The 113,169-nt window shown below is 63.1% G+C and carries 101 protein-coding genes, 1 pseudogene and 1 riboswitch (1 of these 103 only partly in view); of the genes and pseudogenes, 36 read left to right on the top strand and 66 right to left on the bottom strand.

Annotated elements, in window-relative coordinates; genetic code table 11:
- Positions 1–202: 202 nt before the first annotated feature.
- Both ACQ5BM_RS13965 and ACQ5BM_RS13970 read right to left on the bottom strand, forming a co-directional pair.
- The gene (locus ACQ5BM_RS13965) at positions 203–955 is read right to left on the bottom strand and encodes a crotonase/enoyl-CoA hydratase family protein (protein ID WP_429812055.1); all 753 of its coding nucleotides are present in this window, start codon (positions 953–955) and stop codon (positions 203–205) included.
- An 11-nt stretch (positions 956–966) separates the two neighbouring features.
- On the bottom strand, positions 967–2,748 hold the full coding sequence (locus tag ACQ5BM_RS13970) for an acyl-CoA dehydrogenase (protein ID WP_429812058.1): 1,782 nt from the start codon (positions 2,746–2,748) through the stop codon (positions 967–969).
- A gap of 292 nt (positions 2,749–3,040) precedes the next feature.
- Here ACQ5BM_RS13970 and ACQ5BM_RS13975 point away from each other — a divergent pair, with 292 nt between their 5' ends.
- The gene (locus tag ACQ5BM_RS13975) at positions 3,041–4,030 is read left to right on the top strand and encodes a transporter (protein WP_429812061.1); all 990 of its coding nucleotides are present in this window, start codon (positions 3,041–3,043) and stop codon (positions 4,028–4,030) included.
- Between the two features lie 45 nt (positions 4,031–4,075).
- On the opposite strand, the gene ACQ5BM_RS13980 is transcribed toward ACQ5BM_RS13975, so the two are convergent.
- Together ACQ5BM_RS13980 and ACQ5BM_RS13985 are read right to left on the bottom strand one after the other, a co-directional pair.
- Entirely contained in the window at positions 4,076–4,528 is a 453-nt protein-coding gene (locus ACQ5BM_RS13980; protein WP_429812064.1) for a BA14K family protein, read from the bottom strand.
- A 115-nt stretch (positions 4,529–4,643) separates the two neighbouring features.
- Positions 4,644–4,868, bottom strand: coding sequence for a hypothetical protein (locus tag ACQ5BM_RS13985; RefSeq protein ID WP_429812067.1), 225 nt, complete (start codon positions 4,866–4,868; stop codon positions 4,644–4,646).
- A 79-nt stretch (positions 4,869–4,947) separates the two neighbouring features.
- Here ACQ5BM_RS13985 and ACQ5BM_RS13990 point away from each other — a divergent pair, with 79 nt between their 5' ends.
- Positions 4,948–6,093, top strand: coding sequence for a glycoside hydrolase family 25 protein (locus ACQ5BM_RS13990; protein ID WP_429812070.1), 1,146 nt, complete (start codon positions 4,948–4,950; stop codon positions 6,091–6,093).
- 5 nt (positions 6,094–6,098) lie between these two features.
- Here the strand turns inward: ACQ5BM_RS13990 and ACQ5BM_RS13995 are convergent, their stop codons facing one another.
- Together ACQ5BM_RS13995 and ACQ5BM_RS14000 are read right to left on the bottom strand one after the other, a co-directional pair.
- Entirely contained in the window at positions 6,099–7,193 is a 1,095-nt protein-coding gene (locus tag ACQ5BM_RS13995) for a 2Fe-2S iron-sulfur cluster-binding protein (protein WP_429812073.1), read from the bottom strand.
- Position 7,194: 1 nt separating this feature from the next.
- Positions 7,195–8,439: an aromatic ring-hydroxylating oxygenase subunit alpha gene (locus ACQ5BM_RS14000; RefSeq protein WP_429812076.1), complete on the bottom strand. Its 1,245-nt coding sequence runs from the start codon at positions 8,437–8,439 to the stop codon at positions 7,195–7,197.
- Positions 8,440–8,543: 104 nt separating this feature from the next.
- Positions 8,544–8,748: riboswitch (cobalamin riboswitch) on the bottom strand.
- A gap of 303 nt (positions 8,749–9,051) precedes the next feature.
- On the opposite strand from ACQ5BM_RS14000, the gene ACQ5BM_RS14005 reads away from it, so the two are divergent.
- The 3 genes from ACQ5BM_RS14005 (at position 9,052) to ACQ5BM_RS14015 (ending at position 12,268) form a co-directional block, all read left to right on the top strand.
- Positions 9,052–9,651 carry a DUF6656 family protein gene (locus ACQ5BM_RS14005; protein ID WP_429812079.1) on the top strand — a complete coding sequence of 200 codons (600 nt, stop codon included), beginning with the start codon at positions 9,052–9,054 and terminating at the stop codon, positions 9,649–9,651.
- A 79-nt stretch (positions 9,652–9,730) separates the two neighbouring features.
- Complete coding sequence (locus tag ACQ5BM_RS14010) at positions 9,731–10,705, top strand: L-threonylcarbamoyladenylate synthase (RefSeq protein WP_429812082.1); 975 nt, start codon at positions 9,731–9,733, stop codon at positions 10,703–10,705.
- A gap of 126 nt (positions 10,706–10,831) precedes the next feature.
- Positions 10,832–12,268, top strand: a complete 1,437-nt coding sequence (locus ACQ5BM_RS14015) for an FAD-binding oxidoreductase (RefSeq protein ID WP_429812085.1) — start codon at positions 10,832–10,834, stop codon at positions 12,266–12,268.
- A gap of 54 nt (positions 12,269–12,322) precedes the next feature.
- On the opposite strand, the gene ACQ5BM_RS14020 is transcribed toward ACQ5BM_RS14015, so the two are convergent.
- Entirely contained in the window at positions 12,323–14,797 is a 2,475-nt protein-coding gene (locus ACQ5BM_RS14020; protein ID WP_429812088.1) for a DUF1217 domain-containing protein, read from the bottom strand.
- Between the two features lie 332 nt (positions 14,798–15,129).
- Between ACQ5BM_RS14020 and ACQ5BM_RS14025 the strand changes: the two genes are divergently transcribed.
- Positions 15,130–15,696 (top strand): DUF6101 family protein, encoded by a 567-nt coding sequence (locus ACQ5BM_RS14025; protein WP_429812091.1) that lies wholly within the window; start codon positions 15,130–15,132, stop codon positions 15,694–15,696.
- 413 nt (positions 15,697–16,109) lie between these two features.
- Here ACQ5BM_RS14025 and ubiA read toward each other — a convergent pair whose 3' ends face one another.
- The 3 genes from ubiA to ACQ5BM_RS14040 form a co-directional block, all read right to left on the bottom strand.
- A complete protein-coding gene (gene ubiA, locus ACQ5BM_RS14030) occupies positions 16,110–17,069 on the bottom strand; it encodes a 4-hydroxybenzoate octaprenyltransferase (protein WP_429812094.1) in 960 nt (319 codons plus the stop codon).
- A gap of 70 nt (positions 17,070–17,139) precedes the next feature.
- Positions 17,140–17,946, bottom strand: coding sequence for a MipA/OmpV family protein (locus tag ACQ5BM_RS14035; protein ID WP_429812096.1), 807 nt, complete (start codon positions 17,944–17,946; stop codon positions 17,140–17,142).
- Positions 17,947–18,119: 173 nt separating this feature from the next.
- A complete protein-coding gene (locus ACQ5BM_RS14040; RefSeq protein ID WP_429812098.1) occupies positions 18,120–18,935 on the bottom strand; it encodes an AraC family transcriptional regulator in 816 nt (271 codons plus the stop codon).
- 108 nt (positions 18,936–19,043) lie between these two features.
- Between ACQ5BM_RS14040 and ACQ5BM_RS14045 the strand changes: the two genes are divergently transcribed.
- From ACQ5BM_RS14045 to ACQ5BM_RS14065, 5 genes are all read left to right on the top strand, one after another.
- Positions 19,044–20,240, top strand: coding sequence for an MFS transporter (locus ACQ5BM_RS14045; RefSeq protein WP_429812101.1), 1,197 nt, complete (start codon positions 19,044–19,046; stop codon positions 20,238–20,240).
- Positions 20,241–20,412: 172 nt separating this feature from the next.
- Positions 20,413–21,453: a polyamine ABC transporter substrate-binding protein gene (locus ACQ5BM_RS14050; RefSeq protein ID WP_429812104.1), complete on the top strand. Its 1,041-nt coding sequence runs from the start codon at positions 20,413–20,415 to the stop codon at positions 21,451–21,453.
- Positions 21,450–23,819 carry a putative bifunctional diguanylate cyclase/phosphodiesterase gene (locus tag ACQ5BM_RS14055; protein WP_429812107.1) on the top strand — a complete coding sequence of 790 codons (2,370 nt, stop codon included), beginning with the start codon at positions 21,450–21,452 and terminating at the stop codon, positions 23,817–23,819. Before ACQ5BM_RS14050 ends, ACQ5BM_RS14055 begins: the two co-directional genes overlap by 4 nt.
- A 106-nt stretch (positions 23,820–23,925) precedes the next feature.
- Positions 23,926–25,197, top strand: coding sequence for a phosphoribosylamine--glycine ligase (gene purD / locus ACQ5BM_RS14060; RefSeq protein ID WP_429812109.1), 1,272 nt, complete (start codon positions 23,926–23,928; stop codon positions 25,195–25,197).
- Positions 25,198–25,355: 158 nt separating this feature from the next.
- Positions 25,356–25,883 (top strand): plant virulence effector HPE1-like domain-containing protein, encoded by a 528-nt coding sequence (locus ACQ5BM_RS14065; RefSeq protein WP_429812111.1) that lies wholly within the window; start codon positions 25,356–25,358, stop codon positions 25,881–25,883.
- Between the two features lie 116 nt (positions 25,884–25,999).
- Here the strand turns inward: ACQ5BM_RS14065 and ACQ5BM_RS14070 are convergent, their stop codons facing one another.
- From ACQ5BM_RS14070 to ACQ5BM_RS14095, 6 genes are all read right to left on the bottom strand, one after another.
- On the bottom strand, positions 26,000–26,503 hold the full coding sequence (locus ACQ5BM_RS14070) for a DUF523 domain-containing protein (RefSeq protein WP_429812872.1): 504 nt from the start codon (positions 26,501–26,503) through the stop codon (positions 26,000–26,002).
- A gap of 64 nt (positions 26,504–26,567) precedes the next feature.
- Positions 26,568–26,948, bottom strand: coding sequence for a cupin domain-containing protein (locus ACQ5BM_RS14075; RefSeq protein WP_429812114.1), 381 nt, complete (start codon positions 26,946–26,948; stop codon positions 26,568–26,570).
- A gap of 120 nt (positions 26,949–27,068) precedes the next feature.
- A complete protein-coding gene (gene glyS, locus ACQ5BM_RS14080; RefSeq protein ID WP_429812117.1) occupies positions 27,069–29,234 on the bottom strand; it encodes a glycine--tRNA ligase subunit beta in 2,166 nt (721 codons plus the stop codon).
- Between the two features lie 114 nt (positions 29,235–29,348).
- The gene (locus ACQ5BM_RS14085) at positions 29,349–31,289 is read right to left on the bottom strand and encodes a DUF2207 domain-containing protein (protein ID WP_429812874.1); all 1,941 of its coding nucleotides are present in this window, start codon (positions 31,287–31,289) and stop codon (positions 29,349–29,351) included.
- Positions 31,290–31,500: 211 nt separating this feature from the next.
- Positions 31,501–32,772, bottom strand: coding sequence for a 3-phosphoshikimate 1-carboxyvinyltransferase (aroA, locus tag ACQ5BM_RS14090; protein WP_429812120.1), 1,272 nt, complete (start codon positions 32,770–32,772; stop codon positions 31,501–31,503).
- A gap of 87 nt (positions 32,773–32,859) precedes the next feature.
- Positions 32,860–33,408: a LemA family protein gene (locus ACQ5BM_RS14095; RefSeq protein WP_429812123.1), complete on the bottom strand. Its 549-nt coding sequence runs from the start codon at positions 33,406–33,408 to the stop codon at positions 32,860–32,862.
- Positions 33,409–33,655: 247 nt separating this feature from the next.
- Between ACQ5BM_RS14095 and ACQ5BM_RS14100 the strand changes: the two genes are divergently transcribed.
- The gene (locus tag ACQ5BM_RS14100; RefSeq protein WP_429812126.1) at positions 33,656–33,853 is read left to right on the top strand and encodes a hypothetical protein; all 198 of its coding nucleotides are present in this window, start codon (positions 33,656–33,658) and stop codon (positions 33,851–33,853) included.
- On the opposite strand, the gene ACQ5BM_RS14105 is transcribed toward ACQ5BM_RS14100, so the two are convergent.
- From ACQ5BM_RS14105 to ACQ5BM_RS14130, 6 genes are all read right to left on the bottom strand, one after another.
- Positions 33,846–34,157: a hypothetical protein gene (locus tag ACQ5BM_RS14105; protein WP_429812129.1), complete on the bottom strand. Its 312-nt coding sequence runs from the start codon at positions 34,155–34,157 to the stop codon at positions 33,846–33,848. The genes ACQ5BM_RS14100 and ACQ5BM_RS14105 overlap by 8 nt on opposite strands.
- A 244-nt stretch (positions 34,158–34,401) precedes the next feature.
- Positions 34,402–35,358: a glycine--tRNA ligase subunit alpha gene (locus ACQ5BM_RS14110; RefSeq protein WP_113538037.1), complete on the bottom strand. Its 957-nt coding sequence runs from the start codon at positions 35,356–35,358 to the stop codon at positions 34,402–34,404.
- A gap of 126 nt (positions 35,359–35,484) precedes the next feature.
- On the bottom strand, positions 35,485–35,676 hold the full coding sequence (locus tag ACQ5BM_RS14115; RefSeq protein ID WP_429812132.1) for a hypothetical protein: 192 nt from the start codon (positions 35,674–35,676) through the stop codon (positions 35,485–35,487).
- Positions 35,677–35,702: 26 nt separating this feature from the next.
- On the bottom strand, positions 35,703–36,569 hold the full coding sequence (locus tag ACQ5BM_RS14120; protein ID WP_429812134.1) for a S49 family peptidase: 867 nt from the start codon (positions 36,567–36,569) through the stop codon (positions 35,703–35,705).
- 200 nt (positions 36,570–36,769) lie between these two features.
- Entirely contained in the window at positions 36,770–37,543 is a 774-nt protein-coding gene (locus tag ACQ5BM_RS14125) for a tRNA1(Val) (adenine(37)-N6)-methyltransferase (protein WP_429812137.1), read from the bottom strand.
- Positions 37,544–37,583: 40 nt separating this feature from the next.
- Positions 37,584–37,805: a DUF2007 domain-containing protein gene (locus ACQ5BM_RS14130; RefSeq protein WP_429812139.1), complete on the bottom strand. Its 222-nt coding sequence runs from the start codon at positions 37,803–37,805 to the stop codon at positions 37,584–37,586.
- A 106-nt stretch (positions 37,806–37,911) separates the two neighbouring features.
- On the opposite strand from ACQ5BM_RS14130, the gene ACQ5BM_RS14135 reads away from it, so the two are divergent.
- From ACQ5BM_RS14135 to moaB, 4 genes are all read left to right on the top strand, one after another.
- Positions 37,912–38,928 carry a polyprenyl synthetase family protein gene (locus ACQ5BM_RS14135; protein WP_429812140.1) on the top strand — a complete coding sequence of 339 codons (1,017 nt, stop codon included), beginning with the start codon at positions 37,912–37,914 and terminating at the stop codon, positions 38,926–38,928.
- Between the two features lie 161 nt (positions 38,929–39,089).
- Complete coding sequence (locus ACQ5BM_RS14140; RefSeq protein ID WP_429812143.1) at positions 39,090–40,928, top strand: tetratricopeptide repeat protein; 1,839 nt, start codon at positions 39,090–39,092, stop codon at positions 40,926–40,928.
- A 7-nt stretch (positions 40,929–40,935) separates the two neighbouring features.
- Positions 40,936–41,850 (top strand): 4-(cytidine 5'-diphospho)-2-C-methyl-D-erythritol kinase, encoded by a 915-nt coding sequence (locus ACQ5BM_RS14145; protein ID WP_429812144.1) that lies wholly within the window; start codon positions 40,936–40,938, stop codon positions 41,848–41,850.
- Position 41,851: 1 nt separating this feature from the next.
- A complete protein-coding gene (gene moaB / locus ACQ5BM_RS14150) occupies positions 41,852–42,394 on the top strand; it encodes a molybdenum cofactor biosynthesis protein B (RefSeq protein ID WP_429812146.1) in 543 nt (180 codons plus the stop codon).
- Between the two features lie 285 nt (positions 42,395–42,679).
- Here the strand turns inward: moaB and ACQ5BM_RS14155 are convergent, their stop codons facing one another.
- On the bottom strand, positions 42,680–43,216 hold the full coding sequence (locus ACQ5BM_RS14155) for a glycosyl transferase (protein ID WP_429812149.1): 537 nt from the start codon (positions 43,214–43,216) through the stop codon (positions 42,680–42,682).
- 182 nt (positions 43,217–43,398) lie between these two features.
- On the opposite strand from ACQ5BM_RS14155, the gene ACQ5BM_RS14160 reads away from it, so the two are divergent.
- Complete coding sequence (locus ACQ5BM_RS14160; protein ID WP_247958012.1) at positions 43,399–44,556, top strand: PA0069 family radical SAM protein; 1,158 nt, start codon at positions 43,399–43,401, stop codon at positions 44,554–44,556.
- Positions 44,557–44,800: 244 nt separating this feature from the next.
- A complete protein-coding gene (locus ACQ5BM_RS14165) occupies positions 44,801–45,448 on the top strand; it encodes a ribonuclease HII (protein WP_429812152.1) in 648 nt (215 codons plus the stop codon).
- Between the two features lie 306 nt (positions 45,449–45,754).
- Here the strand turns inward: ACQ5BM_RS14165 and ACQ5BM_RS14170 are convergent, their stop codons facing one another.
- From ACQ5BM_RS14170 to ACQ5BM_RS14225, 12 genes are all read right to left on the bottom strand, one after another.
- Positions 45,755–46,240, bottom strand: coding sequence for a F0F1 ATP synthase subunit B (locus ACQ5BM_RS14170; RefSeq protein ID WP_429812154.1), 486 nt, complete (start codon positions 46,238–46,240; stop codon positions 45,755–45,757).
- Positions 46,241–46,253: 13 nt separating this feature from the next.
- On the bottom strand, positions 46,254–46,871 hold the full coding sequence (locus tag ACQ5BM_RS14175) for a F0F1 ATP synthase subunit B (protein ID WP_429812157.1): 618 nt from the start codon (positions 46,869–46,871) through the stop codon (positions 46,254–46,256).
- A 76-nt stretch (positions 46,872–46,947) separates the two neighbouring features.
- Positions 46,948–47,175 carry a F0F1 ATP synthase subunit C gene (locus tag ACQ5BM_RS14180; protein ID WP_025426100.1) on the bottom strand — a complete coding sequence of 76 codons (228 nt, stop codon included), beginning with the start codon at positions 47,173–47,175 and terminating at the stop codon, positions 46,948–46,950.
- Between the two features lie 82 nt (positions 47,176–47,257).
- Complete coding sequence (locus ACQ5BM_RS14185; RefSeq protein ID WP_429812160.1) at positions 47,258–48,010, bottom strand: F0F1 ATP synthase subunit A; 753 nt, start codon at positions 48,008–48,010, stop codon at positions 47,258–47,260.
- 60 nt (positions 48,011–48,070) lie between these two features.
- Entirely contained in the window at positions 48,071–48,430 is a 360-nt protein-coding gene (locus ACQ5BM_RS14190) for an AtpZ/AtpI family protein (protein WP_429812163.1), read from the bottom strand.
- A 301-nt stretch (positions 48,431–48,731) separates the two neighbouring features.
- Positions 48,732–49,853 carry a cell wall hydrolase gene (locus tag ACQ5BM_RS14195; RefSeq protein ID WP_429812166.1) on the bottom strand — a complete coding sequence of 374 codons (1,122 nt, stop codon included), beginning with the start codon at positions 49,851–49,853 and terminating at the stop codon, positions 48,732–48,734.
- A 353-nt stretch (positions 49,854–50,206) separates the two neighbouring features.
- On the bottom strand, positions 50,207–52,105 hold the full coding sequence (locus ACQ5BM_RS14200; protein WP_429812168.1) for a potassium transporter Kup: 1,899 nt from the start codon (positions 52,103–52,105) through the stop codon (positions 50,207–50,209).
- Positions 52,106–52,121: 16 nt separating this feature from the next.
- Positions 52,122–53,099, bottom strand: a complete 978-nt coding sequence (locus tag ACQ5BM_RS14205; RefSeq protein WP_429812170.1) for a magnesium transporter CorA family protein — start codon at positions 53,097–53,099, stop codon at positions 52,122–52,124.
- Positions 53,100–53,646: 547 nt separating this feature from the next.
- Entirely contained in the window at positions 53,647–54,810 is a 1,164-nt protein-coding gene (locus ACQ5BM_RS14210; protein ID WP_429812173.1) for an Mrp/NBP35 family ATP-binding protein, read from the bottom strand.
- A 558-nt stretch (positions 54,811–55,368) separates the two neighbouring features.
- Positions 55,369–56,142 (bottom strand): LuxR family transcriptional regulator, encoded by a 774-nt coding sequence (locus tag ACQ5BM_RS14215; protein WP_429812175.1) that lies wholly within the window; start codon positions 56,140–56,142, stop codon positions 55,369–55,371.
- A gap of 142 nt (positions 56,143–56,284) precedes the next feature.
- Positions 56,285–57,025 (bottom strand): LuxR family transcriptional regulator, encoded by a 741-nt coding sequence (locus tag ACQ5BM_RS14220; protein ID WP_429812177.1) that lies wholly within the window; start codon positions 57,023–57,025, stop codon positions 56,285–56,287.
- A gap of 195 nt (positions 57,026–57,220) precedes the next feature.
- The gene (locus ACQ5BM_RS14225) at positions 57,221–58,036 is read right to left on the bottom strand and encodes an IclR family transcriptional regulator (RefSeq protein WP_429812876.1); all 816 of its coding nucleotides are present in this window, start codon (positions 58,034–58,036) and stop codon (positions 57,221–57,223) included.
- Positions 58,037–58,189: 153 nt separating this feature from the next.
- Between ACQ5BM_RS14225 and ACQ5BM_RS14230 the strand changes: the two genes are divergently transcribed.
- The 5 genes from ACQ5BM_RS14230 (at position 58,190) to ACQ5BM_RS14250 (ending at position 63,217) form a co-directional block, all read left to right on the top strand.
- Positions 58,190–58,960, top strand: a complete 771-nt coding sequence (locus ACQ5BM_RS14230; RefSeq protein ID WP_429812179.1) for an SDR family NAD(P)-dependent oxidoreductase — start codon at positions 58,190–58,192, stop codon at positions 58,958–58,960.
- Positions 58,960–59,877, top strand: coding sequence for a 2-dehydro-3-deoxygalactonokinase (locus tag ACQ5BM_RS14235; RefSeq protein ID WP_429812182.1), 918 nt, complete (start codon positions 58,960–58,962; stop codon positions 59,875–59,877). Before ACQ5BM_RS14230 ends, ACQ5BM_RS14235 begins: the two co-directional genes overlap by 1 nt.
- A 15-nt stretch (positions 59,878–59,892) precedes the next feature.
- A complete protein-coding gene (locus ACQ5BM_RS14240) occupies positions 59,893–60,528 on the top strand; it encodes a 2-dehydro-3-deoxy-6-phosphogalactonate aldolase (protein WP_429812184.1) in 636 nt (211 codons plus the stop codon).
- Positions 60,528–61,412 (top strand): SMP-30/gluconolactonase/LRE family protein, encoded by an 885-nt coding sequence (locus ACQ5BM_RS14245; RefSeq protein WP_429812185.1) that lies wholly within the window; start codon positions 60,528–60,530, stop codon positions 61,410–61,412. Before ACQ5BM_RS14240 ends, ACQ5BM_RS14245 begins: the two co-directional genes overlap by 1 nt.
- Positions 61,413–61,492: 80 nt before the next feature.
- The gene (locus ACQ5BM_RS14250; RefSeq protein ID WP_429812188.1) at positions 61,493–63,217 is read left to right on the top strand and encodes an IlvD/Edd family dehydratase; all 1,725 of its coding nucleotides are present in this window, start codon (positions 61,493–61,495) and stop codon (positions 63,215–63,217) included.
- Positions 63,218–63,274: 57 nt separating this feature from the next.
- Here ACQ5BM_RS14250 and ACQ5BM_RS14255 read toward each other — a convergent pair whose 3' ends face one another.
- On the bottom strand, positions 63,275–64,378 hold the full coding sequence (locus ACQ5BM_RS14255) for a hypothetical protein (RefSeq protein WP_429812191.1): 1,104 nt from the start codon (positions 64,376–64,378) through the stop codon (positions 63,275–63,277).
- A 363-nt stretch (positions 64,379–64,741) separates the two neighbouring features.
- Between ACQ5BM_RS14255 and ACQ5BM_RS14260 the strand changes: the two genes are divergently transcribed.
- Entirely contained in the window at positions 64,742–65,359 is a 618-nt protein-coding gene (locus ACQ5BM_RS14260; RefSeq protein WP_429812194.1) for a PRC-barrel domain-containing protein, read from the top strand.
- Positions 65,360–65,532: 173 nt separating this feature from the next.
- On the opposite strand, the pseudogene ACQ5BM_RS14265 reads toward ACQ5BM_RS14260, so the two are convergent.
- Both ACQ5BM_RS14265 and ACQ5BM_RS14270 read right to left on the bottom strand, forming a co-directional pair.
- Positions 65,533–65,981: pseudogene (locus ACQ5BM_RS14265) on the bottom strand (N-methylproline demethylase); the annotation flags it as partial.
- Positions 65,981–67,531 (bottom strand): trimethylamine methyltransferase family protein, encoded by a 1,551-nt coding sequence (locus tag ACQ5BM_RS14270; protein WP_429812196.1) that lies wholly within the window; start codon positions 67,529–67,531, stop codon positions 65,981–65,983. The pseudogene ACQ5BM_RS14265 and the gene ACQ5BM_RS14270, both read right to left, overlap by 1 nt.
- 91 nt (positions 67,532–67,622) lie before the next feature.
- On the opposite strand from ACQ5BM_RS14270, the gene ACQ5BM_RS14275 reads away from it, so the two are divergent.
- The gene (locus ACQ5BM_RS14275; protein WP_429812199.1) at positions 67,623–68,561 is read left to right on the top strand and encodes a LysR substrate-binding domain-containing protein; all 939 of its coding nucleotides are present in this window, start codon (positions 67,623–67,625) and stop codon (positions 68,559–68,561) included.
- Between the two features lie 10 nt (positions 68,562–68,571).
- On the opposite strand, the gene ACQ5BM_RS14280 is transcribed toward ACQ5BM_RS14275, so the two are convergent.
- Both ACQ5BM_RS14280 and ACQ5BM_RS14285 read right to left on the bottom strand, forming a co-directional pair.
- The gene (locus tag ACQ5BM_RS14280) at positions 68,572–69,879 is read right to left on the bottom strand and encodes a putative bifunctional diguanylate cyclase/phosphodiesterase (RefSeq protein WP_429812878.1); all 1,308 of its coding nucleotides are present in this window, start codon (positions 69,877–69,879) and stop codon (positions 68,572–68,574) included.
- Between the two features lie 309 nt (positions 69,880–70,188).
- Complete coding sequence (locus ACQ5BM_RS14285; protein WP_429812202.1) at positions 70,189–71,913, bottom strand: response regulator; 1,725 nt, start codon at positions 71,911–71,913, stop codon at positions 70,189–70,191.
- A gap of 377 nt (positions 71,914–72,290) precedes the next feature.
- Between ACQ5BM_RS14285 and mutL the strand changes: the two genes are divergently transcribed.
- Positions 72,291–74,105 (top strand): DNA mismatch repair endonuclease MutL, encoded by a 1,815-nt coding sequence (gene mutL, locus ACQ5BM_RS14290; RefSeq protein ID WP_429812205.1) that lies wholly within the window; start codon positions 72,291–72,293, stop codon positions 74,103–74,105.
- 89 nt (positions 74,106–74,194) lie between these two features.
- Positions 74,195–74,428, top strand: a complete 234-nt coding sequence (locus ACQ5BM_RS14295) for a DUF2093 domain-containing protein (protein ID WP_173515743.1) — start codon at positions 74,195–74,197, stop codon at positions 74,426–74,428.
- A gap of 40 nt (positions 74,429–74,468) precedes the next feature.
- Here the strand turns inward: ACQ5BM_RS14295 and lpxK are convergent, their stop codons facing one another.
- From lpxK to ACQ5BM_RS14325, 6 genes are all read right to left on the bottom strand, one after another.
- The gene (gene lpxK, locus ACQ5BM_RS14300; RefSeq protein ID WP_429812208.1) at positions 74,469–75,509 is read right to left on the bottom strand and encodes a tetraacyldisaccharide 4'-kinase; all 1,041 of its coding nucleotides are present in this window, start codon (positions 75,507–75,509) and stop codon (positions 74,469–74,471) included.
- 260 nt (positions 75,510–75,769) lie between these two features.
- Positions 75,770–76,492, bottom strand: coding sequence for an HAD family hydrolase (locus tag ACQ5BM_RS14305; protein ID WP_429812211.1), 723 nt, complete (start codon positions 76,490–76,492; stop codon positions 75,770–75,772).
- A 25-nt stretch (positions 76,493–76,517) separates the two neighbouring features.
- On the bottom strand, positions 76,518–77,831 hold the full coding sequence (waaA, locus tag ACQ5BM_RS14310) for a lipid IV(A) 3-deoxy-D-manno-octulosonic acid transferase (RefSeq protein ID WP_429812213.1): 1,314 nt from the start codon (positions 77,829–77,831) through the stop codon (positions 76,518–76,520).
- Between the two features lie 91 nt (positions 77,832–77,922).
- Positions 77,923–78,159 carry a DUF4170 domain-containing protein gene (locus ACQ5BM_RS14315; protein ID WP_173515739.1) on the bottom strand — a complete coding sequence of 79 codons (237 nt, stop codon included), beginning with the start codon at positions 78,157–78,159 and terminating at the stop codon, positions 77,923–77,925.
- Positions 78,160–78,219: 60 nt separating this feature from the next.
- Entirely contained in the window at positions 78,220–79,035 is an 816-nt protein-coding gene (locus tag ACQ5BM_RS14320; RefSeq protein WP_429812215.1) for a 3'(2'),5'-bisphosphate nucleotidase CysQ, read from the bottom strand.
- 141 nt (positions 79,036–79,176) lie between these two features.
- Positions 79,177–80,523, bottom strand: a complete 1,347-nt coding sequence (locus ACQ5BM_RS14325; RefSeq protein ID WP_429812218.1) for a TldD/PmbA family protein — start codon at positions 80,521–80,523, stop codon at positions 79,177–79,179.
- A 148-nt stretch (positions 80,524–80,671) separates the two neighbouring features.
- Between ACQ5BM_RS14325 and ACQ5BM_RS14330 the strand changes: the two genes are divergently transcribed.
- Positions 80,672–82,507: a monovalent cation:proton antiporter-2 (CPA2) family protein gene (locus ACQ5BM_RS14330; RefSeq protein ID WP_429812220.1), complete on the top strand. Its 1,836-nt coding sequence runs from the start codon at positions 80,672–80,674 to the stop codon at positions 82,505–82,507.
- Positions 82,508–82,548: 41 nt separating this feature from the next.
- On the opposite strand, the gene ACQ5BM_RS14335 is transcribed toward ACQ5BM_RS14330, so the two are convergent.
- The 3 genes from ACQ5BM_RS14335 to ACQ5BM_RS14345 form a co-directional block, all read right to left on the bottom strand.
- A complete protein-coding gene (locus ACQ5BM_RS14335; RefSeq protein ID WP_429812222.1) occupies positions 82,549–83,430 on the bottom strand; it encodes a patatin-like phospholipase family protein in 882 nt (293 codons plus the stop codon).
- A gap of 186 nt (positions 83,431–83,616) precedes the next feature.
- The gene (rsmD, locus tag ACQ5BM_RS14340; RefSeq protein WP_429812224.1) at positions 83,617–84,177 is read right to left on the bottom strand and encodes a 16S rRNA (guanine(966)-N(2))-methyltransferase RsmD; all 561 of its coding nucleotides are present in this window, start codon (positions 84,175–84,177) and stop codon (positions 83,617–83,619) included.
- 6 nt (positions 84,178–84,183) lie between these two features.
- On the bottom strand, positions 84,184–86,169 hold the full coding sequence (locus tag ACQ5BM_RS14345) for a pseudouridine synthase (protein ID WP_429812227.1): 1,986 nt from the start codon (positions 86,167–86,169) through the stop codon (positions 84,184–84,186).
- A 73-nt stretch (positions 86,170–86,242) separates the two neighbouring features.
- On the opposite strand from ACQ5BM_RS14345, the gene ACQ5BM_RS14350 reads away from it, so the two are divergent.
- Positions 86,243–86,692, top strand: a complete 450-nt coding sequence (locus tag ACQ5BM_RS14350; protein ID WP_429812230.1) for a nucleoside deaminase — start codon at positions 86,243–86,245, stop codon at positions 86,690–86,692.
- A 51-nt stretch (positions 86,693–86,743) separates the two neighbouring features.
- Here the strand turns inward: ACQ5BM_RS14350 and ACQ5BM_RS14355 are convergent, their stop codons facing one another.
- From ACQ5BM_RS14355 to ACQ5BM_RS14375, 5 genes are all read right to left on the bottom strand, one after another.
- Positions 86,744–87,223, bottom strand: coding sequence for an N-acetyltransferase family protein (locus tag ACQ5BM_RS14355; protein ID WP_429812233.1), 480 nt, complete (start codon positions 87,221–87,223; stop codon positions 86,744–86,746).
- A gap of 14 nt (positions 87,224–87,237) precedes the next feature.
- The gene (locus ACQ5BM_RS14360) at positions 87,238–87,858 is read right to left on the bottom strand and encodes a hypothetical protein (protein ID WP_429812235.1); all 621 of its coding nucleotides are present in this window, start codon (positions 87,856–87,858) and stop codon (positions 87,238–87,240) included.
- A gap of 127 nt (positions 87,859–87,985) precedes the next feature.
- On the bottom strand, positions 87,986–90,895 hold the full coding sequence (gene ileS / locus ACQ5BM_RS14365; protein ID WP_429812237.1) for an isoleucine--tRNA ligase: 2,910 nt from the start codon (positions 90,893–90,895) through the stop codon (positions 87,986–87,988).
- Positions 90,896–91,136: 241 nt separating this feature from the next.
- The gene (locus ACQ5BM_RS14370; RefSeq protein ID WP_429812239.1) at positions 91,137–92,123 is read right to left on the bottom strand and encodes a bifunctional riboflavin kinase/FAD synthetase; all 987 of its coding nucleotides are present in this window, start codon (positions 92,121–92,123) and stop codon (positions 91,137–91,139) included.
- 13 nt (positions 92,124–92,136) lie between these two features.
- Positions 92,137–92,985, bottom strand: a complete 849-nt coding sequence (locus ACQ5BM_RS14375; RefSeq protein ID WP_429812242.1) for a TIGR01459 family HAD-type hydrolase — start codon at positions 92,983–92,985, stop codon at positions 92,137–92,139.
- A gap of 237 nt (positions 92,986–93,222) precedes the next feature.
- Between ACQ5BM_RS14375 and groES the strand changes: the two genes are divergently transcribed.
- Together groES and groL are read left to right on the top strand one after the other, a co-directional pair.
- Positions 93,223–93,519 carry a co-chaperone GroES gene (gene groES, locus ACQ5BM_RS14380; protein ID WP_012706990.1) on the top strand — a complete coding sequence of 99 codons (297 nt, stop codon included), beginning with the start codon at positions 93,223–93,225 and terminating at the stop codon, positions 93,517–93,519.
- Between the two features lie 80 nt (positions 93,520–93,599).
- Positions 93,600–95,240, top strand: coding sequence for a chaperonin GroEL (groL, locus tag ACQ5BM_RS14385; protein WP_429812245.1), 1,641 nt, complete (start codon positions 93,600–93,602; stop codon positions 95,238–95,240).
- 150 nt (positions 95,241–95,390) lie between these two features.
- Here the strand turns inward: groL and ACQ5BM_RS14390 are convergent, their stop codons facing one another.
- On the bottom strand, positions 95,391–95,618 hold the full coding sequence (locus ACQ5BM_RS14390) for a hypothetical protein (RefSeq protein ID WP_429812247.1): 228 nt from the start codon (positions 95,616–95,618) through the stop codon (positions 95,391–95,393).
- Positions 95,619–95,765: 147 nt separating this feature from the next.
- On the opposite strand from ACQ5BM_RS14390, the gene ACQ5BM_RS14395 reads away from it, so the two are divergent.
- On the top strand, positions 95,766–96,215 hold the full coding sequence (locus tag ACQ5BM_RS14395; RefSeq protein ID WP_275022859.1) for a hypothetical protein: 450 nt from the start codon (positions 95,766–95,768) through the stop codon (positions 96,213–96,215).
- Positions 96,216–96,327: 112 nt separating this feature from the next.
- Here the strand turns inward: ACQ5BM_RS14395 and ACQ5BM_RS14400 are convergent, their stop codons facing one another.
- The 6 genes from ACQ5BM_RS14400 to hisS form a co-directional block, all read right to left on the bottom strand.
- Positions 96,328–99,126, bottom strand: a complete 2,799-nt coding sequence (locus tag ACQ5BM_RS14400; protein WP_429812249.1) for a bifunctional diguanylate cyclase/phosphodiesterase — start codon at positions 99,124–99,126, stop codon at positions 96,328–96,330.
- 209 nt (positions 99,127–99,335) lie between these two features.
- Complete coding sequence (locus ACQ5BM_RS14405; RefSeq protein ID WP_429812252.1) at positions 99,336–100,559, bottom strand: NAD(P)/FAD-dependent oxidoreductase; 1,224 nt, start codon at positions 100,557–100,559, stop codon at positions 99,336–99,338.
- Positions 100,560–100,648: 89 nt separating this feature from the next.
- Positions 100,649–101,356: a glutathione binding-like protein gene (locus ACQ5BM_RS14410; protein WP_429812255.1), complete on the bottom strand. Its 708-nt coding sequence runs from the start codon at positions 101,354–101,356 to the stop codon at positions 100,649–100,651.
- A 154-nt stretch (positions 101,357–101,510) separates the two neighbouring features.
- Positions 101,511–102,206: an ATP phosphoribosyltransferase gene (hisG, locus tag ACQ5BM_RS14415; protein WP_429812257.1), complete on the bottom strand. Its 696-nt coding sequence runs from the start codon at positions 102,204–102,206 to the stop codon at positions 101,511–101,513.
- Complete coding sequence (locus tag ACQ5BM_RS14420; RefSeq protein WP_429812259.1) at positions 102,203–103,345, bottom strand: ATP phosphoribosyltransferase regulatory subunit; 1,143 nt, start codon at positions 103,343–103,345, stop codon at positions 102,203–102,205. Before ACQ5BM_RS14420 ends, hisG begins: the two co-directional genes overlap by 4 nt.
- A gap of 5 nt (positions 103,346–103,350) precedes the next feature.
- Positions 103,351–104,862: a histidine--tRNA ligase gene (gene hisS / locus ACQ5BM_RS14425; protein WP_429812262.1), complete on the bottom strand. Its 1,512-nt coding sequence runs from the start codon at positions 104,860–104,862 to the stop codon at positions 103,351–103,353.
- A gap of 433 nt (positions 104,863–105,295) precedes the next feature.
- On the opposite strand from hisS, the gene ACQ5BM_RS14430 reads away from it, so the two are divergent.
- The gene (locus ACQ5BM_RS14430) at positions 105,296–105,724 is read left to right on the top strand and encodes a hypothetical protein (RefSeq protein WP_429812264.1); all 429 of its coding nucleotides are present in this window, start codon (positions 105,296–105,298) and stop codon (positions 105,722–105,724) included.
- Between the two features lie 183 nt (positions 105,725–105,907).
- Entirely contained in the window at positions 105,908–106,294 is a 387-nt protein-coding gene (gene copM / locus ACQ5BM_RS14435) for a CopM family metallochaperone (protein WP_429812266.1), read from the top strand.
- Positions 106,295–106,369: 75 nt separating this feature from the next.
- Here copM and ACQ5BM_RS14440 read toward each other — a convergent pair whose 3' ends face one another.
- The gene (locus tag ACQ5BM_RS14440) at positions 106,370–107,014 is read right to left on the bottom strand and encodes a DNA-3-methyladenine glycosylase I (protein ID WP_429812268.1); all 645 of its coding nucleotides are present in this window, start codon (positions 107,012–107,014) and stop codon (positions 106,370–106,372) included.
- A gap of 247 nt (positions 107,015–107,261) precedes the next feature.
- Here ACQ5BM_RS14440 and ACQ5BM_RS14445 point away from each other — a divergent pair, with 247 nt between their 5' ends.
- Entirely contained in the window at positions 107,262–108,032 is a 771-nt protein-coding gene (locus ACQ5BM_RS14445) for a L,D-transpeptidase (RefSeq protein WP_429812270.1), read from the top strand.
- Positions 108,033–108,316: 284 nt separating this feature from the next.
- Positions 108,317–109,012 (top strand): L,D-transpeptidase, encoded by a 696-nt coding sequence (locus ACQ5BM_RS14450; RefSeq protein ID WP_429812273.1) that lies wholly within the window; start codon positions 108,317–108,319, stop codon positions 109,010–109,012.
- 57 nt (positions 109,013–109,069) lie between these two features.
- On the opposite strand, the gene glcF is transcribed toward ACQ5BM_RS14450, so the two are convergent.
- The 4 genes from glcF to ACQ5BM_RS14470 all read right to left on the bottom strand — a co-directional run.
- Positions 109,070–110,365 carry a glycolate oxidase subunit GlcF gene (gene glcF, locus ACQ5BM_RS14455; protein ID WP_429812276.1) on the bottom strand — a complete coding sequence of 432 codons (1,296 nt, stop codon included), beginning with the start codon at positions 110,363–110,365 and terminating at the stop codon, positions 109,070–109,072.
- A 118-nt stretch (positions 110,366–110,483) separates the two neighbouring features.
- Positions 110,484–110,864, bottom strand: a complete 381-nt coding sequence (locus ACQ5BM_RS14460) for a DUF4870 family protein (RefSeq protein WP_429812278.1) — start codon at positions 110,862–110,864, stop codon at positions 110,484–110,486.
- Positions 110,865–110,894: 30 nt separating this feature from the next.
- Positions 110,895–112,106 carry a glycolate oxidase subunit GlcE gene (glcE, locus tag ACQ5BM_RS14465; RefSeq protein ID WP_429812281.1) on the bottom strand — a complete coding sequence of 404 codons (1,212 nt, stop codon included), beginning with the start codon at positions 112,104–112,106 and terminating at the stop codon, positions 110,895–110,897.
- Positions 112,103–113,169 carry the 3' portion of an FAD-linked oxidase C-terminal domain-containing protein gene (locus ACQ5BM_RS14470; protein WP_429812283.1) on the bottom strand. It continues 373 nt past the right edge of the window, so 1,067 of the gene's 1,440 nt are visible here — the last part of the coding sequence; the start codon falls outside the window, past its right edge; the stop codon is at positions 112,103–112,105. The genes glcE and ACQ5BM_RS14470 overlap by 4 nt, the downstream gene beginning before the upstream one ends.

Below are 113,169 nucleotides of genomic sequence, written 5' to 3' on the forward strand. Positions count from 1 at the left end.
GACTATGTTGTATCGCTCGACGGACCGCCTCTGTCGTCGTGGCGCTCCCATGAAGAACCTGGCCCATAGCGCATCCTTTGATTCGGAAGATAAGGATGCCCCATCAAAGCCTGGGATCAAACATCTAGGATAACGCCCCCGAACGCAAAATGGGTGCCATGCGGCACCCATATCTCGCCTCGCAATGCACAGAGCGAATGCGTTAGCGGCGCATGAAGGCCTCAAAGGCCGCACGCGCCTCGGCGCTCTGCAACTGCGCCGCAAAGTGCTTGGCTTCCTCGTCGATACGCGCAAGAACGTCGCTGCGGTCGCCGCGGACGAGGTCGCGGGCGATGCGAAGCGCCTCCGGCGGCTTCTTGGCCAGACGGGCGGCAAGCGCCAACGTCTCCCCTTCGACGGCATCCTGGGCGACGACCTTCCAAATCAAGCCAGCTTCCAGCGCCTCGCGGGCCGTCAGAGGCTCGCCGGCGGCAAGCAGCGCAAAGGCCCGCTGGTGGCCCATGATGCGCGGCGCGATCAGGCTGGACGCTGCTTCCGGCACCAGCGCCAGATCGACGAAGGGCGTCTTGAACACCGAACGCTCGGACGAGACCGTCAGGTCGCAATGGAGATGGATGGTCGTGCCGATGCCGATTGCCAGCCCGTCGACGCCCGAGACGACAGGCTTGGTCGCAGTCGCCAGCGCCTTCAGGAACTCGATCACCTCCATGCCCATGGAACCGCCCATGGCGAAGGCGAGGAAATCCGCCATGTCGTTGCCGGCGGAGAAACAGCCATCGGTGCCGAGGAAGACGGTGGCGCGTACGGCCGGGTCGCTTGAGGCGACCGTCAGCGCATTGGTCATCTTCGCGTACATGTCGCGGGTGATGGCGTTCTTCTTCTCCGGCCGGTTGAAGCGGATCACCTGGACGCCGGGATAGGTTTCCGGCCGTTCGATGAGGACGTGGTCGGTCATGGATATTCCTCTCAAGCCAGAACGGCGCGGGCGACGGACAGGCTGTCGGCGCCGTTGACGACACGATCCTTCAGCGCAGCGGTTTCCGCCAGAAGGTTTTCCGCCGTGAAGCGGCAGAGCGCGATGCGCTGGTCTTCCTTGCCATCGCTCACTTCAGCCAGACCACCCTTTGCGAGATAGGCACCCGTCAGCGCCAGGCCGAACAGGCGCTGATAGGCCGTGGCGCCGGCCAATGCTTCGGCGAGCCTGCCGTCGGCGACGGCGGCGATGAGCCACTCGGTCGCAGTCGACAGATCATCCAGCGACGCATCGAGACGCGCGGCCGTCTCGCCGAAACCGCTCCGGTTCGAAGCGCGCACGGCAGACGCGATTTCGCGCAGGTCGCCGATGAAGCCGCGGACATGGGCGCCGTCGGAAAGCGGCAGCTTGCGGGTGACGAGATCGATCGCCTGGATGCCGTTGGTGCCCTCGTAGATCGGCGCGATGCGGGCATCGCGCAGGTAGCGCGCGGCACCGGTTTCCTCGATGAAGCCCATGCCGCCATGGACCTGGATGCCCATCGAGGCGACGTCGACGCCGGCGTCGGTCGAAAACGACTTGGCAATCGGCGTCAGCAGGCTGGAACGCTCCTGCCAGTATTTCGCCTTCTCGCCTTCGGCCGCATGCGCCATGTCGACGGCATGGGCGCAGGCATAGGAGATCGCGCGCGAGCCTTGCGTCAGCGCCTTCATCGTCAGAAGCGTGCGGGCGACGTCGGGATGCTCGATGATCGGGCTCATGCCCTGCCCCGTCCAGCCCGGCGCCTTGCCCTGGGTGCGCTCCTTGGCGAAGGCAATCGCCTTCTGCGTCGCGGCGTCGGCAATGGCGACACCCTGCATGCCGACGGCGAGCCGGGCGTTGTTCATCATGGTGAACATGCAGGCAAGACCGCGATTTTCCTCGCCGATCAGGTAGCCGATCGCGCCCTTCTCGGCGCCGAACTTGCCATCGCCATAGATCATGGTGCAGGTCGGCGAACCATGGATGCCGAGCTTGTGCTCAAGCGAATGGCAGAAGAGATCGTTGCGGTCGCCGAGCGAACCATCGGCCCTGACCAGGAATTTCGGCACCAGGAAGAGCGAGATGCCCTTGGTGCCGGCCGGCGCATCGGGAAGCCGCGCCAGCACCAGATGGACGATATTGTCGGTGAAGTCGTGCTCGCCCCAGGTGATGAAGATCTTCTGGCCGAAGATGCGGTAGGTGCCGTCATCGCGGCGCTCGGCGCGGGTCTTCAGGACGCCGAGGTCGGAACCGGCATGCGGCTCGGTCAGGTTCATCGTGCCGGTCCATTCGCCGGAAACCATCTTCGGCAGATAGGTGGCCTTCAGCGCGTCGGAGCCATGCTTCTCCAATGCCTCGATCGCGCCCATGGTAAGCGTCGGGCCGAGCGCGAAGGCCATGGAACCGGCGTTCCACATTTCCATGGCGGCAACATGCAGCATATGCGGCAGGTTCTGGCCGCCGAATTCTTCCGGCGCCGTCAGGCCGTTCCAGCCGCCGCCGATCCAATTGTGGTAGAGGTCGCGCCAGCCGTCCGGCGTCTCCACCTTGCCTTCGACGAGGCGCGAACCCTGACGGTCGCCGATATCGCCGAGAGGTGCCACCTCCTCCGTCGCGAATCGGCCGGCTTCGGAAAGGATGGCATCGACCAGGTCTTCGCCGAGGTCGCCAAGGGCGCCCGATTGCAGCGCGTCGCTCATGCCTGCCACGTGTTTCAGCGTGAACGCAATCTCGTCGACGGGTGCCTTGTACATGATGATCCTCCCAGATGGCCAGGTCGCGCAGAGCGCATCCTCGTTGCGCCGAACACTATTGATTTTTACGTAAACGTCAACGTCAATTCCTGCCCCTGTGCGCGGACACGGCGTCATGCTCACCTGTAACAAAACTGTCATCAACCGGGCATAGAAGCCAAGGCATACAGCGCCGCGCGTCTTGGTAAGACGCGCTAAGGTCGCTGTAGCATTTTGAATGGCCGCATGTTTTCTCCCTTAAATCGGTGGCGATTTAAGGGAACATGCGGTAGGCCCCTGCCAAGGCATTCCGATGAACCTGATTTCCCCCGAAATACCCGGCATCGTATGGGCCTATCGCTTTCTGCCCGGCGAAAGCCGCTGCCGGCGTATCGCCACCGACGCTTCGATCGACAGCCTGCTTGCCGGCGAAGGATGGGTCTGGGTTCATCTGGCGCTCTCCGACGCACGCACACCTGCCTTGATCGAGCGGATCGGCAACCTTCCGCCGCTCGCGGTCGCGACGCTGACCAGCCACGACACGCAGGCCGCGATTACGGTTTCGGACGATATCGTACACGGGACGCTCGTCGACTTCGAGCGCACCTTCGACGCAGTGACCAAGACGATCGGCTGGCTGCATTTCGCCGTCAGCGACAGGATCATCATCACCACGCGTCTGCATCCGCTGCGCAGCATCGATCGCGTCAAGGCAGCGGTCGAGAAGAGCGCGAAATGCGCCCGCCCGATCGATCTCTTCGAGATGATCGTGATCGAATTCCAGCGCACTTTGATCTCGCTGGTTCTGGAACTGACCGAGGATCTGAACGTCATCGAGGATCACGTCTATGGCGAAGCGGGGCATCGACAGCAGCCGGGCCTCGCGCCGCTGCGCCGTACGGTCGTGCGGCTTCATCGCCATTTGCGCACGATCCTGGCCTTGCTGAGACGGGCTGCCGCCTCGGACGAAGACGAGGTGCCGCCCGGTTTCATCGATGCCGCCGAGCGGCTTTCAGACCGGCTCGAAACGGTTGACCGCGACGTCTTCGCCCTGCAGGAACGGGCGCGTCTGCTGCACGAGGAGATCGACAGCAAGATTTCCTCGGAAACCAACCGGCACCTTTACATCCTGTCGCTGATGACCGCTTTCCTGCTGCCGCCGACGCTCGTCACCGGCTTCTTCGGCATGAATACCGGGGCGCTGCCCTTCGCCGATGGCACCGGCACGCTCTATGCGGCGCTGTTCATCGGGCTCTCCATGGGCTTTGCCTGGTGGATCCTGAGGCGGATCGGGATTCTGTGAGCCTGCGAGGAAGGGCCGGAAGCGGAAGCCCCGGCCCGCTCACCCTTAGCTATAAGGCGAGTAGCATTGCCGGCGCGGGCCGCCATAGGGCTGGTAGGTATTGTCGTAGGCCCTGTAGGAACGGTAACGGTCATAGCACCACTGCACATGACGGTTGCCATAGCCGGCAGCAGGACGCTCGTAGCGTGGCGGCTGGGCGATCGCCCCGCCGATGATCACGCCGGCACCGAAGGCAGCCATCGGGTACCACCAACCGTCATAGTAGCGATAGCCCGGGCGATGGTAGCGATAACCGCGATAGCCGTTGTAGTAGTAATAGTTGCCGCGGCGTTCATAGCCCGGCCGGCGATACTGAACGTTCGTCGCATCGGCCTGCCGTTCGATGCGCGTCGGCGCCGGCATGAACGCCTGCGACGGGGCCGCGGACGTCATCAGGACTGCCGCGGTAATGATCGAAGAAAACCACCGGCTCTTCCCGGTCTGCAGAAAAATCTTCATCGAAACCTCCAAAACCGAATCCACGCTCCGCAGTTCACCGAGAAATTGGGCAACCGCGGCACCTTCAGCCTCTGCATGATTTCTCCCGGATCGTTGCAAAACCGGGGGACGCCCCTCAGCCGGGAAACCCAAAACCCCCGAGCAACGTGTAAGCCACCGGTTTTGTTCCATATTCAGGCGTCGCGGCCCACGCTCCCGCACAGGAGATCGCCAGCGGCAGGCCGGTAACAGCGACGGTCTCGATCCACGTGTTGATCGGTCTGCCGGCATCCACGCCCTCTTGCGACACACCAATATTATGCAAGATATTGCTCATATACAGCCGGAGGTCGGTATACATTCACGCGTCGCTCCAGCACAGTCCTGCTCGGGGGCTGAGATTTACGATGCATTAACGATACTGTCGGCAATCTCAGAGAATGGCTAAGCGGTATATCTCCACCACAGGGATGATTCTGCGCCTCGCGACCTTCCTGGGTCTGATTTTCGCGGCGGCGACCGCACGCGCCGGTGAACTGGAACCCTGGAAGACAAAGTCGAATTCCATCATCGTCGACGCCTATGAAATGAACAGCATCGACTGGGAAGTCATGCTCGCCGACAAGCGCATCTCCGGCTTCATCGCCAAGGCCTCCGACGGTTTGCCGGAGAGCTTCTCCTGCACCGGCGACCACAATGGCGACACCTTCAACCACTGCAAGACCATGTGGCGCAAATACGCCGTCAGCCGCGAGCTCTACCAGACCCGGCGCATGATCGCCCGTTCGCACGGGCTGCTATGGGGCGCCTACCATCTCGCCCGTCCCGGCAACCCCGTGGACCAGGCGAACCACTTCCTCGACTACGCCGAGCCGCGCGACGACGAACTGATGGTTCTCGATCTCGAAGGCATCGATCCCGACAAATACATGTCGCTCGAGGATGCCGCCATCTTCGCCGGCCACATCAAGACCCGGACGGGACGCTATCCGATCCTCTATACAAACCACATCACGGCCCAATACATCGCCACGCACCGCGCCAAGCACCGGCTGCTATCGCGCCTGCCGCTCTGGTATGCGCGCTACAAGCCGGATATCCGCCAGGTCTTCCCGATGGGCAACTGGGACAGCTATGCGCTGTGGCAGTTCTCCTCCGGCGTCAATTGCGGTAAGCGGCGCTGTCCCTATCGTGTGCCCGGCACCTTGGACGACATCGACGTGAACGTCGCAGCGATGTCGCCGCTGGCGCTGAAGGCGATCTGGGCGCAAGGCGCGTTGCTGCCGGAAAAACCAATGCCGATCACCCTCGTCGCGCAAGCTGCGCAAGGGACCGGAGTGCACGCGGTCGCACGGGCGGCCGCAACGCTTGGCGAGCCGCTGCTCGTCAGCCGTGCCGGCGCCACGAGCAGCGCCGGCAGCAGCGTCGACATGCTGGTGACCGGGTCGATCGATTTCGCCCGCCACGAGCGCGCCCTGCAGGTGGCAGTCGCGGCCGATGACGCCGCGCAGGGCGGATGCCCCAAGCCATCGGCCGGCAGCCCAGGGCTCGCCACCGCCCAGCCACCGCCCTGTAGCACGCCCTAGCCCCTTCAGGCTTCGATCTGGACATCTCCCAGCGGCCGCGAGCAGCAGGCGAGGATGTAGCCCTCGTCGATCTCGTCATCGAGAATGCCGCCATTGTGGCTCATCTCGACCTCGCCTGCGACCTTCATCACACGGCAGGTGCCGCAGATGCCGCCCTCGCAGGCAGCACCGATCCGCACACCGTTGGCGCGGGCCGTCTGCAGGATCGTCTGGCCGGGCTTTGCCACCACTTCCTTGCCGCTCATGGTGAAGGCAACCTTGGCCACCTGGCCCTCGCCGTCATCGCCGATACCAGCGCGCACGGCGATTTCTTCCGCAGCAGGCGCGGCCGCCGGCTGGAAGCTCTCCTCGTGATAGCGGCTCATGTCGAAGCTGGCTGCCTTCAGCATCTCGCGCACACCGCGCATGAAGGGTTCCGGCCCGCAGCAGAACACCGTACGTTCCAGGAAGTCGGGAGCGAGCAACGGCAACTTGGCACCGTCGATGCGGCCACGCAGGCCATGCCAACCGTGGCGCGCCTCATGTCCCTCGACGATGAAGCCGAGGTTCAGCCCGGACATCTGCGTTGCCAGGACCTCGAGCTCCGAGCGGAACAAAAGATCCTCCGGCCGACGGGCGCAGGAGATGAAGGTGACGTCCGTCTCCGGCACGCAATCCGCCATCCAGCGGGTCATCGACATCATCGGAGTGATGCCGGAGCCGGCCGAGATGAACAGGTACTTGTCGCCCGGATGGCGGACGAAGCTGAAATCGCCGAGCGGCCCGAAGGCCCTCAGCTTCATGCCGGGCTTGAGATGGTCGAACATCCAGCGGGTGCCGATGCTGTCGGCCTGTGCCTTCACCGTGACCGCGATCGAGAGCGGCCGCGATGGCGTCGACGACAGGGTATAGGTGCGCATGACCGGTTCGTCCGCGACCGGCAGTTCGAGCGTCACGAACTGGCCGGGCAGGTAACGAAACCAGGCTGGCTTCCCCGCGCGGAAGGTGAAGGTCATGACGTCGGCGGTCTCGACGACCGCCGACGTGCATTCGAGCATCTGCTGCCGGTCGATCCAGACATGCAGTTCGTCGAAATGGTGGAAGGAGGGTGCCATCTGCATGTCAGGCGACCTTCGACAACGGAGCCGCATCGCCCTCGAGGCGCTGCTCCATGAACTTGCAGTACCACTCGACGAACTGCATCACGCCGCCTTCATGCTCCGGCGAATAGGGGCCGGATTCATAGGCCGGCGAGCGGATGCCGAAGGCGTTTTCCTCGACGATCTGGCGATCCTGGTCGTTGGTCTCGGTCCAGACATGGGTCAGGTCATCGAGTGTATAGTCGACGCCTTCGACCGCATCCTTGTTGACCAGCCACTTCGTCGTCACTTGCGTGAGCTCCGGCCCGAGCGGCAGCACGCGGAAGGTGATGGCGTGATCGGAAAGCACATGGTTCCAGGTGGTCGGGTAATGGAACATCAGGAGCGTGCCGATCTGCTTCTGCCGGACATCGGCCGACAGCGCCCTTTTGACTGCTGGCGCACCCGACATGGTATAGCTTTCGGCATCATCGACCAGCGGCATGCGCGCGGCGCGGAACTGGCCGGTCGGCGACATCCGGAACTCGCTCGGCAGGCCCCCTGCCTCGCATTTCGCCCAATGGGCGGCAATCACCGGATCGTCCTTGGCGCCCTGCACCCCGGTCGCGGTCGGCGCTTCCGGATAGGTGCGGCAGAGTTCGGGGTGATTGGCGGCGCAATGGTAGCACTCGCGGTTGTTTTCCCAGACGAGCTTCCAGTTGCCCTTCTCGATGATGGTGCTTTCGAAGGCAACCTTGGTCTCCCCAAGCCGGTGCGGAGCGAGATAGGGGGTGACCAGTTCACGGAAGGCCGCGAAATTCGCCGGTGTCTCCGACAGGTTGATGAAGATGTAGCCGCCGACCGTCTCGCAGTGGATCGGTTTCAGGCTGTGGGCCGCCTTGTCGAAGTCCTCGCCCATCTGGCGCGCGAAGAGCAGCGAGCCATCGAGTTCGTAAGTCCATTGATGGTAGGGACAGACAAGCTTCGCCGAGGACCCCTTGTGCTGCGTGCAGACGCGGGAACCGCGGTGCCGGCAGGAATTGTGGAGCGCGCGGATCGTACCCTGCCGATCACGGGTGACGACGACGGGAAAATCGCCGACCTGGACGGTGAAATAGTTGCCGGCCCGCGGGATCTCGCAGTCATGGCCGATGAACAGCCAGTCCTTGTACCAGATGTTTTCCAGATCCTGCCGGTAATAGTCGGGATCGATGTAGAAGGCCCGATCGAGGCTGTAGCCGTCACGCCGGCCCTTCAGCTTGCGAAGCATATCGGTCTTGGTATCCATGTCCTGTCCTCATGCGCCATGTTTCGGAGAGGCAGGACAGGAACCCGCACGGGCGTGCACCCATGCGTTTCAGGCTCCGATCCGGCTGCCCGCCGCAACCCGTTACGGTTATGTCCGTCAAGGCTGGTTTCCGGGCTCAGGAGCCGTCCTTTGCGGACCAGCCCGGCGCCTTCCCGGACGGAACGGTCCAGTGGCTTTTTGCCGAGGCTTTCGCTCCACCACCGTTGCGGGGGCAGCGCCGGGATTTGACCGGCTTCCCAATTCTCCGCCTTCCTTTTGGAAGACGACACCTTGAGCAAGGATATGTAAGCGCGGAAGGCACCCTGGCAGACGCCGGATAGCGACATCCAATTCCAGAATGACGACACAGTGGAAACCATCCTTCTGAACCGGAGTCGAAAATTTTTCTATTTATAAACAGATAGATAGATCAAATATTGGGCATATGCCACTTTTCGCGGCCGATATGGCGCAGGCACGGGAAGACTTCGCCCGTTTGCGACATTTTTATGAAAGTGCCGGCGCATCTTCCGCCAACGAAAGGAAATCCTTCATTAACCATAAGGCACTAGGCTTGCCGGCGGACGAAGATGTCCGGCAGGCAGATGGCGCATGGCAAAATTCAGATATTACGACGCAGCGGCCGAGAAGCCGCCGGCCGTCGTGCCGAAGACGGCGGTTCACAGCGAGTTCCTGCGCACCGGCAGGATCAATCGCCGGCAATGGGCGCCGGGCGAACGACGGTATCTGAGTTATGAGGAAGTCGCGGACAGAACCGCCAAGAAGCTCGCGACCGCCGGCGACACGACGCACAAGCGGATCAACGGCTTTCACGCCTCGATCCAGTTCCCGAAGCTGATCTTCCACCGCACGCTCGTCGGCAAGCCGCATCTCGGCTATTGCCATGTGACAGCGGCGCGGACAGCGGTCACGCCTTCCAAGGACATCACCTGGTCGTTCTATTTCGCCAATTTCTTCAGCGACCTTGGTGACGAGACCCATTTCTTCGACCGCATCCAGAGCGGCTATTCCCGCATGTATTTTGCCGTCGCGATCGAGCCGAACGCCGAAGACGGACAGATGGTCATCAACCGCAACGTCCGCGACAACGGGCTGCTCTTTCGCACCGACGACCCCAAGGTTGCTCTCAAGAACGTGCTGATGCTGGGTGCCCGGGACGACGCGCTGCGCCGTATCATCCGCAGCCTCTGAGCCAGTAACCGTTTCCCGCAAAGAAAATCGTTCTGTTTTCCCGGCACGTCCGCTAAGGAAGCGTCGGAAAGGAAACGGCATGGCAGAGATCATCGACACGGGCATTGAACCGTACCGCGCAATCGAACGCGCCTGCGCCGTTCTTGCCGAAGGCGAGCCGGTCGCCATTCCCACCGAAACCGTCTATGGCCTTGCCGCCGACGCCACCAATCCCGATGCGATCAGCCGCATCTACGAGATGAAGGGCCGACCGCGTTTCAATCCACTGATCTCGCATGTTTCCGACATGGCCATGGCCGAGGCTCATGTGCGCTTCGACCCCGTGTCCCGACGCCTGGCGGAAGCATTCTGGCCAGGCCCCCTGACATTGATCCTGCCACAGCGGCCTGAGAGCACAGTGCATGCGCTTGCCTCGGCCGGCCTCGACACGCTTGGCATCCGCATGCCCGACGGCTTCTCGCGCCGGGTGATCGCACGGTTCGGGCGACCGCTCGCCGCGCCCAGCGCCAATACCTCCGGCAAGATCAGCCCGACCAGTGCGGCCCATGTCGACGCCGATCTCGGCGAGAAACTGAAGCTGATCCTCGATGCCGGCCCGGCCGAAATCGGCTTGGAGTCCACGATCATCAAGGTCGACGGCGACGAGATCCGGCTGCTGCGCCCGGGCGGTCTCGCTGCCGCCGAGATCGAGCGCCTGCTCGATCGTCCGGTGATCCGACCGGAAACGGCGGGCGCAACGATCGAGGCGCCGGGCATGCTGGCCTCCCATTACGCGCCGGGCGCTGCCGTGAGGCTTGATGCCACCGATGTGCGCAGCGGTGAGGCGCTGATCCGCTTCGGTGGCGATCGGATCGCCAACGAGGAACAGGCGGCCGTAATACTCGATCTCAGCCCGACCGGAAATCTTCGCGAAGCGGCAGCCAATCTCTTCGACTACATGAAGCGCGCGGACGCCAGCGGGGCTGCGACGATCGCCTTCGGGCCGATCCCTTCGGAAGGATTGGGAGAAGCGATCATCGATCGGCTGCAGCGGGCGGCGGCACCGCGCGGATGAGCTTTGCGTGCGGCATCTCCTCCGCACCGCGATCGCGGTTATGATCGCAGTCGATACGAACCGAGGATCGTGTCTTCAGATCGACCGGTCCGATAGCGCGCGCAGGCGCCATATGAAGGCAGGCCCATGACGACGACCCTTCCCTCCCCCGAACTCATCGCCTCCTTCGTCGAGATCGTCGGCAGCGCCAATGCGCTCACCGCCGAAGCGGACAAGGCCCGCTATCTCGTCGAATCCCGCGGCCTCTATCGCGGCACGACGCCGATGGTGCTTCGTCCCGGCTCGGTCGACGAGGTCTCGCGCATCATGAAACTCGCCAGCGCGACCCGCACGGCGATCGTGCCGCAGGGTGGCAATACCGGCCATGTCGCCGGCCAGATCCCACGGGAAGGCAAGGCGGACATCGTGCTTTCGCTCGAACGGCTGAACCGGATGCGCGACGTCGATCCGGTCGGTAACGTGATCGTGGCGGACGCCGGCTGCATTCTCGCCGACATCCAGAAGGCTGCGGACGATCACAATCGTCTGTTCCCGCTGTCGCTCGGATCGGAAGGCTCCGCCCGCATCGGCGGCAATCTCTCCACCAATGCCGGCGGCACGGCGGTGCTCGCCTATGGCAATATGCGCCAACTCTGCCTCGGCCTCGAAGTGGTGTTGCCGACCGGCGAAATCTGGGACGGGCTGCGCCGACTGAAGAAGGACAACACCGGCTACGACCTGCGCGACCTCTTCATCGGCGCTGAGGGCACCCTTGGCATCATCACCGGTGCCGTGCTCAAGCTCTTTCCGAAACCGCTCGGCCACCAGGTGGCTTTCGCCGGTGTCGGCAGCGTCGAGCATGCGCTCGCCCTCTTCGAGAAGGCCTCCAGTCTTTGCGGGCCGGCGCTGACGGGTTTCGAACTCATGCCGCGGCTCGGCGTCGAATTCACGACGAAACACATTCCCGGCGTTCGCGACCCGCTGGAAACCGTCCATCCCTGGTACGTGCTGATCGACATCTCCACCTCCGATTCGGCCGAAAGCGCCGAGCGGATGGTCAACGACCTCCTGGAACAGGGATTTGCAGCCGGCCTCGTCGAAAATGCCGTGATCGCTGCCAACGAGACGCAAGGCAAGGCGCTGTGGCATATGCGCGAAAGCATGTCGCCGGCGCAGAAGCCCGAGGGCGGCTCGATCAAGCACGACGTTTCGGTGCCCATCTCCAGCATTCCCGCCTTCATGAAGGAGGCGGATGCCGCTGTCATGAAGGCGATCCCCGGCGGGCGCATCTGCTCCTTCGGCCACATGGGCGACGGCAACATCCACTACAACATCTCGCAGCCGGTCGGCGCCGACAAACAAGCCTTCCTCGATCGCTGGCGCGAGATCAACGCGATCGTCCACGGCATCGTTCTCAAGTACAACGGCTCGATCTCGGCCGAGCACGGCATCGGCCAGTTGAAGCGCGACGAGCTCGCGGAGATCCGTGCACCGATCGAGATCGAATTGATGCAGCGGATCAAGCATGCCTTCGACCCGGCGGGCATCATGAACCCTGACAAGGTGTTGCGCGCGGATCGGTGATTGCGGACAGTCTTATGCTGCAGGCTTACGCACCTGGACTTCAGGCGACCCGTGTCAGCGACCACCTGCGCGTAATTGCGAGAGGGACAGGAGCGTCTCGGCGCTGACGCCGCCACCGCCGCTACCGCTGAGGATCGCCAGCCCCGGTGAAACGTCCGTGTTGTTTTCGACGTCATAAAGCGCCGTGAACCGCTGCAGGAGCTTCCCGAGCTTCGCAGGATCCTGCAGATCCTTGATGTCGATGACGCGCTCGATATACGCGGCCTGCGCCTCGATCTTGGCGTTCTGCAGCCCCTCCGGCATGCTGTAGGCCGTCTTGACAACCTGGAACAGGGCGGTCTCGGCCAGGATATCGTAGGCCGTGTTGATCTCCGGGGCCTTGCGCTTGAAATAGAGCGCCAGGCGAACACCACCGTTGTCGGCGCCTTCCGACTCCTCGAGCGACTGATTGAGATAGAGGTCGACCGTGGTGATCAGCCCGCGCCGGGTCTGGATCTGACCGGCCTCGCCCCGGACGATCTTACCGGCTGTGTCGAAGTTGAAAGAGGCGACAATCTCGCGATATCTGAGCCCGTTCGGATCGGTATTGATGAAGCTCTTGGGATCGTCGAGATCGGACGTGAACATATCCTTGAGGTATTCGGTCTTAACCGTTTCCGGATCGATGCCGGCGCCGACCAGAACGAAATCGACCAGACGCCGGTTCGCGAGAAAGGCGTCGAGCGTCTCGATCTTCTCGATCTCGGCGGTGTAGTATTTGGCTTCCTCCTGCGCCTTATCCTTGGCGACCTTCTTCTCTTCATCCGTGCCGAAGCGGGACTTGGCGATCACATAGGCCTTGGCCGTGTTCATGATGTCGGCTTCGCTCTGCGCCAGCTTCGGTGCGCCGAGCGTGCCGTCCGGATTGAAGTTGAATGCCTTTACCAGCTTGACGTAGCGCTCATCGCGCAGCGTGTTGGCATAGCTCTTGGGATCGTTCAGGTCGCTGGTCAGAATACGCTTCAGCGTTCGCGTGCTCAGATCCTCGTTTTCGAGGCCGAAGGCACGCAGCATGAATTTCTTCATGTCATTGTTGGCGAGCAGTTCGTCGACCGATTTCATCGTGCCGATCTGCAGCTTGAAGCGCTTGACCAGAGCTTCGTCCTCGGCATCGCTCTTGTCGTTGTAGCGCACCATGTACTCGTCGGACGTCGTCTTCATCTGGTCCGCATCCTGCGCGGTCTTGCCGGCTTGCAGCGTACCGTCGGTCTGGAAGTTGAAGGCGGCGAGCATCTTCTTGTAGGCGGCGTTGTATTCGCCGCCATATTTGTTCACGTAGCTCTCCGGGTCGTTGATGTCGCTGGTGAGGATGTTCTCGACCGTAGAGGGCATCGTCGTCGCGGATGGCAAGCCGAAGGCCGTGACGATGTAGTTGAAAAGACGGCTATCACCGACCAGGTCCGAGACCGTGGTGATGCTGCCGATCTTCTGTTCATAGTATTCCTTGTTGAGCAACGCCCCGGCGCCGGTCAGTCGTGCGGCGCCCGACGGCGTGACGCCAGGCCGCTGGAAGACATAGGCTTCGTTGAGCAGCGCCTTCTTTTCGTCGCTGATTGCCTTCTCACCGGCGGGCACGCTGCCGTCGGCATCGAAGTTAAACGTCGAGGCGAGCTGGATATAGATATCGAGACTGCGGACCTGCCTGTCGAGCGTCGTCAGTTCCAGCGAGAGCTGCGCCTTAAGCGCGGGCGCCTGGTCGCGCGGTGGCAGCCTGGCGTCGAGATCGGCCACGATCGCGTTCTGCTCGTCGATCTTGGCCTGGATGGCCGGCTTCTCGGCATCGGGCGCAGCAGCCAGCTGCTCCGTCAGGCTGGCGATCTGCGAAAGCGCGGTATCGCGCGCCCCGAGGTCCGTCAGCTGCTTCGTCGCCTCCGTCATCCTGGTCTTGGCGGCCGTCTGGTTGGCCGTAAGCGTCGCGGGATCGCTGGTCAGCGCATTGCGAACGTCCGTGTAGGAGAATGTCTTCGGGTCCAGTCCGAACACCGTGAAGGCAAAGCTGCGCAGCTTTTCGTTACCCAGGAACTGGTCGACATCGGTGACCAGATCCATGGCCGCGCCAAAATAGGCCATCTCCTGCCGCATGACTGTATCGAGATTGGCGATACGGTCGTTGTAGAGACCGATCAGCGCATCCTGCTGTGCGTTGGTTTGGGCCACCGCGGTTGCCGAACTGAAGTTGAAGGCCTGCGCAAAATTGCGGTAGCGTTCATCCGTGAGACGATTGGCGAAACTGTTGTCGTCCTTGAGGTCGCTTTCCAGAACCTTGCGCATGAAGGCCTTGGCATAGGTCATGTCCTCCAGGCCATGCGCCTTCATCGCGTAGGAATAGAGCCGGTAGTCGTCGAGGAACTCGTCGACGGTTTTCACGCTGCCGATGTTTTCCCGGTAATACTCGGCTTCGCGCGCGATCTGCGGCTGCTGGGCAACACGGTTGAGGCTGCTGCGCAAATCACGCGTGATGCGACTATAGTCGAGATAGGTCGATACCATGCCTGGCCCCGTCGGTTACCCATGGGGTGGGCGAGCCATCCCCGAAACAGAATTCTGACGCGTCATGATTGCAGCACTGGCTTGTGTGTGGCTTTTCGCCGACGGCCGGCGGCCCGCGTGCGCCCGATCGGGACAAGGCGGTCCGACCCGTTGACGAAACGGAAACCCTGAGCGGTCGGCTTTTGCTAACCATCGAAAAACGCAAAGTTTTCTTAACCGCGATTCTTAAGTCGTTCGGAAAGGGGGGCGCCTATTCTCCAGCCCATAGAGGACGAAAAGTCCCGAAGAGAAGACCGGAAACCGGCTCTCAAGGAAAAACAAGGGCGATTGAAATGCGCAATACACTCTCTCAACCCGCATGGGTCGAAAACACGCTCCGTCTTGATCCGAAGCGCTTTCCACAGCAGGCAAGCTACGCTTTGCGCGGTCATACGGGTAATGTCACGATCAGCCTGGACGAGCGTGGCGCAGTTCTGCGCAAGGTGCTACCATCGAGCGGCCTGCCGCTTTCGATCGCACTGCCGGCGCGGGCATTCAAAGGGGTCGCGGCTCGCGCGATCGATCACGGCGACGGAGACGTTACAGTGACGCTGGAACTTCATCACGACGACCCGGACCTCTGCGTTCCGCTGCTCGTCGCACACGACCTGTCCGACATCGCGGCCGACTGGCGCGCCTGGGCGGAGGCCTATCGCATTCCGATGCTGATGGTCGAAGCGGACGGCGTTGCAAGGCCGCTCGAAGAACATCTCGGCGACGTGCGCACCGCACCGGTCAAGCCGCGACGCCGCCACTCCTTCTTCGCCGAGCGCCGGCCACGTTTCCTCGTGCGTCGTTCCACCGGCAAGCTTGGCGTTCACATGAAGATCGACGGGCGCGAGATCATCGCCCGCAGTTGATCCGCAGCAGTACTTCCAGCGCGACAGCCGGCCGTTCCCTGCGGTCGGCTGTTGTCGTTTTCCGAGCCGCCGGTTTTGAAATGCGGTTCCGGACGGCAAGCATTCACAGTTTTCCTGGGACTGCTCGAGATGTTCCCACGGAAACAGCTCCGTCGCCTTTTTCGTGCCATATCGGCTTCATAGCCAAGATCACGAAAGAAGGAGAAACCCGATGCGCAAGCATATCGCCGCCGCCGTTGCCGTCATCCTGTCCAGCTTCCGTGCGCGCCACGAGGCGAAGGAGCGCAAGGCCGCCCGCGAGATCAGCTGGGCCTGACGCTTTTTACGGCCCGCCACTACAGCGCCGCGCGCGCAAAGGTGGCTGTAGCGAACCGAATGCATGAAGAGGATCCTCCGCCGCGACGGAGGATTTTTCATATCAGGCGAACAAGGAACGCCAGCACCAGACCGGCAAAGATAATCAGGCCGACGACCCCATTGAACTTGAACAGCGCCAGACACTGCGCCGGATCGTGGATGTTCAGCACCAGGATCTGGTAGGTCAGCATCGCCGCGGCAATCAGAAGGCCGATGTAGACGACAGCGCCGGCACCGGCAGCCACGAAGGACATGAGCAACAGCAGCGTCGCGATGCCGTAGAGGCCGATCAGCCACGGCCGCGGATTTTCGCCGAACCGCCGTGCCGTCGAGCGTACGCCGATCAGCTCGTCGTCCTCCCTGTCCTGGTAGGCGTAGATCGTGTCATAGCCGATCGTCCAGGCAATCGCCGCACCGTAGAGCAACACGGCTGCCAGCGAGAGCTTGCCGAATTCGGCCGTCCACCCCATCAGCGCGCCCCAGGAAAATGCCAGGCCCAGGAAGAATTGCGGCCAATCGGTAAACCGCTTGGCGAAGGGATAGATCGCCACGATCGCCAACGACAGGATGCCGAGCACGATCGAGAACGTGTTGAACTGCAGCAGCACGACGAGGCCGACGAACGCCTGCAGCACCATGAACACCTTCGCCTGGAGACGCGAAACGCGCCCCGACGGCAGCGGCCGCGAACGGGTGCGCGCAACCTCCATATCGATGTCGTGGTCGACGATGTCGTTGTAGGTGCAACCGGCGCCGCGCATGGCGATCGCGCCGGCAGTGAACAGGAAGCAATGGTACAGGAAGCGGCCGAACGAGAACGCCTCGGTGCCCGCCACCGCGCCCGTAGCCAGCGCCACCGACCAGAGGCAGGGCAACAACAACAATTGCCAGCCGATCGGGCGGTCCCAACGGGCGAGCTGCGCATAGGGCCAGATCGCGCGCGGCAGCACGCGATAGACCCAATTGTTGGACGGCGCATCATGGACGCGGCCGGAATCGGCGGAAAAGGTGTTCATGCTTCTGTTTGACGCCGCGCGTCCGGCCGGTCAAGCGGCGAGATCGTCGCGGCGCCGGACCAGCGTAGTGTCACGGAAGGCTGAAGTCGAAGCGGTAGGTTGCCGACAGGCCGACCAGGACCTGGTTGCGGCTGCCGCGCTCGCGAACGAGGCTGGAATCGGCGGCAGGGCCGAGCAAACGCCGGTACTCGGCATAGGCACTCGTTTCGAGCTTCTCCGTTGCCTGCCAGGTGATCGCGGCGCCGACGCCAGCGGATCCGACGCCACCATGCGGATAATACGTGGCGAGGCCGGATGCGGCAGACTCGCGGTCGTTCACGCCATAATAGGCGCCGTAATAGTCGCTGGTCGCAGCGGTCAGGCGCGGACCGCCGGAGATGCGGACATTGCTGCTGACATCGGTGAAGGCGTCGGCCGCGACGTCGGCGACGACGCCATGGTGGCTGCGAATGCCCTGGCGGACTTCGGCGCGCACCCGCAGCCATTCGGTCGGATAGACCTCCGCAAAGCCACCGACTTCACCGCCGAACTTGATCGGATCGAGACCCTTCAGATCGCTGGAGGTGCCCGCATCGCGCTCGAAGATCAACTTGCCGACGAGGCCGGCACGGAAACTTCCCTGGTCAACCAGCGCATAGGACATGTTGTCGTTGCGCGAGGAGAAACGGACGGTGCTGCCGGCCTTGCCGAGCGAGATCAGCGGTGCGGCCTGGAACATGCGCTTCGAGGCACCTTCGTATTTCGGGCCAAGGAACCCGGTGGCTCCGACCTTCAGATACCAGTCACCGGACCAGAAATACTGGCCGTCACCGGCAGAGGCGGCGTTCGCCGACAGCAAAAGGGTTCCAGAAAGGAAGACAAGAGAACGGATACGCAAGAAACAACTCCGGAAGAATCATTCGCCGGGGCGAAGTTTTGATCGTGCCGACAGGTCGAGGGAGGAAAGGTGGACTGGGACGGCACAGGGCGACTTATTGCGGCTTGTTCCTACGATTCCGTTAACCAGGTCAATTCAACCTTCCTTTGCCATACCCGGCTTGCCAACGCCGATCACTGCCCAAGATAGGTCTTGAGATAAACACTCGGCGGGCTGCCGAGCATGCGGCGAAACATGGTGGTGAAGGCGGCGACGTTCTCGTAGCCGGCATCGAGCGCCACATTGGTGATCGGCTCGCCATCGGCCAGCAGCGGCAAGGAGGCGAAGATACAGGCCTGTTGGCGCCAGGTGACGAAGCTGACGCCTGTCTCGTTGCGAAAATACCGCGTGAACGATCGTCGGCTGAGACCCGTCCGATCCGCCCACTGGTCGATGCTCGCTGCCGCAGACGGCGCCTGCAGGAACTGTCGGCACAGCGCTGCAAGTTTCTCGTCGCGCGGGAACGGCAGGCCGAGCGGGCGTTCCTGCAGCCGGCCGATTTCTTCCAGAAGCAGATCCGTGACCAGTTGCTCGCGCCGCTCCGACATCGTCTCGTTCTCGACGCCGACGAGCGCATCGACGAGGCTGCCGGCGAGAGGGTTGATTTCCATGACCATGGGCCGCTCGGCGCGAAGCAGGTCCGGCGCGAAGTAGATCGAATGCATGCGCACGTCGCTGATCATCTCGGCCGAGTGCTCCATGCCGGCCGGGATCAGCAGGGCATGGCCGGGCGGAACCATCCAGCGTCCGCGTTCGGTGCGCATCAGCACGACGCCGCCGCGTGCCCACCAGAGTTGCGTGCGCGTATGGCTGTGGAAAGGGACGAGAAGGCCGGCACTGTAGTCTCGCCCCAGTGCCAGCACCGGGGCGTTTCCGGCCTCGATCCAATCGAGGTTGCGGAAGTGATCCTCATCGGGAAGCTGCGGCAAGGGAAATCGGCGGATCGGCATCTGGCCCACTCACGAAAGAACTCGACCAGATCACAAAAGCAGGCCAATCGCAACCTCAGTACAGATAAGCACGCCGCATACAACCTTCGAGACGGCAAGGAATCACCCATGTCTACCGTGACCTCAACTTCCGGGATCACCCCAGAAAAGACGGCCTTCTCCGTCATCCTGGCTGTCAGCTTCTGCCATATGCTGAACGACATCATGCAGTCGCTGCTGACCGCGCTCTACCCGCTGCTCAAGGCGAACTACGCCCTCGATTTCGTGCAGATCGGCCTCCTGACCTTCACCTTCCAGCTCACGGCGTCGATGCTGCAGCCGGCCGTCGGTATCATCACCGACCGCTGGACGCTGCCCTATTCCCTGCCGGTTGCGATGCTCTCGACCTGCAGCGGCCTGATCCTGCTTGCCAATGCCCGCGACTTCTGGGTCCTCCTCGTGGCGGCAAGCCTGATCGGCATCGGTTCGGCAATCTTCCATCCGGAGTCCTCCCGTATCGCCCGTCTTGCCTCCGGCGGTCGCCACGGCCTGGCACAATCACTGTTTCAGGTGGGCGGAAACGCCGGCAGCGCCATGGGGCCGCTGCTTGCCGCCTTCATCGTCATTCCCTTCGGCCAGGGAAGCCTCAGCTGGTTCTCGATCGTCGCGATCATCGGCTTCTTCGTGCTCTCCTGGGTCAGCACCTGGCATGTCCGCCATCGCCGCACGACGATGAGCCGGCCGGCGCCGAGCCGCACCCTTCCCCTGCCGAAGGGACGGGTGATGTGGGCGGTCGCCGTGCTGGTGCTGCTGACGGCCACGAAGAACGTCTACATGGCCAGCATCTCCAGCTATTTCACCTTCTTCGTCATCGAGAAGTTCGGTGTCGGCGTTCAAGAGGCACAGCTCATGCTGTTCCTGTTCCTCGGCGCGGCCGCGGCCGGAACCTTCCTCGGCGGCCCGATCGGCGACCGTTACGGCGCCCGCTTCGTCATCTGGTTCTCGATCCTCGGCGTCATCCCCTTCGCCCTGCTGCTGCCCTATGCGAATCTCTTCTGGACCGGGGTCCTGTCGATCGTCATCGGCCTGATCTTCTCCTCGGCCTTCTCGGCGATCGTCGTCTTCGCCCAGGAACTCGTCCCGGGTCGGGTCGGGCTGATCGCCGGCGTCTTCTTCGGTTTCGCCTTCGGCTTCGGCGGCATGGGCGCGGCCGTACTCGGCATCTTCGCCGACCGGCAGGGCATCGAGTTCGTCTACACCATCTGCTCCTATCTTCCGCTGCTTGGTATCCTCACGATCCTGCTGCCGAAGATCCCGGCGAGATAGTGTTTCGCGCAGAGGTTGTCCTTGCAAATTCACCGGGCGCCGCCATGCGGCGCCCGGTTTTCGTTTGAGCGGCAAGCAGCACCCGACACCCCGCCCTCGCCGCAGCCCCACGTAATCATTCATCAATTTTTGCGCGGTACGGTCGTCTGACGGGCTTGGGCAGAGGTGTGCAATGCAGGGGCGAACGGTGATTCCGGCCTTTCTGGCGACGTTGCTTTTTGCAACGGCGGCACCGGCCGAGACCCTGAACCTGCTGATCTGGGAATCCTATATCGACCAGAAGATCCTCGACCGCTGGACGGCGATCACAGGCGTCGCGGTGCATCAGGTCTACTATGACAGCGGCGACACGCGCGACGAGGTGCTGGCCGACCCGAACAGCCGCGTCGACCTCGTGGTCACCGGCGAAAACAGCGCAGCACTTTTCGGCCGCAAGGGGGTGCTCGAAAAGCTCGACGAGACCAATGTCGCCTCTCTGCGGGACTACGACGAAAGCTGGCGCAAGCGCTGCTCGGGGCGCGGCGTGCCCTACCTATGGGGCACCATGGGCATCCTCTACCGATCGGACGTCGTTACGGTGGCGCCGACCTCCTGGCAGGATCTCATGCGCCCAGCCCCGGCGCTCGCCAAGCATGTCGCCATGTACGACGACCACAACGAGGCCTTCGTCGCGCCGCTGATGCTGCTCGGCCAATCGATCAACACCAACGACAGCGCGACGCTGAAAGCGGCCTTCGGGCTGATGAAGGAACAGGCGCCTTCGGTGCTCACCTACGAATACGTCATCAGCTCGATCCAGAACCCGACGGTCGGCAAGGACATCTATATGGCGCTGGGCTACAGCGGCGACCAGCACGTGCTCAACGACAAAGCCGGCACGCCCGGTGTCTGGCGCTACGCCGTTCCCAAGGAGGGCACGCTTTCCTGGCTCGATTGCATGTCGGTCGTCGCCAACTCGCCGAACAAGGATCGCGCGCTCGCACTCCTCGACTATCTCGGTTCGCCCGGAAGTGCCGCCGCGAACGCGCTGGCGCTCAACATGCCGACGGCAAGCCGGGCCGCCTATGCGCTCCTGCCGGAAGAAGTGCGCGCCGACCCCGCCATCTACCCCTCGCCCGACATCCTGGCCAGGAGCCAGTATCAACAGGAACTGTCCACAGAGTCGGTGCAATTGCGCCGGCGCATCATCAGCACATTGGCGAACTTCCAGTGAATCTCGGCAAACGCGCGCTCATCCTGATCTTTCCCGTGGTTCTCGCTGGCTACCTGCTGGCGGCGGTCTCGGTCCACGTCACGCAGAGCCGCTCGATCCGTGCGCTCGAGCACGCCAAACTGTCGCAACGACTGGAACATGCGGCCGCAGTTTTTCAAAACGAGATCGGCCGCAGCAAGGCCTTCCTCAATGCGCTCTTGAATGGCAACTCGCTGCGCCAGTATGTTTCGGAAACGGACGAGAACTACCGCGCCAATGCGCTCGGCGTCAGGCTGCAGGAGAGCCTCAAGTCGCTTCTGGACGACCCGACAAACTATGTCTCGCTGGCGCTACTGACCTCCGACCTGAAAACGGACTATTATTTCGAGAACAGCTGGGATCCCTTCGCCCAGATCGACGATGCCCAGCTCAACCTCGCCCGCCGTCTCATCCGCGAAGACAAGCTCGCCGACTGGACCTATCTCTACGAGGCCGGGCAAAGACCGCGCATCGTCTATTCTTTCTTCCTCGATCCGGTTGCCTTCACCCGGCCTCTGCCCAGCAAGAAATCGAGCGCGCTGCTCGTCCAGGTCGCGATCCGGCCGGACCGTTTCCTCGACATGCAGCGGGCGCTGAAGAAGGAATACGGTTCCGACATGGTGCTCCAGCCCTGGCCGCTGGCGACCACCGATGACCTTTCGGCAAGCGTCCATCTCGGGCCATCGCTCTACGCGACGCTGACCGTTTCCAGCAAGCATTTCGATGCACTGATGGCCCGGCAGAGGTTTCTGCTGGCGCTCGGCGCCGTCGCCATGAGCCTGTTCTCGATCTGGCTGATCATCGTGCTGATCCGCCGCTTCATCACCGATCCGATCGCCACGCTCGACGCCAATGTGATGGCGGTGATGGTGGGCGCGCGCGACGAGATCCGCGACATGGAGGAGAAAGGCGAGATCGGGCGGCTGACGGAGAATATCCGCGAACTCCATCGGCAGTCGGTGCAATCGTTGAAGCTGGTGCAGCGCAGTTCCTGGACCGACACCCTGACCGGCATCAGCAATCGCGGTCATTTCAATGCGCTTGCCGCCGGTGCCTTGCGCGAGGCGATCGCGGCCGGCGAAAAGTGCAGCCTGCTGTTCATCGACATCGACAACTTCAAGTTCGTCAACGACAAGCATGGACACGAGATCGGCGACGAGCTTCTGAAGACGCTGGCCGTCCGGATCGGCGAAAGGGTCGATGCGATCACCGAGCGGCGCGGCCAGAAGCCCGCTATTCTCGCCCGTCTCTCCGGCGACGAATTCGCCGTATTCGTGCGGTCGCGGCCCGGCGATGGCACGGTCCGGGAAATTTCGGCGGCCATTCTGGGGCTGTTCGAGGACGGCTTCGAAGTCTCCGAAAAGCGCTATCCGGTGACCGCGAGCATCGGCGCGGCGATCTGCCCCGACGACGCAACCAACCTTGCCGAGTTGATCTCGAACGCCGATGCCGCGATGTACCAAGCCAAAACCAGTGGCAAGAACCGCTCGGCCCGCTTCTCCCGCGCCCTTCACGACAAGCGCACGCGGCTGCGCCAGATTCAGGACGAACTGCGTTCGCTGGATCCGGACGAACAGTTTCACCTCGTCTATATGCCGATGGTCGACACCGATGGTCGCGTCATCGGCTGCGAAGCGCTCTTGCGCTGGTACTCGCCCGTTCTCGGCAACGTTACTCCGGATGAATTCGTGCCGATCGCCGAAAGCTCGGGTCTTTTCACCAAGATCGACTGGTGGGTGATCAACAAGGCGATGTCGGATTGCGGCCAGCTCAAGGCCCTCTTCGGCCCGGAAACGGTCCTGGCGATCAACATCTCCTCGGCCGAACTGCATTCGAAGGCGATTGCCGACCATTTCTCCGACTGCCTGGAGACGCATGGGCTGGAGGCGCGTTCGATCGAAATCGAGCTCACCGAAACCTTCGCCGTCAAGTTCAGCGATCAGCTTCGCCGCAACATCGACGCCCTGCGCCAGAGGGGCTTCCGCCTTTCGATCGACGATTTCGGTGCCGGCTACACCTCCGTGCAGCAGATCATCGAATACACGGCCGACACGATCAAGCTCGACCGGGCGCTGGTCTCGAACCTCACCGCCTCGCAATCTCTGCCGGTGCTCAAGGCACTGATCGCGCTCTGCCACGCCAAGGACGTCGCCGTCGTCGGCGAAGGCATCGACACGCCGGAAAAGCTCTCCATGCTGACGGCTGCCGGCTGCGACCTGTTCCAGGGCTATCTCATCAGCAAGCCGCTGCCGATCGAGGACCTGGCGATCTGGGCGCTGACACGTACCGCCCGCTACGCACAGGGCGATGGACAGGACAACCTGCAAAGTCGGCAGGCCATCGCCTGAACGGCGATGATTGCGGGAATCGCTGGCCGGACTCCCGTTTTCCCTTGACCTTGCCGCCCTGCCGTCCTAACCGCAGCGCAGCAATTTCGGGATATCGGGGGCTGCAATGAAGGTTCTTCTGATCGGATCGGGTGGGCGCGAGCACGCCCTTGCATGGAAGATTGCACAGTCTCCCAAACTGACGAAGCTCTATGCGGCACCGGGCAATCCCGGCATTGCCGAAGAGGCTGTTATCGTCGCGCTCGACACGGACGACCATGCGGCCGTCGCCGCCTTCTGCCGCGAGGAAGCGATCGATTTCGTCGTGGTCGGTCCCGAGGGGCCGCTCGTCGCCGGTCTCGCCGACGTCCTGCGCGCAGCCGGCATCGCCGTGTTCGGCCCGTCCGCAGCCGCCGCCCAGCTTGAAGGCTCCAAGGGCTTCACCAAGGATCTCTGCGCCCGCTACGGCATTCCGACCGGCGCCTATGGCCGCTTCGCCGATGCCGAGACCGCAAAGGCCTATGTGCGCGAACAGGGTGCGCCGATCGTCATCAAGGCCGATGGCTTGGCTGCCGGCAAGGGCGTGACCGTGGCGATGACGCTCGACGAGGCGCTCGCCGCCGTCGACGATTGTTTTGCCGGCGCCTTCGGCGCGGCCGGCGCCGAAGTGGTGGTGGAAGCCTATCTCGATGGCGAGGAGGCGAGCTTCTTCTGCCTCTGCGACGGCAAGACCGCGCTGGCGCTTGCCTCCGCCCAGGACCACAAGCGGGTCGGCGACGGCGATACCGGACCGAACACCGGCGGCATGGGCGCCTACTCGCCCGCCCCGGTCATGACTGCGGAAATGATCGAACGCACGATGAAGGAAATCATCGAGCCGACGATGCGCGGCATGGCGGAAAGCGGCCATCCCTTCTCCGGCGTCTTCTTTGCCGGGCTGATGATCACCGCCAAGGGACCGGAGCTCATCGAATACAACGTGCGTTTCGGCGACCCGGAATGCCAGGTACTGATGATGCGGATGAAGAGCGACCTGTTGCCGCTGCTCTATGCGGCGGCAACCGGCACGCTCGCCGGCATGAGCGCGGAATGGCGCGACGAGACGGCGCTGACCGTCGTCATGGCCTCCAAGGGTTATCCCGGAAGCTACGCCAAGAACACGCCGATCAACGCCCTTCCCGCGGCCTCCGACACCACCAAGGTGTTCCATGCCGGCACAGCCATGAACGACGGAGCCCTGGTCGCAACCGGCGGCCGCGTGCTCAACATCACCGCAACGGGTGAAAATGCCGGCATGGCCAAGGACAGAGCCTATGCGGCGGTTGCAGCCGTTTCCTGGGAGAATGGCTTCTACCGGCACGATATCGGCTGGCGCGCGGTTGCACGCGAGAAAGCGTGAACCGGAGCGGAACTACTTCAATGTGCTACAGCGACTTGGCGCGTCCGATGGAGCGCGCGGCGCTGTAGTTTCTGGATCATTCTATTTTTACCAATTCTTCTGACGGGAAAGTAAGGGAGAGCGCATATTCTCGCCGCCAACAATTGCGGGAGAAGCCTATGCGCCTGTTGCTGATCACCACCGTTCTCGGGCTTGCCGCCGGCAACGCGGCGGCGTCGTCGATCGAGTCGGTCGCTTCCGGCACGACCGACAACGCCAGCGTCGCCACCGTCTCTTGCGCCGCGTGCCCGCCGCTGCAATCGAAGAAGAAGGTGACCTATGTCGTGCCGACGATTGCGGCGGGCGATGAGACGGTCGAGCTCAAGAAAATCAACGGCGAGATGAAGATGGTGCGCACCGAGGCCTGGCTCGGTGGCTCGCCGGTCGTCTTCGTGAGCAAGCCTTCGCAGGAGTTCATCAAGGCGGCGGCTGTCGAAGGCGATCCCTCCCCGACGGTCATCGTCTCGACGAATGCGAACGACCAGAATCCGGTGGCGGATGAAGCGAAGATGATCGCGGTCGACCGGACCGCAACGACCGCCGCGGTCACGCCTGTCGGCGCCTCCATGGGCGGCACGGCTAAAAAGGCGACGGCAGACGGCTCACAGCAATTTGATCCGTCCACCCTCGAACTTCGGCTAGACTGATCTCCTATCGGGAAAGTTCCCTGCCCCGCTCAGCTGTCCCCTGCATGCAAGGCTGACGGGCGTTTCGCTGCAAGAGCGAGAGATTGCGCCCCTGAGAGAAGCAGGGGCGCAATCTTTTATTCTGGGCTTTCCAATGCCTCGATCCGCGCGAGCAGCGCCTCGATCTGCCTGTCCGAATAGACTTCGATGCCATTGCCGGCGAGCAATGCTGCCGTGACGCCCTGCCCGGCGTGGCGCATGCCGGTAAAGCTCCCGTCATAGACGAAGCCGGAGCCGCAGGACGGACTGCCATCGATCAACAGCGCGAAGCGACAGCCCGTTTCCCGCGCCAGCGAAAGCGCGTTTTTGGCAGCCCGAACGAAACCTTCGGTGATGTCGCGGCCATTGATCTCCAGCACCTTTGCATTGCCCGCCAGCACATCCTTGCCGACGGCGCCGGCGGCGATCTCGGCCGGCGGACGCGGCACCGGCATGCCGGCAGACATTTCCGGACAGATGGTCACGAGACGGCCCTCGGCCCGCCAGCGATCGATCGCCGGATGAATGAGCGGCTTCGATTGGCCGTCGTAGCGGACGGCATGGCCCATGAGGCAGGCGCTGACGAGGATCTTTTCGGGCATGTCCTCCTCTACCCCGACGCCATGCCGATCAGCAAGCGCCTTCATGCCGTGCCGATCCCACGCATCAGATCCAGCGGTCGTTTTCCGCCGTGCGTTCGCCGCCCTCGTGGCCGGTGTTGAGGGTGCCGCGCGGCTCAATCAGCAGCATCTTCACCTCGCGCTCCGCACAGGGCTTGTGCTCCACGCCCTTCGGCACGACATACATTTCTCCCGGCCCGAGCGTTACAAATCCGTCGCGGAAGTCGATGCGCAGCGTGCCTTCGAGCACGATGAAGGCTTCATCGGTATCCTGGTGATCGTGCCAGATGAAGTCGCCCTCGATGCGCACGATCTTGAACTGGTAGTCATTGAGTTCGGCAATGACGCGGGGCTGCCACTGATCGCTGAAGAGCGAGAGCTTCTCGGCGAAATTGATCGGCTTGTGGGTCTTCGTCGCACTGTCCATAGGCTGTCTCCATCGGCTTGATGGAGACAGGATATAGGTCGCCCGGCGGCAGCCGGCTTGAACGTTTGTGCGAAGGCAATGGCCGAGGTCGCCGGCGAACCGGCGGCCGACCGGCTCGTCTTAGCCTGCGATCTTGGAGAAATCCGCAACGGTGCCGGTTGCCGAGCGGATCAGGCCGAGCAGCGCCAGGCGATTGGCGCGGATCGCGGCATCGTCGTCATTGACCAGTACGTCGTTAAAGAACTGGTCGACCGGCTCGCGCAGCCTTGCCAGCGCTTCCATCGCCGAGCGGAAGTCTTCCTTGGCAATCGCATCGCGCGCTTCGCCCGAACCAACTTCAACGGCCTGGTGCAACGCCTTTTCGGCATCGAGCCGGAAGAGGCCAGCATCGACGGCATCGGCGACGGTCGTTCCCTTCTTCTCTTCGGCCGCCAGGATCTGCGTCGCACGCTTGGTGCCGGCCAAGAGGTTCCGGCCTTCCTCGTCGGTGATAAAGGCCGTCAGCGCCTCGACGCGGCGGGCGATCATCAGCAGGTCGTCCGAATCCGGCGTCAGCACGGCGTCGATCAGATCATGGCGGGCGCCGAGATCGCGCAGATAGACCTTGAGGCGGTCATGGAAGAAGGAAAGCAGATCGGTGGAAACGTCGTCCGCGAGTGCCGGCTTTTGTGCTCGGAGAGCGACGAGCGCGGCTTCGAAGGCCGGCCGCAACGCCAGGCGCGCCTTGCCTTCCAATATCAGGCGGATGACGCCCAGTGCCGCGCGGCGAAGCGCATAGGGATCCTTGGAGCCGGTCGGCTTTTCGTCGATCGCCCAGAAACCGACGAGCGTGTCGAGCTTGTCGGCAAGCGCCACCGTCACCGCCACCGGATCGGTCGGCACCCGGTCGGACGGGCCCTGTGGCTTGTAGTGATCCTCGAGCGCATCGGCGACCGACTGCTCTTCGCCCTGCAGCAGCGCGTATTTGTGGCCCATGATGCCCTGAAGCTCGGGGAACTCGCCGACCGCCTCCGTGCGCAGGTCCGCCTTGGCGAGCACCGCGGCGCGGTCGACGAGTTTTGGGTCGGCACCGGTCACCTTGGCGAGTTCGCCGGCCAGTGCCCGGATACGGGCTACGCGTTCGCCCTGCGTGCCGAGCTTGGCGTGGAAGGTGACGTTCAGCGCATCGAGCTTGGCCATGCGCTGGTCGAGCGGCTTATCGAGATCGAGAGCGAATTTCTTCGCGGAGGCCCCGAGCGTTTCGAGGTCCGGCAGGTTGCCCTGGTCGCGGTGCCAGAAATGGGCCGCGTCCGAAAGGCGGGCGCGCACGACCTTGCCGTTACCGTGCACGATCTCCTTGCCGCCGTCCTTCGCCTCGATGTTCGAAACGAGGATGAACTTGTTGGAGAGGGTCTCGGCGCCGGGAGCGCGGGTGACGAAGCACTTCTGGTTGGTCTTGATGGTCAGCCGGATGATTTCCGAGGGGATTTCGAGATAGGCGTCCTCGAAGCTTCCCATCAGCACCTGCGGCCATTCGACGAGGCCCGAAACCTCTTCCAACAGGCCTTCGTCCTCGACCAGCTCAAGGCCGTTGGCGAAGGCGATGTTGCGCGCGTCGGCGACGATCATCTCCTTGCGACGCTCGCCGTCGAGAACGACCTTCGCCTTTTCGAGCTTTTCGGCGTAGTCGGCGAAGCGGCGAACCGTGATCGCCTCCGGCGCGTGGAAGCGGTGCCCGTAGGTGACGTTCGACGCGACGATGCCGTCGACTTCAAACGGGATCACGTGCGTTTCCTCGGTTTCCGAGCCGAAGGTGCAGACGACCGACTGCAGTGGGCGGACCCAGCGAAGCGCGCCGGGCCTTGCCGACGCCGCGCCGGAGCGCATCGGCTTCGGCCAGGGGAAATTGCGGATGATACCCGGCATTGCCTCGGCGATGATCTCTTCGGCCGGGCGACCCGGCTTGACGATATGGGCGACATAGAAATCGCCCTTCTTCGGATCGCTATGGACATGCGCCTCGCTGATCGAGGAAAGGCCGGCGCCGCGCAGGAAGCCTTCGATCGCCTTCTCGTTGGCGTCGGTGCGCGGGCCCTTGCGCTCTTCGCGGATATCGGCGGAACGGGCGTTGAGGCCACGGATGTCGAGCGTCAGTCGGCGCGGCGTCCAGTATTCGCGCGCCCCTTCATAGGTCAGGCCCGCCTCGACCAGGGCATCGGTCAGCAGCTTCTTGAGGTCGCCGGCCGCCTTGCGCTGCAGGCGGGCAGGAATTTCCTCGGAGCGGAGTTCGATAAGAAGATCGGGCATGGGAGTAACTTTTTCTGTTCCTGACGGTTGCGGCGGACTTAGCAATCTCTGGCAAGAATGTCACCAAGCCCGTCGATGAATTTGGCTGGTCCATGCACGGGCGCGCAGGCGGTTTCACCAACCGCCGCCGCCTCCGCCACCTCCACCGCCGCCGGAAAAGCCGCCGCCGGACGAAAAGCCTGACGATGACGATTTGGGCGGGGGCGGAAGGGACGATGTCATCGTCTCCGCCATCGAGCCGGCAAAGCCACCAATGCGGTCGCCGAAGGTGCTGGAGCCGAAACTGTCGCCCTGATACCAGCTCGGTTGATAGGCGGCTGCCGCGGCCGCTCCTGCCGCGGCAGCGAGCAACCAGCGATCGAAGGTCTCGGTCCAGGGCTTTTCGACGCCGAGCGCCACCGCATAGGGGAGCAGCGTTTCGAAATGCCGGGGCGACATTTCGGGCGCGCCCTGCATGTTCATTCGGTCCTTCTCCGCGAGCGTCATGTACTGTCTGAGCCCGTCGATGCCATCCATCATCCGCGTGCCGAGCGGCGTCGGCGCGCCCATCAGGAAGAAGAAGAGCACATTGACAAGAACGATGGCGCCGATGACGAACAGCAGGGGTAATTCGTCCGTCTCGGCCGCGGAATAGAAGACGGCGGCGAGGATCGCCGAGAAGATCGTGAAGGCCACGAAGCCGATGAAGGCGACGACCACGATCGACATGATCCGACTCATCAGGCTCTTCTCGCGGCGGAGCGACTTGCCGAAGGAGACGGCGAGGATCGATACGAAGAAGGCGATGAAAACAGGAACGATCACCAGCGGCAGGCTGTCTTCGCTGAGGTCGCCGAAGAAGAACACGGCCGCGACGGCCAGCACCGACAGGATGACGCCGGCGACCACGTAGCCGGTGTTTTCCAGATAATATTTGCCGCGGTGCTCGCGCTCCATGGCACTGCGGAAATCGGCTCCGGTCGCCTGCACCCGCGTGCCATGGGCGCGATCGATGGTGAGTTTACCGCCCGCGCCGTTGACCGCCTTCATCACGGCCGCTTCGCCGGTCGGCAGCTTTTCGTCGCTCTTCTTGCCGGTCGCGGCAATGACGATCGCGTTCTTCAGGTCCTCGAGGACCACATGCCCCTTGACCGCAAGGTTGAGCGCGGCCGCCGACAACGCCGTCCAGCCCTCGCCCGAGAAGCCCTTGTTGTCGATATAGTTGACGAGCGCCGGCGAGATGCCGTCCGGCGGATCCCAGCGCGGCACCATGACTCCGCGGTCCGGGTCGCGCCCGACCCTCAGCCAGGCTTGGCCGTAATAAAGCAGCACGACGACGAGCCCGGCACCGGCGATGACCAGCGCGAGGTGATCGCGCAGCCACCAGGCGTTCTCCTGGCTCGAGGAAGGCCTGTCGATGCTGCCCTTCGGCATCTTGATCGCGATCGTCAGCCCTTCCCGCGGATCGAGGCGGCGGGTGGTGGCGAAGAAGATCTCGCTGCCATCCCGCGATGCGCGGGCATCCTTGCCGGTCGCGCCGTAACCGCCGGTGAAGAAATCCAAGGCGTCGGCCCTGACGCCTTCCGGCAGTGTCACCGTCGCGCTTGCCTCGTCGATTGGGAAGTCCCACTCCGTACCGGTCACGTTCCAGTAGAGTTCGTCATGATCGTCGAAGAAACGGATCTGCCGGCCGGTTTCGTAGGTGAACTGAAAGGTATGCTCGCCCGGCTCCAGAAACACCTCCGCCGAGCCGGTGTAGATGCGGATGCCGCCGCTAACCGATTCGGTGCGGTAGGGCTCCTCGTCGCCGTCGCGCTCGACCGACAACAGCTTGAAGTCCACCTTGCTGCGCTTGCCCTTCGCATCGGTGAAGGTCAAAGGCAGGTCGCGATAGATGCCGCGGCGGATCTTGTTGCCCTCGACGGTCGCCGTGATCGTCTCGGTGACCGTCATCGTGCCATCCTTGGCGACATCGATGACGGAACGATAGGCGGAGAAGACCTCCTCCGCCCGACCGATACCCGCCGTTGCCAGCAAAAACACCAGAAAGGCAAAAGCGGCAGCAAGACGGGCCATGCGGATCAAGCTTTCTTCCGGTTGAAGTTCAAGGCACGTGGTCGATCTGATTGGTTAGAGCGGGATGCGCTCACATGCGTTCGCGCCGCTGCTCTAACCCTTTGTCTTTGCCGCATTTGTGCGACGTCAGGTGAGTCCACCTGTCTGCAAAATGCTCTAGAGCGGGATGCGGGCGGAAAACCGCATACACTTTTCCTCATTCCGCTCAGGCTCAGGGGCGGTCACCGGTGAATTCGACGCCGAGGGAGGCAAGCGCGTCCCAATAGGCCGGATAGGTCTTCGCAACGCAGCCCGGATCCTCGATGGTGATGCCGTGGATCTTCAGGCCGGCAAGCGCGAAGCTCATGGCGATGCGGTGATCGGCGAAGGTGTCGATCGAGGCCGGCAAGGTCTGGCCGGCAAGCGCCGGATCGGAAGAGACGATCAGGTCGTCGCCTTCCTCATGAGCCAGGCCCGGCCGGATTGCGGTGAGCCCCAGCGAAAGCGCGCGCACCCGATCGCACTCCTTGACGCGCAGGTTTGAGAGACCGACGAAGCGCACCGGCGTGTTGTTGAAGGCGGCGAGCACGGCGATCGTCGGGATCGCATCCTGCATCTGCGAACCATCGATGACAGCAGGCAGGTTCGGGAAGCTGGCGATCACCGCATGAGCGCGCGCATCCGGCTGCGAGAAGGCCGTGGCCGGAACGCCGAGATCGATGGCACCGCCGGTCAGGACTTCCGCAGCCCAGAGATAGGTCGCAGCCGAAGCGTCCGGCTCGATGACATAGTCGGCCGCCCGGTATCCTGTCGGCGCAACCTGCCAGACGGACGGGCTCACCTGCTCGACTTCGGCACCGAAGGCCCGCATGGCGGCAACGGTCAGGTCGATATAGCCGCGCGCGCCGATCTCGTCGCCGGCAAGCTCGATGCTGACCGGCCCTTTGGCGCCCGGCGCCGCCATCAGCAGGGCCGAGACATATTGGCTGGAAAGACCCGCATCGATGACGACGCGGCCGGACGGGAACCCGCCCGTGCCCTTGACGATAACCGGCGGGCAGCCGGTATCGGAGGTGACCTCGACGCCGAGGGTGCCAAGCGCCTCGACCAGCGGCTTGATCGGCCGCTTGCGCATGTGCTGGTCGCCGTCGACGACGACGGTGCCGTCGACGAGCGCCGCGGCCGCCGTCAGGAAGCGGGTCGCCGTTCCCGCATTGCCGAGGAACAGCGGCGCAGCCGGCGGCTTGAGCTTGCCGGTGCTGGTCACAACGAAGGTGGTTTCATCCGGCTCGTCGATCTCGACACCCATCGCCCTCAGCGCATCCGCCATGTAGCGGGTGTCGTCACTCTTCAAGGCACCCGTCAACCGGCTCGTGCCTTTCGCAAGGCCTGCGAGCAGCAGCGCACGATTGGTGATCGACTTCGAGCCCGGGGGGCGCACATGGCCGCGGAGCGGATGGTCGGTCGGCAGGATGGTCAGCTTTTTCATGGTATCGGTGGTCATCGAATGAGGTCTCTTGATGCGAATTGAGCCGCGGCGGGAGCCCGCGGCCGGAATGTTCATGGTGACCGGAGTCGCGGATGGAAGCGGTCAGAATTTGACCTGCGGCACCGCGCGGTCGGCCTCGTTGGTGATCTCGAAATAGCCGGCCTTGACGAAGCGGAAGGCGTTGGCGATGAGGTTCGACGGGAAGCTCTCGACCTTGACGTTGAGATCGCGGGCAGCACCGTTGTAATAGCGGCGCGACATCTGGATCTCGCCTTCGATCGTCTCCAGCGAGCGCTGCAGCTCGGCGAAATTCTCGTTGGCCTTCAGGTCCGGATAGGCTTCCGCGAGCGCGAACAGCTTGCCTAGCGCCTGGGACAACGCACCTTCGGCCTGGGCCCGCCCCTCGATGTCACCGGCCGGCACCGCCTGCGCCCGGTTGCGCATGGCGATCACCTCTTCGAGCGTCGATTTCTCGTGCGCCGCATAGCCCTTCACCGTTTCGATCAGGTTGGGAATGAGATCGGCGCGACGCTTCAATTGCACATCGATGCCGGACCAGGCCTCCTCGGCGATCTGCCGCGCCTTGACGAGACCGTTATAGACGAAAACCAGATACAGGATCACGACGACGGCGATTGCCAGACCGATCATAGGGTACCCTCCAAAGAATTCGCGCAGAGATTAGCATCCGCGTCTCAGCTTCATAGCGCTTTCTGCAGCATTCGGGCCGAGAAACGCACTCCTCCCCAATTGCGATCCGCAGCGTGAACGCACTGTTCACCGCAGCAACGCGCCCCCACGCCAAAACACCTCGAATCCTGTTCCAGCGGTAACGGCGACCGGGCGGGCGATCGGCGATAGTCGCCCCATCGAACAACCCGAAACCGAAGTGAAGATCATGAAAACGTTCGCAACCTTCATCAACGTGATCGCCTTTACGGCGCTCTTCGTTGCCTATGCGAGCGTTGGTTCCGCCGAACGGCCGACCGGTGTTCGCCGCGCCCTGCAGACCTATTCCGGCCAGGTCTACACCGGCGCCTATCCCACGCTGAAGCCGTTCTGCAAGAACGACATCAGCGCCACGCAGATCATCTGACCGCCGATGGAGCAGCGATCTGCGCCGCAATCGCTTCGGCCGCCGCATCCGCACCGAGTGCCGTAACGTCTATCTCAATCAACTGATCGCTCTTGCCCCGCAGCAGCCTGTTCGCTTTCCGCAATCCCACGAGTACCTCGGGATCGGTCAGCTTGTGCTGTTTGGTCCGACCCGCCCGCGTCAGCCGCTTGAGGTTCTCCTCGAGATCGCAATCGATGACGACCGCGACAAGGCGGGCTCCGCGCTTTCGCGCGAGCTCTGCACAATCCTCGAAGGTACCGCTATCGGAGGCATCGTCGGACAACGCGTCGGTGAAGACGAAGGATTGTTCCGCCGGCGCCTTCGCCAGATGTTCGAAAACGCTCTCGCGGATCGCAATGAGCGATAGAGCGGCGTGCCGCGCGCAAACAGCGCTTCGACCGGATTGATCAGCGTGTGATTGTCGGCGAGCCGCGCACCCAGCCTTTCGGCCAGATGGCGCGCGATCGTCAGTTTGCCGGTGCCGGGCCAGCCGTTGATGTGAACGACGAGCCCAGGCGTTTGCGTGGTCAAGCGGCATCCCGGTTGAAGTTCGCGCCGCCGGCGTCGGTCAAGAGGAAGGCTTCGCCGCAGGCCTTGGCCAGCGTGCGGACGCGCAGGATGTAGCTTTGGCGCTCCGTGACCGAGATGACGCCACGGGCATCGAGCAGGTTGAACACGTGGCTCGCCTTGATGCACTGGTCATAGGCGGGGAAGACGCATTTGTGCAGGTGATTGTTGCTGTGATCGCCCGGCGCGCCGGCGGCCAGCAACGCCTGGCACTCCGCTTCGGCATCGATGAAGTGCTGATGCAGCATCGCGGTGTTGGCGTATTCGAAATTGTAGCGCGAATATTCCTGCTCCGCCTGCAGGAAGACATCGCCATAGCTGATCTTCTCAGCACCCTCGCGGCCGTTGAAGTTCAGGTCGTAGACGTTGTCGACGCCCTGAACATACATGGCGAGACGTTCGAGACCGTAGGTCAGTTCGCCGGAAACCGGCGAGCATTCGATACCGCAGACCTGCTGGAAATAGGTGAACTGCGACACTTCCATGCCGTCGCACCAGCACTCCCAGCCAAGGCCCCAGGCGCCGAGCGTCGGGCTTTCCCAGTCGTCCTCGACAAAGCGGATATCGTGGAGCAGCGGGTCGAGGCCGATTGCCTCCAGCGAGCCCAGATAGAGTTCCTGCAGGTTGGACGGGTTCGGCTTCAGAAGCACCTGATACTGGTAGTAGTGCTGCAGGCGGTTGGGATTTTCGCCGTAGCGGCCATCTGTCGGGCGGCGCGACGGCTGCACATAGGCGGCGCGCCACGGACGGGGGCCGAGCGCGCGCAAGGTCGTTGCCGGATGGAAGGTACCGGCGCCTACTTCCATGTCGTAGGGCTGCAGGACGGCGCAACCCTTGTCGGCCCAATAATTGTGCAAAGTCAGGATCAGGGCCTGAAACGAGCGCTTCGGGTTCATATGATCGGGCAGAGTGGTCATGGATCGCGTCCGAATTTCTTCTAAAAAATGAGCCGGACTGGTGCCACGCCTGATGGCAGGGGTCAAGCAACTACAGCTCCGGCCCGCCAATTAGACGCGCCGGAGCTTCTACGCCCTGCGATCTCATCATTCGTCGTCGCGTTTCAGCCTGTACTCCCCGGTCTCGGGATCCTGGACCAGCGTGCCTTGCGCCCCGGTCCGTTCCTCGCGGCGGGTCTGTTCACGATGGCGCGTCAATTTCTGTGCATCGGCCACGAACTTGCGATAGCCGAGCCAGAAGATGAAACCTGCGATCAAGAGCAGGATGAGTTGCGGCATTTTTCCTCCAAGGCAACGCGCGCGGGCTAAAGCCCGAACCGCGCCCACAATGCCCTTTCCTCGATTGCTTCGGCAAGACCCGCTGCTGCCGACGCCGCCAGGGGCTCGACAATGGCGCCGGCAACGGCCGCGCCGGTCTGCCGGCGGCCGAAAAGGCTGCGCACCGGCTGGATGAGTTCGAGCCGTGCCTTTTCGCCGTAGCGCTTCTTCACCTCGCCGCGCAGGTCGCCGAGACCGTCGATGAGCCCCAGTTCCAGCCCGCGTCGTCCGGTCCAGAAAAGCCCGGAGAAGATATCCGGATCATCGGCGAGCATCTGCCCGCGACGGGCCTTGACCATCTGGATGAAAGTATCATGGATGTCGAGCTGCAGGTGCTTCAGAAAGGCGATGTCGTGTTCCTTTTCCGGCTGGAACGGATCGAGCATCACCTTGTTTTCGCCGGCGGTATAGACACGCCGCTCGACACCGATCTTCTTCAGCAGTTCCGGAAAGCCGAAGCCGCCCGAGACGACACCGATCGAGCCGACGATCGAGGTCGGATCGGCGATGATCTCGTCACCGGCGAGTGCGATCATGTACCCGCCCGAGGCGGCAACGTCCTCGACAAAGATCAGGACGCGCTTCTTCTTTTCCTGGGCGAGGTCCCGAATGCGCTGGTAGATCAGGCGCGACTGCACCGGGGAGCCGCCGGGCGAATTGACGGAGATCGCAACGGCGGGGGCGTCCTTCACCGCGAAGGCCTTTTCCAGGAGCGGTGCCGCCGTCGCCAGGTTGAGCACGGGCCGGAATTGCCCGCCGCCGGCCATGATCGCTCCGTGAAGCCGGACAACGGGGACCGTCACGCCTTCCCTGCGAAACCGCCTCGGCAACAACCGTCTCAGGAACGCCTTCATTTCAACTCCTGCCTGCTAGATCGCGATGATTTGGCTCGGATCGAGCCCAAAATCATAACCGTGACCGCTTCCCATAAGTTAGAGCGGGATGCGCGCGGAAACCGCATACATTTTCCTCATCGCACTCCGACAGCCAAGTATCCTAGCCTGTCCATGTCATGTAAGCGCCGGCGCGGCAAACGCAATCCGCATACGGTAAATCAACGGCGGCGATAGGCCGCGCGGCCATTGTTGAGATCGTCGACATGATCGGCGAAGCGGTGCCCTTCTTCATGCATGACGAGCGGCGCGCGCAACACCAACCGCTTGCGGCTCTGCTTGATCGCCGTCACCAGGATCCGCACGGCGTTTTCGCCGACGCGTGGATGAAGCGCCGTGATCTCGATGCCGCCGAAACGGCGGCCGCAGGCGGCGATGATCTCCGCGATCGATTCCGGCCGGGCGATCAGCGACAACTGCCCGCCCGGCTTCATGATCGCGCCGGCGGTCTTCACCCAAACCTCGAAGAGGCCCTCGCTCATCGCATGGGCCTCCGCCTTTAGAGTATCCGGCGTCTTGCGGTCGGACGCATCATTGAAGGGCGGATTCATGATCACGTGATCGAAGCTGTCATCGGCCAGGCCAGCGGCGACACGCGCCCTGCCGGCAAGCGAGACATCGGCCTCCAGCACAGAGACCCGCGACGCAAAGCGGGCGTTTTCGATGAGCTTCAGGCTGCGGCGGGCATAGTCCGCCATGATCGGCGAGCGCTCCACCAGGACCACCTCCGCACCTTCGATCCGCGAGGCGACGGCCATGCCGGCGGCACCTGCACCGGCACCCAGATCGGCGACGCGGCAGGGACGCTCCGCGGCAACGAGCGACGCCAGCAACATCGCATCCATGCCGGACCGATGCCCCTGCCCCAGCGGCTGGACGACGTGGAACTTGCCGCGATGAAAGGCATCGACGGTTTCAGTCGCAGCAGCAGTCATTAGTCTTGCACCTGCAGCATGGCCAGTTTGCATGGCACCCTCACGGCCGCAACTCCGCCTCGAGCCCAGCGTCGATCAGGATCCGCCGCGCGGCTTGCGCGTCTTCATCCGCAACCAGGAAACGGCGGGGCAGCAGGCCGAGCGAGCCTTCCAGAATACTCATCCCCTGATCGGCAATGAGGCTTGCGATGCCGGCATCCTTCATCAGGCTCTCGGCAAAGGAGAGCACGACGGCATCGTTGGTACGGATCAATTCCTTCATCCGGCGGTTTTCCTGTCCTATTTCAGCAAGCGGGACAATTCGCCTCTTGCCGCACGTGGCACCCCTTCCTATTGTCGAAAGCGACAATGAAAACAGGAGTCCCGGTGTGGGCGTAGTGATACCGCTGGAAGACAGCAAAAACAAACAGGCGTCCGTTAAGCCGCTCGTCGACCTGACTGCGCCGGACATGGAACGCGTCAACCAGCTCATCCTGTCGAAGGCCGGCTCCGACGTTCAGATGATTCCCGAGGTCGCCAACCACCTGATTTCTTCCGGCGGCAAGCGGCTGCGCCCGATGCTAACGCTGGCCTCCGCCTCGATGTTCGGCTACGAGGGCGACGCCCACGTGAAGCTCGCCACCAGCGTCGAGTTCATGCACACGGCGACGCTGCTGCACGACGACGTCGTCGACGAAAGCGACCTTCGCCGCGGCAAGTCGACCGCACGCACGATCTGGGGCAATCAGGCGAGCGTTCTCGTCGGCGACTTCCTGCTCGGCCAGGCGTTCCGCATGATGGTCGATGTCGGCTCGCTCGACGCGCTCGACGTGCTGTCGACTGCAGCTTCCGTCATCGCCGAAGGCGAAGTCCTCCAGCTTTCCGTTGCCAAGAACATGGAAACGACCGAGGACGACTATCTGCAGGTCATCCGCGCAAAGACCGCGGCACTCTTTGCCGCTGCCGCCGAAGTCGGGCCGATCGTCGCCCAGACCAGCAAATCCGATCGCAACGCCCTGAAGTCCTACGGCATGAACCTCGGCCTCGCCTTCCAGCTCGTTGACGACGTGCTCGACTACGGCGGCTCGTCAAGCGATCTCGGCAAGAATGTCGGCGACGATTTCCGTGAAGGAAAGATCACGCTTCCCGTGATCCTCTCCTATCGTCGCGGGACGGCGGAAGACCGTGCGTTCTGGCGCGAGGCGATCGAAGGCGGCGACAGCAGCGATGCCAATCTCGACAAGGCGCTCGGCCTGATCAAGCGCTACGGCGGCTTGAGCGATACCATCGCGCGCGCCCAGCACTATGGCACGATCGCCCGCGATGCATTGGCACCGCTGCCGACTTCTCCCTGGAAATCGGCTCTCACGGAAGTGATCGACTTCTGCATCGATCGGGTAAGCTGACGGGACCTCGACCGTACCGGGACGAACGACAGGAATTTCTTGCCGCATTGCGCCAAAAAAGCCATTCTGTTCCTCAAGAGTTGTGCTGGCTATATGTGGCTGACTCCGATAACAACCCTTAGTGGTGCGCAAGGCCGAGCAATCGGCACGAAAGGTTTGACATGCGGCAAATGACGATCCTCCGCCTCCTCAGCGGCGCAGCACTGCTGGCTCTCGCCGCAGTCAGCGGCAGCCACCAGGCCTTCGCGGAAGATAAGGCCGCCGCGGTTGAGGAAAAAAGCGAACCCTTTGACATCAAGTCGGTGAACACCTTCGCGGGCGCCTTCCTCGCTGCCCGTACAGCCGATACGGACCGCGATTTCGCATCCGCGACCGAGCTCTACAAGATCGCGCTGCAGTTCGAACCCAATAACAACGACGTCAAGCAGCGTCTGATGATTACGCTGCTGATGGCCGGCCAGTTCGACGAAGGCGCGAAGATTGCCGATCAACTCAAGTCCGACCCGGCCGTCGAACGCATCACCACCGTGATCCGCGCGATCGAAGCGATCCGCAAGCGCGAGTATCGCAATGCGCAGAAGCTCCTGAACTACCAAGGCCCCAACGATCTCGACCGGCTGATGAACGGCCTGCTTTCGGCCTGGGCGAAATTCGGTCAGGGCAAGCCGAAGGAAGCGCTGGCACAGATCAACAGCCTCGAAGGTCCCGACTGGTTCCGCGTGTTCAAGAACTATCACGCGGGAGCGATCGCGGTTGCCGCGGGCGACAAGCAGACCGCCCGGACCAGGCTCAACGATGCCATTCTGGATCGCGAAGGCGGGAGTGCGGCGCCTGACACCTTCATGCGGGCGGTCGAAGCGCTCGCCCGTTTCGAGGCGCGCGAAGGCAACAAGCAGAAGGCGCTCGACACCGTCGCCGTCGGCGAAAACATGGTCAACAACTATACGCCGCTGCAGGCGCTGAGGGCCGATATCGAGAACGGTGTTCCGCAGGAACAGCAAGTCAAGAACGCCAGCCAGGGTACGGCAGCGGTGCTCTTCTCCATTGGTGCCGCGCTCAACCGCGACGGCGCCGAGGACATCGTTTCGCTCTACCTGCAGACCGCCCGCCGGCTCGACCCCGACAGTGCCGACATTCTGGTGATGCTCGGCGGCATTGCCGAGAACCTGAAGAAGCCGAACGAGGCGATCGAGCTCTATAAGGCGATACCGGAGACCTCCCCGATGCGGCGGGTCTCGGAACTGCAGCTCGGCTTGAGCCTCGCCAGCATCGGCAAGGTCGACGAGGCGAAGAAGCACCTGAAAGCGCTGATCGACGTCGATCCGAAGAACATCCGCAACTATCTCGCCTATGGCAGCGTGCTCTCCGATGCCAAGGACTACAAGGAGATGGGCGAGCTCTACGACAAGGCCGTCGAACAGATCGGGCCCGTGCCGAAGCGCAGCGACTGGACCGTGTTCTTCCAACGCGGCATCGCCTACGAGCGCCAGAAGCTCTGGGACAAAGCCGAGCCGAACTTCCGCAAGGCGCTGGAACTCAACCCGGACCAGCCGCAGGTGCTGAACTATCTCGGCTATTCCTGGGTCGACATGAACATCAACCTCGACGAAGGCCTCGAGATGATCCGCAAGGCGGTCGAACTGAAGCCGGACGACGGCTACATCGTCGATTCGCTCGGCTGGGCCTATTTCCGCATGAGCCGCTTCGACGATGCGGTGGTGGAACTGGAAAAGGCGGCTGAACTGATGGCCGGCGACCCGACGATCAACGACCACCTTGGTGATGCCTACTGGCGTGTCGGCCGCAAGCTCGAAGCGGTGTTCCAATGGACGCAGACGCTGGAATTGAAGCCCGAGGAAGCCGAAATCCCGAAGATCAAGGCGAAGATCGAAAACGGTCTGCCGCCGCTGAAGGAAGAGGTTCCGGCCTCGGCCGACGCCAAGGAAACCGCGCCGAAAAAGGTAGTCCCGGAAGCGCCGGCGCCGGACAAGAAGTCCTGATCGATCCATGATCGAGGACGGCATTGTGGGCTTCACGCTGACGCGCGCGGCGCCCGCAAAGATCAATTTGGCGCTTCACGTCGTCGGCCAGCGGGCCGACGGTCACCATCTTCTCGAAAGTCTCGTCACCTTTGCCGATCGCGGCGACCGGATCGGGTTTGCATCGGCAGACGCCGATCTCTTCACTGTGTCGGGGCCCTTTGCGGCCGAACTGCCGATGGATGCCAGCGCTGAGGGCGGAAATCTGGTTCTAAAGGCGCGAGACCTCCTGCGTGAAGAGCTGCGGTCCCGCAATCCCGCCGCTGCGGGGCCTGTCCATCTGCATCTCGAAAAGAACCTCCCCCTCGCTTCCGGCATCGGCGGCGGCTCCGCCGACGCGGCGGCAACGCTTCTCGGGCTGCTCGATCTTTGGGGCGCGACGATCGAACCCTCCCAACTCGATGCGATGGCATTGACGCTCGGCGCCGACGTACCGATGTGCCTCGCCGGCATGTCCCTCATCGCGAAAGGTATCGGCGAGGACATCACTCCGCTTGCCGACCTTCCATCCCTGCCCCTGGTTCTGGTCAATCCGCTCGTCGGCGTTTCGACGCCTGTCGTCTTCCGGACGCTCGCGAACAAGACCAATCCGCCGCTCGTCCTGCCTCGGGACATGAAGATGATGGACGACTGGCTGTCGGCCATGGCAACGATGCGCAACGATCTGCAGCCGCCGGCGCAGCAATTGCAGCCCGTGATCGGCGACGTCTGCCAGGCGCTCACGGAAGCCGGAGCGATCCTGGTGCGGATGTCAGGTTCGGGCGCCACCTGCTTTGGCATTTTCGACGACGGTGAACGCGCGGCTGCGATAGCGCGCACTCTTTCGGCGGCACAGCCCGGCTGGTACGTTCTCGCCTGCAACACGACAGGGAGAGACAGGTAGAATGGCCGGCATCGACGAAAAACGTCCCTTCATTCCCGTCGGAATCGCCATCCTTACGGTGTCCGACACACGCACGCTCGCCGATGACAAATCAGGCGACACGCTGGCGTCGCGCGTGCGTGACGCAGGCCATCGCCTGGAAGCACGCGCGATCGTGCCAGACGATCAGGCGAGGATCTACGAGCAGGTGAGGGCCTGGACGCTCGAGCCAGCGATCGACGTGGTGATCACGACGGGGGGTACGGGATTTACCGGCCGGGATGTGACGCCGGAGGCGCTGGAGCCACTCTTCGAAAAACGCATGGACGGCTTCTCCGAGGTTTTCCATCGGATCTCCTACGAGAAGATCGGCACCTCCACCATCCAGTCGCGTGCGACCGGCGGCGTCGCCAACGCCACCTTCATTTTCGTTCTGCCGGGATCGCCGGGCGCCTGCCGCGACGCGTGGGACGGCATCCTGAAGCAACAGCTCGACTACCGGCACATGCCCTGCAACTTCGTCGAGATCATGCCGCGGCTCGACGAACACCTGAAACGCGGCTGAGCCGAAGCCGCCACGCTCCTCGCTCTTCGGGCGCATCTGTTACCGTTGTAACAGACAGCCATTTTTCCCGTCATTAGCGTCCGATGTCAGCCCAGCGAGATCGGCCGCCGCACCTTTCTTTGGGCTGCAAAGACGCCTCCCCGCCGCTATTCCCCGAGCGGGGAAAACAAGGGAATACGACGTGCAGCCAGAATGCTGCCCGGCAAGAAATTTACCAGACACGGTCATTTGAGAGCCACCTTGAGGTGCCGTCCCCTGGGGACTGGCACCTTTCTCATGCGGCAATCAGCGAGGCCCTGGCGCCCGCCTGCTTTCGACGGCAACCCAGGCCGGAACGAGTTCCGTCGAGAGTTTGCGAACGGTCCGGACATTTGTCATGTCTCCAAGGCATTGGTTGCCCTCAGCCGCCGTCAGCGCATCGTGTTTGCTCATCAGAAAACCCGCTTCCAGCGGTTTCTTCCGCCGGACCAGGCGGCTGAAGAACGGCTTGCGGTGCATTCTGGAATCGGAGAACCGCGCAGGTGCCCTGTTGAGCGCGACATATTCGGCAAGCTCGTCGACCCACCGGCCGATCGGACGGGCACCGGGTTCCAGCAGCATCAGCCATTCGCCGCGCGCCGAAAGCACGATTTCGCGGAGATTCCAGTCGACGCAAAAGCGGCAGCCGGCCGCTTCCGCCACGCGCGACGAGCCGTCCTTGGAGCCGTGATCGAGGATGATCACATCGCTGACCAGGCCCTCCACGGCTCCGGCGACGAGCACAGACAGCGTCTGAACCAGCTCGGCTTCGTTGTCTTGCGTTTCCATGATGATCGTCAGCATAGCTCGTCCTACCGCATCACCGCCACAATTGCTACATGCCCGGCCGGCGTTGGTCGCGAACGGGGAAGCGCGGATCCCGACCAGATCGGCCCTGCTTTTTGTTCTTGAATTGTTCTCGTATTCGCGATAGGAAAATAATCAGAACAAAACGGGATCAAAGATCTGATTCCGGGGAGATTCCAATGAACGAGCTGTCTCAGATCAGGCAGGGTGCGCTTGCGCCCGCCAATACGGCGGATGTCGCCGAAGCGATGATGAGCGCAACGGGCCTGCGGATCGACATCGACCGCCGCCGTGGACGCGGCGCCGGGCTCAACATGTCCGGCCGCTTCGAGCCGCAGGCGCGGGAAAGCTTCGACGATGGCTGGGAAAGCCTGGAGGATCTGCCGCCCTTCAAGACCGAAGTCCAGGTCGAGAAGCCACGGACGGTGATCACCCGAAACGAATCCCCCGACATCTCCTTCGATCGTTCGATCAATCCCTATCGCGGCTGCGAGCACGGCTGCATCTATTGCTTCGCCCGGCCGACGCACGCCTTCATGGGCCTGTCGGCCGGTCTGGATTTCGAGGCGAAGCTCTTTGCCAAGCCGGATGCGGCGCGGCTGCTGGAGCGCGAGTTGGCGCGACCGGACTACAAGGTCAGGCCAATCGCCATCGGTACCAACACGGACCCCTATCAGCCGATCGAAAAGGAATGGCGCATCATGCGTCAAATCCTCGAAGTGCTGAGAGATGCCAACCATCCGGTCATGATCGTCACCAAGTCGGCGATGGTCACCCGCGACATCGACATTCTCGCGCCGATGGCCGAGAAGGGGCTGGTGCGGGTCGGCATCTCGGTCACGACCCTGGACCGCAAGCTGGCGCGAACGATGGAGCCGCGCGCCGCGACGCCGGCCAAGCGGCTGGAGGCGATTCGCGCCATGGCCGAGGCCGGCATTCCCGCCGGCGTTCTCGTCTCGCCGATCATCCCGGCACTCAACGACCATGAGATCGAAAGGATTCTGGAAGCGGCGAGGACAGCCGGGGCGACGGAGGCGAGCTATGTGCTTCTGCGGCTGCCGCTGGAGGTAAGCCCGCTGTTTCGCGACTGGTTGCTGCGCAACTATCCGGATCGCTACCGACACGTCATGTCGCTCGTCCGCTCCATGCGTGGCGGCAAGGACTATGACGCCGAATTCGGCAAGCGCATGAAAGGCGCCGGTCCCTATGCCTGGCAGATCGGCCGCCGCTTCGATCTCGCCATCAAGCGCCTCGGCTTCAACCCGACGCGCCGGCAGCTTCGCGACGATCTGTTCGTGCCACCGCTCGGAACGGGGGTGCAGCTCTCGCTCCTTTGAAGGTTCTCCGGAATGGCCTTCGCGATGGCTATTCCGGATTTGTGACCGACTTCACGCGCCGAGGATGCCCGGGAAATGGGAGAGCTATCCCTCCCTCCCTTCAGGTAACCGGTGTGAACATTGGAAGGTCACAAAGCAGTTCCGGTGCCCTGCCCCCGCCTGGGGCATCGGTTATCCCCCCGTCCGCCGCCGCACTCGGACATGGGGGCTTGAAGAGAATCGGTCGATCATGCGAATTAGACTCATGTCTCGCAGGTCGTCCGATTCTCCCCTTTTTCCCGATATCATCGAAGCGCCCGATTTCAGTTTTGAACTCTCGGCAAAGGGCGACGGTTTCTGGCCGGTCGCCGGCGCCGATGAGGCCGGCCGCGGCCCGCTCGCAGGGCCGGTCGTGGCAGCCGCAGTCATCCTGAATCCGGACGCCATTCCCGAAGGCCTCGATGACAGCAAGAAGCTCAGCGCGCAGGCGCGCGAGAAGCTGTTCGAGGAAATCCTCGCGACATCGCACGTTTCGATCGCCTCAGCCTCCGCCGGCACGATCGATGCCACGGATATCCGCAAGGCAAGCCTGGAGGCGATGCGGCGTGCTGTGGCGGGCCTTCCCTCCGCCGCGCGCTTCGTGCTCGTTGACGGCCGCGACGTGCCGCCTGGGCTCTCTTGCCACGCCAAGGCTGTCGTGAAGGGCGACGCGCGGTCGCTATCGATCGCGGCCGCTTCGATCGTCGCCAAGGTTACGCGCGACCGCATGATGGCCCGCGCCGATCTGGCCCACCCAGGCTATGGCTTCGCGCTCCATGCCGGCTATGCGACCGTGACCCACCGTCGCGCCATAGAGACCCATGGCCCCTGCGCCCTGCACCGCATGAGCTTCCGTCCGCTGCGGCAGGACTGAAAGCCGCACAGCGGATCTCGGAAGTGCGCTGGCGCCCTACTTGCAATATTTGCAAGATGCCAGCACGCGCCCTGTAAGACCACGCGCGCCGACGAGAATGCACTTTCAAGCAGATGTTTTTGCGGGAGCTCGCTGGTGCCGCGCAAGATGCGCTCGCCGCGAACCGGGGACTTGTGCCCAAAAGGCCTCCGCGACCGTTCACCGCATCGCCGGCAAGCCAGAGCCTGCAGCCGCTCTCCGGCGCATGGCTCAAACAGAAAGCCCCGCACGGGGCGGGGCTCTCTTCAATCGGGAATGTACCAAGACTTAGTTCAGGCGTGCCTTGACGTCGCCGAGTGCCTTCTTGAACAGGTCGTTCTGTGCACCGGCGTCGGCCTTGGCGGCAACGACCTTCTCGGCAGCGGCGATTGCCAGATCGACGGCAGCGGAGCGAACGGCGTTGATCGCGTCGCTTTCGGCCTGCTTGATCTTCTGCTCCGAGAGAGCCGTGCGACGGGCAACGTATTCCTCGGTCTTCTGCTTGGCTTCCGCCGTCAGCATTTCGGCTTCGCGCTGAGCGGCAGCGACGATACCGGCAGCTTCCGCCTCGGCATCCTTACGCTTGCGCTGGTATTCGGCGACAAGGCTCTGTGCTTCTTCGCGCAGACGCTTCGCCTCGGTCAGCTCGTTGCCGATCTTTTCGGCGCGGGCGTCGAGCGCCTTGCCGATCATGCCCGGAACCTTGAGATAGGCGATCAGGGCGAGGAACAGGATCAGGCCAACGAAGGCATAGAAAGTTGCATCAAGATGCATAGCTCAGTGCTCCTCAGTTGCCAGCCGATGCCTTGACGGCAGCGGTGATCTCGGCCTTGGTGACGGTTCCACCGATCAACTGCTTGACGACAGCGGTCGCGGTTTCCTCAGCGATGGCACCGACGTCAGCCAGGGCCTTTGCCTTGATGTCGGCGATGCGGTCTTCTGCAGCCGAGATCTTCTTGGCAAGATCGGCTTCAACGGCCGTGCGGTCTGCCGTGGCCTTGGCCTTTGCGGATTCGCGGGCGTCGTCAGCGATCTTGTGACCCTTGGACTTGGCCGCTACCAGGTCCTGCTCGTAGGATGCGATAGCCGCGTCAGCTTCGCCCTTGAGGCGGGACGCTTCATCGAGATCCTGAGCGATCCGATCGTGACGGGTTTCGAGAATTCCGCCGATGCGCGGGATGATAACCTTCGACATCAGAAGATAGAAGAGGCCGAACGTGATCGCGAGCCAGAGCAGCTGCGATGCGAAATGGGTCGAATCGAAGGGCGGGAACACGCCGGAGCCAGCCTCGCCTTCGTGGGCCACACCCGTTTCGGTGTGCACCTCACCGGCCGCAGCGGCATCGTGTGCTTCGGCGCCTTCAGTGGTGGTTGACTGCTGGGCATAGGCCGCGGTCACAAACATGCTCACCTCCAGGTGCACTCAAGAATATGCGCGGCCGCGGCCGTTTGACGGGCCGCGGCCGAAACTCCAGCCGGTATTAGACGGCGAAGAGGAGGAGCAGGGCTACGAGCAGCGAGAAGATGCCCAGAGCTTCCGTAACGGCGAAGCCGAATACGAGGCGGCCGAACTGACCGTCAGCAGCCGACGGGTTACGCAGCGCGCCGGACAGGTAGCTGCCGAAGATGTTGCCGAGGCCGAGAGCCGTGCCGGCCATGCCGAGGCAAGCGAGACCTGCGCCGATGTACTTTGCTGCTTCCGCTTCCATGTTTGAACTCCTTCGAATGGTGTTGCGGCTTAGGATTGCGCTTCCGGCGGCGGGCCGGCCGGAAGCAAGCGACTGTTATTCCTTAGTGGCTTCCGGGATGGACAGCGTCGTTGAGGTACATGCAGGTCAGTACCGCGAAGACATAGGCCTGGAGGAAGCAGACGAGGAATTCAAGACCGGTAATGGCGACGGTCATGATGAGCGGCAGGACGGCACCACCGATGCCGAGCGCGCCAAGGGCGCTCAGCGAAGTGACGAAGCCTGCGAAGACCTTCAGCGTGATATGGCCGGCCAGCATGTTTGCGAAGAGACGGACCGAGAGGCTGATGGGGCGGGAAAGGAACGAGATGATTTCGATCGCGACGACGAGCGGCAAGAGCACGCCGGGAACGCCATGCGGCACGAAGAGCTTCAGGAAGCCGAGACCGTGCTTGTAGAAACCATAGAGAATGACGGTGCCGATAACGAAGACGGCGAGCGCGAAGGTGACGATGATCTGGCTGGTGACCGTGAAGAAGTAGGGCATCATGCCGAGCAGGTTCGCCGTCAGGATGAACATGAACAGCGAGAACACCATCGGGAAGAACTTCATGCCGCCGCTGCCGGCGCCTTCGCGCAGCATCGAGGCGATGAATTCGTAGGACATTTCGGAGACCGACTGCATGCGGGTCGGGATCAGACCGCGCTGCGACGTCGTCAGATAAAGGAAGCCTGCGGCAGCACCCACGGTCGCGACCATGAACAGCGACGCATTGGTGAAGGAAAAGTCAATTCCGCCAATCTCGATCGGGACAATCTTGTTGACCAGGAACTGGTGGGTCGGATCGTTTGACACCGCGCTTCTCTTTCGTTCTGCCCGCCCGAGAGCGGAAACCGTTTTCTTCGGGACAACGCCTCAGTGGGCGTCTCCGTCCTTCTTGTCATTCCCAGAGCCATCTCTTCCGGCTTCCGATGTCGCCACCATACCGGCCGAGCGCAGCACATTCAGCACGCCGGCGCAGAAGCCAAGAAGCAGGAAGACGATCATGCCCCACGGCCCTGTACCCGCAAAGTGGTCCAAAAGATAGCCCAGAAACGCCCCGACAACGATGCCGGCGATGAATTCGCTCGAGAGCTTCATCGCCGCCGCATAGCCCTTGCGGCTGTCGGCGGCACGGGCCTCTGCTGCATCAGACGCATGAGGCTTCTTGGCCTCAATCTTCTCGCCGAGCTGCTTCAGCCGCGCTTCCAGACTTTCTTCAGGTTTCTCCGCCACGTGGCAACTCCCTTGCCGTCCTAATCGGGTCTCAGACCGCGATTTCGGTCATACAATAGGCCATCGTTCAAGCCACGTTTCGGCCCCATTTGAAGTCGCGCGCAACATAGTTTTAGGCACCCGCATAGTCAAGGCATGCGAGCTGCTTGGGCGTGGACAATATTATTAAGACAATTCAAATGGTTAGAGGCACAAAGCATGATCCGCGACAAGGTTGTCGCAGGATTCCTGCGCCCTGCCGGCCGGAATCTCCGCTCTCCGGCCAGGCAGAAAAAGACGGCGGAATCGCGTCCGACACCGCTCAGCTCCAGCCGCCACCATAGGTCCGGTAGAAGACGTGCATGCCGATCTTGCCGACCCGCTTCATCGTCTTTGCCCACGGCGGATTGACGTAGGTCGCATGATAATGAGTAGCAGACCCCACTTCCGGCAACCAGATTTTGCCGGCCGTGACCGCCATTGCGACTTCCTTGGCCATCTTCCAGTGCGAGCGGGAATAGATCAGGTCGCGGATCATGTCGCAGGCGAAGGAAAACTGGCAACGATTGCGCCAGGTCTTGTTCTGATAGACGACGCCGCAGATGGTCTTCGGATAGGTCGGATTGCGAACACGGTTGAGAATCACCTGAGCGACGGCTGCCTGGCCCTTGAGCGACTCGCTGCGCGCTTCGAAATAGATGCCTTCGGCAAGGCAGGTCTGCTCTTCCTTGCTGAAGACCGTCGGCGGCAACACGGTTGCTGCCCAGGCATGATCGTCGGGTGAGATTTCGGGAATGAAGCGACCCGCGTTCTTGTCTTCGCGCAGGATCGAGTCGAAGGGCGATTCACGCGCATAGTCCGGCTCGGGCCGGACATAGGCAGTCGCAAGAATGTCGGGCTTGTCGTTGGTCACGAGCTTGGCCAGCATGGGTGAGACGCCGGGATCCGCCTTTGGTGGCTTCTTTCTGTAGAAGGCCGTGGCTATCTCGATCTCCTTGCCCTTGATGCGTGACTTGGCGAAGACCATTTTCTCGCCCTCCTCGAAGCGCGGCTCCGTCAGGGAACTCGTGCGCTGCAGGATGGAGCCAGCGGTGAAATCCTTCGGCGGCGTCACCGGCGTGACCGCGACGATGCGTCCCTTCTTGTCGCGACGATTGATCCGTTCCTCGTCGGGCGTGCCGGAGTGTTTGGTCTCGGAAGTGAGTGCGACGCGGCTGCCATCGGGCATGTTGATGCCGGCGCCGCCATCGAGCGCACCCGTCGTGATCGGGTCGGCAAAGACCATCTCGACTTCGTGGATCGAGCCCGCCGGCGATGGCGTCATGTACATGCGCCAGCGTTCGCCGCCGCGATTGATGCCGGACAGGAAGGTCGCGAGATCCGCATAGGCGGCGACGGAGGGGAAGCCGAGATAGAGCGCGAGGCCGATGATTGCAGGCGCCATCCACGTGGACACGTTCAGGCGAGACTTTTGACGCAGGTTCCGACTCTTACGCACCAACCGACTCCACGCAAACGCTTGACTGACGGCACGGCTCCGCCCGCGCCGGCCAGAAGCCAGCGTCGGAGATTCCGCGCAGGAAGCTAAGACAATGAGGCGGCCGGACACCCCGCCGGAGCCGCTTCGTTCGTGCCTTGAAAATGAAGCATTAACCTTGATGTTTGGTTAATGCTGCCGCGCCGAAGGACATGGCCGCAGAAAGCGAGCGGAGCCGCCCCGGCCGGGAACGGCTCCGCTTCATCTCTCTGCATAGGCGAAGCCCCCCTGCCCCTGCCCACCCGGGAGGGGCAAAAGGATCAGATGATGACGTGAGAACCGAGTTCGACGACGCGGTTGGTGGGCAGGCGGAAATAATCGGACGGGTCGATCGCCGCGTTGGCAAGTGCGATGAACAGCCGGTCCTGCCAATGCGGCATGCCGGATTCGGCATCGGGCACGAGCTTGCGGCGACCGAGATAGAAGGAGGTCGACATGATGTCGAACTTCAGCCCCGACTTGCGGAAAAGGCCGAGCGCCTGTGAGACGTTCTGCGTTTCCATGAAGCCGAAGCGCATCTCGAGCAGCGTGAAGCGATCCGAAAGCGGTTGCATGCTCACCCGCTCGGATTTCGGAACTTTCGGCGTGTTGGCGGTTCGGATCGTCAGAATAAAGTTCTGATTGTGCAGCACGTGATTGTGCTTGATGTTGTGGAGCAGCGCGGCCGGGGTCGATTCCGGATCGCTCGTCAGGAATACGGCCGTACCGGGGACGGCCACCGGCGCATGCTCGCTCTTGCGCTCGATCGATTTGATGAAGCTCGCCAATGGAATGTCGATGTGGCGCGTCTTGGCGTGCAGGATTTCGGTTCCTCGCCGCCAGGTCCACATGATGATGATGAAGGTGGCGGCGATCAGCACCGGCACGTAGCCGCCGTCGTGGATCTTCAGCATGTTGGCGCCGAGGAAGATAAACTCCAGCGCGAACAGGGGCAGCAGCACGGCAGCCGCCCAGACTGGCGACCAGTTCCAGCGCGTGCGCAGGAACTCGAAGGAAAGCACCGTCGTCACCACCATCGCGCCTGTGACCGAGATGCCGTAGGCGGTGGCAAGCGATTCCGACGAACCGAAGACGAAGACGAGCGCCATGACGCCGAACATGAGCAGCGTGTTGACGTTCGGCAGATAGATCTGGCCGGTGTGCGTTTCCGACGTGTGGAAGATCGCCATGCGCGGCAGGAAGCCGAGGTGGATCGCCTGACGCGTCAGCGAAAAGGCCCCGGTTATCACCGCCTGGCTGGCGATGATGGTGGCGGCGGTCGCCAGAATCACCGCCGGCAGCAGCGCCCATTTCGGGAACATCAGGAAGAACGGGTCAGACATGCCTTCGGGGTTCTTGAGTACGAAGGCGCCCTGTCCAAGATAGTTGAGCGTCAGCGCGGGAAAGACGATGACAAACCACGCCCACTGGATCGGGCGGCGACCGAAATGTCCGAGGTCGGCGTAAAGCGCCTCGGCTCCCGTCACCGTCAGGAAGACGGCGCCGAGCACGATGATACCGACATAGCCCTCGCTCAGCATGAAGCTCACGGCATAGTAGGGATTGAACGCCTTGAAGATCGACATGTCATCGGCGATGTGGACCAATCCGACAGCACCCATGACCAGGAACCAGACGAGGGTGATCGGCCCGAAGAAGTTGGAGACCGCCGCGGTCCCCTTGGATTGCACGGCGAAGAGCAGCAGCAGGATGACCACCGCAATCGGAACCACGTAATCCGATAGCGCCGGCGTCACCAGCTTCAGACCTTCGACAGCCGAAAGAACCGACAGGGCCGGCGTGATCATCGCATCGCCGATGAAGAGCGCTGCACCGGCAATCCCCATGAAGAAGAGGATCGACGCGTGGCCGTTGGCGGACTTCATCAGAAGGGCGAGCAGCGACAGCGTGCCGCCCTCGCCCTGGTTGTCGGCGCGCAGCAGGAACAGCACGTATTTGATCGTGACGATGATCGTCAGCGTCCAGATCATCAGCGAGATCAGGCCGATGATCTCCACGTCGGTCACGCCGTCGTGGGAAACCGGGCGCAGCGCTTCGCGAAAGGCATAGAGCGGGCTGGTGCCGATATCGCCATAGACGACACCGATCGAGCCAAGCCCGAGGATCAGCAAGCGGCGCAGATCCTTCGGCTCGTGGGAGGGGGCATGCGGTTGGGTCATGCAAACCTACTGGCCATCAAAGCCAGCCTTTCCAGCGGAAAAAGAAGAAGGGGATCACAGCCGATATTACCATTGCCGCAAGCGCCCAGGGATAGCCGAGCTGCCACTCCAGTTCGGGCATGACACGGAAGTTCATGCCGTAGACCGAGGCGACCAGGGTCGGCGGCAGGAGGACGACCGATGCGATCGAGAAAATCTTGATGATGGCGTTCTGCTCGACGTTGATCAGGCCCAGCGACGCGTCGAGCAGGAAGGTGATATTGCCGGAAATGAAACTTGCGTGTTCAGAAAGCGACTGGATATCGCGTGAGATCGAACGGCAGAGTTCGCGCGTGTCCTTGTCTTCCTGAACGACCGGAACGGTGTAGACGAAGGTCAGCAAGCGCGAGAGCGAGGCAAGGCTGTCGCGAGTCTTGGCGACAAGACGATGATGGCCGGCGACATCACGCAAGCGCGCTTCGAGATAATGCGGCGGCCGGCGCTTGCCTGCCGCCTTGTCGCTGAAGACGTCGATCGACAGATCGTCGATCTTCGTGACCGCTTGCTCGAGAATCTCCGCGGTCCGGTCGGCAATCGTTTCCAGAAGCCGGGTCAAGACGACCGCACCGTCGCGGCAGCCGCCCGGGAAGCGGTGCATCGATGTCTTGAAGAGGGTGAAGGACCGGGGCTCGGCGTAGCGGATGGTCACAAGCCGGCCACCGGACAGGATAAAGCCGACATCCGTCAGGCCAGGCACTTCCGTATCCGAACGGAACACCAGCGACGCCGTCATGAACACGGCATTGTCCTCGACATAGAGGCGGCTCGAAGGTTCGATATCCTTCAGGTCGTCGCGCGTCGGAATGGAAATGCCGAGAAGCTTCTCCATCATCAGGTCTTCTGCCTTGCTGGGCTCGAACAGATCCAGCCAGATGATATCGGGACGCAATTTCTCGGGTGGTTCGGCCGACGTCAGAACGACGGCAGTCCCATCGGCGCAATAGCCGGTGATCATGCGACCGTCCTCGTCGTGCGAATCTGACAGCGCCGCCGGTCTGCCAACATGCTCAAACGTGGCCGTAGCACAGTGAGCGGCCGCATAATTTCATCCTTAAATCCATTCCGGTTTGAGGATTCATGCAGTGTGCCGAACCGCGAAGGCGAAAGGTCGTGCGCCACAAAATACCCACAATAGAGATCCATCGGATGGAGCGTTCCGCCAGTCAGGACAAAGTCTTCAACTCAGTCATCGCGCGAGGCCAAAATCTCCGGCGAGAGGGCGTCAAGTTGGGCACCTTCGCAAGTGCGGCAAGGCATATGGCGCAACGCAAACGCAAAATCAATGCCCCCTTGCAATCCGACACGCGGGCGTGTGCCGCCATATCGGCTCCACCCTACCGCATGTTTGCTTAAATCAAAATCGAATCAAGGGCAAAACGATTCGGCGCCCGGCGCGACGTCATGGCTGACATGCAAAGTCGCAGGAGCACCTTGAATTGCGGCCTGCGCCAGGCCCGAGAGTACCGCGGCGCGGAAAGGCCAACCGACCTCCGCGTAATCGGTCACTCGAAGACGATGGTCGGCGCTGCGCGGCTCTTGTCCTGCTGCGTGGCGGATATCTGGTCCCAGACCTTGGTCGCGATACCGCGGTAGATGCGAGCGACCTCGCCGGCCGGGTCGGACGCGACGAGCGGCGTCCCGGCATCCGATGTTTCGCGAATTCCCATGGTCAGGGGTACTTCGCCGAGGAACGGGACGCCGATGCGCTCGGCTTCCTTGCGGGCACCGCCATGACCGAAGATATCGTAGCGTTTGCCGGTATCGGGCGCGATGAAATAGCTCATGTTCTCGACGATGCCGAGAACCGGAACTTCCACCTTGCGGAACATGGTAAGGCCCTTGCGGGCATCGACCAGCGCCAAATCCTGCGGCGTCGAGACGATGACGGCGCCGGCGAGCGGCACCTGCTGCGCCATGGTGAGCTGGGCATCGCCTGTACCGGGCGGCATGTCGACGACCAGCACATCGAGATCGCCCCAGGCGACTTCGCGCAGCATCTGCAGCAGGGCCGACTGGATCATCGGCCCGCGCCAGATCATCGCCACTTCCTCGTCGACGAGGAAGCCCATCGACATGACCTTGAGGCCATAGTTCTCCATCGGACGGATGAGGCGTCCTTCGATCTGTTGCGGCCTTCCGGAAATCTTCAGGAGGCGCGGCATCGAGGGACCATAGATGTCGGCGTCGAGCAGGCCGACCTTCAGGCCGTTCGCCTTCAGCGCCAGCGCCAGGTTGACCGAGGTCGTCGACTTGCCGACGCCACCCTTGCCGGAGGCAACCGCGATAATGGCGCCGACACCCGGAATGCCGGCCTTGGCCGGCGGGCCACCGGCGGGACGTGGCGCATGGGAATGGCCGGCATGAGGCGCTGCCGAGGGCTGCGGACGCTGCACCGGCGCACCGGCGGGCGCCGCCTTGCGGTCGGCGGTCAACGCCACCATTGCCGCCGTGATCCCCGGGATGTCGCGCACGACGCGCTCGGCTGCGGCCCGCATCGGCTCCAATTCCTTGGCGCGGTCGGCCGGCACGGTGATCGAGAAATAGGCCTTGCCATCGGAGATGAAGACATCAGACACGAGTCCGAGATCGACGATGTTGCCTTCCATGTCCGGGCCACGCACCGTGCGCAGCTTCTCAAGGACCACTTCTTTCGTGACTTCCGGCATCGCGCCCTCTCATTCTTTTGTTATCCCTTAGATAGTCGAGGCCGGGCGCTTCGCCAATGCGACATATCGGAAAAAGAAAGGGCCACCACCCACCCCGGTGTCCGTACATCCGGGATCACCTTGAGGTGGGCAGTGGCCCTTTCGATCGCGACCTTCTTGGGCGCTGTCTTCTTTTTAGTCCCCTCTGGACACGCCAATAGTAAAGCAGGATGCGTGCCAGATTCATATCAGACGAAAACAGCAATAAATTTCAAATAGATGAGCGAATTTCTGACGAAAGACGTGGCTGAGGCATCTGCTCAGAATCTGAGCAACCGTCTGCAGATCGTCCAAGGATGAAGCAGGTCGGCCGGCGATCGCAGAAATATTACGGCGCATCGCGCTCTTTCCGATCGCTCCTTGCGCTTCAAGCTTTTGATATTTTTCGCGCCGTTATCGCAAGTCGCTGAGCGGTTCTGCGCGACAGGCTGCGAAATTCCGGCGGCTACGATGGTCGGTCCCCTTCGTGAACGCACGACGGGGCGCCCGAGAGGGCAGCGGCCTTCGGCACCAGGAGGGTTAGCTGATGTAGCCCTTTTTCATCGCCTTCACGACCGCCTGCGTGCGGTTCACGGCGTCGAGCTTCTTCGTCACATGATTGAGATAATGATTCACCGTGTGTTCGGAGAGCCCGAGGATTCCGGCGATCTCAGCGCTGGTCTTTCCGGCGGCAGTCCAGCTCAGGCACTGGATCTCGCGCTCCGACAGCGTCGCGCCGCTGCTCTTCCACACGGAGCCGATCTCGGCAAGGCGATTGTAGACATGGATCGCAATCATCTGCAGTTCCATGGTCACCGTCATCGGCAATTCGACCAGCGGCCCCATCAGGATGACCGCGCCGCGGCCGCCCTCGGCGTCATGAACCGGGAAATAGCTTGCCTGGAAGATGCCGTTCTCGCGCAGCATCGTGATGTATTCGGACGCGGTTTCCGGTTTTCCGCCCTCGCCTTCCCAGGCTTCGAGCGTCACCTGGAATGGCGTCGTCGTCTCGCGCAGGCGGCGAACGCCGGTGCTGAAGCGCAGCATCGACAGGCTGTCATATTTGTTCAGCAGTTCCGCCGGCATGTTGGAGATGACGGTGCTCGCAGCCAGACGCTCCACGTCGATCGAGGGGATCGAGCAGATCAGAAAGGTCTTGAAGCCGAAGACCTGCGTAATCCGCCGCATATAGCGGATGATATCGAACTGGGTCTCAAGCGTTGCGATCTCGGACGCGAAATCGCCGCCCCGGGGCAGATCTGCGTCAGTCATCCCGGCCGTCATCGTATCCTGCATTCGCGCGTTCCATGGCATTCATCAATTATCAAATAGACCGAGCGGCCTGCCAATGCCAACAGATGATCGAGAATCCCTGCCTCCGCGGCCCAAAAGTCTGTGTATTTCCTTCGCGAAGGGCAGACGGGCCGTCCGCTTCAGGCGCGGCCGGCACCGATCGTCAATTGATGAGACCGGCGCGCACGGCCTTCGCGACCGTTTGGACGCGGTTGACCGAGTCCAGCTTGCGCGTCGCGCGGTTGAGGTAATGGTTGACCGTATATTCGGACAGCGCCAGGATTTTCGCCATCTCACTGGTGGTCTTGCCGGCAGCCGCCCATCGCAGGCACTCCACCTCGCGGCGCGAAAGGCTCCCCGCCCCGCGCCGACCGCGCTCACGAACCTCCATGTACTTGCTGTAGAGCACGCCCGCCCACAGATTGAGCTCCTGCAACTCGTCGTTGGAAACGACGGGGCGATCACCGCCGAAGGCGATCGCCGCGCGATGCCCGTTCGCGTCATGGACCGGCAGATAGAGGCCGCGCGGCATGTTCGCCTGCTCGAAAACGCAAATGGCCGCATCCCCCTTGCCGTCGGAGCGGCGACGCGCCAGTTGATGCGCGTCATAGGTGAAGGGAATGGTGCTGCGGCGCAGCCGCTGGATCACCGGACTGCCATTGATCAGGCCGGCGCTGTCATAGCCCTGCAGAAACGCAGTCGGATAATTGGTCATAAGTGCGTTGGCCGACAGGCTGCTGGAGCCCGTATCGGGGACGGCAAGCACCAGAAAGCCGCGGAAACCATAGGCATCCGCGACCTGGGCGATCACTCGCCGAAAGTCTTCTTCACAACAGATCGGCCCCCTGATGCTCCGCCCATCAGGAAGCGTCAACGACGACAAATTCGCGCTGAAATCGATCATCTTCCGCCCTTCTCCACATCCGGCGCCAAAAGGGGGCCGGCCGCTGACGCCGCTTGAAGATCACGTCAAAAATTCTACAAATACCAAAACCAAACCAGACTAAGACCATCCACGAACCTGAGTCTGATATATTAAAAGTTATCGAGCTTGACGCGCCGCGTCCAGTCGATGTTTCTAATTTACCGTAAAGTGAATTCAAGGTCCACCACGCCCGGGTCCGAGCCGGATTGCCGCCTCCTCGGCGATCGCCCGAGCCGCCTCGCGCACAGGGGTTGCCCAGGCCACCAGTTGCTCCATGCTGACCCGGTAGGCCGGCCCCGTCACCGAAATTCCGGCGGCAAGCTCGCTCCCGGGAATAGCGATGGGTGCAGCCACGCAACGTATCTCCGCCTCATGTTCCTCGCGATCGAAGGCGTGGCCGTCGCGCCGGATTTCCTCGACTTCCGCGAGCAGCGTCGCAGCCGAACGATGCGTATGCGAGGTGAACGGGTGAAACTCGGTCCTCGCCAGCACATGCTCCAGTTCCGGCTGCCCCAGCAAGGACAACGCCGCCTTGCCGATGCCGGTACAATAGGCCGGTGAGGCCTTGCCGATCTGCGAGCTCATGCGCACCGTCTGCCGGCTCTCGACCTTGTCGACATAGACGATCTCCGTTTCGCGCAGGATGCCGAGATGCACGGTCTCGCCGGTCAATTCGTGCAGACGCTGCAGATGCGGTTCGGCGACGTCGCGAAAGCGGTTGGCAGACCAGGAACGATAGGCAAGCGTCAGCAGCCGAAGGCCGGGCTCGTAGGACAGATCGCGGCGCTGAACCAGCAGCCCTTCTTCGACGAGGTGGCTAAGCAGCCGATGCAATGTGCCGCGCGGCTGGCCGGAGCGGGCAAGAATATCGGTAAAGCGCTGCGGGCCATCTGCAGTAACCACGGCTTCCAGCACCGCGATCGCCTTGCCGAGCGTGCCCGTGCCGGCCTCCCCGCGCGCCTCAGGCGCTGCCATCATCTCGTTTGTCATCGTCATTCGCTTGTCTTCAAGTGGCTGTCGCCGTCGCGCGCCTGATCTTGACAAGATAGACGCTTCGATCCGATAATTCCACATACTAAAATCAAGTTCCGAATAATGGAACCATCTGAAACCTTAAACGGCCTTCACGGGGGAGTGCGGGACATGCCGGCGCCCAAGGTACAGTTTCACGACTTGCGTGACCGCTGCGTGCTGGTAACCGGCGGCGGCTCGGGTATCGGCGCCGCCCTGGTCGAGGGCTTCGTGCGCCAGGGCGCGCGGGTCGCCTTCGTCGATATCGACGAGCGGGCAGGCGCCGATCTCTGCGAACGGCTCGACGATCAAACCGGCTACAAGCCGCATTTCATTCCCGGAGACCTGCGCGATATCGAAGCGGTGCGTCACACGGCGGAAGCCGCGATAGAATCGCTCGGCGCAATCCATGTGCTCGTCAACAATGCGGCGCGCGATGATCGCCAGGCATTGGAAGCCGTGACCGAAGAGAGCTGGGACGAAAGCCAGGCGGTCAATCTCCGGCACCTCTTCTTCATGAGCCAGGCGGTCGCGCCGCACATGCGGCAAGCCGGCGGTGGCTCGATCGTCAATTTCTCGTCGATCGCCTTTCTGCTCAACATGGGCGAAATTCCAGGCTATGCGACGGCGAAGGCCGGCATCGTCGGCCTGACCAAATCGCTCGCCGGCAGGCTCGGGCCGGACAATATCCGCGTCAACGCAATCCTGCCCGGCATGATCGTCACCGAACGGCAGAAGCGGCTGTGGCTCAGCGACATGGCAATCGCCAAGATGCAGGAAAGGCAGTGCCTGAAACGCAGCCTGACCGCCGACGATCTCGTCGGGCCCTGCCTTTACCTCGCGTCGGACTGCTCCTCGGGCATGACCGCACAAACAATGATCATCGATGGAGGCGCACTTTGATGACGGCAGCCTATTATGCCGCAGTCGACTGGGGAACCACGAGTTTCCGGCTGTGGATCATCGGCGAGGATGGCTCGGTGCTTGCCGAACGCCGCAGCGGGGAAGGCATGACGACCGCCAGCAAAAGCGGCTTCCATGCGGTTCTGGAAAAGCACCTGGCGGCCGTCGAGGCGCCCGGCCATCTGCCCGCGATCATCTGCGGCATGGCCGGCGCCAAGCAGGGCTGGGTCGAGGCCGGCTATCTCGATACCCCGGCGGCCCTGACCGACATCGCCGCCCGTGCGGTGGCAGTACCGGATCTCGATCGGGACATCCGCATCCTGCCGGGTCTCGCGCAACGCGACAGGCGGCACCCGGACGTCATGCGCGGCGAGGAAACGCAATTGCTCGGCGCCGCCAGCGAGCTCGGCCGCGGCCGGCACCTCGTCTGCATGCCGGGAACGCACAGCAAATGGGTTCGCCTCGAAGACGGCGCAGTCAGCGGCTTCTCCACCTTCATGACCGGCGAATTGTTCGACGTGATCTCGAAACATTCGATCCTCAGCCACTCGATTGCGGACGCGCATGCCTTTTCCGGCGATCATCCCGCTTTTGCGGCGGCCGTCGCGGAGGCCAGCACCAATCCGGCGCTTGCGACCAGCCTGATCTTCGGCGCGCGTGCCGGGCAATTGCTGCACGGCGCCAGTGCGACCGACGCCAAGGCGTTGCTGTCGGGCACCTTGATCGGCCTCGAGATCGCCGGCGCACTGGCCTCAGCCGAGACGATCGACGGCATCTGCCTCGTCGCCTCCGGTTCACTTGGTACACTTTATCAAGCCGCGCTCGAAAGCCTCGGCCGCCCGCTCAGGGTCGTCGATGCCGACACGGCGGTCCGCGCCGGCCTCTCGACCGCCGCCCAGGCGATCTGGCCCCTCTGAACGAAAGACAAGCTCATGAACCGCATTCCCTTTCCGCCGATGAAATATCCGCTGATCGCGATCTTGCGTGGCCTTAAGCCCGAAGAGACCGAAGGCGTCGTCGGCGCGCTGATCGAAACCGGCTTCACCGCCATCGAGATCCCGCTGAATTCCCCCGATCCGTTCCGCTCGATCGGGACTGCCGTGAAAATGGCGCCGGAGAATTGCCTGATCGGCGCCGGCACGGTGCTGACGACGGCGCAGGTGGAGCAGCTTGCCGATGTCGGCGGGCGGCTGATGGTGAGCCCGAACGTCGAGCCGGCGGTCATTTCCCTTGCGGCACAAAAGGGCATGGTGACCATGCCCGGCGTGCTCACCCCGACCGAAGCGCTTTCGGCCGCGGCAGCCGGCGCGACCGGCCTCAAGTTCTTCCCGGCGAGTGTGCTCGGGCCATCGGGCATCACCGCGATCCGCGCGATCCTGCCGCCCGACCTCGAGATTGCCGCCGTCGGTGGCGTTTCAGACGCGAATTTCGGCGACTACGCCAAGGCCGGCATCCGCAGCTTCGGCCTCGGCTCCAGCCTTTACAAGCCGGGCATGAGCGCCGCCGAAGTCGGCGAACGCGCCGTCGCAACGATCAAGGCCTATGACGCCGTCTACGGAGCACGCTGATGAGCGATACCATTCCTTTTTCCGGCAGCATCCTTTGCGAGGCGACCTCGATCCTCGGCGAAGGCCCGACCTTTGACCCGGCCACCGGTACCGCCTGGTGGTTCAACATCAAGGGCCAGGAACTGCACGAACTGCATCTCGAAACCGGCCGCAAGGCCGTGCACAACCTGCCATTCCTCGGAAGCGTGCTCGCCGTCATCGATCCGTCGCGGCAACTGGTCGCGACCGACCAGGGCCTCTTCGTCAGGGACGCGCAGACCAGCGCCTTCAGCTTGCTCACCACGCTTGAGGACAAGCCCGGCAATCGCTCGAACGACGGCCGCGTCCATGCTTCCGGTTCGCTGTGGATCGGCACCATGGGACGCAGCGCCGAGAAGGGCGCCGGTGCGATCTATCACGTGGCCGGTACGACGGTGACGAAGCTCTACGACAGGATCACCATTCCGAACAGCATCTGCTTTTCGCCAGACGGAACCGTCGCCTATTTCGTCGACACCGACATAAACCACCTGATGCGCGTCGATATCGACGCCGGGACCGGACTGCCGAAAGGTGAGCCCAGCCTGCTTGTCGACAGCAGTGGCGAAGCCGGTGGCATTGACGGCTCCATATGCGATGCCGATGGCCTGATTTGGAACGCCCGCTGGGGCAGCGGCACGGTCGACGTCTACCGGCCCGACGGTATGCGGACCGCGCGTTATGCGGTGCCGACGACGCAGCCGAGCTGCACGGCCTTCATCGGCCCGAAGGCCGACCGCATGCTGGTGACATCCGCCTGGCAGGATATGGACGACGCCACGCGCGCCGTCGACCCCCATGCCGGCAAGACCTTCGATCTCGGCATCAGCGTCAAGGGCCGGTTTGAACCATCCTTCCGACTCTGAACGGAACCTCTTGGCGAAGCGCCAATAAAAAGTCATACAATTCAGCCACGCGTTTCATCGCATGGTGAGGAGGAGCTCGCATGAGCGACAAGAAGAAAGAACTGCGCAGCCGCCACTGGTACGGCGGCACCCACAAGGACGGCTTCATCCATCGTTCCTGGATGAAGAACCAGGGATTTCCGGACCATGTTTTCGACGGTCGCCCGATCATCGGCATCTGCAATACCTGGTCGGAACTGACGCCCTGCAACAGCCACCTGCGCATTCTGGCAGAGGGTGTAAAACGCGGCGTCTGGGAGGCCGGCGGTTTTCCGGTCGAGTTCCCGGTGTCCTCGCTCGGCGAGACGCAGATGCGGCCGACCGCGATGCTCTTCCGCAACCTGCTCGCCATGGACGTCGAAGAAGCGATCCGCGCCTACGGCATCGACGGCGTGGTGCTGCTCGGCGGCTGCGACAAGACCACGCCCGGCCAGTTGATGGGGGCTGCCTCGGTCGACCTACCGACGATCGTCGTCTCCTCCGGCCCAATGCTGAACGGCAAGTGGAAGGGCAAGGACATCGGCTCCGGTACGGATGTCTGGAAATTCTCCGAGGCCGTGCGCGCCGGTGAGATGAGCATGCAGGAATTCATGGCGGCCGAGAGCGGCATGTCGCGCTCGCCGGGCGTCTGCATGACCATGGGCACCGCCACCACCATGGCCTCGGTCGTCGAGGCGATGGGCCTGTCGCTGCCGACCAATGCGGCGCTGCCCGCCGTCGACGCCCGCCGCATGGCGCTGTCGCACATGACCGGCAAGCGCATCGTCGAGATGGTGCACGAGGACCTGCGCCTGTCGAAGGTGCTGACCAGGAAGAACTTCGAGAACGGCATCATTGCCAACGCCGCTGTCGGCGGATCGACCAATGCCGTCGTTCACATGCTGGCGATTGCCGGCCGCGCCGGCGTCGACCTCTGTCTCGAAGACTTCGACCGTGTCGGAAGCCAGGTGCCGTGCATCGTCAATTGCATGCCGTCGGGCAAATATCTGATCGAGGACCTCGCCTATGCGGGTGGCCTGCCGGCAGTGATGAACCGCATCCAGCATCTGCTGCATGCCGATGCGCCGACGGTCTTCGGCGTGCCGATCAGCAAGTATTGGGAAGATGCCGAAGTCTACAACGACGACGTTATCCGCCCGCTCGACAATCCGCTCAGGGCTGCCGCCGGCATTCGCGTGCTCAAGGGTAACCTCGCGCCGAACGGTGCCGTCATCAAGCCGTCGGCTGCGAGCGAGCATCTGCTCGTACACGAGGGCCCGGCCTATGTCTTCGAGACCATTGAGGACCTGAAGGCAAAGATCGACGATCCGGATCTGCCGGTGACCGAGGACACCATCCTCGTGCTCAAGGGCTGCGGACCGAAAGGCTACCCGGGCATGGCCGAAGTCGGCAACATGCCGATCCCGCGGCGACTGGTGGAAAAAGGCGTGCGCGACATGGTGCGCGTTTCGGACGCCCGCATGTCCGGTACCGCCTTCGGCACCGTCGTCCTGCACGTCAGCCCGGAATCAAACGCCGGCGGCCCGCTCGCCATCGTCAAGACCGGCGACCGCATCCGTCTCGACGCGATGAAGGGCGAGCTCAACCTGATGATCAGCGACGAGGAGTTTGCGACGCGCATGGCCGCCTGGCAGGCCCCGCCGCAGAAATGGACGCGCGGCTATTACAAGCTTTACCAGGACACGGTGCTGCAGGCCGACAAGGGTGCGGATCTCGACTTCCTCGTCGGCGGCAGCGGCAGCGAGGTCCTGCGGGAAAGCCACTGACCGCAAGGCATCCAAAGGACCATTGACCAGATACCCCGCCAGACCAGCGGGGTATTTTTATCCGGCAACGGGACGGGAGTTGATGGGGCGTCCTGCTGACGGTGCCGTCACCGGCGAACGAAGACGCGACCAGGTCTGAAAGCCGTAAACCGCAAGACCAAGGGCAATGAAGAATTCCTTGTATTCCGTCGGGTCCCAGAGTCGGACGAGCTGCGAAGCCCGCAGGACAAACAGTTCCTGAAGGGAAACGACCAGAACGGCGCCAGCCGTCAGCACAATGAACTCGCGCCAGTGGCCCGCCTTCAATGCCATATCGGCGATCACCAGCAACATGATGACGGTCATCATCACCATCATCTGCGTCGGAAGCATGCTCCAGTTGTCGCTGTTGAAAGCGGCCATTGGCGCGCTTGCCACCAGCACGAGGACGCTCGGCGCGAAGGCGTCGAGCCGGCCGAGGCTCACACTCTTCCGAAGATAGAGCCAGACGAAGGGCGCGAGCGTCAGCAGGATAAAACTGCCGGTGTAGTAGAGCAACTCCGAGAAACCGGTTGAAATGTTGTGCAGGTTCAATTCTTGCTGCCTGTTGACGGCCAACAGCGCTTTCGGCGTGGAGATGCCGAAGATGCGCTGCATCCAGGATATCTCCTCCATCCCAATCACGAAGAAGCCGGCACTCAGAAACGCCGCAGCGCCTGCGGCGACGAAGGCAAGGCGCCCTGCCCCGGTCCAGGCGGCACGAACCTGGCCCGCGGCAACTGCCGCAAGGAACCCGCACGCGATGAAGATCAGCATGGCGGACGACCACTCGACCGGGCCGTCTTCGCGCGCCAGGAGACTGAAAGCATGTGGGTCCACGGCGAAAATCAATGCCGTGACCGTCGCAAGCGTCCACACCGCCACGCAGATCCATAGCTCACGACGCGAGGCCAGCCGCAGCACCGGCTCTCCAAGCCCTGAGACGTCTCGGGTGAACCCCTGAACCGCGGCGAGCGACAGGCTGAGCGCGACCCAGGCATGCCAGAGGTTATAAGGCTGGACCTGGGGAACCCGCTCGGAAAAATAGCGGGCGCCAAAAAGGTTGCGCTCGATCGAAACGAGAGCGGCCATGACCAGGACAGACAGCAGGGAGACCGAAAGAAAGCGGCGCGGCAGTAACATGGTGATTGTCGCCCAGGGGATACAGCACGAAAGCAGCGGCGCTCCCTATCCTGTCTTCACCGAAGTATCCGCAAGAACAATCAAGAATCAATGAACGAATAGAAGATCATTCTAAACTTCTAAAATACATATATACCGAGTATAGGATCGCCCTCCCCTGCAAGATATCCGATATTCTCCCATCAAATTCCAAGGGATATGGAAGATTGAACCCAAGTTCGGCCTTACCCATTGGGACTTGGACTGTTTTTCCGGAACCGTTTGGGCGCTTAAGCGTTGACGTCGTATCACCGGTGCGGTGGAACTGGCGGCAGCGGCCAGGCCCGTGCCTTGATCGGAAACGTCAAGGAAAGGCAGTTTGACATGACTAAGAAACTCGTAACAACCGTCGCGGCTGGCGCGCTCTTCGCGGGTCTTGCTGTCGCTCCGGTAGCTTACACCCAGGATACGACACAGCCTCAGTCCGACCAGACGCAGACCATGAAGCCCAAACAGCCGGCCCCGGCTACGGAAGCTCCGGCCAACGAGGCTCAGACGACGACGCCTCCGGCAGCAGGTGAGAAACCTGCCGATGTCGCGAAGTCCGATGCTACCTACCTGACGGAGCAGGCGAGCGACCAGATCGCAGCCAGCACCTATATCGGTCAGAGCGTTTACAATGCCGGTGACGAAAGCATCGGCGAGATCAACGACCTGATCATCAAGAAGGATGGTGGCGTTGAGGCAGCCATCATCGGTGTCGGCGGCTTCCTGGGTCTCGGTGAAAAGGACGTAGCGGTTCCTTTCGATCGCATTTCGATTGCGGAACAGCCGAATACGGACGCCCTGAAGCTGACGACAACGGAAACCGCAGATACGTTGAAGGCGGCCCCGGAGTTCAAGACCAAGGCGCAGAAGATCGCCGAGCAGAACGCCAACCAGCCGGTTGACACCTCGACGACCTCTTCGACAGGCACGACACCGGCGCGGCCGAAGCAGTAAAGAGTATCAGGTTGTTCGATGCGCCCAGAGGGCGGCGGTACGCACCGCCGCTCTTTCTGCGTTCACACGAAGCACCCCATAGCGAAGGGCGTCATAGATGCTCGCGTGAATGTTGCGACTGGAAACGGCGTCGCCGATCCGGACCATGTCGAAGCCGGCTCTGGGACTTCGCCCTTGGGAAAAGAACGATGCGCCGGCTCGCGTACCGGCGATGCCGAAACACCGGCAGCCGGTCACCCTTGTTCCAGCCGGTGCGGCTTCCAAGATGGGTGAGCTGGATCATCACGGCGCAATCATGTTTCATGACAGTCGGCGGCGACTTTCTTCAGCCACGGCACGATCTCATCCGAATACGCAGGGAGATTGCCGAAAGCCGGCGGGGAACCCTCCGAGACGATCGCCGAGCCCGCGATCATCGTCAGCGCCATGCCGCCCCTTGGCCTTTTCCAGGTTGATATAGCCGATAGCGATCCTTTGGCATGCCATCTTCGGAATGGGCGGGTTCATGAGCCATCGACATGATCCGCTTCTTGAGCGTCAGATGCTTGAGGCGATAGGGCTGCAGCAGTTCGACGATGTCATTTCCTGTTCCTTGAAAGGCGTCCGAGCATACCGGTTTCATCAATACCAAGCATCGGCCATACTCTCCTTACGGCGCGTGACATAATCGATCAGCGCCTCGTCGAGCGCCACATCCAGCGGCGGCGCTTGGTACTCGGCGAGCGTCTTCTTCCAGGCGCGGTTCGCCCGCGTCGCCATGTCCGTCTCGCCTTGCTCGACCCATTTCTCGAACGGTTCGTTGTCGGAGAGCGCCGAATCCCAGAAGGCGGTCTGGTAGTTGCGCATGGTGTGGTCGCAGCCGAGGAAATGGCTGCCGGGACCGACCTGCAGGAAGGCGTCCATCGCCAGCGTGTTATCGTCGACGACCACGCCTGCGAGATAGGAATGCAGCGCGCCGCAGAAGTCCGTGTCCATGACGAACTTCTCGTAGGACATGGCGAGCAAGCCATCGACGAAGCCAGCCGAATGCAGGATGAAGTTCGCGCCGCAATGCACCGCCGACAGCATCGACATCGCGCCTTCCTGCATCGCCTGCGCGTCAGGTAGCTTGGAATTAGAGAAGTTGCCGGCGCAGCGCAGCGGCAGGCCGAGCCGGCGTGCGAGCTGACCAACGACCATGCTGCCGATCGCCGGCTCCGGCGTGCCGAAAGTCGGCGAACCCGAGCGCAGCGACATCGACGACAGGAAATTGCCGAAGATGACCGGCGCGCCCTTGCGTTCGAGTTGGGTCAGCGCACAGCCGGCGAGCGTCTCGGCATAGGACTGGGCGATGGCGCCGGCATTGGTCACCGGTCCCATGGCGCCGCCGAGAATGAACGGCACGATGACGGCAGCCTGGTTCGCCCGCGCATAGGCCCGCAGCGACTTCGTCATCGTCCCGTCCCAGACCAGCGGCGAGTTGACGTTGACGTTGCCGAGGATGACGCAGTTCCAGTCGACGAAATCACGGCCGAAGAGAATGCGCGCCATTTCGATCGAATCCTCGGCCCGCTCTTCCGCGGTGATCGAACCCATGAAGGCGCGGTCGGAATATTTGATATGGCTGTAGACCATGTCGAGGTGGCGCTTGTTGACGGGCACATCGACCGGCTCGCAGATCGTGCCGCCGGAATGGTGCAGCCAGGGGCTCGACTGCGCCAGCTTGATCAGGTTGCGGAAGTCCTCGATCGTGCCGTAGCGCCGGCCCTTGTCGAGATCCATGACGAAAGGCGACCCATAGGCCGGCGAGAAGACGACGTTGTTGCCGCCGATTTCGACGTTGCGGGCCGGATTGCGGGCGTGCTGGGTGAACTGCCTCGGTGCGGAGGCGACGATCTCCTTGAGCATGCCCGGCTCGAAGGTGACCCGTACGCCATCGACCGTCGCACCAGCCCGCTTCCAATGGACGAGTGCTTCCGGGTCGTCGCGGAACTCGATGCCGACCTCGGCGAGGATGCGATCGGCGATCGCCTCGATCCTGACGAGGCTCTCTTCACCGAGGATATCGTAGGTCGGAATATTCCGGACGATATAGGGAACGCCGAGACTCTGGCCTGCGCCTTCGCGTCGTTGCGGCCTTGAGCCCCGCGTCCGTCTCGGTGCCGCCTCGCCTGCTGCCGGTGCCGTATCCATTTTGCATCCTCCCATCACTCAGGATGATGCTATTGGCGAAAAATTCCGTTGTAACGCTGGAAAAAATCGATCCATGCGATAAGCATGATTTATGGAAAACCTCCGCCGCCTGCTTCCCTCCGCCGCCAGCCTCATCGTTTTCGAGGCGGCCGGCCGTCATCAGAACTTCACCCGTGCCGCAAACGAACTCGGCATGACCCAGGCTGCGGTATCGTATGCCATTCGTGGCCTCGAGGAACAGTTGGGCGTGCCGCTCTTCCATCGCGTGCATCGGGCCGTAGAACTGACCGAAGCCGGCGAGAAGTTTCACGCCGACGTGTCCGTCGGCCTGTCGCGCATCCAGAAGTCGGCCGAGGACATCCGCGCCAAGGGCCGCGAAACCAACGTGACGCTTGCGGCGTCGACCGCCTTTGCCTCGATGTGGATGCTGCCGCGCCTCAACCGCCTGCGCGAGGACCTGCCGGAGATCGACCTCCGGATCCAGACCAGTGTGCGCGATCTCGATCTCGAGGAAGAGCCGATCCCGCTCGGCATCCGCGGCGGCGACCCCGGCCACTGGCCGCGCTACCATGTCGCCCAGCTCGCCGAGGAGGTGGTCAACGCCGTCGCAACGCCCGCCTATATCGAAGAGCACGGGCTGCCGAAGACCGCAGCCGACCTGCAGCGGCACAACCTCATTCATCTCGAGGAGCCGGTACGGCGCGCCTGCGACTGGACCGAATGGTTCGCGAGCGCCGGCCTCACCTATCCCAAGCAAGCCCGCCGCCTGACAATCAACGACTATGTCCTGGTCATTCAGGCCGTGCTCGCCGGCGAAGGCGTGGCGCTCGGCTGGGAACATCTGATCAACCCGCAAATCCGGTCCGGCGCGCTGATGCCGGTCGCGGGACACGTGCTCAAGACCGGCCTCGCCTTCTATGTCGTCTGGCCGCGGTCGCGCGAACTCAACGCCCAGGCGAAACGGGTCCGCGACTGGTTATTGGAGGAAGGACGGAGGGACCGCGTGGCGTTATCGGGAGGCGGTGAATGAATAGACCGGTTCAGGCCTGGGCCGAGACGTCGCGATAGCGATCGGAAAGGTACCGCATCGTCGCCACAGCATCGGCCGGTTTTCCGTAGAAGTAGCCCTGCCCGAGACCGCAACCGAGCGCCTTCAGCTTCAGTGCCTCGGAAAAGTCCTCGATACCTTCGGCGACGACCTCCAACTCCAGGCCCTCACACATCGCGACGATCGCCTTGATGATGTGTTCCGAGGCACGGTCGGCGGAAATACGCGAGACAAAGGCGCGATCGATCTTGACCTTGTCGAAGGAAAAATCGCGCAAGCGACCCAGGCTCGATTGCCCGGTGCCGAAGTCGTCGAGCGAGACGCGCACGCCGGCGGCCCGCAGTTCCGCAACGATCTTCTGGGCGATGTCGGCATCGGCCATGACCGCCGTCTCGGTGATCTCCAATTCCAGTCGCCGCGGGTCGAGGCCGATCTGATGGATGATCGAAAGCAATCGGTGACTGGTCGCCGGATCCATGAGTTGCGCCGAAGAGAGATTGAAGGAGAGGAAGAGCTCCTTCGGCCAGGAGAGGGCCGCATGCGCCGCCTTGCGCAACAGCACTTCCGCCAGAGATTCGATAAAGCCGCGCTCCTCGGCCAACGGCACGAACACCGCCGGCGAAACATAGCCGAGGTCGGCATCACACCAGCGCGCCAGCGCTTCGAACCCGACGACCGCGTCGTTGCGCAGATCGACGATCGGCTGGAAATGCACGTCGACTTCATTCGCGATGATGGCATTGCGCAGCGCCTGCTCGAGCTGCGTCGCGCGTTTCATCTCCTGGGCGATTTCCTGCGAATAGACGGTGATCTGGCCGCGGCCGCGACGCTTCGAACGATAGAGCGCAGTATCGGCGCTCTTCAACAGATCCTCGAACACTTCCCCGGCAAAGGGATAGACCGCAAAGCCGAAGGACGCGGAGAGACGCACATGGCGGTCGCCGAGATCGAAGGGCGCCGACAGTACCTCCTTCAACATCTGCCCGACCTTCTCCGCCCCCTTGCGCTCGAAGACGAGCGGCAGAACGAAGGCGAATTCATCGCTTTCCGAACGGGTGATCGTCGCCCCCTCGGGCGCGCAGGCTTTCAGCCGATAGGCCACCTGGCAGAGGATCTCGTCACCGGCCGCCGGTCCGAACAGATCATTGATCGGCTTGAAGCCATCGATGTTGGCAAGACCAATGGTGAAGGGCGCGGGATCGCTGGCGCGCTCCCTGGCGAGATCAAGTACGGTCTGGCGCAGGCACCGGGCATTACCGAGCCCCGTCAATAGATCGACATTGCCCGTCGCAGCGGGCATCTCGATACCGATGCGGTGATAGGGTGTCTCGACGGCCGTCATAACCGCGTCTCCGCAGCCCGATCGGCGGACTGCAAACGATGCTTCGCGACCCGCGAAACCCCACGCCACGGCGCGAACCGGCAATGTCGTTCCGACACGGTCCGGACATGAGCAACGGGATGGGCGCAATGCATTTCGGGCGAGGCTCTACACTTTAACGGCAATTCGGCGCAGACGATCGCAATCGGCGGTTAACAATCCGATATCGCCCTGCTCCTAGATCTGCCATTAACCTCCCCAATTCTAGCGAATTGACACGTCTTTCTTTCAACCTGCCGTCCGCATTGCCTTTGCCGGCATGAATTTTCTAAGCACGGCCTCGATCATGTCAGGGCTCACGGGCTTCATGATGTGGTCGTCCATGCCCGACGTCTTGCATTGCTGCAGGTCGATATCGAGCGCCTGCGCAGTGACCCCGATGATCGGCGTTTTCTGCCCCCTGGCACGCTCAGCCGACCTTATCGCGACCGTGGCGTCGAAGCCGTTCATGACCGGCATCGAGACATCCATCAGCACCAAAGCGGGCTGCAGCTCGTGCCAGAGTTCGACGGCTTCGCGGCCGTTGGCGGCGATCCGGTGCGAGATGCCGAGCCCCTCCAGGATCTGCGTGAATACGAACTGGTTGATCTGGTTGTCTTCGGCAACAAGCACGTCGACTTGCGGTGTCGGCGGGGGCGCGACGATCCCCTCGCCTTCAAACGACAGCGACCAATCCGGCTGCGGCGTCGGAGAAACCGCCGTCCGCTCGGAGCAGACGCGGAAGATTTCCGCCAGCACCGCGGCGCCGTCCTGCTCAGCCGAAAGCGGGAGGATCGGGCAGTGGCGCCAAGCCGCAGCGATTTGCGGTTTCTCGGAAAATGCCAGGTCAAGCAGCAGGACATCGAGCTTGATGCCGGCGTCCTCGGCCGCACGGGCGAAGGCGCGAAGCTCATCGGCATCGCGAACGGCGCAGGCGTCGAGCCCCGAGCCGCGCAGGCGCGCGACGAGCCGGTCTTCCATCGCCCGGTCGGCCGTGGCGACCAGCACACGAAGGCCGCGGGCGGGCAAGGTCTCGATCATCGACCCTGCTTCCACAAGCTGCTGGACGTTCAGCGCCCGGAAGGGATCATAGAAATTCTGCGCCGCTGCGAAGATGCTGTAGTCGCGGATCTGCAGGCCGACCTCGGTCCGGGGCGCATCGCTGCTCTGATGCAGGACGGCGATATCGGTCACGTCGTTCATGCAGGTGACGACGAAGTGGCGGCCGGGCATGCCGACACGGTACTTGCGCGTCAGCACCCAGAGGTCACTGCCATCGGCGCGCACGACGTGCTCGGCCTGCGAGTACGGCTTGCCGGTTTCGAGTACCATACGGTCCGACTGTTCGAAACGTTCGGCAAGCTCGCTTTCGACCAGATCCCAGGCGGAGCGGCCGAGGATGGCATCCTGCTGCAGATCATGGATCAGGCAGAAGGCCTTGTTGACGGCGATATAGTTGAGATTGCGGTCCTTGACGCAGATCGGATTGGGCTGGGCGTCGAGGATCTGCTCGGTGAGCTCGACGCGCTCCAAATCCGTCTGAAGCTGTTCGTCGCGCTTCTTCTGATCGGAAACGTCGCTGATCGACAGGATGCCGATGCCGCTCGACAGGCGGCGCTTGCGCATCGACACCCAGCGCGTCCGGCCGGCGCGCTCGACGCTCTCGTAGCGCTCGCGCCAGTGCAGCGCCATATGCTCGGCGATCCAGTCCTCGCGATTGGTGCGCCGACGGCTGCTTTCCGGAACGGTTCCGGGTCGGACGCCGGTATCGTAGACGGCGCCAAGAAAATCTCGAAGACGCGTGCCGGGCATCAGGATTTCCGCCGGCACCGGGAAATATTGCAGCATCGTGCGGCTGGCAAAGAGAATGGTGTCGTCCCGGCTGCAGACAAGCACGGCGATGCCGAGCGCGTCGCAACTCGACTCCAGAATGATCCGGTTGATGTCCGCGCCGTTCGACGCCCCATCGCTCATTGCACTGTCCTCACTCGCCCACTGCACGCTTCGATCGCCTTCGATCTGAGGAAGCATGCAGCCATTCACAATGCTGCAGCGACCTCGGCGCGCCCAAGGGGACGCGTGGCGCTGTAGCGGCGGTTTCATTTCGGGACATGCTGGGAGGCCTTGGCAGGCGTCTCTTCGCGCGGAGGGAGTACGGCGTCCAGCTACGCCGCAATGCTCGAAAGACAAAACCCGTGGTCATTCAGGTTGTTGTGGAAAATCGCAGCAGAGTGTTAAGGGGCGATTAAACCCTCGCTCATTTTTCCGGGTCGACGACCGCGTGTGTTCGAGGCCGGGGACGAGGTGCCATTCCCCCTTCCGTTTCCCAAGCGAATCCGGGAAAATGGCACATGGCCATCAAGCAGCTTTCAGAAACTCTCATCAACCAGATCGCCGCCGGCGAAGTGATCGAACGCCCCGCCAGCGCCGCCAAGGAGCTGATCGAGAACGCGCTCGACGCAGGCGCCACGCGCATCGAAATCGCGACCGCCGGCGGCGGCAAGACGCTGCTGCGCGTGACCGACAACGGCTCGGGCATGACGCCGAACGACCTCGAACTTGCGGTCCGCCGTCACTGCACGTCGAAGCTCGACGACAGCCTGTTCGACATCCGCACGCTCGGCTTTCGCGGCGAGGCGCTGCCTTCGATCGGCTCGGTCGCCCGTCTGTCGATCACGACGCGCACGGCCGGCGCCAGCGAAGGCGCGGTCATCGCCGTCACCGGCGGCAAGACCGACCCGGTTCGCCCTTCACCCGCCAATACCGGCACGGTCGTGGAGGTCCGCGATCTCTTCTTCGCGACGCCGGCGCGGCTGAAGTTCATGAAATCCGAGAAGGCGGAAGCGGCCGCGATCTCCGAGATTGTACGCCGCATGGCGATTGCCTTCCCGGCGGTGCGCTTCGTCCTCTCTGGCAGCGACCGCTCGACGCTCGAATTCCCGGCGACCGGTGACGACCGCCTAGCGCGCATGGCCCAGGTGCTCGGCAAGGATTTCCGCGACAACGCGATCGAGATCGATGCAGAGCGCGAAGACGTGGGTCTCACCGGCTTTGCCGGCGTGCCGACCTACAATCGCGGCAACTCCCTGCAGCAATATGTCTTCGTCAACGGCCGCCCGGTGCAGGACAAATTGTTGCTGTCGGCGATCCGCGCCGCCTATTCCGAGACGATCCCGAGCGGCCGCTACCCGGTTGCGGTGCTGTCGATCACGCTCGATCCGGCGCTGGTCGACGTCAACGTGCATCCGGCGAAGTCCGACGTGCGCTTCCGCGACCCGGGCCTCATCCGCGGGCTGATCATCGGCGCGATCCGCGAGGCACTGACACGCGAAGGCGATCGGGCGGCAACCACCGGGGCACGCGGCATGATGCAGGCCTTCCGGGCCGGGGCCTATCGCCCGCAACCCTGGACACCCGAGACATCCCCGTCCCGACCGGCCCAATTCGATGCCATGCTGCGTGGCCTCGGCGAAGCGCCGCAGGCGAGCTTCGCCGCCTTTGCGGCACCGTCGGCACGCACGGCCGCCCCGACCGAGCATGAGGCGCCGGTATCGCAACAGGATGCGCCGACACCCGCGCCGCAATCCTTCCCGCTCGGCGCGGTACGGGCGCAGCTCCACGAAAACTACATCGTCGCCCAGACGAATGACGGTCTCGTCATCGTCGACCAGCATGCCGCCCATGAGCGGCTGGTGTTCGAGGCGATGCGAACCGCGCTGCATTCGCGACCCGTCGCAGCGCAGGCGCTGCTGATCCCGGAGATCATCGATCTGGCCGAGGACGACTGCGACCGGCTGATGGCTCATGCGGCGGAGTTCGCGCGCCTTGGTCTTGCCATCGAGCGCTTCGGCCCCGGGGCAATTGCGGTGCGCGAGACGCCGGCGATGCTCGGCGAAATGGATGCCGTCGGCCTGGTACGCCAGCTTGCCGACGAGCTTGCCGAATGGGACACCGCCAACGGCCTCACAAGCCGGCTCGAATATCTTGCGGCGACGATGGCCTGTCATGGATCGGTCCGTTCCGGCCGACGCATGCGCACCGAGGAAATGAACGCTTTGCTGCGGCAGATGGAAGCAACGCCCGGCTCCGGTCAATGCAACCATGGGCGGCCGACCTATATCGAGCTCAAGCTTTCCGATATTGAACGGCTGTTCGGACGAAGCTGATAGCGCGCGGCCGCGAAATGCGGCTGGCATTTTGCCTGATGGCGAGCTAGACCAGAGAACAGACCACAAGGACGTTACAGGCAACGAACATGATGAACCGGTTTGAAGGAAGTACGTCGCGCGAGGCGAAGATCCGTTATCTCGACGGCGACTTTCAGATCGTCCTCGCCGGCTCGCATGTGATCTGCGCGATGACCGGCAGAACCATTCCCGTCGACGAGTTGCGCTACTGGAGCGTCGCCCGGCAGGAAGCCTATGTCGATGCGGAAGCCTCGGTCGAGGCGGAAAAGCGCGCCGGCGCATTGCCGAACCAGCGCCGCTAAGGCGACGTCCCCAAGTCTCTTCCCCGGATACAAATAACCGTTACTTGCCTGCACCTTCGCGCAACTTGCGGGCGCGTGCGGCGACAAGCGCCGTCTCGATGATTTTTGACGGCGCCATGGGATCGTCGAAACGCACGTCGATCTCGATCACTCGGCTGGCCGCGGCCAGCTCGGCCGCGCGGCCATGGCCGGGCTCGAGCCGAACCATGTCCTTGGCGGTGGTGACCAGCGTGCAGCCCAAGGCCGTCGCCCGATCGAGCAGATCGGCGATCTCGTCATCGGAAAAGTGATGATGATCCGGAAAGCTGCGGGTTTCCTCGACGATGGCACCGGTCTCACGCACCGTGCGATAGAATTTTTCCGGATCGGCGATACCGGCCCAGGCGAGGACCTTGACGCCCTTCAGCGACCCGTCGTCGAGCCTCACCACATCGGCCTCGTAGATCTGCTTGCCGGCGCGGGCCGCACGGCGGATCAGGGCATCGGCCTCCGTGCCGTCGCCGATCTTCAGAAGTGCCGTTGCATGGCGCAACTGAATGGGAAGCGGCGCCCGCACAGGACCGGCCGGCACCAGATAGCCATTGCCGATGCCGCGGCGCGAGTCGATCACCAGAAGCGCAAAGTCGAAGGCGAGACGCGCGCTCTGAAAACCGTCGTCCATGATGATTATATCGGCACCTTCCTTCACCAGGCGGCGGGCGCCGTCGACACGGCGGCGGCAGACGACGGTCAACGCCTCGCGCGCCAGAAGCAAAGGCTCGTCGCCGACGTCGCGGGCGCGGTGATGCTCAATGTCCACGATCGTGGTCACGTCGAGAGAGCCGCCATAGCCGCGGCTCAAGAAGCCGGGCTTCAGCCCTTTCTGACGGATGACGCGGGCAAGGGCGATCGCCGTCGGCGTCTTGCCGGCACCGCCGACGGTGAAGTTGCCGATGCAGATGATCGGCACGGGAACCGATGCACGGTGGGCGCGGTCCATACGCATGCCGGCAATCCGCCCGTAGAGCCATGAAAACGGCCATAAGGCGCGGGCACGCCAATCCGCCTTGGTCCACCAGAATGGCGGCGCTTCCGATACCATCTTCCTTCCGTGGCCCCCAGCCGGTCTCGTCCATCCGCTTTGGGAGGACGCATGTCTTCTTGCCGTCGCAAGCCGACGGATTGCCCCAAAAAACGTCAGAATGTGAAAAAACGCAAGCTATGGATACGATTGCAGCCGGGTTCAGCCGGCCCGCCTCACGCGTTTCCTGGATTTGCGCCTGCTGCATAATTCCTTAAATCGGAATCGATTTAAGAACAAAATTATGCAGCAGCTCAAAGCGTTACGACCTTAGCGCGTCTTCACAGACGCGCGGCGCTGTAGAGGACGGCCTCAAGCTCGGTGATGTCGGCGAGGCAATGGTCCGAGGCTGCAGCGAGCGATTGGCGTGAACCGGTTCCGGTCAGCACCGCGACCGTCATGCCGACACCGGCACTGCGGCCCATGTGCATGTCGTGATTGTTGTCGCCGACGACAACGACCTGCTGCGGCTCAAGGCCCGTTGCGGCGCAAAAGCCGAGCACCATGCCGGGCTCCGGCTTGACGCCGTAACCGCTGTCATAACCCGCCACATAATGCAGGTAACCGTCAAAACCGAAGCGCCTCGCGGTCTCGCGGATCGACTTTTCATTGTCGCTGGAGGCGACGCCAAGACGATAGCCCTTGGCATGCAGGCCGGCGAAGAAGGTGCCAAGGTCGGTGACCGGGACGGCATATTCCGCCGAGCGCGCGAACAGACTGTCGAACAGGGTCGTCAGATCCTCCACCGTGAAAGGCGCGCCCGCGCCCACGAAACCGGTCGCGATCTCGATCGTGTTGCCGGCGGCAAGAAGGCTGTCGGGCAACACATGGCCGGTATCGGCATCCATGCCGCCCGCTTTCAGCAACGTGCGGGCCAGCACCTCGTCGCCCTTGGCCGCGATCCGCGCCAGCTCATAGTTCACCGGCACCCAGCTCTTGGCATAGTCGAGCAGGGTTCCATCCTTGTCGAACAGGATACCGGCGATGGCTTTGGATGCGGTCATGATGAGAGGTCGCCTCCTGCTTGTGTCAGCTTTCGGTCGGGGGATTGAGCCGCGCCTTGACGATGAGCGGATTGATGTAGGGTTCGAGCCCCTTCATCGTCGCCGACAGAGCGCCACGCATCTCTTGCACGGTTTCGAGGCCGGCATCGATCATCGAGCGACGCATGTCGTCGTTGGCGAGCAGATAGTTGACGCCCTTCGCCAGCATCTCGACGTCGCGCACGATCTTGGCGCTGCCGTTCTTCGCCAGCGTCTGATAGGTCTCGCGAAAATTCTGGACATTGCCGCCGGACAGGATCGCGCAGCCGAGCATCGCCGGCTCCAGCGGATTCTGGCCGCCTTCGGCAAAGAGCGAGCGGCCGACAAAGGCGACTTCGGTCAGGCGAAGATAGAGGCCCATTTCGCCGATGGTGTCGCCGAGGAAGATATCGACATCCGGCGTCAGCGGCTCGCGCCGGGTGCGGCGCGCGACCTTCAGGCCCTTGGCCGTCAGCGCCGCCTCGATCGCATCGCTACGCTCGGGATGGCGCGGCACGACGATCGTCAGGAGGCCGGTCCGTTCCTTCAGCGCGCGATGCACGACGCCGGCAGCGTTCTCCTCGCCGTCGAAGGTCGAGATCGCGGCCCAGGTCTTGCGCGTGCCGATCTGCTGCTCGTACTCCCGCAGCGCCTGCGGGTCGTGCGGCGGCGCGTCGGTATCGACCTTCAGGTTGCCGGAGACCATGACCGGCAGGGCACCGAGCGTGCGGAAGCGTTCCGCGTCGACATCGGACTGGGCGATGACCAGCGCCAGGTTTTCAAACAGCGCGTCAGCCAGCCCCGGCCGCCGCTTCCAGCGGGCGAAGGTGCGATCGGACAGGCGGCCGTTCACCAGAACCTGCGGAATATGGCGCCGGCCGAGCTCCAGGATGGTCATCGGCCAGATTTCGGACTCGGCGATGATTGCGAGATCCGGCTCCCAATAGTTCAGGAACCGGCTGACCGCCGGCTTGAAATCGAGCGGCACATACTGGTGGATGACGCTCGTTCCCAGGCGCTGGGCGACGACACGTGCCGAGGTCATTGTTCCCGTCGTCAGCACGACGTTGATGCCGCGCCTACGGATTTCCTTGATCAGCGGGATGACCGCATTGGTCTCGCCGACGCTGGCGGCGTGAAACCAGACGAGCGGCCCCTGCGGTCGTGGTGCGCTGGCATGGCCGTAGCGCTCGCGACGGCGCGCCGGGTCCTCCTTGCCCTTCGCCGCGCGAATGGCAAGGTAGGACCAAACGAGGGGATAGATGGCCGAGCCGATCCAGCGGTAGCTGGAGAGCGCCAGGCGCGCGCGAAAGCTGCTCATGACGAGACACCTTCCTCAGCCGTCTCGGCCGGGAGAAATTCAGGGGCGACTGGCATGCGGGTTTGCGCCGCGCATCCCCACCTCATCGGCATCAGCCGTTTTCCGGGTCGAGCAGACGATGCATGTGGACGATGAAATAACGCATGTGAGCGTTATCGACGGTCATCTGTGCCTTGGATTTCCAGGCGGCAAGCGCGCTTTCATAGTCCGGATAGATGCCGACGATATCGAGCTTGTCCAGGTCGCGGAAGTGAACGTCCGTCAGCGTGGTGAGTTCACCGCCAAAGACGAGGTGCAGACGTTGTTTCTTCTCGGATTCGTGAGCCATCGGAATTCCATTTTTTATTTTTGGGTGTGGGCGTTGATTTGAGGCATTCGGTCCCAAAGGTCAATGGGGCTCCATCGACCGCGATGCGGCGATCAAGCCCGGCAAGAGCGGCTTTGCCGCCGCGCAAAGCACCCCGTGAACGACGGTGGAGCGATTGTAGGACAAGGGCCGATCGTCGAGATCGACGAGCGCGCCGCCTGCCCGGGCAAGGATGAGGTCGGCAGCAGCCAAATCCCAATCATGGGAATTCTTCTTCACCAGCGTACCGTCGATCCGCCCGTCGGCAACCATGGCCAGCCGATAGGCAAGCGACGGCACATGCGGCACGCGCGCGACGGTGTTGCGGTAGAGGGGCGGAAGCTTGCCGACCGTGTCTTCGGCAGCCGCCAGATGCAGCATTTCCCCGGACTTTGCCTCACGCACCGAGATCGCGGCACCATTCTTCAGCGCACTGCCGCCGGCGACCGCCTCGAAGAGTTCGTCAAGCGCCGGGGCATAGAGGACGCCGGCCACGGGTTGTCCCCGATGGACGACGGCGACACTGACGCACCAAAGCTCCTTGCCGGCGATGAAGGCACGCGTGCCATCGATCGGGTCGACGACGAAGACCGTTTCGCGGATCAGGCGGCTGGAGTCATCGTCGGTCTCTTCCGACAGCCAGCCATAGCCCGGCCTCGCCGCAAGCAGCCGCGTCTTCAGTACATCGTTGGCTGCGAGATCCGCTTCGCTGACCGGCGAGCGGCCCTCGTTCTTCCAGCGGACATCGGGCGCTTTGCGAAAATAACCGAGTGCCGTTTCGCCGGCGAGGACCGCGGCGGCGCGGATCAACTCGAGATCCGGCTTCCAATCCGCGCCCAATGGTGCTGTGTCAGACATTCAAAACCTCGTCAGCCCGCCTCTCCATACCATGAGGCGGGATCGGCGCGGAGCACCCGCACCGTTTTTCCCTCGGCTTCCAGATCAGTTCAGTGAACCAATGTGCTGATCCAGCCATTTGTGACGCAACTGCACGGCGCTCTAGAGACCCGCGAGCGTCATGCCCTCGATGGCAAGCGTCGGCGCCGCAACACCGAATTTGCGATCGATGTCGTCTGCGGGCGTCAACGCCATGAACATGTCCTTGAGATTGGACGCAATCGTGACCTCGGAGACGGCAAACGAGAGTTCGCCGTTCTCGATCCAGAAGCCGGAGGCGCCACGACTGTATTCGCCGGTGACCATGTTCACGCCCTGGCCGATCAGTTCGGTGACGTAGAAGCCGGTGCCGACATCGCGGATCAGGTCCTCACGCGAGATCGAACCCGGCTCGAGCGCCAGATTGGTCGAGGCCGGATTGACCGTCGGGCCGCCGCGCACACCGCGGCCGTTGGTCCTGAGGCCGAGTTCGGCGGCGGCCGATGTCGACAGGAACCAGTGCTTCAGCACGCCATCCTCGACCATCGCAAGCTTCGAACCGCTGACGCCCTCTCCGTCGAAGGGGCGCGAGGAGGCGCCGCGCACGATCAGCGGGTCGTCGGTGACGGTAAGGCCGGCCTTCATCACCTGCTTGCCCATCCGGTCACGCAGGAAGCTCGTCTTGCGGGCGACCGACGCACCGTTGATGGCGCCTGCCAGATGGCCGACGAAGCCGCGCGCCATGCGCGGATCGAATACGACGGTGACATTCTTGGCCGTCGGCACCTGGCGCGGATTGAGGCGTGCCACCGCGCGCTCGCCGGCAAGCCGGCCGATCTCTTCGGCCGGCCGCAGATCGCCGACATAGAGGCGGCTGTCGAAATCGTAGTCGCGCTCCATCTTCGTGCCTTCGCCGGCGATCGCGCTGACGGAGCAACCGAAACGCGTCGCCATGTAGGAGCCGGAGAAGCTATGCGAGGTGACGAGCACCAGACCACCCATGCCGGCCGAGGCGCCGGCGCCGCTGGAATTGGTGACGCCCGAGACCGCAAGTGCCGCCTCTTCGGCGGCCAGCGCCGCCTCCGTCAGCGATTCCGTGGAAACCGCGGTCGGGTCGAAGAGATCGAGGTCCGGATAGGACTTTGCCAATTGGTCCACATCGGCGAGCGAGGCAAAGGGATCCTCCGGCGAGGCCTTGGCCATGGCGACGGCGCGCTCGGCAAGCAGCTTCAGATCAAAGCCCGGATTGGCCGACACGCTGGCGACGCGCCGCCCGACGAAAACGCGGAGAGAGAAATCATCGCTTTCGGAGGCTTCCGTCGCTTCGACCTTGCCGAGGCGTACGGAGACGGAACGGGAGCGCCCGCGCACCACCACCGCATCCGCCGCATCCGCGCCGGCCTTGCGGGCGAGGTCCACGAGTTCCGAGGCGCGTTTTTCGAGGTCGGCAGAATCGATCGTGTCTGACATGATGTAGCCTTTCATTCCTGCCCCATTTATTGTGCAGTGACGCAGGCATCAAGGGCATCGGCCTGATTCCCGCCCATACACCGCAAATGACCGCTCTCGAAAGCTCCCTCATCGGGGGCCGGGTGCCCCAATAGTGAAAGCCGCAGGCATGGCAACGACACCGATCATCTATTCTCAAGCGCTGATGCTGCTTGGCGGCGCAGTGGTGGCCGCACCAATCTTCAAGCGGCTCGGCCTCGGCACCATCCTCGGCTATCTCTGCGCCGGCGTGCTCATCGGTCCGGTCGCCCAGAGCATCACCGCGGGCGAGCAGATCCTGCATGTCTCGGAACTCGGCGTCGTGTTCCTGTTGTTCATCATCGGCCTCGAACTGAAACCGTCGCGCCTCTGGCAGATGCGGCGCGATATCTTCGGCCTCGGCACGGCGCAGGTGGTACTGACCGGCATCGTGCTCTCCTCCATCATCTATGCCTTCGGGCTCCTCGGCCAGGGTGGCAGCATCATTGCCGGCTTCGGCCTGGCCCTGTCGTCAACTGCCTTTGCGATGCAGATCCTCGACGAAGGCAACGACCGCAACACGCGCTACGGGCAGCGATCGTTCTCCATCCTTCTGTTGCAGGATCTGGCGATCGTGCCGCTGCTGGCGCTGATCCCGCTTCTGGCGGCGCAGGCGCCCGAGGATACGACGCCGCCACTCGAGGATTTCGCAATCGCCACCACCGCGATCGTCGTTCTCTTCGCTGCCGGCCGCTACCTCGTGAATCCCCTGTTCCAGATCATCGGCCGCACGGGCGCCCGCGACGTCATGATCGCAGCCGCCCTGCTCGTCGTCATGGGCGCGGCAACCATAATGCAGCTCGCCGGACTTTCGATGGCCATGGGTGCCTTCCTCGCGGGCGTGCTCTTGGCGGAATCCTCCTATCGCCATGAACTCGAAGCGGATATCGAACCGTTTCGCGGTATCCTGCAGGCACTCTTCTTCATGGCCGTCGGCCTGTCGCTGGAACTCGGCGTCATCGTCGAGCGCTACCAGTTGATCATCGTTGCGGTGCCGCTCTTGATGGCGTTGAAGAGCCTGGTGCTCTACTGGCTCTGCCGGCTCACCGGAACGCACCACAACGACGCGGTGCGCATCAGCCTGCTCCTGCCCCAGGGCGGCGAATTCGGCTTCGTGCTGTTCACGGCGGCAGCCAGCGCCGGTGTCTTCTCCGACGGCGACGCCTCGCTGCTGGTCGCGATCGTCACGCTGTCGATGGCGCTGACGCCGCTGGCTTCGATGCTGGCGCCGAAGCTGATGCGCGAGCAGGACGAACTGGACGAGGAGATCGACGAAGACTTCGAGGGCGCCGGCGCCGACGTGTTGATGATCGGCTTCTCGCGCTTCGGCCAGATCGCGGCGCAGATCCTGCTCGCCGGCGGCCGCGACGTGACGATCATCGACCATTCCGCCGCCCGCGTGCGCCAGGCCGCGACCTTCGGCTTCCGCATTTACTTCGGCGACGGCAACCGGCTCGACGTGCTGCGCGCCGCCGGCATCGAGCGGGCAAAGATCGTCGCCGTCTGCACCCAGAAGAAGGAAACCACCGACCACATCATCGACCTCGTGCAATCGGAATATCCGAACGCCCGCATCTTCGCCCGCTCCTACGACCGGCTGCATACGCTGGAACTGCGCGCCAAGGGCGTTGACTACGAACTGCGCGAAACCTTCGAGTCCGGCCTCTTGTTCGGCCGCAAGTCGCTGGAGGCGCTTGGGGTTGGTGACGACGAGGCGATCGCGATCATGGACGATATCCGCAAGCGCGACGAGGCACGTCTCGTGCTGCAGGAGGCCGAAGGCATCACCGCCGGTCGCGACATGCTGCATTCGCGTCCCGTCAGGCCGGAACCGCTGGTCAAGCCGAAGCGCGAGGTCGACCACTCCCAGGAGACGGGCGAACGGATCCTGCCGGGGCTTCCCGCGGACGAGCGCGAGAGCGCGTAGCCTCGCCTGCAGCGACCCTGCGGGCCGTCAATCGGCGGAGCTCACTTGCGCTTCGGCGCCCGCATCCGTTCGTCAAGGGCCCGTTTCAACTGGTCCTTGATCGCGACGGTTCCGTTCAGCACGTCCTGGGCCCGCAGGAAATCCATCACCCGGTAGCGGCCGACATCGGGGCGCAGCAGGATATCCGGCGCGCCCTCCTTGAGCTTCATCGCGATGATCGACTGCATCATCAGCTGGCTCGCGCCGAACAGGCTGTCGATGCGGCTCGGGATCGTCCTGCCATCGCCATCAGGACCACCGACGACATCGACGGCGATGACGATGTCGGCCAGGCCGCGCAGATGATCGAAGGGGATAGGGTTGTAGATACCGCCGTCGATCATCACGCGCCCGCCGATCTTCACCGGGATGAAGATCGCAGGCAGGGCGGCGGAGGCCGCCAGCGCCTGCCACAGATCACCCTTTTCACAGATATGCTCGGTCTGGCCGTAATAATCGGTGGCGACCACCTTGAGCGGAATGCCGAGATCCGAGAACTTCGGCGGAATGGCCTCCGGCAGAAAGGCCCTGAGAACGCGCTCGACATTGAATTGCCCGAAGCGAAAACCGTTCGCCATCGCCTCGGAAAGGCTCGACGGCCGCATCTGCCAGAGCCGATTGACGACCTCGCGGCGATGGCCGACGGTCGCAAGCGTGTGCGCCCTGATCTCTTCCCCGCGCATGCCAGCGGCCATGCCGGCGCCTATGATCGCACCGATCGAGGAGCCGGCGATCGCCACCGGGCGAATGCCCAGCTCATCCAGCGTTTCGATGACGTGAATATGCGCGAGCCCCCGCGCGCCACCGCCACCCAGCGCCAGCGCGACGGTCGGTTGGCTGGACGCCTGCGCCGCCTCCTTCGTCATCGAAAGATCCTGCTTCATCGGCATGTCCTCCGCTTCTGCATCTTTCCCTAAGTCGAAATCGATTTGAGGGCAAAATTATGCAGCAGACCTGAACGTTACAGCGACCATGGACGTCTCAGAAGACGCCCGGCGCTATAAGCGGGATAAGGGAACTCGCATGGTCGGCGACAGCCTATCTTCGCAAGGAAATCGAAAATATGACGGTCAGGCGCCGCGGAAGCGGTAGAAATGCATGCGGGTATCGCCGAAGACTCTGACGTCGAGCCGCTCGAAGACGGCCGCAGGCGCCGGCTGGACGTCCGCCCGCTCTTCAAGGATCACCAAGGCATTAGGGACCAGCCAGTTGCCGGCGGCGGCGGATTCCAGCGCCTTCTCGCCGAGGCCCCTCGCATAGGGCGGATCGGCGAAGACGAGATGGAACGGCTCCATCGTACCGACGGCGCCGAGGTTCGTGGCATCACGCCGGAACACCTTTGCCCGTCCCTGCAGGCCGAGCGTCTCGATGTTCGTCTGCAGCAGTCCCCTGCCCTCGACGCCCTGCTCGACGAAGAGTGCCTGACGGCACCCCCGTGAGAGGGCCTCGAAGCCAACGGCGCCGGTGCCTGCGAAAAGGTCGAGCACACGGGTGCCGTCGAGCGCTTCCGGATAGGAATGGCTCAGGATGTTGAACAGGCTTTCGCGCGTCCGGTCCGTGGTCGGGCGGATATCGTTGGACTTGGGCGTGGCCAGGCTGCGGCCACGAAACTCTCCACCGACGATACGCACGACCCGTCAGTTCCCCTTGCCGCGCGGCTTGCCACCGCCCGGACGGGCGCCACCAGGCCGACCGCCGGGTTTGCCCCCAGGCTTACCGCCGCGGGGTGCACCAGACCGTGCGCCGAAGGACTTGCCGCCAGCCGGCTTGCCACCGGAGGGTTTACCAAACGGCTTTCCACGCGGCTTGTCGCCGAAGGGACGATCGCCCTCCGTGCGGGGTGCGCGCGGCCGGTCGGAGCGAACGCGTTCACCACCTTCTGCCCGGGCCGGACGGTCGCCACGCGACCGGTCTGCGCCTTCACGACGCGGCCGATCACCCTCGGCGCGCGGGGAACGCGGCTTGTCGAAGCGGCTGCGTTCGCCGCCCTCAGCACGGGCTGGACGATCTCCACGCGGCCGATCACCACCCTCGCGGCGCGGCGGACGATCGCCGTGATCGCGCGAATTGCGTTCGCCACCTTCGAAAGACCGGCGGCGACCGAAGCCGCCATCCCTGCCTTCGTCGCGACGGCGCACCGGCTCGGCGGCGCTGATCCACTCGCCGTCCTCGTCGCGGCTCGTGACGAACGGGCGAGCCGGCTTGTCGGCGCGTGCAAAATCCTTGGCGCCGCCCTTGGGGTCGGGATCGAATTTGCTTGTTGTCTTCGTTGCCAGTCCATCCTTGTTGCGGCCATAGCGCTTGGTCTTCGGAGCGCCTTCCGGACGCTCGCGACGGACAGGCTTTTCGGTGGCGTCGCCGTCAACGGATTTCGGCTTCTTCTCGGCCAGCGGACGGGCACCAGGCGCCATCCAGACATTGGCCGTGCGGGCACGCGTAGCCGGCGCACGCTTCGGCCGATCTTCGAACTTGCTGTCACGCTCGTCACGATCACGGCCGCCGCGCTTGCCGTCACGGCGATCGTCGCGGCGCGTGTCGAGCCGTGCCAGAGCACGCTCGCGCTTGTCTTCGGGCTTTTCCCAGCGACTGCTCCTGCGCTGCTCGGGCTCATCCTCTTCGTGCTGGTCCCGCGCGGTCGTGGCCGCCTGGTCGTTGTAGAGCGGCGCGTCGAAATTCGCCTTGGCATCCTCGATCAGGCGCGGTCCAAGCTGGTCACGCAACGTACGGCCACGGATTTCCTGGACATGTCCCTCCGGCAATTCGCCGAGCTGGAAGGGTCCATAGGAAATGCGGATGAGACGGTTGACGTCGAGACCGAGGGCGCCAAGCACGTTCTTGATTTCGCGGTTCTTGCCTTCACGCAGACCCATGGTGATCCAGACGTTCGAGCCCTGGACCCGGTCCAGCGTCGCCTCGATCGCGCCGTAGAGCACACCATCGACGGCGATGCCGTCCTTGAGCCGGTCAAGCGCCGCCTGATCGACGTCGCCGTGGGCGCGCACGCGGTAGCGGCGCAGCCAGCCGGTCGAAGGCAGCTCGAGCACGCGGGCAAGACCACCATCATTGGTCAGCAGCAGCAAGCCCTCGGTGTTGATGTCGAGGCGGCCGATCGACAGGACGCGCGGCAACTCGTCGGGCAGGTTGTCGAATACGGTCGGGCGACCTTCCGGATCGGCATTGGTGGTCACCAGGCCGGCCGGCTTGTGATAGAGCCAGAGGCGGGTGCGCTCGATGCCGCGGATCGGCTGGCCATCGACTTCGATCGCATCGGCAAGCGTCGCGTTGACGACCGGCGTGTCGAGAATGACGCCGTTCAGCTTGATGCGACCTTCCATGATCATGCGCTCGACATCGCGGCGCGAGGCGACACCGGCACGCGCCAGGATCTTGGAGATGCGCTGCGGTTCGTCGATAGCCGGAGCAGCCGCGTTCGGGCGCTCCCTGGCCGGACGCGAAGCGCCAGACTTGGGCCCGGAAGCCTTCGGCCCGGAGGTCTTGGCGCCAAAAGTCTTCGAGCCGGCAACCTTTTTCGGTGCTCCAGCCTTCTTGTCGGCGAAATGCGGTTTCTTGTCCCGGCCGGCGGACTTGCCGCCAGGCCGCGTGGGCTTATCTTTGGATGTCATTTGTGTTGCCTGCCTTTTGCGGCTGTCCTATCAGGTCGCGGCCCGTGGGTTAAGAGAAATTATTGTTTGAGCGATGACTGATACGACACGCTTCATGGATGCGGCCCTTGAGGAGGCCAGGAAGGCGGCAGAGCGCGGCGAAGTACCGATCGGCGCCGTGGTCGCTTTCGACGGTCAGATCATCTCCCGCGCCGGCAATCGCACCCGCGAACTCAACGACGTGACCGCACATGCCGAAATCGTCGCCATCCGCGAGGCTGCGGCCGCCCTCAAGGACGAACGGCTGACGGGCGCCGATCTCTACGTCACGCTCGAACCCTGCACCATGTGCGCCGCGGCAATTTCGTTCGCCCGGATTCGCCGCCTCTACTACGGCGCGGACGACCCGAAGGGCGGTGCGGTCGACAGCGGCGTGCGCTTCTTCGGCTCGCCCACCTGCCATCACGTGCCTGACGTCTATTCGGGCCTCGCCGAGCGCGAGGCCGCCGAGATCCTCAGGGACTTCTTCGCCGGCAAGCGGTGAACCCGGTCCGGGCTCTCACGAGATCCCGCTTCAATTTTTGTTGAAATCGCCTCAGTCGGCCGCGAAGCTTTCGAGGGCCGCGCCGGCCAGCCGGTAGCGCGTCCATTCGGACATCGGCTCCGCGCCAACCGATTCGTAGACCCGGATCGCCGGCTCGTTCCAGTCGAGCACGCTCCATTCGAAGCGGCCGCAGCCTTCGTCGACGGCAATTTTCGCGAGATGCTTCAGCAGCATCTTGCCGGCACCCGAGCCGCGGCAATCCGGCGTGACGTAGAGGTCCTCAAGGTAGAGGCCCTTGCGGGCCTGCCAGGTCGAATAGTTGTAGAACCACATGGCGAAGCCCGCAGGCTTGCCGTCCTTCTCGCAAATCACGGCACGGGTAATGGCGCCCGGGCCGAAGAGCGAGGCCTGCAGCATCTCGACTGTCGCCTCGACGGCGTCAGGCTCCTTCTCGTAAACGGCAAGTTCGGTGATGAAGCGCAGGATGGTTTCCGCATCTTCCGGGCGAGCATCGCGAATGGTGATCGTCATGGCTTATACGCAGCTTAGAAGGGCCAGTACCACTTGGTGCCGGTGTTCTTGATCTGCGCCTCCTTCTTGCGGCGACGCTCCTTGTCCTTCTCCGGCTCACCGAGATCGGTCTCGGTGCCCTCCGGCAGGCGGCGATATTCGAGCGGCGGATCGCTCAGGAAGCGGCGCTTGTCGGAATAGGCGCCCTGCTCGATCTTGCGCGCTTCACGATAGGCCTCCTGCTGCTCCTTGGCCGAGAGCCGGCGGCCGTTGGCGCTCGCCTTGGCAAGCGGGGAAACATAGTTCGGATTGTTCTTGTTCGCGTCGGCTTCTTCGCGCAGACGATTGCGAACCTCCTCCGGAGACTCGACCCATTCCGGGTTCGCTTCACGGCTGGCGAGCGACTTCTGCGGCTCGACGAGAGCGGTCTGCTGCGCCGACGGCGGCAGAACGAGACCTGGGCGCGGCTGATACTTGACCGGATCACGCTTCGGCGGGCCGAAGCTGGCGACGCTGCCGAGGTCGTCCATGAGTTGTTCGCCGGCGGTCTTGTCCGTGCCGTAGGTCGGGCCGCCGATGCAGCCCGAAAGCACAAGGCCGCTCGTCAAAAGGGCGGCCACGCTGGCAAACACTCGCAACTCTCGCGTCATTTCCATGAGATTCCTTCCAGCCGGCCACCGGTCAGCGCGGCCACTCAAGCGCCCATGGCGGAGAAATCCGCCAAATTTCGGGCAGGTTTTACCGGATGAACGCAACGAGTGCAATTCATCCGGTAACAATGCGTTAAGCCTTGAAACCAAGTTCACGCAGGGCCGCGGCGTCGCGAGCCGACACGTCCGGGTAGAGCGGGTCGGAACCGACATCGGTCGTGATCCGCCAGGAACGGGCGCATTTCTGACCTTCTGCGAGCTTCGGCACGACGCTCACCTTGGCCACGTCGGCGAGGCAGAACGCATCCGCCGGGCCTTCCGTGGCTTCGATCACGATGGCCGAGGTGATGCAGATCTCGGCGAAGTCCTGCCCTTCCAGCGCCTTCAAAAGCTCCGGATCGGCGACGTGGACGACCGGTGCCGCTTCCAGCGACGAACCGATGCGCTTGTCCTTGCGCTCGATCTCGAGCGCGCCGGTGACGACGGTGCGGACCGCACGGATCTTGTCCCACTTGGCTTCGAGCGCATCGTTCTTCCATTCCGCCGGGATTGCCGGGAACTGTTCGAGATGCACCGAAACCGCATCGGGCTTGCGCGACAGCCAGGCTTCTTCCGTGGTGAAGGGCAGCATCGGCGCCAGCCACAGAACCAGGCAGTCGAAGAGCTTGCGGATGACCGCGAGCGCCGACCGACGGCGCAGGCTCGACGGCGCGTCGCAATAAAGCGCGTCCTTGCGGACGTCGAAGTAGAAGGCCGAGAGTTCGACGTTCGAGAAATCGATCAGCGCACGGGCGATCTTCTTGAAGTCGAAAGCATCGTAGCCTTCGCGCACGAGCCGATCGAGCTCGGCCAGGCGATGCAGCATCAGCTTTTCGAGTTCCGGCATGTCGGCATAGGCGATCTCCTCGCCCTTGTCGTGGGCGAGCGTGCCGAGCATCCAGCGGATCGTGTTGCGCAGCTTGCGATAGGCGTCGATGTTGGTCTGGATGATCGTCTTGCCGAGACGCTGATCTTCCCAATAGTCGGTCGTCATCACCCACAGGCGCAGGATGTCGGCGCCGGCATCCTTCATCACCTCCTGTGGCGTGACGGTGTTGCCCTTGGACTTCGACATCTTCTCGCCCTTCTCATCCATGGTGAAACCATGGGTGACAACGGCGTTGTAGGGCGCGCGGCCGCGCGTCGCACAGGCCTCGAGCAGCGAGGAATGGAACCAGCCACGATGCTGGTCCGACCCTTCGAGATAGACGTCGGCCGGCCACTTCAGATCCGGGCGGTCTTCGAGCGTGAAGGTGTGGGTCGAACCGGAATCGAACCACACGTCAAGGATGTCCATGACCTGGTGCCACTTGGCGTGGTCGTGATCCTTGCCGAGGAAACGGTCCTTGGCGCCCTCGGCAAACCAGGCATCGGCACCTTCCTTTTCGAAGGCTTCGAGGATGCGGGCGTTGACGGCCTCGTCGATCAGGATCTCGCCCTGGTCGTCAGCGAAGATCGCGATCGGCACGCCCCAGGCGCGCTGGCGCGAGAGAACCCAGTCCGGGCGTCCCTCGATCATCGCGCGCAGGCGGTTCTGGCCGGCGCCCGGCACGAAGCGGGTATCGTCGATCGCCGAGAGTGCACGCGAGCGCAGCGTCGTGCCGTCGCCGAACGCCTTGTCCATGTAGACGAACCATTGCGGCGTGTTGCGGAAGATAACCGGCTTCTTCGAACGCCAGGAGTGCGGATAGGAGTGCTTCAGACGACCGCGAGCAAAGAGCGCGTGACGGGCGATCAGCGCCTTGATGACGCGATCGTTGGCGTCGCCCTTCTTGCCCTTGTCGTCGATGACGCGGCCGGCGCCGCCTTCGGCGTCGGGGCCGAAGCCATGGGCGTCCGCGGTGAAGTAGCCGGCGTCGTCGACGGTGAACGGGATCGCCGAGGAGATCCCGCGGGCTTCGAGCGCACGGGCGCTGTCCATCCAGGCGTCAAAGTCCTCGCGGCCGTGGCCCGGGGCCGTGTGAACGAAACCGGTGCCGGCATCGTCGGTGACGTGGTCGCCGTCGAGCAGCGGCACCTTGAAGGCATAGCCGCCGCCGAGACCATGCAGCGGATGGGCGCAGGTCACGGACGACAGTTCATCGGCTTCGAGGTCGCGAACGAAATTGAAGGTGAGCTTGGCCTTGGCCGCGGATTCGTCCGCAAGGCGCTTGGCGAAGATCAGCTTCTCGCCCGGCTGCGGGCCGAAGTCGTTCTCGGCGGTCGCGACTTCATAGAGGCCGTAGGCGTAGCGCGAGGAATAGGCGATGGCGCGGTTGCCCGGGATGGTCCAGGGCGTGGTCGTCCAGATCACGACGAAGGCGTCTGACAGTGCGTCCGGACCTTCGGTGACCGGGAACTTCACCCAGATCATGTCGCTTTCGACATCGGCATATTCGACTTCGGCTTCGGCAAGCGCGGTGCGCTCGACGACCGACCACATGACCGGCTTCGAGCCGCGATAGAGTTGGCCGAGCTTGGCGATCTTCATCAGTTCGCCGGCGATGCGCGCTTCGGCGTGGAAGTTCATCGTCGTGTAGGGATTGTCGAAGTCGCCCTCGATGCCGAGGCGCTTGAACTCCTCGGCCTGGACCTGGATCCAGCCGGAGGCGAAGTCACGGCATTCCTTGCGGAATTCGTTGACCGGCACCTCGTCCTTGTTCTGGCCCTTCTCGCGATACTTCTCTTCGATCTTCCACTCGATCGGCAGACCGTGGCAGTCCCAGCCGGGCACGTAGTTGGCGTCGAACCCGCGCATCTGGAACGAGCGGTTGATAACGTCCTTGAGGATCTTGTTCAGCGCGTGGCCGATATGGATGTTGCCGTTGGCATAGGGAGGGCCGTCGTGCAGCACGAACTTGTCGCGGCCGGCGGCCGAGGCGCGCAGCTTCTTGTAGAGGCCCATCTTCTGCCAGCGGGCCACCGTTTCGGGCTCCTTCTGCGGCAGGCCAGCGCGCATCGGGAATTCCGTCTGCGGCAGGTACAGGGTCGAGGAGTAGTCGATCTTTTCAGCGGTGTCGGTCATGGTCTTTGCAATCGCTTCTTCGCGCGAAGGGTCGCGCATACGCAATGGGCTCGGTATCGAGAGATGACTGGGGCGTCGGAAACGCCGAAATCCCGGACCTTCCGGCTGACTAAAGCGCGCGGAAGGCCGGGCCAATAATTCGCTGATCGATGATCAATCGACGGTGCCGGGTCATAGTGGCCGGTTGTTTAAGGCGTTTTCCGCCTTTTGAAAAGGTCCGCCACCACACCAATGCCGAAATTTATCGGGCGAAGTTGAGCCTGCGGTCGATGTCGCCGAGCGGCTGCACACCAGAGAGCAGCGCGCGCGCCTCGGCTTCGTCCTGACGGATCTGCGCCACCAGCGGATCGAGCCCGTCGAACTTCAGTTCGTCGCGCAGGTGGCCGAAGAAGGTGACCGTACAGATCTCGCCGTAGAGATCGCCCGAAAAGTCGAAGACGAAGGTTTCGAGCAATGGCTCGCCGTCGCTGTCGACCGTCGGGCGGCGCCCGAAGCTTGCGACGCCGTCATAGAGCGAACCGTCGGGCCGGCGGAAGCGCACGGCGTAGATGCCCGGCCTCAGCTCCACCTCGGGTGCAAGCCGCATATTGGCGGTGGGAAAGCCGAGCTCGCGGCCGAGCTTCTTGCCGCCGATCACCTTCGCCTCGACGAGGTAGCGATAACCGAGCATGCCGGCAGCTTGGGAGACATCGCCTTCGCCGAGCAGCGAGCGGACATAGCTCGACGAGATGACCGATGCGTTTTCGTCGCGGAAGGCATCGACGAGCGTCACGCCAAAACCGTTGTCGCCGCCGGCGGCCATCAGGAAGGCGGGGCCGCCCTCGCGGCCCTTGCCGAAGTGGAAATCGAAACCGGTGACGACATGCGAGGCGTGCAGCCATTCGAGCAGGATGCGATGGATGAAATCCGACGCGGAAAGCTGCGAGAAGGTGCGATCGAACGGATATTCGATGACGGCGCCGAAACCCATGCCTTCGAGGATACGGGCCTTCAACGGCGCCGGCGTCAGCCGGAAGACCGGGGTTTCCGGACGGAACACGGTCCGCGGGTGCGGCTCGAAGGTCAGGACCAGCGCCGGCACACCGCGCGCTTTCGCCTCTTCCAGCGCTCGATTGAGCACCGACTGGTGACCACGGTGCACGCCGTCGAAGTTACCGATCGCGACGACGCCGCCGCGCAGATGCTCCGGAAGCGGATCACGGGTCTCGTTGCGATGAAAAACCGTCATCTCCGTCTTCCCGTCAGGCGAGCCGCGGCATCCAATACTTCGGCGAGGCGCCCTCCTTCTTCAGGAAGGCGGCCAGTTTCGCCTCGTCGGTCCGGCTTTCGTTCATGTATTCCTGGGCGTGGATGCCGGCGCTGATGTAGAGCAGATCGAAGCCAGCATCCTGGGCACCCTTGACGTCCGTCGGCATGCCATCGCCGATGGCGATCACGCGCGACAGGTCAAGCGCGCCGCGCACGGCCTTCGCCTCGGTCAGCGCCGCACGGTAGATGGCGATATAGGGCTTGCCGGCGATCCGGGCCTCGCCGCCCAACTCCTCATAGAGCTTGGCGATCGCGCCGGCGCAAGGGATCAGCCTGTGGCCGCGTTCGACAACGAGATCGGGATTGGCACAGATGAAGGGGATCTTGCGCTTGGCGAGGCCTGTCAGCGTCGCGCGGTAATGCTCCGGCGTTTCGGTCTCGTCGTCATAGAAGCCGGCGCAGACGACCGTCTCAGCGTCTTCCGACGACACGATCTGCGTTCCGAGACCTTCGAGCAGCGGCAGGTCGCGCTCGGCGCCGATGAAGAAAATCTTCTTGTCGGCGGCGGCGATCAGCGCCCGCGTCACGTCACCCGAGGTCACAATCCGGTCATAGGCTTCGTCGGGAACGCCGAGACCGCGGATCTGGATCTTCACGCCCGGATGCGGACGGGGCGAGTTGGTGATCAGCACCACCGTCAGACCGGCCGCGCGCGCCTCAGCCAACGCCTCGCAGGCGGAAGCGAAGGCCTGCACGCCATTGTGAAGAACACCCCAGACATCGCACAGCGCGACGTCGTAGCGTCCGGCGATTTCCCGAAAACTGTTGATCCTTGCGGCCATCCTGGCTTCCTGCAAACACGGTTTCCGGCTTGCATGGCAAGGAAGGCACAAGAATACAAGTGTCGCCGTTGGAAAAAAGGAACCCTTCCCGGCCAAAAAATCTAAGGGCCAATCCTTGACTCGTTCCGGAGCGAGCCTTATCTCGGCGTCGCTGGCACTCGACAAAAGAGAGTGCTAACACCCATCCGTCGGATCGATCAGCGATCCGTAATGTCATTTGATCGAGGGATTAGACTAATGGCAAGCACCAATTTCCGCCCGTTGCACGACCGCGTCGTCGTTCGTCGCGTCGAGTCTGAAGAGAAGACCAAGGGCGGTATCATCATTCCGGACACCGCCAAGGAAAAGCCGCAGGAAGGCGAAATCGTGGCAGTCGGCTCGGGTGCTCGTGACGAAAGCGGCAAGGTTGTTCCGCTCGACGTCAAGGCTGGCGACCGTGTCCTGTTCGGCAAGTGGTCGGGCACCGAAGTCAAGATCAACGGCGAAGACCTTCTGATCATGAAGGAAGCCGACATCATGGGCATCATCGGCTGATCGGCCGATACCCCCTTCCCAATTCTTCCCCCGTTTGAAACCGGGCCTTGCCCGGAATTTCGACAACAGGAGCTTTCAAAATGGCAGCTAAAGAAGTCAAGTTCGGCCGCACCGCGCGTGAAAAGATGCTGCGCGGCGTCGACATCCTCGCCGACGCAGTGAAGGTAACGCTCGGCCCGAAGGGTCGTAACGTCGTTATCGACAAGTCCTTCGGCGCACCGCGCATCACCAAGGACGGCGTTTCGGTCGCCAAGGAAATCGAACTCGAAGACAAGTTCGAGAACATGGGCGCCCAGATGGTCCGCGAAGTCGCTTCGAAGACCAACGACATCGCAGGCGACGGCACCACCACCGCTACCGTTCTCGCCCAGGCAATCGTTCGTGAAGGCGCCAAGGCTGTTGCCGCCGGCATGAACCCGATGGACCTGAAGCGCGGCATCGACCTCGCCGTTGCAGAAGTCGTCAAGGACCTGCTCGCCAAGGCCAAGAAGATCAACACCTCGGAAGAAGTTGCCCAGGTCGGCACGATCTCCGCAAACGGTGAAAAGCAGATCGGTCTCGACATTGCCGAAGCAATGCAGAAGGTCGGCAACGAAGGCGTCATCACGGTTGAAGAAGCCAAGACCGCCGAAACCGAACTCGAAGTCGTCGAAGGCATGCAGTTCGACCGCGGCTACCTGTCGCCCTACTTCGTCACCAACCCGGAAAAGATGGTCGCCGACCTCGAAGACGCCTTCATTCTCCTCCACGAGAAGAAGCTCTCGAACCTGCAGGCCATGCTCCCGGTTCTCGAAGCCGTAGTTCAGACCGGCAAGCCGCTCCTCATCATCGCTGAAGACGTCGAAGGCGAAGCTCTCGCCACGCTCGTCGTCAACAAGCTGCGCGGCGGCCTGAAGATCGCTGCCGTCAAGGCTCCGGGCTTCGGCGATCGCCGCAAGGCCATGCTCGAAGACATCGCCATCCTGACGGGCGGCACGGTCATCTCCGAAGACCTCGGCATCAAGCTCGAAAACGTCACGCTCGACATGCTCGGCCGTGCGAAGAAGGTTTCGATCTCCAAGGAAAACACGACGATCGTCGACGGCGCCGGCCAGAAGGCCGACATCGAAGGCCGCGTCGCCCAGATCAAGGCCCAGATCGAAGAAACCTCCTCTGACTACGACCGCGAGAAGCTGCAGGAACGCCTTGCCAAGCTCGCCGGCGGCGTTGCCGTTATCCGCGTCGGCGGTGCAACGGAAATCGAAGTCAAGGAAAAGAAGGACCGCATCGACGACGCCCTCAACGCGACGCGCGCTGCCGTTCAGGAAGGCATCGTACCGGGCGGCGGCACCGCGCTGCTGCGTTCGGCTGCAAAGCTGACCGTCAAGGGCGAAAACGACGACCAGGAAGCTGGTGTCAACATCGTTCGCCGCGCTCTGCAGGCTCCGGCTCGCCAGATCGCTGAAAACGCTGGTGACGAAGCTTCGATCGTTGTCGGCAAGATCCTGGAAAAGAACGAAGACAACTTCGGTTACAACGCTCAGACCGGCGTCTTCGGCGACATGATCACCATGGGCATCATCGACCCGGTCAAGGTCGTTCGCACGGCTCTGCAGGACGCAGCCTCGGTTGCTTCGCTGCTGATCACCACCGAAGCCATGATCGCTGAACTGCCGAAGAAGGATGCCCCTGCTGGCATGCCGGGCGGCATGGGCGGCATGGGTGGAATGGACATGATGTGATAAAGGCGTAAGCCTTCACAACATCGATCCATCTGGATCGGAAAGGCGGCCCTCGGGTCGCCTTTCTTGTTTTTTATCAATACCATCGTTCGGCTGAGCACCCGGCAGCCTAGCTGCGGGCACAAAAACTCCACTGGTTGTAGTCGGACTTCAAAAAACCGTTGAAGTCGAAAAAAAACGAACTATAACAGCGCCCCAAGTGAACGGAGATTCACAGGAGACTGGATAGCGGATCAAGGCGGGCGGCCAATCGCTTAAGCTTTTTCGTATTAACCGTGTATCCGGAATCTCTTCGAGAAAATCACGATAAGCATATAAGTATTTAATCGCAAATTTAGCCGCCCTCTCCAGCGAAATCACTTCGTCGGAGAGCTTCATTACTATCTCGCGACCTTTCGAGTGGTGAAACGCCCACGGTCAGTGGCGTGCGCTTCCCTATTGGTCGATGGCGGGCGCGATTTGCACAATGGGACGTGTTTTCTTGGGGCGCCGATAGAGTGCCCAGGAATGCTGCTGGGGTAGACCGTGTTCAAGATCACGAGAGCAAATTCCGTTCCCCTCGGCTCTCCGGGACAGCCGCACCTCGATCTGCCGCACCATGAGTTCCTGCAACAGTTCTGCGCGTCGGAGGGATGGTCGGGAGACTTGTCCACCGGACTGTTCCGGCTTGGCGAAAAGGCTGCCGCCATCCACGGCCTGCGCGACGGCGAATGCGGCCTGCTCAACTTCGTGCGCTGCTACGATCCGGCCGACCGCAACCACGTGCTCGAACTTTTCGAGCAGGCAGCGACAAGCTGCTCGTCCTTCTGCTTTTCGACGACGATCGCGCTCGAAGAACACGGCCAGAAACAGCCCCTGTTCTGCATCGGCGAATCCTCAGGCCTGGAACAGCGCTATTCCGGCACGATCACCGGCGTCTTCTTCTTCCCGCGCTTCCTGGTGGAAGGTGCCGGCCGGACATTGCTGCGGCAATAGCGCAAGCCTTGGCCCTGCCGACGGTTGGCGTCAACAGGACGTGAAATCCCCGCAGAAATGGTGCGCGATCAACGATCGTCGCAGACGCGGCCCTTGATGATGCGCCGCCCGATCAGGCGGCGGCCGCCTCGTCGTCGCCGTTAAGCAGAAGCGTTATCGGGGCCGGGCGTCCGAGCAGGTAGCCTTGTGCCTCGTCGCAGCCTTCCGCCTGCAGGATATCGAGCTGCTTCTGCGTCTCGACGCCCTCGGCAAGAACCGGCACGGACAGGCTCTGACCGAGCGCCAGGATGGCGCGAACGATCGCCTTGGCCTGCGGACTGCCCTCCACCTCCCACATGAAGCTCTTGTCGAGCTTGATCTTGTCGAAGGGGAACGACCGCAACGTTTCGAGCGAGGAGTATCCGGTGCCGAAATCGTCGATCGCGATCGTCACGCCGAGCTCCTTGATCTGACGCAGCGTCAGCAGCGCGCGCTCCTTGTCGTCGATGATCGTCGATTCCGTGATTTCGAGCTCCAGCCGGTTCGGGTCGAGCCCGGTTTCGGCAAGTACGTCCTGCACCAGGCTGACGATATCGCCGTTGGCGAGCTGGACCGGCGACAGGTTGACGGCAATCTTGTGGTTGCTCGCCCAGCCTGCGGCCTCGCGGCAGGCTTCGCGCAGCACCCATTCGCCGATCGGCAGGATCGCGCCGCACTCCTCTGCGAGCGGGATGAACTCGTTCGGCGGTACCATTCCGCGTTCGGGGTGATGCCAGCGCAGCAGCACTTCGTAGCCGATGACGGTGCCGGTCATCACCGACTTCTGCACCTGGTAGTGCAGGGCAAGCTGCTTCTTGTCGACGGCATCCCAGAGGTCGTTGGCGAGCGCGCGCCGCTGGCGTGCCGCCTCGTCCATCGAGACCTCGTAGAAGCAGACCGTCTGGTTGAGCGCGGCCTTCGCCCGGTACATCGCAAGGTCGGCATTGTTGATCAGCGTATCGGCCGTCTCCGCATCCTGGGGATAGATGGCGACGCCCATGCTGCCGCCGGACTTCAGCTCGAAATCGCCGAAGCGCATTTCCTCGTGCAGGCTCTTTTCGATACGACGCAAGAAGTCGTTGAGCTCGGCCAGTTCCTCGAAACGCTTCACCGCAGCGAACTCGTCGCCGCCAAGGCGTGCCACGAACTCGCCCTCCTGCAGCAGCCCCTTCACGCGCTGGGCAATCGTCACCAGAACGAAATCGCCGGCGGCATGGCCATGCAGGTCGTTGACTTCCTTGAACTTGTTGAGGTCGATGCCGATGACGGCAACCTTGCGGTTGAACCAGGCTGCCGCATCCAGCTCTTCTTCGAGATAGCTGTTGAACTGAAGACGGTTCGGCAAGCCGGTCAGGCTGTCGTGGCGGGCGAGGAAGGTGATCTGTTCCTCGGTGTCCAGCCGCTCGGTGATGTCCTCATAGGTGCTGACCCAGCCGCCATCGGGAAGGGTCCGATGCTTGGTCAGGATCGAACGGCCATTCGCCAACTTTTCGACGATGTCGCCCCCGCCCTTGCCGACCATCTCGATCCGGTGCTTCTGATAGAGTTCCTCGGCCTTGGCCCGCGCAATTTCGGGCTCGGCGTAAATGCGGGCGAAGACAATGTCGAGAATCTCACGGAAGGTGAGCCCTTTGCCGGCGAGCGTCTCGGAAAAGCCGAAGATCTCGCGGCAGCGCCGGTTCGACAGCAGCAGCCGGTCATCGCTGTCGAACAGGCAGATACCCTGCGACATGTTCTCGAGCGCGACATCGAGGTTGTTGCTGACCTCGGCGATGCGATCGGCATCGGCCTTCGCCTTAGTTGTGTCCTTGACGATCTTGATGAAGCCGGCGTGCTTGCCGTCTTCGTCAAGGAACGGGTCGATCACCACATGCGCCCAGAAACGCGAGCCGTCCCTTCGATAGCGCCAACCCTCGCTCTCAAACTTGCCCTCGGCCACCGCAGCCTCGAGTGCGCGGCGCGGCAGACCGTTGCGCTGATCGTCTTCGGAATAGAAGCAAGCGAAATTCTTGCCGACGATGTCCTCGGCCGCATAGCCCTTGTTGGCCTCGGCACCGGCATTCCAGCTCGCCACACGGCCATCGATGTCGAGCATGTAGATGGCGTAGTCCTTCACGCTGCGGACGAAGCGCGTGAATTCGCGTTCCGCGGCGGCGGCGGAGAGCTCGGCATGATGGGCAAAGCCGGCCGCAACCAGCACCAGGGACAGAAGGAAGAAGGCGGTTCCGGCAATGACGAAGGCGAGGAGATGTGGCTGGATCATGCCTTCAAGGGGCGGAGTGATAAGACCGACCTCGATCGTCACGGCGCCCATGGCGGTAAAATGCAAAGCGACGATGCCGAGCGTCATCAGGAGCGTCGCGATGATCTTCGCCTTCAGCGGCTTGCCGACACGGGCAATCGTGTTGAGTGCGCCGATGTCGAACAGCGAGCCGAGCACGATCGACGCGACAACGAGCGTGGCGTCCCAGCGCAGGTTGCCGGGCACGTCGAGGGCGGCCATGCCGAGGAAATGCATGCAGGCAACGCCGGCGCCGAGCACCAGGCCACCGGCAATCCAGGCCAGCGGATCCTGCAGACGGGTCGCGATCAGCAGCGCCGTCGTGGTCAGTACGATCGCAATGGCCAACGACAGGGCCGTCAGGTCCATCTGGTAGCCGAGGACGACACCGGGATCGTAGGCCAGCATGGCGATGAAGTGCGTGGCCCAGATACCGAAGCCGCTTGCAATGCCTGCCGCCACCGCCCAAATCGCCCGCGCCTTGCCGGACGATCCACGGGCGCGCTGCAACAGCGTCACCGCGCCGTAGCTGGACAGGAAGCATATGAGCGCCGCCAACGCGACCAGCTTCGGATTATGCTCCACCACGAGGCATGTAAGAACCTTGAACATCGCAATCGCCCAAATCAACAACCGCTGAGAAACGAGACCTCTCGCCTCCAGTTTAGCGGCCTGTGTTGGCGCATTGTGATTTAAGGAAATGATAAATCGCAGTTCGGCCTCGCAAATTGCAAGGGAAAACAATCGTTTCGTCGTTAACGAAAATTGAACCGAACCGCCTCCAGGTTGCACCGGATGCGCAGCGCCGCCAGGCGCGGGTCCTATGCCTGAGACACCAGCGCCTTGAGGTCCGATTGCGGGTCGGCGATGACGGCCCGGTCCGGATTGGTGCCGGTTTCAAGCAGCTTCTTGCCGGTCACATAGGCCTTGGCGTCATTGATCGCGTCGACCGCGATCAAGCGTCCCTGCTTGAAGTACCATACGGATACGCTGCCCTCGCGCTGGCCGGGTCTGACGATCGTTTCGTCATGGCCGAGCCCAAAGCCGGCGATCTGCAGCTTGACGTCGTACTGATCGGACCAGAACCACGGCTTGGGCTCATAGGGATGTACGCCGCCGGCAAGGATCGCCGCGACGGCCTCGGCCTGATCGACGGCGTTCTGCACCGATTCCAAGCGGATGCGCAGGCCTTCCCAGGGAAGCACGGCACAATCGCCCATGGCGAAAATCGCAGGGTCGGCGGTTCGCCCGAAGGCATCGACGACGATGCCGCCGGCGGTTTCGAGACCGGCATCATGGGCCAGGCGGTCGTTGGCGGTGACGCCGATGCCGACGATGACGACATCGACGGGCAAGGTCGATCCGTCCGACAGTTCCGCTGCGGTCACCCGGCCGTTTGCGCCGACGAGACGATTGAGGCCGGTACCCTCGCGGATATCGACGCCGCGGGCCCGGTGGATGTCACGCACAAGACCGGACGTCGCCGACGAGGCGACGCGCTGCAGGATGCGGTCGGCCATTTCGATGACCGTGACTTCGAGCCCGCAGGTCCGGGCGACAGCGGCCGCTTCAAGACCGATGTAACCGCCGCCGACGACGAGGGCGCGCCGGCCGGGCTTCATTTCCTCGGCAAGGCGATCCGCATCCCTGAAGTCGCGCACGACGAACACGCCCTCGAGGTCGCCGCCGACGGAAGCCGGCAAGCGCCGCGGCGTGGCGCCGGTGGCAAAGGCCAGCACCTCGTATTCGAGCAAGGTCCCGTCGCTGAGCGTCACGCGCTTGGCGGCGCGATCGAGGCCGGTCACGGTCGTTTCGAGCCGCACGTCGACGTTGTGCTCGCCGTACCAGGCTTCCGGCCGGTAGAGCAGCCGGTCGAGGCTCATCTCGCGCAGCAGATATTTCTTCGAAAGCGGCGGGCGTTGATAAGGCAGGCTCGCTTCGGCGGCAACGATGGTGATCGGCCGCTCGTCCTTCAGGGCACGGAGCTTCGCAACCAGGGCAAAGGCGGCCTGACCGCCACCGACAACAACAAGCCTTCCCGACACGCTTCTCACCTGCTTCTTGTTCAAATGTACGGCAAGGCCTAGCCTTGCGCCCGAGCTTCGTCAACTCGGGCACATGGCCACGGTTGTTGCTATTCCTTGCGCGGCACTTCCATGCCCTTTAGAGCCGCCGGGCGCGACAGGCCGCGCTCGACCCAGGCCATCACGTTCGGAAAGCTCTTGTAATCGAGCACCTCGGCACCGCCATAGAACCTGCGTGCGCCTTCAACCCAGGGGAAGGTGGCGATGTCGGCGATCGTGTAATCGTCACCCATCAGCCATTGCCGTCCTTCAAGGCGCGCTTCTAGCACGCCGAGGAGGCGCTTCGATTCGTCGCGATAGCGCTCGACGGGATAGGAATTGTTGGCGACCTTGTCGGCGGCAAACTTGAAGAAATGGCCGAACTGGCCGAGCATCGGGCCGACGCCACCCATCTGGAACATCACCCAGCAAATGGTCTCGTAGCGGCCGGCCGCATCGGCCGGCAGCAGCTTGCCGGTCTTTTCCGCCAGATAGATCAGGATCGCGCCGGACTCGAAGAGGCCGATCGGCTTTCCGTCCGGACCGTTGGGATCGATTATCGCAGGGATGCGACCATTCGGGTTGAGCGAGACGAACTCCGGCGATTTCTGCTCGTTGGCATCGAAGGCGATCCGGTGAGGCTCGTAGACGAGGCCCAGCTCTTCGAGCGCGATCGAGACCTTCACGCCATTCGGCGTCGGCAACGAATAAAGTTGGATGATATCGGGGTTCTTCGCCGGCCAACGCTTGGTGATCGGGAAGGCGGAAAGATCGGCCATGAAGGTCTCCTGGAACGGAATGGCGGGGAACGGCAGTGTGCCGTGCGCGCGACTTACATAGGAGCGGAGGGCGCGCTTTTTGAGGGCCCTACTTTAATTATTGCGGTCGGGGCGCCGGGATTGCCGCAGACCCCGCCCTGCCCCGTTCGCAGCGTCAGAGCACGCCGCGAACCGCCGCGATAACCCGCGCCACGACCGGGTTTCCGTCATGGCCCGCCTTGCGCGCCCGCACCAGGCAGGCCTCGGAACGCAGGATCACGCCGTCCGTCAGGATCTTCAGATGGTTCGCCTTCAGCGTCGAGCCCGTCGAGGTGATATCGACGATGATGTCGGCCGAGCCCGACGCCGGGGCACCTTCGGTGGCACCGAGGCTTTCGACGATGCGATAGAGCTGGATGCCGTGGCTTCCCGAGAAATGATTCTGCGTCAGCCGCCAGTATTTGGTGGCGATCGCCAGGCGGCGGCCATGGCGCGCGCGGAAGTCCGCAGCAACGTCGCCGAGATCGGCCATGGTGTCGACGTCATACCAGATCTCCGGCACCGCGACGACGACATCGGCATGACCGAAGCCGAGACGGGCACAGAACTCGACGCGGGCATCGGCATTGGCGAGCCCCTCGCGAACGAGATCCTCGCCGGTGACGCCGAAATCGATCGAGCCGCTGCCGAGTTCGCGGGAAATCTCCGAGGCCGAGAGGAACGCGATCTCCACGTCGTCCGCGCCTTCGACCCGGCCGCGATAGGAGCGATCGTTGCCGACGGCGACGATCTTCATGCCGGCCCGTTCGAAGATCGCCGAGGCGTCATCCTTCATCCGCCCCTTGGACGGCAGCGCGATGGTGATGGTCATTGAGCGCCTCCCTCAGAGGCAATCGCCTTTTCGATGCGGTCGAGCCAGAGCGAGAAACCGACGGCCGGAATGTGTTCACGGGCGCCCAGCAGCGTCAGCAGCCGGTCGAACCGCCCTCCGCCCGCCAGCACCGCCTGGATACCGGCGACTTCCACCTCGAAGACGAGGCCGGTGTAATAGTCGAGCGGACGACCGAAGGCGGCGCGATAGCGGATCGCGCCGATGTCGGCACCGGTCTTGGAAAGCGCGGCGACACGGGCATCGAAGCGGACGAGCGCGTCATCGAGCTTGAGGCCGGACTTCTTGGCGAAGGCGAAGAGCGCGGCCGGAGCATCGGCGAGCGGCACGTCGAGCGCCAGGAACGCGCCAACCTGATCCAGCGTCTTGCGATCGAGCCGCGTGTTCGCCAGTTCCATCTTCTCCTTCAGCCGCCGGGCGATGTCCTCGGGCGAGCGGCTGGCATTGGTGGAGTAGCCGGTCGCCTCCATCGTCTCGCCGATATGGGCGACGAGGCGAGCTTCATCTTCAAGCAGTCCGTCCATCGACAGGCGTACCACTTCAGGACCGAAGACACCGACTGTCCGGGGATGGGCGAGCTCCGTGAGCAGCTTCTGCAGATGCTTCTGGTCGCCGAAGGCATGGATCAGCCGCTTCTGCCAGCCGGCCGGCAGGCCGCAGGCGCCGACGACGGCTTCGAACACCGCCTGGTCGCCCAGCGTGACGTTGAGGCGCCGTCCCGGCAGGCGGTTGGCAACGACACGCATCGCATCACCGACAGCGCGCGCATCGGCGGCAGCGGTATCGGTGTCGCCGAGATCCTCGATGCCGGCCTGGTAGAATTCGTTGCCGCCCTCGCGGCGCTGGCGGAAGACCTCGCCGAGATAGGCGTAGCGCTTCGGCGTGCCGGTCACCGCCTCGATGTGGCGCAGGCAGACGGGAATGGTGAATTCCGGGCGCAGGCAGAGGCTTTCGCCGGTCTCGCTCTCGGTCATGAAGATGCGACGCCGCAGATCCTCGCCAGCCATGGCGAGGAATGGTTCGGCCGGCTGGATCACCGGTGTGTCGACACGCAGCGTGCCGAGGCTTTCGAACTCGGCAAGCAACTCGTCGGCGAAGGCGGGTAGATTGATGAGGGCCATGACCGTCAGCCCCTTGCCCGATCCTCGGCCTGCGCCGCCAGCATCTCGCGCACCTTTCCGACCAGTTCGGCGGTCGGAACAGAAACCTGGGCCACACGCGCTTCGCGCCAGGCCGCATTGTCCTCGATCTCACCCGACAGGCGCTTGCCTTCGATCAGATCCTTGATCTGTACCAGACCGGCGGCGCGCTCGTCGCCTCCCTGGATGATCGCCAGCGGCGAGCCGCGACGGTCGGCATATTTCAGCTGATCGCCAAAATTCTTCTTGTTGCCCTGGTACATTTCAGCGCGGATGCCGGCATGGCGAAGCTGCTGCACGAAGCGCTGGTAGTGGCCCATGCTCTCGATGTCGCGATCCATCACGCAGACGACGACCGGAGCGATCACTTCGGAGGCGCCAAGCTTGCCAAGGTTCTTGAGCGCCGTCATCAGGCGGGAAACGCCGATCGAGAAGCCGGTGGCCGGAACGGGCTGGCCCATGAAGCGCGAGACGAGGCCATCATAACGACCGCCGCCGCCGACCGAACCGAAGACGACCTTCTCGCCCTTCTCGTTGGTGACTGCAAACTGCAGCTCGGCCTCGAAGACCGGGCCGGTGTAATATTCGAGACCGCGCACGACCGAGGGATCGATCTTGATGCGGTCGGCCTCATAGCCGGCGCTTAGGACCAGGCTGCGGATCGTGTTCAGCTCCTCGACGCCTTCGCCGCCCTTTGACGTACCCGCAACGAGAGCGGCGAGTTCGGCAGCACTTTCGGCATAGTCCTTGATGCCGACGAAGAAGAGCACCTTGTCGATCTGTTCGGCGCTGAGGCCGGCACCCTTGGTGAAGTCGCCGCTTTCATCCTTGCGGCCTTCGCCGAGCAGGAGTCGCACACCTTCCGTCCCGAACTTGTCGAGCTTGTCGATGGCGCGCAGCACCGTCAGGCGGGCATTGGCCTTGTCGTCGCCGCCAAGACCGATCGCCTCCATGACGCCATCGAGCACCTTGCGATTGTTGACGCGGATCACGTAGTCGCCGCGCGCGATGCCGAGCGCTTCCATGGTGTCGGCCATCATCATGCACATTTCGGCATCCGCCTGGACGCCGGCGGCACCGACCGTATCGGCGTCGAACTGCATGAACTGACGGAAGCGACCGGGGCCCGGCTTCTCGTTGCGGAAAACGTAGCCGGCCCGGTAGGTGCGGAACGGCAACTGGATCTCGTTGAAATTCTCGGCAACGTGGCGGGCGAGCGGCGCCGTCAGGTCGTAGCGCAGCGACATCCACTGGTCGTCGTCGTCCGTCAGCGAGAAGACGCCTTCGTTCGGACGATCGCTGTCGGGCAGGAACTTGCCGAGCGCGTCGGTGTATTCGAACAGCGGCGTTTCGACCGGATCGAAACCATAATGCTCGTAGACCGCACGGATCTTGCCGATCATTTCGTCGGTCGCGCGGATATCGGCGGCGGAGCGATCGACGAAGCCGCGCGGCAGGCGCGCCTTGAGCTTCTGCGGTTTCTTCTGTTTCTCGGTCATGGGAGCATTCCGGACTGTCAGTGTGTTGGCTGCTTTCCCTATCGGATCAAGGCAGGGGCGGCAAGGGTTTGGACCGCGCAAAGCGCGCGCCGGTCCGGTCGCAGCAGGCTATGCGGAGCATGGGTGCGAGGCGAAGCTGAAGCCGGTGATCCTGCCTCTATCGGTCGGAACTCGCTTGCCTCAACCATAAGGCGCACTATACCGGCAACAATCACCAAAAGTTTATCGCCAGATCGATCGCCGACGTTTCGATCATGGAGGCGATCGGTTATCCTCCGGATCCCGGAGCGTTTACCGGCGAATGACGCCGGATGCAATGAGGGCATCGGACCCAAGCCTCCAACCGCAAATGGAACGGCGAACCATTTCACTGGGAATGGCGGATTTCTGCGGAGACGTGGCGCGGGCGGAGCGAAGAGAGGAAATGGGTATCATGTTGAGATTCATGACACCTGGTTGCGGGACTATCCGGCCCGGACATCTAGGCGCACATGACAATTGGCTACGGCACCTCGACGAGGGGATCTACCTCAAGGAAGCCTGGCGCTGCGATCTCGCAACCGGCGTTTTCCAGCTTGGCCAACACACCGCCGCCTTACTCGGTACCTCCGCTCCTTCCTGCGGCGTCATCGATCTGGTGCGCGCCTATGACCGAAAGGATCGCCCAACCGTGCTCAACATTCTCGAACAGGCGACCGCCTCGTCATCCTCGTTCTGCTTTACCGCCATGGTGCGTGCGCCGACGTCGGAAGCGGCGCAGCTCTATTGCGTCGGCCGGTCCGTGCTCGACACACCAGGCTGCAAGGATCTGCTGCAAGGCGTCTTCGCCCTTCCGCGCGAGTGCGTGATGCTCTGCGCTTGAGCGCAGAGCTTGAAAGCGCTGACACCCCTTCCCTATGGCGCCGCGCAAAGGTCGCTGTAGGATTTTGATCTGCTGCATGTCTTCGTCCTCAAATCCAGATATGCAGTAGGTCGAACGGCTCCAAGGCTCACGCCTCGGCGGCGCTCCTCAAGGGCCGCCCGATTGCAGAAGAAAGGAAACATCATGTCGCTGAAACCGTTGACGACGGCCCTCGCACTCACCGCCTGCCTCGCCTTTCCGGCAGCGGCCGAAGACACGAGCCACGACAGCATGCATCACGGCTCGGCGGAGGCTCAGAGCCCGGCGGCCGACGCCTCGCCCTCGAGCAGGGCCTTTGCCGAAGCCAATGCCCGCATGCACAAGGACATGGACATCGCCTATACCGGCAAGACGGATGTCGACTTCGTGCGCGGCATGATCGCCCACCACCAGGGCGCGATCGACATGGCCAGGGTCGAGCTCGAATACGGCAAGGATGAAACGATCCGCAAACTGGCGGAAGAGATCATCAAGGCGCAGGAAGGTGAGATCAAGTTGATGAAGGAATGGCTTGTGAAGAACGGCGGCTGAACGACAACGCCCATCAGCCGGGTTTGAACAACCAGTCAGCCGGGTCTGTCTTAGCGGGGTCGGGTCGCGCCCCTGTCAGGCCACCCGGCCCAGAGGCCTGACAAGCTTGGCTCGCATCTCCTCCACGACCGCGCGGCAATGGCAGCCCTCGATGTGATCGTTGACGAGGCCCATGGCCTGCATGAAGGCGTAGATCGTCGTCGGGCCGACGAAGGTCCAGCCGCGCTTCTTCAGGTCCTTCGAGATCCGGATCGAGGTCGGCGTCGTCGGATTGGCGACGATCGCCTCATAGGTCACCCTTGCCGGGCGCTCACCTGCCTGTGGTTCGTATGACCAGAAATAGCTCGCGAGAGAACCGAATTCCTGCCGGAGCTCCTGGGCGCGACGGGCATTGTTGATGGTCGAAACGATCTTGCCGCGATGGCGCACGATACCGGTATCGGCGAGGCAGCGTTCGATATCCGTCTCATCAAATGTCGCGACCTTGTCGAAATCGAAGCCGGCGAAGGCCGCACGGAACGCCTCGCGCTTGCGCAGGATCGTCAGCCATGACAGGCCGGACTGGAAGCCTTCGAGGCAGATCTTCTCGAACAGGCGGCGGTCGTCGACGACCGGGCGTCCCCATTCGTCGTCGTGGTAGCGACGATAGTCGTCGAGGTTGCCCTGCCAGGCGCAGCGCTGAAGTCCGTCCTCACCGATCACTATGCCTTTGGCCGTCATGCTCGCTCCATCCTGTTCATTTTCCTGCCTTTTACCATTTGCAAACCAGATTCCTAAAGCGACGGATAACCCTACCCAAAGCTTTATCGGCACCTTCGCCTTTTAATGAAGCGCCGTTTACCATTCGGTGGCTCCCCGGTGACACGATCGCGCCATTGCCAAGGCGCATACCCCCGCTCGAGCGTCCGGTTCTTCGGCTGTCTGCGCCCCTTTGATGAATTTCGGCGAAAGGTAGCGAGTCCGTCCGATGTTGAAAAAGCCCCTTCTTATAGCCGCCTCCGTTCTGACCCTTTTTGCCGGCTCGGCCTTAGCCCAGGACCGGTACCAGAACCGGCCTCCGGTCGTCGTCAGCCCCGATCTCACCGCCCCCTGGGTGATGCAGCTCGGCGGGCAACAGGCCGGCACGCGGCAGGTCATCTACCGGCAGCAGATTCCGGCGGCCACCCGAAAACAGTATTATCAGGGACAGCTCGCGCAGCCGCAGGTCAAACGCCGCGTCGTCAACCCGCTGATCCAGCCGGCCAATGCCATGCGCGCCCAGCGCCCGGTGAAGTCGAGGTTCGACCCGCAGTTCCTGCCGCAGACGGTCTCCTATGAGACCAAGGAAAAGGCGGGCACGATCGTCATCGATACCAACAACCGCTTTCTCTATCTGGTGACCGGCAACGGCGAGGCACGGCGCTATGGCGTCGGCGTCGGCAAGCCGGGCTTCGAATGGGCAGGCGCTCACAAGGTCACCCGCAAGGCGGAATGGCCGAGCTGGACGCCGCCGCAGGAGATGATCACCCGCGAAGCGGCCAAGGGCCACTATCTGCCGGCGCGCATGGACGGCGGCCCGGAAAACCCGCTTGGCGCGCGCGCCATGTATCTCGGCTCGACGCTCTACCGGATCCATGGCACCAATGCGCCCTGGACGATCGGCTATGCCGTTTCCTCCGGCTGCATCCGCATGCGCAACGAAGACGTCGTCGACCTCTATGAGCGCGTGAAGGTGGGCACGAGGGTTATCGTCATATAGTTGGAGCATAGCATAGAATATTTCCCGACCCTCGCACGTGTTGCTGTTGCCTGCCGCATGTTTCCTTAAGTCGTCTCCGATTTGAGCACAAAAGCAGGCAGCAACTTAAAGTGCTGCAGCGACCTTTGCGCGTCTAATACGACGCGCAGCGCTGCACGCGTGATTTTCAGGCAACAGCAGCATGAACAGATATAAGTCCGGCGGCCCGCCGGCGGTATCGCAGGCTTGAACTTCGCCGCATTTTGCATAGCCTGCCTGCAACGAGGGTTCAGAGGGAATCGTATATGAAGCGTCTTGCCAGCAAAGCGGTCGCGATCGCCATCGCGACCAGCACTATTCTTGCCGCCACCAGCGCCTCGGCTTTCACGCCGACGCCAGCCACAGGTCCCAAAGTCAAGTCATCCGACGTCGTACTCGTGGCCATGCCGAAAAGGCCGGCAAAGCAATACTGGCGCACCAAGGTTCGCTTCCGCACCGACGAAGCCCCCGGCACGATCATCGTCGATACCAACAACAAGTACCTTTACTACATCGACGGCCCGAACCGCGCGACGCGCTATGGCATCGGCGTCGGCCGCGATGGCTTCGGCTGGTCGGGTGTCGTGAAGGTCGGCCGCAAGGCCGAATGGCCGACCTGGACGCCGCCGGCCGAAATGCGTCGTCGCGAAGCCGCCAAGGGCCGTATCCTGCCGATGACCCAGGAAGGCGGCATCGACAACCCGCTCGGCGCCCGCGCCATGTATCTCTACAAGGGCGGCCGCGACACGATCTTCCGCATCCATGGCACCAACCAGCCCTGGACGATCGGCCAGAACATGTCGTCGGGCTGCATCCGCATGATGAACGAGGACGTGGAACACCTCTACGACCGTGCCGATATCGGCACCAAGGTCATCGTCATCGGCCCGGGCAGCAAGCCGGGCGACACCTATTTCGACGATCGTGGCGTCGATATCTTCCGCCAGATCTTCGGCGGCTGATAGCCATCCGGGCCCCCATAAAAAGGCCGGTTCGCGGAGCCGGCCTTTTCTTTTACCTCAGAGCCCTTGTGGCTTTGCCCCGCCATAGGCCCAGTCGAGCAATTCGACCGTGTGCAGGATGGGGATCGCGGTCCCGCTGGCGATCTGGGTGATGCAGCCGATATTGCCGGTGGCAATCGCATCCGGCTTGGTCGCCTCGATGTTCTTGACCTTGCGCGCCTTCAGCTTCGCCGAGATTTCCGGCTGCAGGATGTTATAGGTGCCGGCCGAACCGCAGCAGAGATGCCCTTCGGCCGGATCGCGGACGACGAAGCCGGCGCGCTTCAAAAGCTGCTTCGGCGCAAGAGTGATCTTCTGGCCGTGCTGCATCGAGCAGGCGGAATGATAGGCAAGCGTCATGCCCCGCGCATCCTGTTCCGGCAGGTCGAGGGTAGACAGATACTCGGTGATGTCCTTGGCCAGCGCTGAGACCCGGGCCGCCTTTTCCGCATAATCAGGATCGAGCCGCAGCATGTGGCCGTAGTCCTTGATCGTCGTTCCACAGCCCGAAGCGGTAATGACGATGGCATCGAGTCCGCCCTCGTCGGCGACCTTCAGCCAGGCGTCGACGTTGCGGCGCGCCGCCGCGAGCGCCTGGTTCTCGCGGCCCATGTGGTGCACCAGGGCGCCACAGCAGCCCTCGCCGGCCGAAACAACCACTTCGACGCCAAAGCGCGTCAGCAGCCTTATCGTCGCCTCGTTGATCTCCGGCTTCAGCACCGGCTGGGCGCAGCCGGACAACAGCGCGACCCGACCGATACGCTTGCCCTTCGGCGCATGGGTGCCTGGCACGGCCGAAGCGGAAGGCTCAGGCACGGCCCCCGGCGTCAGATCCAACATGACGCCAAAGGTTTTCAGCAAGGGCATGCGCTTCATGAAAGCCGCGAAGGGCCGGGCAAGGCCGGCCGCCTTCAGCGACAGGCGGAAGCGCTGGGGATAAGGCAGCACCGCCGCGAGCACGGAACGCGCCAATCTATCCCTGAACGGGCGGCGATAGGTGTTCTCGATGTGGACGCGCGCGTGGTCGACGAGATGCATGTAGTCGACGCCGGAGGGACAGGTGGTCGTGCAGGCGAGACAGGAGAGACAGCGGTCGATGTGGGTGACCGTTTCCTTGTCGGCCGCCCGCCCGTTCTCCAGCATGTCCTTGATGAGGTATATGCGCCCGCGCGGGCTATCGAGTTCGTCGCCCAGCGTCACATAGGTCGGACAGGTGGCGGTGCAGAAGCCGCAATGCACGCATTTGCGCAGGATGGCTTCGGATTCGGCCACATGCGGGTCGGCAAGCTGCGCGGGTGTAAAATTGGTCTGCAAACGCGAACTCCACTCTGCGGTTCTGCGAGACCGCACACGTGATGCGTGCTTCGGTCACCACAGTATTCTGATTTCAGCATCCTGCGACCGGATCCGGTCCCAGGGGTTGCGCCATGGCCTACACCATCCAGCTTTCGGGGTTGGTGATCGGCTCCTGGCGCGCCGCCCGTTGCAGGCCGACGACGCAGCGCACGACGATCCAGACGGCGGTGGCGATGAAGCCGAGGATGCCGACCAGCAGCACCGTCAGCAGCAGCGAGATCAACCCGAACAAGAGAGCGATCCAGAAGGTTCGGATCGCCCATTCATAATGCGTCTGGACCCAGGGCGTGCCCTTGCCGCGATTGAGATAAGCCATCACCACGCCGATGATCGGGGTGATCCCGACCGCAAAGCCCACGAGATAAAGAACGTAAATCACCTGGACGTTGATCTTGCCCGGCTCCAGCCAGCGATCGGTTTCCCGGGAAAACGGTGTCTGCGGACCATTGTCGCTCATCATTTCCTCCCATGTTCCATCGTCGCTGTCTCAGGACACCGCAGCCACGCGGCCGGGATTGAAAATCCGGTGCGGGTCGAAGCTCGCGCGGACGCGCTCGCTCAATTGTGCCACGGCCAAGGGTTGTGGTTCAAACGCCGGGATGGCGGCACGGTAGCCATCCTCGGCCCTGACGAGCGTTGCATGACCGCCACCAAGAACCTTGATGTAACGGCGCACCAGTTCCGCTTCGGGGTCCGCCTCCATGCGCAGCCAGACGAGACCGCCCTGCCAGTCATAGAAGGCATCGACGCCGGTCTGCAGCCTGAGCGCCGCCACAAGCTGATGGCCGAGCGATGGGGCGACGGACACGCGCCAGAGCGGCTTCTTCGTGCCGTCGGCATAGGGTTTGACGTCGCGGATCTCCGCCCAGAGCTTCGATGTCTGCGGCCCGTCGAGCCGCGTCACCGCGCCGAAGCGCCCGACGGCGCTCCTTAGCTTTTCGGCCCGGAGCGCGACCGATGCCTCCAGTCCTTCGAGCCTGAGCACCGTCGCGGCCCCGTCCGGAAGGCCACCTTCGAGGAACCGCCCGCGCACGCTCTCCGGCAGATGCGCGGCACCGGAAACCTCGACCGTTTGTGCCATCGCCTCGGCCATGACCGCAGCGGCTTCGGCATCGTTGAGACCGGAGACCACGATAGTCTCGGATGCCGGCGGCAGCGGCAGGACGCGGAAGGTAACTTCGGTCAGGATGCCGAGCGTGCCATGCGAGCCCGCTTGCAGCTTGACCAGATCCAGGCCGGTGACGTTCTTCATCACCCGGCCGCCGGCCTTGATGGCCTCGCCACGGCCGTTGACAAAGCGAACGCCGAGCAGGCTGTCGCGGGCGGCACCGGCGACATAGCGCCTGGGACCCGACACATTGGCGGCAAAGACCCCGCCGATCGTCGGCTCTCCCGACGAAGCAAAGATCGGCCGATGGTCCACCGGTTCGAAGGCAAGCATCTGCCGGTTTTCCGCCAGCGCCTCTTCGATTTCGCGCATCGGCGTACCCGCAAGCGCGGTGATCGTCATCTCGGCCGGATTGTAGCTGACGATGCCGGAAAGGCGGCGCGTCGACAGCACCCGGTCGGCACGCACGGGATTGCCGAGACCCGAGCGCGTATTGCCGCCGATGACCGCGAGCGAAGCCTTGTCGGCCGCCATCGCACGAACGACGGTCGCAATCCCCTCTTCGCTTGCCGGTTCGAAATGCACGATCATGCGGCGGGACGCCCTTCGAGCGGGAAGACCTTGGACGGGTTCAGGATCCATTGCGGATCGAAGGCAGCCCGCGCCGCCATCTGCTGGTCGAGGTCGGCCTGGTTGTACTGGTGCAGCATGAGGTCCCGTTTTTCGATGCCGACGCCATGCTCGCCCGTCAGGCAGCCACCGGCGTCAACGCAGAGCTTGAGGATGTCGTTGCCGGCGGCTTCGGCACGTGCCGCATCCTCCGGATCGTTGATGTTGTAGAGGATCAGCGGATGCATGTTGCCGTCGCCGGCATGGAAGACATTGGCGACGCGCAGGCCGTAATGCGCGACGATCTCGCCGGTGCGGGCGAGCACATGCGAGAGCTGGCTGAGCGGCACGGTGCCGTCCATGCAGATATAGTCGGCGATGCGACCGGTGGCGCCGAAGGCGGATTTCCGCCCCTTCCAGATCGCTGCCGCTTCCATTGCCGACTGGCACTCCTTGATCGTCGCGACGCCGTGACGGCGCGCGACCGCGACGATGCTGGCGAGCATCGCATCCATTTCCGGCTCGGAACCTTCGACCTCGATGATCAGCAGCGCTTCGACGTCGAGCGGGTAGCCGGCATGGGCGAAGGCTTCGCAGATCTCGATCGCCGGCTTATCCATGAACTCGATCGCGACCGGGATGATGCCGGAGCCGATGACATCGGCGACGCAGGCGCCGGCCGCTTCCGACGACGCGAAACCGAAGAGCACGGGACGGGCGCCTTCCGGCTTGGCGATCAGCCGCACCGTCGCCTCGGTGACGATGCCGAGCTGGCCCTCCGAGCCGCAGACGAGGCCGAGCAGATCATAGCCCGCCGCATCCAGCGCCTTGCCGCCGAGCTCGATGACGGTGCCATCGAACAGCGCCATCTTCACGCCGAGCAGATTGTTGGTGGTGACACCGTATTTCAGGCAATGGGCGCCGCCGGAATTCATGCCGATATTGCCGCCGATCGTGCAGGCAAGCTGCGAACTCGGGTCGGGCGCATAGAAGAAACCGTCGGCGGAGACAGCTTCGGAGATATTGAGATTGGTGACCCCCGCCT

Source organism: Ensifer sp. B1-9, assembly GCF_050474445.1.
In the GTDB taxonomy this organism is placed as follows: Bacteria; Pseudomonadota; Alphaproteobacteria; order Rhizobiales; family Rhizobiaceae; genus Ensifer.

Excerpts from the sequence above, each read along its gene's own strand:
- ACQ5BM_RS14155 (WP_429812149.1), bottom strand. The coding sequence starts at position 43,216 with ATGCTGACGATCATCATGGAAACGCAAGACAACGAAGCCGAGCTGGTT.
- ACQ5BM_RS14010 (WP_429812082.1), top strand. The coding sequence starts at position 9,731 with ATGGCAGAGATCATCGACACGGGCATTGAACCGTACCGCGCAATCGAA.
- ACQ5BM_RS14410 (WP_429812255.1), bottom strand. The coding sequence starts at position 101,356 with ATGGCCGATCTTTCCGCCTTCCCGATCACCAAGCGTTGGCCGGCGAAG.
- ACQ5BM_RS14215 (WP_429812175.1), bottom strand. The coding sequence starts at position 56,142 with ATGCCATGGAACGCGCGAATGCAGGATACGATGACGGCCGGGATGACT.
- ileS (WP_429812237.1), bottom strand. The coding sequence starts at position 90,895 with ATGACCGACACCGCTGAAAAGATCGACTACTCCTCGACCCTGTACCTG.
- ACQ5BM_RS14100 (WP_429812126.1), top strand. The coding sequence starts at position 33,656 with ATGAAAACGTTCGCAACCTTCATCAACGTGATCGCCTTTACGGCGCTC.
- ACQ5BM_RS14450 (WP_429812273.1), top strand. The coding sequence starts at position 108,317 with ATGAAGCGTCTTGCCAGCAAAGCGGTCGCGATCGCCATCGCGACCAGC.
- glcE (WP_429812281.1), bottom strand. The coding sequence starts at position 112,106 with ATGATCGTGCATTTCGAACCGGCAAGCGAAGAGGGGATTGCGACCGTC.
- ACQ5BM_RS14315 (WP_173515739.1), bottom strand. The coding sequence starts at position 78,159 with ATGGCTCACGAATCCGAGAAGAAACAACGTCTGCACCTCGTCTTTGGC.
- ACQ5BM_RS13980 (WP_429812064.1), bottom strand. The coding sequence starts at position 4,528 with ATGAAGATTTTTCTGCAGACCGGGAAGAGCCGGTGGTTTTCTTCGATC.
- ACQ5BM_RS14160 (WP_247958012.1), top strand. The coding sequence starts at position 43,399 with ATGAACGAGCTGTCTCAGATCAGGCAGGGTGCGCTTGCGCCCGCCAAT.
- ACQ5BM_RS14210 (WP_429812173.1), bottom strand. The coding sequence starts at position 54,810 with ATGCCGGAAGTCACGAAAGAAGTGGTCCTTGAGAAGCTGCGCACGGTG.
- ACQ5BM_RS14270 (WP_429812196.1), bottom strand. The coding sequence starts at position 67,531 with ATGGATACGGCACCGGCAGCAGGCGAGGCGGCACCGAGACGGACGCGG.
- ACQ5BM_RS13970 (WP_429812058.1), bottom strand. The coding sequence starts at position 2,748 with ATGTACAAGGCACCCGTCGACGAGATTGCGTTCACGCTGAAACACGTG.
- glyS (WP_429812117.1), bottom strand. The coding sequence starts at position 29,234 with ATGCCCGATCTTCTTATCGAACTCCGCTCCGAGGAAATTCCTGCCCGC.
- ACQ5BM_RS14075 (WP_429812114.1), bottom strand. The coding sequence starts at position 26,948 with ATGGACAGTGCGACGAAGACCCACAAGCCGATCAATTTCGCCGAGAAG.
- ACQ5BM_RS14360 (WP_429812235.1), bottom strand. The coding sequence starts at position 87,858 with ATGGAAATGACGCGAGAGTTGCGAGTGTTTGCCAGCGTGGCCGCCCTT.
- ACQ5BM_RS14280 (WP_429812878.1), bottom strand. The coding sequence starts at position 69,879 with ATGCCCGCTGCGACGGGCAATGTCGATCTATTGACGGGGCTCGGTAAT.
- ACQ5BM_RS14320 (WP_429812215.1), bottom strand. The coding sequence starts at position 79,035 with ATGTCTGACACAGCACCATTGGGCGCGGATTGGAAGCCGGATCTCGAG.
- hisG (WP_429812257.1), bottom strand. The coding sequence starts at position 102,206 with ATGACCATCACCATCGCGCTGCCGTCCAAGGGGCGGATGAAGGATGAC.
- ACQ5BM_RS14255 (WP_429812191.1), bottom strand. The coding sequence starts at position 64,378 with ATGTTACTGCCGCGCCGCTTTCTTTCGGTCTCCCTGCTGTCTGTCCTG.
- ACQ5BM_RS14330 (WP_429812220.1), top strand. The coding sequence starts at position 80,672 with ATGGCAACGACACCGATCATCTATTCTCAAGCGCTGATGCTGCTTGGC.
- ACQ5BM_RS14375 (WP_429812242.1), bottom strand. The coding sequence starts at position 92,985 with ATGGCCGCAAGGATCAACAGTTTTCGGGAAATCGCCGGACGCTACGAC.
- ACQ5BM_RS14200 (WP_429812168.1), bottom strand. The coding sequence starts at position 52,105 with ATGACCCAACCGCATGCCCCCTCCCACGAGCCGAAGGATCTGCGCCGC.
- mutL (WP_429812205.1), top strand. The coding sequence starts at position 72,291 with ATGGCCATCAAGCAGCTTTCAGAAACTCTCATCAACCAGATCGCCGCC.
- aroA (WP_429812120.1), bottom strand. The coding sequence starts at position 32,772 with ATGACCACCGATACCATGAAAAAGCTGACCATCCTGCCGACCGACCAT.
- ACQ5BM_RS14355 (WP_429812233.1), bottom strand. The coding sequence starts at position 87,223 with ATGACGATCACCATTCGCGATGCTCGCCCGGAAGATGCGGAAACCATC.
- ACQ5BM_RS14240 (WP_429812184.1), top strand. The coding sequence starts at position 59,893 with ATGAACCGCATTCCCTTTCCGCCGATGAAATATCCGCTGATCGCGATC.
- ACQ5BM_RS14225 (WP_429812876.1), bottom strand. The coding sequence starts at position 58,036 with ATGACAAACGAGATGATGGCAGCGCCTGAGGCGCGCGGGGAGGCCGGC.
- ACQ5BM_RS14460 (WP_429812278.1), bottom strand. The coding sequence starts at position 110,864 with ATGAGCGACAATGGTCCGCAGACACCGTTTTCCCGGGAAACCGATCGC.
- ACQ5BM_RS14140 (WP_429812143.1), top strand. The coding sequence starts at position 39,090 with ATGCGGCAAATGACGATCCTCCGCCTCCTCAGCGGCGCAGCACTGCTG.
- ACQ5BM_RS14110 (WP_113538037.1), bottom strand. The coding sequence starts at position 35,358 with ATGACCACTCTGCCCGATCATATGAACCCGAAGCGCTCGTTTCAGGCC.
- ACQ5BM_RS14285 (WP_429812202.1), bottom strand. The coding sequence starts at position 71,913 with ATGAGCGATGGGGCGTCGAACGGCGCGGACATCAACCGGATCATTCTG.
- ACQ5BM_RS14115 (WP_429812132.1), bottom strand. The coding sequence starts at position 35,676 with ATGCCGCAACTCATCCTGCTCTTGATCGCAGGTTTCATCTTCTGGCTC.
- ACQ5BM_RS14065 (WP_429812111.1), top strand. The coding sequence starts at position 25,356 with ATGCGCCTGTTGCTGATCACCACCGTTCTCGGGCTTGCCGCCGGCAAC.
- ACQ5BM_RS14165 (WP_429812152.1), top strand. The coding sequence starts at position 44,801 with ATGTCTCGCAGGTCGTCCGATTCTCCCCTTTTTCCCGATATCATCGAA.
- ACQ5BM_RS14250 (WP_429812188.1), top strand. The coding sequence starts at position 61,493 with ATGAGCGACAAGAAGAAAGAACTGCGCAGCCGCCACTGGTACGGCGGC.
- ACQ5BM_RS14350 (WP_429812230.1), top strand. The coding sequence starts at position 86,243 with ATGACTGATACGACACGCTTCATGGATGCGGCCCTTGAGGAGGCCAGG.
- ACQ5BM_RS14120 (WP_429812134.1), bottom strand. The coding sequence starts at position 36,569 with ATGAAGGCGTTCCTGAGACGGTTGTTGCCGAGGCGGTTTCGCAGGGAA.
- ACQ5BM_RS13975 (WP_429812061.1), top strand. The coding sequence starts at position 3,041 with ATGAACCTGATTTCCCCCGAAATACCCGGCATCGTATGGGCCTATCGC.
- ACQ5BM_RS14305 (WP_429812211.1), bottom strand. The coding sequence starts at position 76,492 with ATGACCGCATCCAAAGCCATCGCCGGTATCCTGTTCGACAAGGATGGA.
- ACQ5BM_RS14195 (WP_429812166.1), bottom strand. The coding sequence starts at position 49,853 with ATGGCGCCTGCAATCATCGGCCTCGCGCTCTATCTCGGCTTCCCCTCC.
- moaB (WP_429812146.1), top strand. The coding sequence starts at position 41,852 with ATGGCCGGCATCGACGAAAAACGTCCCTTCATTCCCGTCGGAATCGCC.
- ubiA (WP_429812094.1), bottom strand. The coding sequence starts at position 17,069 with ATGAACACCTTTTCCGCCGATTCCGGCCGCGTCCATGATGCGCCGTCC.
- ACQ5BM_RS14000 (WP_429812076.1), bottom strand. The coding sequence starts at position 8,439 with ATGGATACCAAGACCGATATGCTTCGCAAGCTGAAGGGCCGGCGTGAC.
- groL (WP_429812245.1), top strand. The coding sequence starts at position 93,600 with ATGGCAGCTAAAGAAGTCAAGTTCGGCCGCACCGCGCGTGAAAAGATG.
- ACQ5BM_RS14445 (WP_429812270.1), top strand. The coding sequence starts at position 107,262 with ATGTTGAAAAAGCCCCTTCTTATAGCCGCCTCCGTTCTGACCCTTTTT.
- ACQ5BM_RS14180 (WP_025426100.1), bottom strand. The coding sequence starts at position 47,175 with ATGGAAGCGGAAGCAGCAAAGTACATCGGCGCAGGTCTCGCTTGCCTC.
- ACQ5BM_RS14175 (WP_429812157.1), bottom strand. The coding sequence starts at position 46,871 with ATGTTTGTGACCGCGGCCTATGCCCAGCAGTCAACCACCACTGAAGGC.
- ACQ5BM_RS14335 (WP_429812222.1), bottom strand. The coding sequence starts at position 83,430 with ATGAAGCAGGATCTTTCGATGACGAAGGAGGCGGCGCAGGCGTCCAGC.
- ACQ5BM_RS14420 (WP_429812259.1), bottom strand. The coding sequence starts at position 103,345 with ATGGCCCTCATCAATCTACCCGCCTTCGCCGACGAGTTGCTTGCCGAG.
- ACQ5BM_RS13985 (WP_429812067.1), bottom strand. The coding sequence starts at position 4,868 with ATGTATACCGACCTCCGGCTGTATATGAGCAATATCTTGCATAATATT.
- ACQ5BM_RS13990 (WP_429812070.1), top strand. The coding sequence starts at position 4,948 with ATGGCTAAGCGGTATATCTCCACCACAGGGATGATTCTGCGCCTCGCG.
- ACQ5BM_RS14020 (WP_429812088.1), bottom strand. The coding sequence starts at position 14,797 with ATGGTATCGACCTATCTCGACTATAGTCGCATCACGCGTGATTTGCGC.
- ACQ5BM_RS14345 (WP_429812227.1), bottom strand. The coding sequence starts at position 86,169 with ATGACATCCAAAGATAAGCCCACGCGGCCTGGCGGCAAGTCCGCCGGC.
- ACQ5BM_RS13965 (WP_429812055.1), bottom strand. The coding sequence starts at position 955 with ATGACCGACCACGTCCTCATCGAACGGCCGGAAACCTATCCCGGCGTC.
- ACQ5BM_RS14260 (WP_429812194.1), top strand. The coding sequence starts at position 64,742 with ATGACTAAGAAACTCGTAACAACCGTCGCGGCTGGCGCGCTCTTCGCG.
- ACQ5BM_RS14005 (WP_429812079.1), top strand. The coding sequence starts at position 9,052 with ATGGCAAAATTCAGATATTACGACGCAGCGGCCGAGAAGCCGCCGGCC.
- waaA (WP_429812213.1), bottom strand. The coding sequence starts at position 77,831 with ATGAGCAGCTTTCGCGCGCGCCTGGCGCTCTCCAGCTACCGCTGGATC.
- ACQ5BM_RS14125 (WP_429812137.1), bottom strand. The coding sequence starts at position 37,543 with ATGACTGCTGCTGCGACTGAAACCGTCGATGCCTTTCATCGCGGCAAG.
- ACQ5BM_RS14400 (WP_429812249.1), bottom strand. The coding sequence starts at position 99,126 with ATGTTCAAGGTTCTTACATGCCTCGTGGTGGAGCATAATCCGAAGCTG.
- ACQ5BM_RS14370 (WP_429812239.1), bottom strand. The coding sequence starts at position 92,123 with ATGACGGTTTTTCATCGCAACGAGACCCGTGATCCGCTTCCGGAGCAT.
- ACQ5BM_RS14040 (WP_429812098.1), bottom strand. The coding sequence starts at position 18,935 with ATGCCGATCCGCCGATTTCCCTTGCCGCAGCTTCCCGATGAGGATCAC.
- ACQ5BM_RS14025 (WP_429812091.1), top strand. The coding sequence starts at position 15,130 with ATGCGCAATACACTCTCTCAACCCGCATGGGTCGAAAACACGCTCCGT.
- ACQ5BM_RS14085 (WP_429812874.1), bottom strand. The coding sequence starts at position 31,289 with ATGGCCCGTCTTGCTGCCGCTTTTGCCTTTCTGGTGTTTTTGCTGGCA.
- ACQ5BM_RS14325 (WP_429812218.1), bottom strand. The coding sequence starts at position 80,523 with ATGTCAGACACGATCGATTCTGCCGACCTCGAAAAACGCGCCTCGGAA.
- ACQ5BM_RS14015 (WP_429812085.1), top strand. The coding sequence starts at position 10,832 with ATGACGACGACCCTTCCCTCCCCCGAACTCATCGCCTCCTTCGTCGAG.
- ACQ5BM_RS14170 (WP_429812154.1), bottom strand. The coding sequence starts at position 46,240 with ATGCATCTTGATGCAACTTTCTATGCCTTCGTTGGCCTGATCCTGTTC.
- ACQ5BM_RS14050 (WP_429812104.1), top strand. The coding sequence starts at position 20,413 with ATGCAGGGGCGAACGGTGATTCCGGCCTTTCTGGCGACGTTGCTTTTT.
- copM (WP_429812266.1), top strand. The coding sequence starts at position 105,908 with ATGTCGCTGAAACCGTTGACGACGGCCCTCGCACTCACCGCCTGCCTC.
- ACQ5BM_RS14275 (WP_429812199.1), top strand. The coding sequence starts at position 67,623 with ATGGAAAACCTCCGCCGCCTGCTTCCCTCCGCCGCCAGCCTCATCGTT.
- ACQ5BM_RS14430 (WP_429812264.1), top strand. The coding sequence starts at position 105,296 with ATGTTGAGATTCATGACACCTGGTTGCGGGACTATCCGGCCCGGACAT.
- ACQ5BM_RS14070 (WP_429812872.1), bottom strand. The coding sequence starts at position 26,503 with ATGCCCGAAAAGATCCTCGTCAGCGCCTGCCTCATGGGCCATGCCGTC.
- lpxK (WP_429812208.1), bottom strand. The coding sequence starts at position 75,509 with ATGGTATCGGAAGCGCCGCCATTCTGGTGGACCAAGGCGGATTGGCGT.
- ACQ5BM_RS14205 (WP_429812170.1), bottom strand. The coding sequence starts at position 53,099 with ATGATCACCGGCTATTGCGCCGATGGGACTGCCGTCGTTCTGACGTCG.
- ACQ5BM_RS14145 (WP_429812144.1), top strand. The coding sequence starts at position 40,936 with ATGATCGAGGACGGCATTGTGGGCTTCACGCTGACGCGCGCGGCGCCC.
- ACQ5BM_RS14230 (WP_429812179.1), top strand. The coding sequence starts at position 58,190 with ATGCCGGCGCCCAAGGTACAGTTTCACGACTTGCGTGACCGCTGCGTG.
- ACQ5BM_RS14390 (WP_429812247.1), bottom strand. The coding sequence starts at position 95,618 with ATGAAGCTCTCCGACGAAGTGATTTCGCTGGAGAGGGCGGCTAAATTT.
- ACQ5BM_RS14295 (WP_173515743.1), top strand. The coding sequence starts at position 74,195 with ATGATGAACCGGTTTGAAGGAAGTACGTCGCGCGAGGCGAAGATCCGT.
- ACQ5BM_RS14440 (WP_429812268.1), bottom strand. The coding sequence starts at position 107,014 with ATGACGGCCAAAGGCATAGTGATCGGTGAGGACGGACTTCAGCGCTGC.
- groES (WP_012706990.1), top strand. The coding sequence starts at position 93,223 with ATGGCAAGCACCAATTTCCGCCCGTTGCACGACCGCGTCGTCGTTCGT.
- ACQ5BM_RS14095 (WP_429812123.1), bottom strand. The coding sequence starts at position 33,408 with ATGATCGGTCTGGCAATCGCCGTCGTCGTGATCCTGTATCTGGTTTTC.
- ACQ5BM_RS14220 (WP_429812177.1), bottom strand. The coding sequence starts at position 57,025 with ATGATCGATTTCAGCGCGAATTTGTCGTCGTTGACGCTTCCTGATGGG.
- ACQ5BM_RS13995 (WP_429812073.1), bottom strand. The coding sequence starts at position 7,193 with ATGCAGATGGCACCCTCCTTCCACCATTTCGACGAACTGCATGTCTGG.
- ACQ5BM_RS14130 (WP_429812139.1), bottom strand. The coding sequence starts at position 37,805 with ATGAAGGAATTGATCCGTACCAACGATGCCGTCGTGCTCTCCTTTGCC.
- purD (WP_429812109.1), top strand. The coding sequence starts at position 23,926 with ATGAAGGTTCTTCTGATCGGATCGGGTGGGCGCGAGCACGCCCTTGCA.
- ACQ5BM_RS14045 (WP_429812101.1), top strand. The coding sequence starts at position 19,044 with ATGTCTACCGTGACCTCAACTTCCGGGATCACCCCAGAAAAGACGGCC.
- ACQ5BM_RS14245 (WP_429812185.1), top strand. The coding sequence starts at position 60,528 with ATGAGCGATACCATTCCTTTTTCCGGCAGCATCCTTTGCGAGGCGACC.
- hisS (WP_429812262.1), bottom strand. The coding sequence starts at position 104,862 with ATGACCGAGAAACAGAAGAAACCGCAGAAGCTCAAGGCGCGCCTGCCG.
- ACQ5BM_RS14235 (WP_429812182.1), top strand. The coding sequence starts at position 58,960 with ATGACGGCAGCCTATTATGCCGCAGTCGACTGGGGAACCACGAGTTTC.